This window comes from Actinomadura sp. NPDC048955 (assembly GCF_040649435.1).
Classification (GTDB): Bacteria; Actinomycetota; Actinomycetes; order Streptosporangiales; family Streptosporangiaceae; genus Spirillospora; species Spirillospora luteofluorescens.
Genome location: NZ_JBEZJI010000006.1, coordinates 170,174 through 260,350 on the forward strand (window position 1 = coordinate 170,174; position 90,177 = coordinate 260,350).

Annotated in this window: 85 protein-coding genes and 2 pseudogenes (1 of these 87 running past the window's edge); 43 read left to right on the forward strand and 44 right to left on the reverse strand. The window is 72.7% G+C overall.

Annotated features, from left to right (window positions below; all coding sequences use genetic code 11):
- The 3 genes in view from AB0C84_RS08970 to ilvE are tightly spaced (each overlapping or abutting the next) and all read right to left on the reverse strand, a layout consistent with a single transcriptional unit that may run on beyond the window.
- On the reverse strand, window positions 1-199 hold the 5' portion of the coding sequence (locus AB0C84_RS08970) for a hypothetical protein (RefSeq protein WP_361063042.1). The gene continues 386 nt to the left of window position 1, outside the view; the window shows 199 of its 585 coding nt (coding positions 1-199); its start codon is at window positions 197-199; its stop codon lies off the left edge, out of view.
- Window positions 196-600, reverse strand: coding sequence for a cupin domain-containing protein (locus AB0C84_RS08975; protein ID WP_361063045.1), 405 nt, complete (start codon window positions 598-600; stop codon window positions 196-198). Before AB0C84_RS08975 ends, AB0C84_RS08970 begins: the two co-directional genes overlap by 4 nt.
- Window positions 597-1,532 (reverse strand): branched-chain-amino-acid transaminase, encoded by a 936-nt coding sequence (ilvE, locus tag AB0C84_RS08980; protein ID WP_361063048.1) that lies wholly within the window; start codon window positions 1,530-1,532, stop codon window positions 597-599. The genes AB0C84_RS08975 and ilvE overlap by 4 nt, the downstream gene beginning before the upstream one ends.
- Window positions 1,533-1,818: 286 nt before the next feature.
- Here ilvE and AB0C84_RS08985 point away from each other — a divergent pair, with 286 nt between their 5' ends.
- The 4 genes from AB0C84_RS08985 (at window position 1,819) to AB0C84_RS09000 (ending at window position 4,294) form a co-directional block, all read left to right on the forward strand.
- Window positions 1,819-2,103, forward strand: coding sequence for a sulfotransferase (locus AB0C84_RS08985; protein ID WP_361063248.1), 285 nt, complete (start codon window positions 1,819-1,821; stop codon window positions 2,101-2,103).
- A gap of 354 nt (window positions 2,104-2,457) precedes the next feature.
- On the forward strand, window positions 2,458-3,018 hold the full coding sequence (locus AB0C84_RS08990) for an RNA polymerase sigma factor (RefSeq protein ID WP_361063051.1): 561 nt from the start codon (window positions 2,458-2,460) through the stop codon (window positions 3,016-3,018).
- Between the two features lies 1 nt (window position 3,019).
- Window positions 3,020-4,054, forward strand: a complete 1,035-nt coding sequence (locus AB0C84_RS08995; protein WP_361063054.1) for a hypothetical protein — start codon at window positions 3,020-3,022, stop codon at window positions 4,052-4,054.
- 18 nt (window positions 4,055-4,072) lie between these two features.
- The gene (locus AB0C84_RS09000) at window positions 4,073-4,294 is read left to right on the forward strand and encodes a DUF397 domain-containing protein (RefSeq protein WP_361063057.1); all 222 of its coding nucleotides are present in this window, start codon (window positions 4,073-4,075) and stop codon (window positions 4,292-4,294) included.
- A gap of 2,995 nt (window positions 4,295-7,289) precedes the next feature.
- Here the strand turns inward: AB0C84_RS09000 and AB0C84_RS09005 are convergent.
- Complete coding sequence (locus tag AB0C84_RS09005; RefSeq protein WP_361063060.1) at window positions 7,290-7,904, reverse strand: VWA domain-containing protein; 615 nt, start codon at window positions 7,902-7,904, stop codon at window positions 7,290-7,292.
- Between the two features lie 67 nt (window positions 7,905-7,971).
- Complete coding sequence (locus AB0C84_RS09010) at window positions 7,972-9,090, reverse strand: hypothetical protein (protein ID WP_361063063.1); 1,119 nt, start codon at window positions 9,088-9,090, stop codon at window positions 7,972-7,974.
- Window positions 9,091-9,172: 82 nt separating this feature from the next.
- Here AB0C84_RS09010 and AB0C84_RS09015 point away from each other — a divergent pair, with 82 nt between their 5' ends.
- Together AB0C84_RS09015 and AB0C84_RS09020 are read left to right on the forward strand one after the other, a co-directional pair.
- Window positions 9,173-9,994 (forward strand): aldolase/citrate lyase family protein, encoded by an 822-nt coding sequence (locus AB0C84_RS09015; protein ID WP_361063066.1) that lies wholly within the window; start codon window positions 9,173-9,175, stop codon window positions 9,992-9,994.
- 27 nt (window positions 9,995-10,021) lie between these two features.
- A complete protein-coding gene (locus AB0C84_RS09020; protein WP_361063069.1) occupies window positions 10,022-11,011 on the forward strand; it encodes a LacI family DNA-binding transcriptional regulator in 990 nt (329 codons plus the stop codon).
- Window positions 11,012-11,025: 14 nt separating this feature from the next.
- On the opposite strand, the gene AB0C84_RS09025 is transcribed toward AB0C84_RS09020, so the two are convergent.
- Genes AB0C84_RS09025 through hisD (AB0C84_RS09035) form a run of 3 tightly spaced genes read right to left on the reverse strand, consistent with a single transcriptional unit; the run spans window position 11,026 to window position 13,848 of the window.
- Window positions 11,026-11,736 carry an alpha/beta hydrolase gene (locus tag AB0C84_RS09025; RefSeq protein WP_361063071.1) on the reverse strand — a complete coding sequence of 237 codons (711 nt, stop codon included), beginning with the start codon at window positions 11,734-11,736 and terminating at the stop codon, window positions 11,026-11,028.
- Window positions 11,733-12,527 (reverse strand): SDR family oxidoreductase, encoded by a 795-nt coding sequence (locus AB0C84_RS09030; RefSeq protein ID WP_361063074.1) that lies wholly within the window; start codon window positions 12,525-12,527, stop codon window positions 11,733-11,735. The genes AB0C84_RS09025 and AB0C84_RS09030 overlap by 4 nt, the downstream gene beginning before the upstream one ends.
- The gene (gene hisD / locus AB0C84_RS09035; RefSeq protein ID WP_361063076.1) at window positions 12,520-13,848 is read right to left on the reverse strand and encodes a histidinol dehydrogenase; all 1,329 of its coding nucleotides are present in this window, start codon (window positions 13,846-13,848) and stop codon (window positions 12,520-12,522) included. Before hisD (AB0C84_RS09035) ends, AB0C84_RS09030 begins: the two co-directional genes overlap by 8 nt.
- Before the next feature lie 143 nt (window positions 13,849-13,991).
- On the opposite strand from hisD (AB0C84_RS09035), the gene AB0C84_RS09040 reads away from it, so the two are divergent.
- Complete coding sequence (locus AB0C84_RS09040) at window positions 13,992-14,954, forward strand: LysR family transcriptional regulator (RefSeq protein ID WP_361063079.1); 963 nt, start codon at window positions 13,992-13,994, stop codon at window positions 14,952-14,954.
- Here AB0C84_RS09040 and AB0C84_RS09045 read toward each other — a convergent pair.
- The 6 genes from AB0C84_RS09045 to AB0C84_RS09070 form a co-directional block, all read right to left on the reverse strand.
- Complete coding sequence (locus AB0C84_RS09045) at window positions 14,947-15,813, reverse strand: nitrilase-related carbon-nitrogen hydrolase (RefSeq protein ID WP_361063082.1); 867 nt, start codon at window positions 15,811-15,813, stop codon at window positions 14,947-14,949. The genes AB0C84_RS09040 and AB0C84_RS09045 overlap by 8 nt on opposite strands.
- A 23-nt stretch (window positions 15,814-15,836) precedes the next feature.
- Window positions 15,837-17,015, reverse strand: a complete 1,179-nt coding sequence (locus AB0C84_RS09050) for an ester cyclase (RefSeq protein WP_361063084.1) — start codon at window positions 17,013-17,015, stop codon at window positions 15,837-15,839.
- The gene (locus AB0C84_RS09055) at window positions 17,012-17,989 is read right to left on the reverse strand and encodes an ABC transporter substrate-binding protein (RefSeq protein ID WP_339154832.1); all 978 of its coding nucleotides are present in this window, start codon (window positions 17,987-17,989) and stop codon (window positions 17,012-17,014) included. The genes AB0C84_RS09050 and AB0C84_RS09055 overlap by 4 nt, the downstream gene beginning before the upstream one ends.
- 8 nt (window positions 17,990-17,997) lie before the next feature.
- Window positions 17,998-19,074 (reverse strand): ABC transporter permease, encoded by a 1,077-nt coding sequence (locus AB0C84_RS09060; RefSeq protein ID WP_179846857.1) that lies wholly within the window; start codon window positions 19,072-19,074, stop codon window positions 17,998-18,000.
- Complete coding sequence (locus AB0C84_RS09065) at window positions 19,071-19,844, reverse strand: ATP-binding cassette domain-containing protein (protein WP_258944021.1); 774 nt, start codon at window positions 19,842-19,844, stop codon at window positions 19,071-19,073. The genes AB0C84_RS09060 and AB0C84_RS09065 overlap by 4 nt, the downstream gene beginning before the upstream one ends.
- 266 nt (window positions 19,845-20,110) lie before the next feature.
- Window positions 20,111-21,037 carry a LysR substrate-binding domain-containing protein gene (locus AB0C84_RS09070; RefSeq protein WP_258944022.1) on the reverse strand — a complete coding sequence of 309 codons (927 nt, stop codon included), beginning with the start codon at window positions 21,035-21,037 and terminating at the stop codon, window positions 20,111-20,113.
- 274 nt (window positions 21,038-21,311) lie between these two features.
- Here AB0C84_RS09070 and hisD (AB0C84_RS09075) point away from each other — a divergent pair, with 274 nt between their 5' ends.
- Entirely contained in the window at window positions 21,312-22,619 is a 1,308-nt protein-coding gene (gene hisD, locus AB0C84_RS09075; protein ID WP_361063089.1) for a histidinol dehydrogenase, read from the forward strand.
- Between the two features lie 42 nt (window positions 22,620-22,661).
- Here the strand turns inward: hisD (AB0C84_RS09075) and AB0C84_RS09080 are convergent, their stop codons facing one another.
- Window positions 22,662-25,442 (reverse strand): LuxR C-terminal-related transcriptional regulator, encoded by a 2,781-nt coding sequence (locus AB0C84_RS09080; RefSeq protein WP_361063092.1) that lies wholly within the window; start codon window positions 25,440-25,442, stop codon window positions 22,662-22,664.
- Window positions 25,443-25,612: 170 nt separating this feature from the next.
- Between AB0C84_RS09080 and AB0C84_RS09085 the strand changes: the two genes are divergently transcribed.
- The gene (locus AB0C84_RS09085) at window positions 25,613-25,969 is read left to right on the forward strand and encodes a VOC family protein (protein ID WP_361063095.1); all 357 of its coding nucleotides are present in this window, start codon (window positions 25,613-25,615) and stop codon (window positions 25,967-25,969) included.
- A 51-nt stretch (window positions 25,970-26,020) separates the two neighbouring features.
- The gene (locus tag AB0C84_RS09090; RefSeq protein WP_361063098.1) at window positions 26,021-26,641 is read left to right on the forward strand and encodes a glyoxalase; all 621 of its coding nucleotides are present in this window, start codon (window positions 26,021-26,023) and stop codon (window positions 26,639-26,641) included.
- 6 nt (window positions 26,642-26,647) lie between these two features.
- On the opposite strand, the gene AB0C84_RS09095 is transcribed toward AB0C84_RS09090, so the two are convergent.
- Both AB0C84_RS09095 and AB0C84_RS09100 read right to left on the reverse strand, forming a co-directional pair.
- Complete coding sequence (locus AB0C84_RS09095; protein WP_361063100.1) at window positions 26,648-27,163, reverse strand: NUDIX domain-containing protein; 516 nt, start codon at window positions 27,161-27,163, stop codon at window positions 26,648-26,650.
- Window positions 27,160-27,600 (reverse strand): SRPBCC family protein, encoded by a 441-nt coding sequence (locus AB0C84_RS09100; protein ID WP_179846852.1) that lies wholly within the window; start codon window positions 27,598-27,600, stop codon window positions 27,160-27,162. Before AB0C84_RS09100 ends, AB0C84_RS09095 begins: the two co-directional genes overlap by 4 nt.
- 146 nt (window positions 27,601-27,746) lie before the next feature.
- Here AB0C84_RS09100 and AB0C84_RS09105 point away from each other — a divergent pair, with 146 nt between their 5' ends.
- The gene (locus tag AB0C84_RS09105; RefSeq protein WP_361063103.1) at window positions 27,747-28,487 is read left to right on the forward strand and encodes a DUF4386 domain-containing protein; all 741 of its coding nucleotides are present in this window, start codon (window positions 27,747-27,749) and stop codon (window positions 28,485-28,487) included.
- Between the two features lie 13 nt (window positions 28,488-28,500).
- Here the strand turns inward: AB0C84_RS09105 and AB0C84_RS09110 are convergent, their stop codons facing one another.
- Together AB0C84_RS09110 and AB0C84_RS09115 are read right to left on the reverse strand one after the other, a co-directional pair.
- Complete coding sequence (locus AB0C84_RS09110; RefSeq protein ID WP_361063106.1) at window positions 28,501-28,866, reverse strand: roadblock/LC7 domain-containing protein; 366 nt, start codon at window positions 28,864-28,866, stop codon at window positions 28,501-28,503.
- Between the two features lie 38 nt (window positions 28,867-28,904).
- Window positions 28,905-29,270 (reverse strand): hypothetical protein, encoded by a 366-nt coding sequence (locus tag AB0C84_RS09115; protein WP_258944029.1) that lies wholly within the window; start codon window positions 29,268-29,270, stop codon window positions 28,905-28,907.
- A 145-nt stretch (window positions 29,271-29,415) separates the two neighbouring features.
- On the opposite strand from AB0C84_RS09115, the gene AB0C84_RS09120 reads away from it, so the two are divergent.
- Window positions 29,416-30,333 carry a hypothetical protein gene (locus AB0C84_RS09120; protein ID WP_361063109.1) on the forward strand — a complete coding sequence of 306 codons (918 nt, stop codon included), beginning with the start codon at window positions 29,416-29,418 and terminating at the stop codon, window positions 30,331-30,333.
- Between the two features lie 135 nt (window positions 30,334-30,468).
- Window positions 30,469-31,275 carry an SAM-dependent methyltransferase gene (locus AB0C84_RS09125; RefSeq protein ID WP_361063112.1) on the forward strand — a complete coding sequence of 269 codons (807 nt, stop codon included), beginning with the start codon at window positions 30,469-30,471 and terminating at the stop codon, window positions 31,273-31,275.
- Window positions 31,276-31,361: 86 nt separating this feature from the next.
- Here the strand turns inward: AB0C84_RS09125 and AB0C84_RS09130 are convergent, their stop codons facing one another.
- The gene (locus tag AB0C84_RS09130; RefSeq protein ID WP_361063115.1) at window positions 31,362-31,976 is read right to left on the reverse strand and encodes a class I SAM-dependent methyltransferase; all 615 of its coding nucleotides are present in this window, start codon (window positions 31,974-31,976) and stop codon (window positions 31,362-31,364) included.
- A 252-nt stretch (window positions 31,977-32,228) separates the two neighbouring features.
- On the opposite strand from AB0C84_RS09130, the gene AB0C84_RS09135 reads away from it, so the two are divergent.
- The 5 genes from AB0C84_RS09135 (at window position 32,229) to AB0C84_RS09155 (ending at window position 41,121) form a co-directional block, all read left to right on the forward strand.
- Entirely contained in the window at window positions 32,229-34,247 is a 2,019-nt protein-coding gene (locus AB0C84_RS09135) for an ABC transporter ATP-binding protein (RefSeq protein WP_361063118.1), read from the forward strand.
- 235 nt (window positions 34,248-34,482) lie between these two features.
- Entirely contained in the window at window positions 34,483-35,796 is a 1,314-nt protein-coding gene (locus AB0C84_RS09140; protein WP_361063121.1) for a hypothetical protein, read from the forward strand.
- Window positions 35,797-35,999: 203 nt separating this feature from the next.
- On the forward strand, window positions 36,000-36,170 hold the full coding sequence (locus tag AB0C84_RS09145) for a hypothetical protein (RefSeq protein WP_258944035.1): 171 nt from the start codon (window positions 36,000-36,002) through the stop codon (window positions 36,168-36,170).
- A gap of 98 nt (window positions 36,171-36,268) precedes the next feature.
- Window positions 36,269-40,165: an FxSxx-COOH system tetratricopeptide repeat protein gene (fxsT, locus tag AB0C84_RS09150; protein WP_361063124.1), complete on the forward strand. Its 3,897-nt coding sequence runs from the start codon at window positions 36,269-36,271 to the stop codon at window positions 40,163-40,165.
- Window positions 40,166-40,194: 29 nt separating this feature from the next.
- Entirely contained in the window at window positions 40,195-41,121 is a 927-nt protein-coding gene (locus AB0C84_RS09155; RefSeq protein WP_361063127.1) for a hypothetical protein, read from the forward strand.
- Window positions 41,122-41,127: 6 nt separating this feature from the next.
- Here the strand turns inward: AB0C84_RS09155 and AB0C84_RS09160 are convergent, their stop codons facing one another.
- The 3 genes from AB0C84_RS09160 to AB0C84_RS09170 all read right to left on the reverse strand — a co-directional run bounded on the left by AB0C84_RS09160 (window position 41,128) and on the right by AB0C84_RS09170 (window position 45,058).
- Window positions 41,128-43,533, reverse strand: a complete 2,406-nt coding sequence (locus AB0C84_RS09160; protein WP_361063130.1) for a hypothetical protein — start codon at window positions 43,531-43,533, stop codon at window positions 41,128-41,130.
- A 62-nt stretch (window positions 43,534-43,595) separates the two neighbouring features.
- Complete coding sequence (locus AB0C84_RS09165; RefSeq protein ID WP_361063133.1) at window positions 43,596-44,603, reverse strand: hypothetical protein; 1,008 nt, start codon at window positions 44,601-44,603, stop codon at window positions 43,596-43,598.
- Window positions 44,600-45,058, reverse strand: coding sequence for a hypothetical protein (locus AB0C84_RS09170; RefSeq protein ID WP_361063136.1), 459 nt, complete (start codon window positions 45,056-45,058; stop codon window positions 44,600-44,602). Before AB0C84_RS09170 ends, AB0C84_RS09165 begins: the two co-directional genes overlap by 4 nt.
- 707 nt (window positions 45,059-45,765) lie before the next feature.
- Here AB0C84_RS09170 and AB0C84_RS09175 point away from each other — a divergent pair.
- From AB0C84_RS09175 to AB0C84_RS09220, 10 genes are all read left to right on the forward strand, one after another.
- Window positions 45,766-47,133 (forward strand): HEXXH motif domain-containing protein, encoded by a 1,368-nt coding sequence (locus AB0C84_RS09175; protein ID WP_361063139.1) that lies wholly within the window; start codon window positions 45,766-45,768, stop codon window positions 47,131-47,133.
- Window positions 47,130-48,305 (forward strand): FxsB family cyclophane-forming radical SAM/SPASM peptide maturase, encoded by a 1,176-nt coding sequence (locus AB0C84_RS09180; RefSeq protein WP_361063142.1) that lies wholly within the window; start codon window positions 47,130-47,132, stop codon window positions 48,303-48,305. The genes AB0C84_RS09175 and AB0C84_RS09180 overlap by 4 nt, the downstream gene beginning before the upstream one ends.
- 146 nt (window positions 48,306-48,451) lie before the next feature.
- Window positions 48,452-48,934, forward strand: coding sequence for an Asp23/Gls24 family envelope stress response protein (locus AB0C84_RS09185; protein WP_258944043.1), 483 nt, complete (start codon window positions 48,452-48,454; stop codon window positions 48,932-48,934).
- Window positions 48,931-49,407 carry a hypothetical protein gene (locus AB0C84_RS09190; RefSeq protein ID WP_361063145.1) on the forward strand — a complete coding sequence of 159 codons (477 nt, stop codon included), beginning with the start codon at window positions 48,931-48,933 and terminating at the stop codon, window positions 49,405-49,407. Before AB0C84_RS09185 ends, AB0C84_RS09190 begins: the two co-directional genes overlap by 4 nt.
- A 30-nt stretch (window positions 49,408-49,437) precedes the next feature.
- The gene (locus AB0C84_RS09195) at window positions 49,438-49,641 is read left to right on the forward strand and encodes a hypothetical protein (protein WP_218905659.1); all 204 of its coding nucleotides are present in this window, start codon (window positions 49,438-49,440) and stop codon (window positions 49,639-49,641) included.
- Window positions 49,638-49,991, forward strand: coding sequence for an Asp23/Gls24 family envelope stress response protein (locus AB0C84_RS09200; protein WP_361063149.1), 354 nt, complete (start codon window positions 49,638-49,640; stop codon window positions 49,989-49,991). Before AB0C84_RS09195 ends, AB0C84_RS09200 begins: the two co-directional genes overlap by 4 nt.
- Complete coding sequence (locus AB0C84_RS09205) at window positions 49,988-50,596, forward strand: DUF6286 domain-containing protein (protein WP_361063152.1); 609 nt, start codon at window positions 49,988-49,990, stop codon at window positions 50,594-50,596. The genes AB0C84_RS09200 and AB0C84_RS09205 overlap by 4 nt, the downstream gene beginning before the upstream one ends.
- Window positions 50,596-51,174 (forward strand): alkaline shock response membrane anchor protein AmaP, encoded by a 579-nt coding sequence (locus AB0C84_RS09210; protein WP_179846834.1) that lies wholly within the window; start codon window positions 50,596-50,598, stop codon window positions 51,172-51,174. The genes AB0C84_RS09205 and AB0C84_RS09210 overlap by 1 nt, the downstream gene beginning before the upstream one ends.
- Before the next feature lie 90 nt (window positions 51,175-51,264).
- Entirely contained in the window at window positions 51,265-52,074 is an 810-nt protein-coding gene (locus tag AB0C84_RS09215; RefSeq protein ID WP_361063155.1) for an alpha/beta fold hydrolase, read from the forward strand.
- A 23-nt stretch (window positions 52,075-52,097) separates the two neighbouring features.
- Complete coding sequence (locus tag AB0C84_RS09220; protein ID WP_361063158.1) at window positions 52,098-52,973, forward strand: helix-turn-helix domain-containing protein; 876 nt, start codon at window positions 52,098-52,100, stop codon at window positions 52,971-52,973.
- 10 nt (window positions 52,974-52,983) lie between these two features.
- On the opposite strand, the gene AB0C84_RS09225 is transcribed toward AB0C84_RS09220, so the two are convergent.
- Window positions 52,984-55,869: an AAA family ATPase gene (locus AB0C84_RS09225; RefSeq protein WP_361063160.1), complete on the reverse strand. Its 2,886-nt coding sequence runs from the start codon at window positions 55,867-55,869 to the stop codon at window positions 52,984-52,986.
- 108 nt (window positions 55,870-55,977) lie between these two features.
- On the opposite strand from AB0C84_RS09225, the gene AB0C84_RS09230 reads away from it, so the two are divergent.
- The 3 genes from AB0C84_RS09230 to AB0C84_RS09240 are packed head-to-tail and all read left to right on the forward strand — an operon-like array spanning window position 55,978 to window position 58,147.
- The gene (locus AB0C84_RS09230; protein WP_361063163.1) at window positions 55,978-56,580 is read left to right on the forward strand and encodes a dihydrofolate reductase family protein; all 603 of its coding nucleotides are present in this window, start codon (window positions 55,978-55,980) and stop codon (window positions 56,578-56,580) included.
- A 44-nt stretch (window positions 56,581-56,624) separates the two neighbouring features.
- Window positions 56,625-57,230 carry a dihydrofolate reductase family protein gene (locus tag AB0C84_RS09235; protein ID WP_361063166.1) on the forward strand — a complete coding sequence of 202 codons (606 nt, stop codon included), beginning with the start codon at window positions 56,625-56,627 and terminating at the stop codon, window positions 57,228-57,230.
- On the forward strand, window positions 57,227-58,147 hold the full coding sequence (locus tag AB0C84_RS09240; RefSeq protein ID WP_361063169.1) for an NAD(P)-dependent oxidoreductase: 921 nt from the start codon (window positions 57,227-57,229) through the stop codon (window positions 58,145-58,147). Before AB0C84_RS09235 ends, AB0C84_RS09240 begins: the two co-directional genes overlap by 4 nt.
- Window positions 58,148-58,168: 21 nt before the next feature.
- Here AB0C84_RS09240 and AB0C84_RS09245 read toward each other — a convergent pair whose 3' ends face one another.
- Window positions 58,169-59,296, reverse strand: a complete 1,128-nt coding sequence (locus AB0C84_RS09245; RefSeq protein WP_361063172.1) for a hypothetical protein — start codon at window positions 59,294-59,296, stop codon at window positions 58,169-58,171.
- A gap of 455 nt (window positions 59,297-59,751) precedes the next feature.
- On the opposite strand from AB0C84_RS09245, the gene AB0C84_RS09250 reads away from it, so the two are divergent.
- The 5 genes from AB0C84_RS09250 (at window position 59,752) to AB0C84_RS09270 (ending at window position 63,817) form a co-directional block, all read left to right on the forward strand.
- Window positions 59,752-60,138, forward strand: a complete 387-nt coding sequence (locus AB0C84_RS09250) for a hypothetical protein (protein ID WP_361063175.1) — start codon at window positions 59,752-59,754, stop codon at window positions 60,136-60,138.
- Window positions 60,135-60,800, forward strand: coding sequence for a hypothetical protein (locus tag AB0C84_RS09255; protein WP_361063178.1), 666 nt, complete (start codon window positions 60,135-60,137; stop codon window positions 60,798-60,800). Before AB0C84_RS09250 ends, AB0C84_RS09255 begins: the two co-directional genes overlap by 4 nt.
- A 209-nt stretch (window positions 60,801-61,009) precedes the next feature.
- Complete coding sequence (locus AB0C84_RS09260) at window positions 61,010-61,870, forward strand: peptidoglycan-binding protein (RefSeq protein WP_339154859.1); 861 nt, start codon at window positions 61,010-61,012, stop codon at window positions 61,868-61,870.
- A gap of 77 nt (window positions 61,871-61,947) precedes the next feature.
- Complete coding sequence (locus tag AB0C84_RS09265) at window positions 61,948-62,838, forward strand: peptidase inhibitor family I36 protein (protein ID WP_361063181.1); 891 nt, start codon at window positions 61,948-61,950, stop codon at window positions 62,836-62,838.
- Between the two features lie 34 nt (window positions 62,839-62,872).
- Window positions 62,873-63,817 (forward strand): SpoIID/LytB domain-containing protein, encoded by a 945-nt coding sequence (locus AB0C84_RS09270; RefSeq protein WP_218905658.1) that lies wholly within the window; start codon window positions 62,873-62,875, stop codon window positions 63,815-63,817.
- 52 nt (window positions 63,818-63,869) lie between these two features.
- Here the strand turns inward: AB0C84_RS09270 and AB0C84_RS09275 are convergent, their stop codons facing one another.
- Window positions 63,870-64,880 (reverse strand): NBR1-Ig-like domain-containing protein, encoded by a 1,011-nt coding sequence (locus AB0C84_RS09275; RefSeq protein ID WP_361063251.1) that lies wholly within the window; start codon window positions 64,878-64,880, stop codon window positions 63,870-63,872.
- A 94-nt stretch (window positions 64,881-64,974) separates the two neighbouring features.
- Here AB0C84_RS09275 and AB0C84_RS09280 point away from each other — a divergent pair.
- Window positions 64,975-65,499: pseudogene (locus AB0C84_RS09280) on the forward strand (peptidoglycan recognition family protein); the annotation flags it as partial.
- Between the two features lie 170 nt (window positions 65,500-65,669).
- Window positions 65,670-66,884 (forward strand): ammonium transporter, encoded by a 1,215-nt coding sequence (locus AB0C84_RS09285; RefSeq protein ID WP_361063185.1) that lies wholly within the window; start codon window positions 65,670-65,672, stop codon window positions 66,882-66,884.
- Window positions 66,885-66,897: 13 nt separating this feature from the next.
- Here the strand turns inward: AB0C84_RS09285 and AB0C84_RS09290 are convergent, their stop codons facing one another.
- The 11 genes and pseudogenes from AB0C84_RS09290 to AB0C84_RS09340 form a co-directional block, all read right to left on the reverse strand.
- Window positions 66,898-68,817 carry an FUSC family protein gene (locus AB0C84_RS09290; protein WP_361063188.1) on the reverse strand — a complete coding sequence of 640 codons (1,920 nt, stop codon included), beginning with the start codon at window positions 68,815-68,817 and terminating at the stop codon, window positions 66,898-66,900.
- A 17-nt stretch (window positions 68,818-68,834) separates the two neighbouring features.
- A complete protein-coding gene (gene crcB, locus AB0C84_RS09295) occupies window positions 68,835-69,191 on the reverse strand; it encodes a fluoride efflux transporter CrcB (protein ID WP_179846819.1) in 357 nt (118 codons plus the stop codon).
- Window positions 69,188-69,703, reverse strand: a complete 516-nt coding sequence (locus AB0C84_RS09300; protein ID WP_361063191.1) for a CrcB family protein — start codon at window positions 69,701-69,703, stop codon at window positions 69,188-69,190. Before AB0C84_RS09300 ends, crcB begins: the two co-directional genes overlap by 4 nt.
- Window positions 69,704-69,711: 8 nt before the next feature.
- Complete coding sequence (locus AB0C84_RS09305) at window positions 69,712-70,680, reverse strand: urease accessory protein UreD (RefSeq protein ID WP_361063194.1); 969 nt, start codon at window positions 70,678-70,680, stop codon at window positions 69,712-69,714.
- On the reverse strand, window positions 70,662-71,297 hold the full coding sequence (gene ureG, locus AB0C84_RS09310) for an urease accessory protein UreG (RefSeq protein ID WP_179846817.1): 636 nt from the start codon (window positions 71,295-71,297) through the stop codon (window positions 70,662-70,664). Before ureG ends, AB0C84_RS09305 begins: the two co-directional genes overlap by 19 nt.
- A gap of 23 nt (window positions 71,298-71,320) precedes the next feature.
- Complete coding sequence (locus AB0C84_RS09315) at window positions 71,321-72,031, reverse strand: urease accessory UreF family protein (RefSeq protein WP_361063197.1); 711 nt, start codon at window positions 72,029-72,031, stop codon at window positions 71,321-71,323.
- Entirely contained in the window at window positions 72,028-73,749 is a 1,722-nt protein-coding gene (ureC, locus tag AB0C84_RS09320) for an urease subunit alpha (RefSeq protein ID WP_179846815.1), read from the reverse strand. Before ureC ends, AB0C84_RS09315 begins: the two co-directional genes overlap by 4 nt.
- A gap of 135 nt (window positions 73,750-73,884) precedes the next feature.
- Window positions 73,885-74,187 (reverse strand): annotated as a pseudogene (ureB, locus tag AB0C84_RS09325) (urease subunit beta); the annotation flags it as partial.
- A complete protein-coding gene (locus tag AB0C84_RS09330) occupies window positions 74,177-74,959 on the reverse strand; it encodes a hypothetical protein (protein WP_361063202.1) in 783 nt (260 codons plus the stop codon). The gene AB0C84_RS09330 and the pseudogene ureB, both read right to left, overlap by 11 nt.
- The gene (locus tag AB0C84_RS09335; protein ID WP_258940585.1) at window positions 74,959-75,267 is read right to left on the reverse strand and encodes an urease subunit gamma; all 309 of its coding nucleotides are present in this window, start codon (window positions 75,265-75,267) and stop codon (window positions 74,959-74,961) included. Before AB0C84_RS09335 ends, AB0C84_RS09330 begins: the two co-directional genes overlap by 1 nt.
- Before the next feature lie 34 nt (window positions 75,268-75,301).
- Window positions 75,302-76,294 carry an urea transporter gene (locus AB0C84_RS09340; RefSeq protein WP_361063207.1) on the reverse strand — a complete coding sequence of 331 codons (993 nt, stop codon included), beginning with the start codon at window positions 76,292-76,294 and terminating at the stop codon, window positions 75,302-75,304.
- 222 nt (window positions 76,295-76,516) lie between these two features.
- On the opposite strand from AB0C84_RS09340, the gene AB0C84_RS09345 reads away from it, so the two are divergent.
- Window positions 76,517-77,854, forward strand: a complete 1,338-nt coding sequence (locus AB0C84_RS09345; RefSeq protein WP_361063209.1) for an amidohydrolase family protein — start codon at window positions 76,517-76,519, stop codon at window positions 77,852-77,854.
- A gap of 1 nt (window position 77,855) precedes the next feature.
- On the opposite strand, the gene AB0C84_RS09350 is transcribed toward AB0C84_RS09345, so the two are convergent.
- Genes AB0C84_RS09350 through AB0C84_RS09375 form a run of 6 tightly spaced genes read right to left on the reverse strand, consistent with a single transcriptional unit; the run spans window position 77,856 to window position 83,789 of the window.
- The gene (locus tag AB0C84_RS09350) at window positions 77,856-79,436 is read right to left on the reverse strand and encodes a fused response regulator/phosphatase (RefSeq protein ID WP_361063212.1); all 1,581 of its coding nucleotides are present in this window, start codon (window positions 79,434-79,436) and stop codon (window positions 77,856-77,858) included.
- Window positions 79,433-81,157 carry an ATP-binding protein gene (locus AB0C84_RS09355; RefSeq protein ID WP_361063215.1) on the reverse strand — a complete coding sequence of 575 codons (1,725 nt, stop codon included), beginning with the start codon at window positions 81,155-81,157 and terminating at the stop codon, window positions 79,433-79,435. Before AB0C84_RS09355 ends, AB0C84_RS09350 begins: the two co-directional genes overlap by 4 nt.
- A 4-nt stretch (window positions 81,158-81,161) precedes the next feature.
- Window positions 81,162-82,214, reverse strand: a complete 1,053-nt coding sequence (locus tag AB0C84_RS09360; protein WP_361063218.1) for an anti-sigma regulatory factor — start codon at window positions 82,212-82,214, stop codon at window positions 81,162-81,164.
- On the reverse strand, window positions 82,202-82,612 hold the full coding sequence (locus AB0C84_RS09365) for an ATP-binding protein (RefSeq protein WP_361063221.1): 411 nt from the start codon (window positions 82,610-82,612) through the stop codon (window positions 82,202-82,204). The genes AB0C84_RS09360 and AB0C84_RS09365 overlap by 13 nt, the downstream gene beginning before the upstream one ends.
- A complete protein-coding gene (locus AB0C84_RS09370) occupies window positions 82,609-82,995 on the reverse strand; it encodes an STAS domain-containing protein (RefSeq protein WP_179846807.1) in 387 nt (128 codons plus the stop codon). Before AB0C84_RS09370 ends, AB0C84_RS09365 begins: the two co-directional genes overlap by 4 nt.
- Window positions 82,995-83,789, reverse strand: coding sequence for an STAS domain-containing protein (locus AB0C84_RS09375; RefSeq protein WP_312879477.1), 795 nt, complete (start codon window positions 83,787-83,789; stop codon window positions 82,995-82,997). The genes AB0C84_RS09370 and AB0C84_RS09375 overlap by 1 nt, the downstream gene beginning before the upstream one ends.
- Window positions 83,790-84,180: 391 nt before the next feature.
- On the opposite strand from AB0C84_RS09375, the gene AB0C84_RS09380 reads away from it, so the two are divergent.
- Genes AB0C84_RS09380 through AB0C84_RS09390 form a run of 3 tightly spaced genes read left to right on the forward strand, consistent with a single transcriptional unit; the run spans window position 84,181 to window position 86,906 of the window.
- Complete coding sequence (locus AB0C84_RS09380; protein ID WP_361063225.1) at window positions 84,181-84,822, forward strand: urea carboxylase-associated family protein; 642 nt, start codon at window positions 84,181-84,183, stop codon at window positions 84,820-84,822.
- Between the two features lie 52 nt (window positions 84,823-84,874).
- Entirely contained in the window at window positions 84,875-86,005 is a 1,131-nt protein-coding gene (locus AB0C84_RS09385) for an NADH:flavin oxidoreductase (RefSeq protein ID WP_361063228.1), read from the forward strand.
- Between the two features lie 34 nt (window positions 86,006-86,039).
- A complete protein-coding gene (locus tag AB0C84_RS09390; RefSeq protein ID WP_361063231.1) occupies window positions 86,040-86,906 on the forward strand; it encodes a polysaccharide deacetylase in 867 nt (288 codons plus the stop codon).
- Between the two features lie 27 nt (window positions 86,907-86,933).
- On the opposite strand, the gene AB0C84_RS09395 is transcribed toward AB0C84_RS09390, so the two are convergent.
- The gene (locus AB0C84_RS09395; protein ID WP_361063234.1) at window positions 86,934-88,490 is read right to left on the reverse strand and encodes a helix-turn-helix domain-containing protein; all 1,557 of its coding nucleotides are present in this window, start codon (window positions 88,488-88,490) and stop codon (window positions 86,934-86,936) included.
- 154 nt (window positions 88,491-88,644) lie between these two features.
- Here AB0C84_RS09395 and AB0C84_RS09400 point away from each other — a divergent pair, with 154 nt between their 5' ends.
- The gene (locus AB0C84_RS09400; RefSeq protein WP_361063238.1) at window positions 88,645-90,036 is read left to right on the forward strand and encodes a cytosine permease; all 1,392 of its coding nucleotides are present in this window, start codon (window positions 88,645-88,647) and stop codon (window positions 90,034-90,036) included.
- The last annotated feature ends 141 nt before the right edge of the window (window positions 90,037-90,177 follow it).

The window sequence follows — 90,177 nt, forward strand, 5'->3', positions numbered from 1 at the left end:
TCTCCTGGTCCGCCACAACGCCCGCGAAGTCCCAGCCCGGCCGCCAGCCTGCGGTCGCCGACGTCAGACGGTGCAGTTCGCCCCGGTTGACCGAGACGGCTTGCACGTCCACCAGCACCTCGCCGGCGGCGACGGATGGCTCGGGCACCCGGAGCAGCTCGACCAGCCCCTCGTCGCCCGTCGCGGACAGGGCTCTCATGATCTGGCCGGCCAGCGCGGAGGCGAATCGGGTGCCCAGTCCAGCCCGTCCCAGTCGCTCCGGACGGGAGAGAACGCCTCGACGACCACCGCACCGCCGGCACCGGCATGTACCTCGTGCGGCACGTCGGCGTGGATCGCCCAGACACCGCCGGGGCCGAACTCGCGCGCTTCCGCGCCGATGGTGAACCGCAGGGAGCCTGCCAGGCAGAGACCGACCTGCTCGTTCCGGTGCCGATGCGCCGGCACCACGCCGCCGGGCGGGATCTCCACGACCGCCAGCGTGATCAGCTCGCTCTCGACGACCCTGGCGACGACGTCCTGCCAGATGCGCAGCGGCCGGATCGAGCCCAGCTCGTTCAAGGCGTTCGGCGTCCCGTCCCGCCTGTTCGGCTCGTTCACGCCTCCGCCTCCGTGCCGAATACGGGAGTGGTCCACTCGTGGTGCCGGTCGCCGCCTCGCCGGGCGATCGACGACAGTTCGCGCCGCAAGGCCAGCGTCGTCTCTCCCGGCTTCCCGTCGCCCACCCGGCGTCCGTCCACCTCGATGATCGGGGCGACCATGGCGGCCGTGCCGCACAGCAGCGCCTCGTCGCAGGCGTACAGCTCCGAGCGGTGGACACGACGCTGGACGACGGTGACACCGAAGTCCTCGGAGAGCAGTTCGGTCACCTGGCGGCGGGTGATCCCCTCAAGGATGTCGTCGGTCGCCGCGGGTGTGGCCCACTCGTTCCCGGAACGCACGAGGACGTTCGACGTCGTCGCTTCGGCCACGTAGCCGTCGGTGGTCAGCAGCAAGGCCTCGTCGAACCCGCGCTGGATCGCCTCCGTCTTGGCCAGCGCGGGGCCGACATAGCTCCCGATCACCTTGGCGCGGTTGGGCACGGCGACATCCGTGCCGCGCCGCCAGGTGCTCACCATGCACCGGATGCCCCGCGGGTCGATGTAGTCGCCGGGCATCGGCGTGGCCGGGATGCACAGCCGGCTGCCCGAATCGTGCATCCGGACGGCGAGCTGCTCCCCGGCCAGGAACAGCAAGGGGCGGACGTAGCTGTCGGCGCGCACGTCGTTTCGGCGCAGCAGTTCACAGGTCGCCGCCACCAGGTCCGCGGGCGGATACCCCAGCCGGAGGCCGAGGATTCGCGCGGAACGCTCCAGCCGCTCGAAGTGCGCCAACGCCTCCAGGAGAAAGAGCTCTCCCCGCTCCTGGTTCCACGTGGCCCGGATGCCCTCGAAGGTTCCGGTTCCGTACGAGACGACGTTCGCGAGAACACTCAGTCGCGCCGCATCCGACGAAACGAATTCGCCATCGACGAAGACCACGTCGTAGGGCACGCCGAAAACGGCGCGATCCCGTGGTTCGACTTCTACTCGTACACTCAACGCACTGACCTCACCTTCACCGAGGGCCGCCTGTCAGCAGCACGTTAAGCCGGTCACCACGTTAAGCACAATCGAAGGCTTCTTAATAAAGCCTTCAGCAGCCCTGTAAGCGATGCCGCACCCCCTGTCTCGACCAGACCTTCGCCAGCGATGCACCGCGCAAGCCGCACTCATGCCGACACATCCATGCAAATTTCCTGGCGACAGAACAAGTTCAGATTCTTGAATTCAGCGTGAGATCGGCGGGGAGTTCGGCAAACGCGCGGAGATGGCCGAAAGATTCGAACGGCATGTCGCCGAGGTGAAGGTGCACGTGCCCGAAGACCGGCTGGTGGTGTTCGAGGTCAAGGACGGATGGGCGCCGCTGTGCGCCTTCCTGGGGCATCGGAGAACCTCGGATTCGCGACAGTGGACGCCGGGATGCGCACGCTACGCGGCCCGCCGGTCATGCTCGCGCGGACCGGCGCCAAGGCCCACGGGCGCACCCTGTCGGAGACTCTCCACGCCGACCCGACCGATCTGAAGGCCCGCCTCCAGGCCAGGCCGTCATCGGCGACCGCCGTCGATGCGGCGGAGATCCCATCCTCCCCTCGTCTGCCAGACAGACGGAAGGAAGCCGCAGAGATCGCCCTCATCTGCGCCTTGGCCGCACTCGTGACCTTGTGCGCCCCCGGGAGGCGCCGGCGGGCACAGGAACCTCGGAAGATCTCGGACTGAACGGCTAATCGAGACAAAGAGGCTCCATCTCTCTTCACGCCTATTTCCGGGCAGCCGTCTCTTATCGAAAAAGATCTTGACCCGAACGTCGTCGCACCGGCAGCCCTCGAAGGTCTTATAAGCGGTTGAAGTCGGCACTAACGAGAAACGAGATCCAGCGATGCTGCGCAGAAACCGGCATGGACAGGAGGTCATCGACGAAGATGCCGTTTTTCGGGACGTTCTAAAATACGCAGAAGCAAAGGCCAGGAACTTCGGCCTGACTCCGGATCAGGTCGAGGAGATCACGTCCACCGTCGCCATGTCGTTGTGCATGCGAAGCGACACCCTCATGCAGATCGTCAAGGAAGGCCGCGACACCAAATCCTACGTCCAGACGGTGACCCGCAACGAGTTCATCAACCACATCAAGCGCGAGCAGCGTGACCGGGCCCGCGACGCTCTCGTACGCGGATTCGAGGCGGTGAACGACTCCGGCGGCAGAACCCCGGACAACTCGACGCGCGTCACCGACAAGATAACTCTCCAGCAGGCCATGGGAGGGCTGGACGACGAACTGCTCGTGATCACGTTCATGCACATCTACGAGGACAAGTCCCTGCCGAAGATATCCGAGGAGCTCGGTGTTCCCTATGGGACCGTGAAAAGCCGTTATCTGAGGGCGCTCAAACAGTTGAGAGAAGCGATCCTGGGCGACGAGCTCGACGCGGAGGTAGAATGAGATGGAATTTTCAGAATCGGATCGAGAATTCGAACGGCTGATCAAAGCCATGGCCGCGGAGGAGATGCGGGCCTGCCCGCCCGCCTCCGTGGAGGAGCACGCGGCCCTGAAGCGCTTCCGGCGCCGGATGCGTGCCCACCGTGCAGCCGAACGCCGCGCGCGGGCGACCCGGCTCGCCGCCGCGCTGCGCGCCCTTCCGCCGCGCCTACTCTTCTCGGGGGCCGGTCCGCGGCTCGCGTTCGTCATCGTCGTGGTCGTGCTCCTGACCGGCGTGATCGCCGTTCTGAGCCTGGCCTCACCGTCCGGTGGTCACACCGGGAAGCCCGGCATGGCGGCCCGGGAACCCACGCGGGGGCGGCAGGAACCGTCCACGCCCGCGATGCGGCCCACCGGTGCACGGAAATCGACCGTCGAGACGTCGCTGTCGGGCCAGATGATCGTCGATGGCGCCGGCATGGGGCACCCCGTGATCCCTTCGCCGCGCCCCTCCACGATGTCCGCGGCGGACCCTGCGGCTGGGACATGGATCGTCATGGGAACGGCCATCCCCCACACCCGCGAAATCCTCCTGATGACGAAACCGGGACCGGTGGAAGTCACCGCCACCGTGAGCGGATGGAACACCCTGAAGCCCTGCGAATGGACGGTTTCGGCCGGCCCGTCGCGCAGCAAGAGAAGACCGGCCACGACCGAGCCCACCCGCGTCACCTTCGCCGTGCCAGCGCCGGCGAGCAAGATCACATTGGGCGTCAGGCACGACTCGTCCGGCCCGGACACCGGGGCGGAGGGATGCGTGATGGCGAACATCCTCGTCAAGGCGCGCCCGTCGCAGTCCTCTCCGTCGGACCCGACCAACAAATCGGGTGTACGCGGCAGGTCAGATCGCCCCAGGCGCCGCACCAAGGGGCCGACGGTCACCACAACGCAGGCCCCGACTCCTGCGCCATCGGCCACGCGAACCGTGGATCCGCCGTCCACGCCGCCCGCCACCGAAACGCCGAACCCGGCGCCGGCGTCGCCCAGCGCCTCACCTTGACAGAGAGGACGTCCCCCCGTGCAGAAAGCAGCAGAGCGCCTGCCGTCGGACATCGCATTTCGCAAGAGCAGCCATTCCGGCAACGACAGCAACTGTGTCGAACTGGCCCCGATCCCTGGTGGCGTCATCGTTATTCGCGACAGCAAGGCTCCGGGCCACGGCCTGCTGGCCGTTTCTGCCGGACAGTTCGCTGAACTGCGCCACCGCATCAGGAAGGGAGCCCTCGACCCCCGCCCCTGACCGGAGCCCCTGAGGGCCTCGCCTCCCCGAGGCCCTCAGGCTCCGCCCACCGGTAATCGGACGACGCGGGACCCGGACTCGAGAAAAGGGAAGCCCCGGCGACCCAACCGCGAGCTTCCCTGCCAAGGCTTCAAGGGATTCTATTCAGAACGAAACGGCCTGAATCTGGGCCATCCGACTGTTCCGGGAACCGGGATGAACTTTTCTGTGACCGCTCCGGTGACAGGCGCATTGGAGACCGGTATCGGCCATTTGGCTGGCTCCTAGTGGGTGGGGGTGTTTGCTGGGTGGGTATTTGGTGTGGGTTCGGGAGTGGGGCGGCAGGGGGCGTCTGCGCTGGAAGAGTTGGGATGTGTTTTGGGTGACGGGTTGTTGGTGGTCCTTGATGTGAGTGCCGACGGTTGATGGGAGAGCCGCGGATTCCGCCGCCCATGTGGGCTGTGGCGTCCGGTAATGCCGTCGTCTATCAGGCAGGACGCGACATCAATCTGGGGGCGCCCGCCTATCGGTTGGAGCGTCTGCGGCCGGGGCCGTCTCCGCTCTCTTTCGAGGACGCCCGGCGGCGGCCGGGGCGGTTGCTGGCCGCTCGGCAGCGGGTGGTCGGCTTCAGTGGCCGGGCGGCAGAACTGGGCACGTTGACACGCTGGCGCGATACGTCCGTCAGGGCCGCGGTGCGGTTGGTCAACGGCACCGGTGGCCAGGGCAAGACACGCCTGGCCGAGCGCTTCGCCGAAGTGTCGGCGGACGCCGGATGGACGGTCCTGGTGGCCCGGCAGGGGCACACCGTTCCTCGGGCCGCCAACGCGGAAGCGGACTCCGATCGGTTGCTCGTCCTCATCGACTATGCCGAGCGCTGGATCTTGGACGATCTGCTCCAGATGATGCACGATCTGGCGGGTCCGGATCGCGGCCGTGTCCGGTTCCTGCTGACGGCCAGGCCCGTGGGCATGTGGTGGTACGGGTTGGCGCATCGCCTGGAGAACGACCTCGACCTGTCGACCGAGGCCATGTCGTTGCCCGTGCTCGCCGCGTCAAGGGGGCGGCGCAGGGCGGAGTTCGTCCATGCCCGCGATTGCTTCGCCGCGGCCATGGGAGTGACCGATGCCGAGGCGGTTCCCCCGCCGGCGGCTTTGGCTGATGACGCCTACTCTGTCGCGCTCACCATTCACATGGCGGCGCTTGCTGCGGTCGACGCGCATCTGCATGCCGAAACCGCGCCTGAGGATCCTGGTCAGTTGTCGGAGTATCTGCTCGGACGCGAGTACGACCATTGGCGCGAGTTGCATGCGCGTCCGGGTGATTTACCTGCCGTCGCTCCGGTCACCATGGGCCGGACGGTCTTCGCCGCATCGCTCACCGGCCCGCACGACCACGCGCAGGGCACCGCACTTCTCCAGCGGGCCGGGCTCGCAGCCGATCGGGCAGCCGCGCAGCCGATACTCGACCGCCATGCCCGGTGCTACCCGCCGCAGGACCCGGCCACCGTCCTGGAACCGCTGACGCCCGACCGGCTGGCCGAGGACTTCCTCGCCCTCCGCCTCCCGGGCCTTCGCTCCGGCCAGGCCGCCGATCCTTGGGCGGCCACGGCACTGCGCGATCTGCTCGAGCAGCCACCGGCCCGCACGCGGCAGGCGCTCACCATGCTGATCGAGACGGCGGCTCGCTGGCGGCATGTCGGGCGCGACCACCTGTATCCGCTGCTGACGGAGCATCCGCGGCTGGCACTGGCCGCCGGTGGCGCCGCGCTGGTCACGCTGGCCGAAACGCCCCACCTGGACCCGGCGGTGCTGGAGGCGATCAACCCGCTCCTGCCGGACCATCACGTCGACCTCGACATCGGAGCGGCGGCGTGCGTCGAGCGGCTCACCGCCGAACGCCTGGCCACGACGACGGACCCCGCCGAACAGAGCAGGCTGCACTACTCCGCGGGCGTGCGCCAGGGGATCGCCGGGCTGGCCGGGCAGGCGGCCCCACGGCTCCAGCGCGCCGTGGACGATCTCGCTCGGCTCCCCGACGAGCGGTTGCCCGAGGTGCGGAACCAGCTCGCGGCGGCACTGTTCAACCTGGGGATCGCGTTCCTTCATCAAGGGCAGTACCAGGCCGCGGCCGACCGGCTACAGCGGGCGGCCGCCATCTACGCCCTTCACGACGCGGTCGACCAGCTCGCCATGTGCGCGGACATGCTGCAAGCCGCCATGGCCCATCTGGGTGATCAGCGTCAAGCGCTCGTCCTCGCTACGCAGGCGGAGCAGGTTCTGCGAAAGAACTGCAGCGCGCTTCCGGAGTCACAGGCGGTGTTCGGACGCGCGGTGCTCAATCTCGGCAACCGGTTGGCCTCGTACGAGAGGAAATCCGAAGCCCTTGAGAAATCCACGGAAGCGGTGGGCGTCTTCCGCCGGCTGGTGGAGGACGATAGGGACGCCTATGCGCCGGACTTGGCGCGAGCGCTCGTCAACCACGCTCAAGACCTGGCCGATGCCGGGCGCACCGAACAGGCAGTGGAGGCCTCCGCGGAAGCCGTCCGGCTCCACCAGGCCATGTGCCATCTGAATCCCGTCGGCTACCACACGGACCTTTTCAAGTCGCTGGTCAGTCACTGCGCGCAGCTGGCACGGCTCGGTCGGCACACGGAGATGGCCGACCTCGCCGCCGAGGCGCTGCGGATGACCCGGGAACCGCCTGCCGGGGCGGTTCCGCTCCCCACTTCACTGAACGCGGCCGGACACGCCAAGGTCGCGACCTGGCTCCTGACGGTGGACGAGGCCAAGGCCTCCGAGATCGCTCGGAAGGCCCTTGAGCTGACGGGGACGGTCGAGCCGACGGATTCGTCGGAGCACCGCCGGACTCTCGCTCGCAGCCTCATGCCGATGGGGCTGGAACTGGGCAGGTTCGGACGTCGCAGCGAGGCGATACCGGCTCTGGAGGCCGCAGCGGCGCTGTACCGGCGGCTCGGCCCCGTCGATCCAGAAGGCCAGAGCGTCTTCCAGATCACTGGCTATCTGAAGTCGCTGACCCCCGAGCGTTTCGCCGAACACATGAGCAAGCTCGGCAGCCAGGTACAGCAAAGAATGCTGACCGACCGGCCTCCAGCACCGCCTTCGCGGCGTCCGGTCGAGCGCGTCCAGCCGAAGAGAACCTCACGCCGCAAGCGGCGCAAGGGCGGTTCCTGAGAGGCCCTCGCGGAGCCCGGCTTCTTCAGTTCGAGCCCAGCGGTAGTCCGTGAGCCTTCGCTGATTTTCAGCCAGCTGGGGAACTCGGAGAAGATGCGCTGGTAGAGCTCTGTGTCGGTGATGTTGGCTGTGTCGTCCACCGCGAAGAAGCCGGCGTTGTCGATGAGACGTCCGTCCAGGGTGTCGAGCTTTTCGAGAATGCCGTACCGGCCGTGGCCGAGACCGATGAACTGCCAGAAGACCGGCCGGTTCGACGCCTCGCGCAGGAGGCGGGCGATCTGCGCGTTCTTGGCCACGCCGCCGTCGGAGAAGAACAGGACCAGGGCCGGTTCGCCATGACGAGCCTCGTAGAACGCGAGGATGTCCTCGATCACCTGGGGTTCGTTGTTGCGGCCGCCGAGGCTGACGCGGCTTCCATCGGTGGCGACGGCCTCGTGCATGCGCACGTTGTTCGTACAGGGTTTACAGCAGGCTCCCGAGACCCGTGGAAGCACGTGCGGGGCCTGGTCAGGCGTGGAGGAGGTCGGCTGCGGCGGTGTAGCCGTTCGGGTCGATCACGGTGCCCTGCTGCTCGGCCAGGGCGGTGACGGCGGGATCCCAGTGGACGCGGGTCCGGCCCTCGCCGCCGGTGATGACGACCATCTCGCCCTGCTCGGGGCCGAGGCTCTCGAAGCGCCGCCAGGCTCCCACCGGGACCGACAGGGTGTCGTAGGGGCCGAGCTCCGTGGAGACCGGGTTCTCCCGGTTCAGGGTGATCCGCCAGCGGCCGCCGGTGACGATCAGCACCTGGGACTCGTCCACCGCGTGGGTCGACATGCCGCGTCCGGTGGCCGCGCGCAGGCGCGCGAGGCTGAAGCCGTGGGGGTCGGCGAGGCGCGGATGCTGGTCGCGGTCCTCGGTGATCCCGTAGCCCACGACGGCGGCCAGTTCGGCGCCGCCGGTCTCGAGCGCGGAGTCGAGGAACGGGGCCGTCGACCAGCACAGGTCGGACGGGCGGGCCAGGCGGGCGCGCATCTCCTCGACGCCGATCCTGCGGAGCGTGGCGAGTTGGGCGTCGGTCAACGGGCGCTTCAACTCCACCCCGCGGGGGTACTCGCCGGGTTCGGTCTCGATGAGGCGATTGTCCGAGGTGAGGTGCAGGCCGTGCTCGGCCGCCTTCTCCAGGACGGACGGCGCCCAGATCAGGCCGCCGGAGCGGTCGCGTCCGAGGGCGGTGAACAGGAACGCGTCGTCCGTGCCCACGCTGGTGAAGCCCCTGAACACCCAGGTCGGGATCGAGATGACGTCGCCGGGTCGGACGGTCGCCTCGCCGTCGTCGCCGTGGACGCCCCAGCGGAACCGCCATTCGCCGGCCATGCAGACGAAGACCTCGGCGGTGAAGTGGAGGTGGAGGTTGTTGGTGACGCCGGCCGGCATCGCCGCCGCCCCCAGGTTGAAGCCGTGCGGCGCGGTGACCGGGACGGCCTGCTCGGCGTTCTCGGAGACCCCCGGCCCGATCATCGGATAGTTGATCTTGTTTTCGGAGCCGGGAATCCTCGTGTCGATGAAGGCGGCGGTATCGGCGGTGAGGTCCTTGCGCAGGATCGTCCGGGAGGCGAGTTCGGCGGCGGACACCTCGGGGGGCATGGCCTTGATCCCTTCATGCAAACGTATGCGTTGCGATTCACGATCGCAGCGAGAAAGTACGTTGTCAACAGCGTGCTAACGTATGCACAAGTTTCACGGAGAGGCGGAGCACATGCGCGACAACCGGCTCAAGGAGCTGTTCGGCGCGGGCGAGACCGTGGTCAACGCGTGGGTGTCGGCCGACAGCGCCTATCTCGCCGAGACCCTCTCGCACGCCGGGTTCGACTCGGTGACCGTGGACCTCCAGCACGGCATGTTCGGGCTGGACGGCGCCGTCCGCCTGCTCCAGGCCGTGTCCGCGGGGCCCGCCGTCCCCCTGGCGCGGACCCCGGCGCTCGACGCGGCCGTGATCGGCAAGCTGCTGGACGCCGGCGCGTACGGGATCATCTGCCCGGCCGTGGACGACCCCGTCCAGGCGGCGCGGTTCGTCGCCATGTGCAGGTACCCGCCGACGGGCGTGCGCAGCTACGGGCCGGCCCGTGCGAACCTCGCGCAGGTCCCCGGATACGTCGAACGGGCCGACGCGCAGATCCTGACCTGGGCGATGATCGAGTCGCGGGCCGCCCTGGACGCGGTGGAGGAGATCGCGTCGACGCCGGGGCTGGACGGTGTCTTCGTCGGCCCGAACGACCTCGCCCTCGCGCTGGGCGCCGAGCCCGGCCTGGCCGTCCCGCCGCCCGAGGTCGAGGCGGCCCTCGCCCGGATCGCCGAGGCCGCGCACGCGGCGGGCCGGATCGCGGGGGCCTTCGCGCTCGGCACCGAGGCCGCGCTGCGGCTCACCGGGCAGGGCTACGATTTCGTGACACCGGGCGGCGACATGGCGATCCTGCGGCGGGCCGCCGCGGATGCCGTCGCGGCCGTGCGGGGGACGGCGGTGACCACGGCGCCGTCCGGCGGATACTGACCCGGCGGGTGGCGGAGGGGCGGACGGATGCGAGTGACGAGCCTGGACGTGGCGCGCGCCGCCGGAGTGTCGCAGTCCACCGTGTCGCGGGCGCTGCGCGGCCACCCGGGCATCCCGCCCGAGACCGCGCGGCGCGTCCGGGAGGCGGCGGCGCGGCTGCGCTACGTCCCGAGCGACCGGGCACGCGATCTGGTCACCCGGAGCAGCCGCCGCGTCGCGATGGTGGTCGATCTCGACAACCCGCTGTGGTCGCTCCTGGTCGGGCGGCTGTGCGACGAGCTGGACCGGCGTCGTTACCGGCTCTCCCTGATCGCCGAGCACGGGGATCCGGAGGACATCGAGTCGCATGTGCTCGGCGGCACGGTGGACGGCGTGATCGTCTCCACCGCGTCACGGGACTCGCGGCTCCCGGGCGTCCTGCGCGAGCGCGGGGTGCCGGCGGTGCTGCTGCACCGCTACGCCGAGGACGTTCCGCTCGACGCCTGCGTCGCCGACGACCGGCTCGGCGCCCGGCTCGGCACCCGGATCCTGCTGGAGGCCGGGCACCGCGAGGTCGGCGCGCTGCTCGGACCGCGCACGGCGAGCACGGCGCGCGAGCGGGAGGACGGCTACCGGTCCGCGCTGGCGGACGCCGGGATCGACCCCGACCCGGCCTGGATCCGGCACGGGGGGTTCGACTTCGGGCACGGGCGTTCGGCGGTGGCGGCCATGGTCGCGGAGCGCCGGCTCCCGCGTGCGCTGTTCTGCGCGAACGACACGATCGCCCTGGGTGCGATGAACGGCGCGCACGAGCTCGGGCTGCGGGTGCCGGACGATCTCGCCCTGGTGGGCTTCGACGACCTGGAGCAGGCGGCGTGGCCGCTGGTCGGGCTGACCACGATCCGCGTGCCGTTCGAGGACATGCTGCGCAGTGCCGTGGACCGGCTCCTGGAGAGGATCGCGGGGGACGACGGCGGGCCGCGACGCGTCGTCCACCCCGTCGAGCCCGTCCTGCGCACCTCGCACGCGGGCGGCTGAACGGGCCGCCGCGGTCACCTCGCGAGCCACCGCCGGAGCCGGGCGGCGACCTCGGCGGGACGTTCCAGAGGGGACATGTGCCCGCAGTCCGGGACGACCTCGTGACGCGCCGTCCGGATCGGCTCCGCGAGGGCCCGCTGCAGGGCGGGCGGGCTCACCTCGTCCAGCTCACCGCTCAGCACCAGGACCGGGACGTCGATCGCGGCCAGCGAGGGGTGGAGGTCGATCCGCGACTCCTGCGCGCGGAGCTGCCGCAGCAGGCCGTCCGGCCCCACGGTGCCGGCCATGCGCTCGTTGCGGGAGACCAGGTCGGGGTCGGCGCGGCGGACGGCGGGCAGCGTCGCCCGCGCCGACTCGGCGGCGACCGCCGCGAACTCGCCTCGTCCGACCCGTTCGGCGAGCCGCGCCCATCCGGCGCGCTGGGTGGGCGAGCCGGCGCCGGCGCTGGTGTTGAGCAGCGCGAGCCGGGTGATCCGGGCGGGGGCGCGCCGCACGATCTCCATGGCGACGATGCCGCCGAGCGAATGGCCCGCCAGCGCGAACCGCGCGGGTGCCCCGTCGAGCACCCTTGAGGCGAGACCGGCGATCGAGTCGTCGAGGTCGATGCGCGGGCACAGGACGTCCGTCTCCGGTCCGAGCACCGCGACCACGCCGTCCCAGACCGTGGCGTCGCCGAGCATGCCGGGCAGGAGCACCAGCGGGTCCGGGCCCGGGGCGGCGCTCATCGCGCGACCATGCCGGCCGACAGGTCGATGTCGGCGCAGTGCAGCCCCGACATCATCAGCATCGCCACCACGGCGCGTCCGACCTCGTCCTCTTCGATGAGGCGGCCGAGAGCGGCGCGGGAGGCGAACGCCGTCTCGGCCTCCTGTTCGGTGATGCCGAGGCGGGCGGCCTCCAGCCGGAAGTTGCGCTCCATGCGGGGGCCGCGGACGGGGCCGGGTGACAGCGAGTTGACCCGGATCCCGAGCGGGCCGACCTCCGCGCCGAGGGTGGTGGTGAGGCCGATCACGGCCATCTTCGAGGCGGTGTAGGGGGTGCGCATCGCCAGCGGGCGCTTGCCGCTCACGGACGCGATGTTGATGATGTCGCCGGAGCCGCGCGCGAGGAGGAGGGGGATCAGCGCGCGGCAGACGAGGTAGGTGCCGCGCACGTTGGCGGCGAACACCGCGTCCCACTCGTCCGGCTCGATCTCGGTGAGCGGCCTGACCGGTCCGGCGACGCCCGCGCAGTTGACCACGATGGACACGGCCTCGCCGGCGACCGCCGACGCCAGGGCCGCCACCGAGCCGGCATCGGCGACGTCGGCCTCGACGACGCGGGCGCCGGCGCCCCGGGCGGTCAGCAGCCTGGCCGTCTCCTCCAGGTTCGCCCGCGTGCGCCCCGTGGCGACCACCCGTACCCCGGCGTCCCCGAGGGCGAGGGCGATGGCGCGGCCGAGGCCGTTCCCGGCACCGGTGACCACCGCCGTCCGGCCGCGCACGCCGTCGAGCACATCGCCCGGCAGGTCAGGCATCGGCGCGCACCCCCGTGAAGGCGTGGTCGCTCCACGGCAGTGCTCCGCCCCGGTACTTCGCGGCGCGGACGTCGCCGGAGCGGGCATGCCCCTCGAACAGCTCCACCCGGGCGGCGCGGCCGCACACCTCGCCGAGCATCGCGCTGGACTCCGGGTCGGTCACCTCCTGGTAGGTGACGGTCTTGAGGTACTTGCCGACCCACAGGCCGCCGGTGAACCGGGCGCTGCCCCGGGTGGGCAGCACGTGGTTGGTGCCGATCACCTTGTCCCCGTACGACACGCAGGTGCCCTCACCGAGGAAGAGCGCGCCGTAGTCGTGCATCTTCTCCAGGGCCTGCCGCGGTTCGCGGGTGAGGACCTGGACGTGCTCGGAGGCGAAGGTGTCGGCGACGGCGAAGGCCTCGTCCAGGTCGTCCACGACGAGGACCTGCCCGTGGTCGCGCCAGGCCGGGGCGGCGAAGTCGCGGGTCGGCATGTCGCCGAGAAGCCGTTCCACGTGCGCCATCGCCCTGCGCGCCACCTGCTCGCTGGTGGTGACCAGCACCGCCGGCGAGTCGGGGCCGTGCTCGGCCTGGCTCAGCAGGTCCACGGCCACCACGAACGGGTCCGCGGCGTCGTCGGCGATCACGAGGATCTCGGTGGGCCCGGCGAACAGGTCGATGCCGACCTCGCCGAACAGCTGCCGCTTGGCCTCGGCGACGTAGGCGTTGCCCGGTCCGGCGATCATGTCCACGCGCTCCATCGACTCGGTGCCGATCGCCAGCGCCGCCATCGCCTGGACGCCGCCGAGCAGGTGGATCTCGTCCGCCCCGGCGAGGTGCATCGCGGCGACGGTGGCGGCGGGCACCTCACCGCGGATCGGCGGTGTGCAGGCCGCCACCCGCGAGACCCCGGCGACCTTCGCGGTCACGATCGTCATGTGCGCGGACGCGGTGAGCGGGTAGCGCCCGCCGGGCACGTAGGCGCCGACCGCGCGGACCGGCAGGTTGCGCTGGCCGAGGCGCACCCCGGGCAGGGTCTCCACCTCGAAGTCGGTGATGGAGGCGCGCTGGCGTTCCGCGAAGGCCCGGACCTGCGCCTGGACCCACTCGATGTCCTCGATGACCTGCCTGGGCACCCGGGCGACGATCTCGTCGATCTGGCCCGCGGTCAGCCGGAAGGCGGCGGGGGTCCAGTCGTCGAAGCGGGCGGAGTGGTCGCGGACCGCCGCGTCGCCGCGGGCGCGGACGTCGTCGAGGATGCCGCGGACCGTCTGCGCGACGCGGCCGTTGTCGGCGGCGATCTGCTCGGAGGCGACCGCCTCCTTCAGAAAGGTGATCATTTCGTCCTTCGGGCGGAGGGGATATGAGACGGGAGGGACTCGTCCGCGGGCGCCCGGCGGGGGATGCGTCCCATGGACAGGCTAGGGAGCGCAGAGAAACAGGACTAGACCGACTTATCCCACATTTGCCATAGGGTTCCCCTGTGACCCTGAATCAGCTGCGCGCGTTCCTGCTCACCGTCCGGACGGGATCCTTCACCGCCGCCGCGGCGGAGCTGAAGATGGCGCAGGCGTCGGTGTCGGAGCTCATCCGCCGGATGGAGGAGGAGGCCGGGCTGGCGCTGTTCATCCGGGGCGGCCGCCGGCTCGTCCTGACCTCGGCCGGCGCGGAGCTGCTGCCGTTCGCCGAGCAGGCCGTCTCCTCGGTGGACGAGGGGCGCGCGGCCCTGCGGTCCATCGGCTCCCTGGACGGCGGCGCCGTGACCTTCGGCCTGCTGCGCAACGCCTCCTACTACCTGCTGCCCGACCTCGCCCAGCAGTTCCACGAGGCGTTCCCGAACGTCCGGCTCCGGCTCGTCGGGCAGAACTCCAGCGAGGTCGCCGCGGCCGTCTCCAAGGGAGAGCTGGAGGCCGGCCTGGTCGTGCTGCCGGTGGAGGACGCCGGGCTGCGGGTGACGCCGCTCATCCGGGACGAGGTCTTCTACGCCAGCGCCGACCCCGAACGGCTCGCGGCGACCATGACGATCCACCGCATGGCGGAGGCCGACCTGGTCATGTACGACGCCCGGTACGGGTGGTCCGACCCGACCCGGCGCCAGATCGCCGAACGGGCCCAGCTCGAGGGCCTGCGGATCGAGCCGATCATCGAGGTGGAGCACGTCGAGGCGGCGCTCGCCCTGGTCGCCCGGGGCGTCGGCGACACGATCATCTCCCGGGCCGTCGCCGACAGCCCGTTCTGCCCGCCCGAGGTCGGGACCGTGTCGTTCGCCGAACCCCTGTACGACACCATCGCCTTCATCCAGCGCACGTCGTCGGTGCTGTCGCCGGGCGCGCGGGAACTGGCGCGGCGCGCGCGGAGCACCCTGCTGGCCGGGATCACCGACCCGGCGCAGCGCGTCTACCCGGCGACGGGAGGGACGGCCCGGCGCCGTCCCGGCGTCAGCTGACCTCGGTGCCGCCGGGCGCCGTGCGGCCGGTCCGCACGAGTTCCCCGTACAGCTCGGGCCGCCGGTCGGCGATGACGTCGGCCAGGTCGGTCAGCCGCTTGCCGCGCGCCGCGACGAGGTCGAGGTCGGCCGTCGCATGGCCGTCCTCCGTTCCGGTGCTCGCCCGGATCCAGCCGTCCGGGTCGACGAGGACGGTGCCCCGCGTCCACCGCTCCCCGCGTTCGAGCCCGGAGCGGTCGCAGCAGGCGACGAAGACGCGGCTGGCGCGGGCGGCGGCCATCGCGGCCACCACCTCGGGCGGACGCTCGCCCTCCGGGCGGGGCACCACCGGCCAGTTCGTCGGCACCGCGATCAGGTCGGCTCCCCGCAGCGCCAGGGCACGGGGCATCTCGGGGAACTCCAGGTCGTAGCAGACCAGCACGCCGATCCGGCCGTACGGGGTGTCGAGCACGGGCGGTTCCGCTCGGCCGGCCGTGAACAGCGTCTTCTCGCGGTCCCACAGGTGGACCTTTCGGTAGACGGCGCGCACCCCGGTTCCGTCCAGCACCACCGCGCTGTTGTGGACCCGGCCGTCCGCGGCCTTCTCGCAGAACCCGGCGACGACCACGGCGTCGCCGCGCGCCGCTTCGCCGGACCACTCCGCCAGCCGCGTGTCGTCCGCGCCGATGGACGCCCGCCGGGCCTCCTCCGCGCTCGCGAACAGGTAGCCCGAGGTCGTGAGTTCGGGCAGCACGACGATCCGCGCGCCGTTCGCGACGGCGGCGCGGATCGCCGAGCGGGCGCGCCGGATGTTGCCGGCCGGGTCGCCGAGGACGGGCGCGAACTGCACGCACGTCACCCGGGTCGCCATCGGTGCCATCTCCAGCTCCCCCTGTCGTCCGGTCAGAGCAGCGCGGCCGGCTCGTCACGGAGCAGTTGCGCCATCACATCGAACTCGTTGAACAGCGCCCACTCCTCGACGATCTCACCGTGCCGGACGTAGAGCTGCGACATGCCCCAGATGTGAACCTGGCGGCCCGTCGGGGCGCCGTACAGCGAGTAGCCCTTGTGGGTGCCCGCGCCGCCCCAGCGCACGCTGACCCGGTAGCCCTCGTCCGGGTTGCCCATCCAGTAGACCTCGTCGACGTGGACGCCGAGGTCCGGGAACGTCGCCAGAAGGGCGCGGGCCATCGCCCTCACCTGCGCCCTGCCGTAGCCCTGCCGGTTGGTGGCGCCGTACCAGCGGACGTTCGGCGCGTAGAACCGGTCGACGGTGCTGAGGTCGCGGCGGTTGTAGGTGTTGTGGAAGAGGGCGCGGACCCACTCCTCCACGTCGAACGGTCTGGAGGTGTCGGGTTCGGCGACGGCGACGGGCTTGCGCCCGCCCTGCAGCCGCTCCACCTCGGTCTGCTCGCGTTCGGTGTACGGCCGCAGCGCACCGGCGTTCCCGAACTCGCGGGCGCAGGCCGCCACGTCGAGGCCGAGTTGCTGCAGCTTGGCCGCGGTGTTGTAGAGGACCCACTCCTCGTAGATCTCGTTGTCCCCGATGACGCAGTTGGCGATCACCCAGGTGTTGACGCGGCGATGGGTCGGCGGGCCCCACCGCCAGTGGCCGGTGTGGTCGCCGATGTTCAGGGCGCGGTGGGACGTGACGAAACCCTGCTCGTCGTCGCCCGCCCAGATGACCTCGTCGGCGTAGTGCCGCATGTTCGGGAAGGCGGCGATCGCCTGGATCGTTCCAGCGACCATCTCCTCGATCCCGTGCCGCGGGCCGCTGTCGTCGAAGACGCGGCAGCCCGGCGCGTAGGTGTCGTAGATGTAGCCGATGTCCTGGTCTTCCCAGATGCGGTGGGTGATCCGGACGATGTAGTCGACGATGTCGGTGTAGTGGTCCTCGAACCCGCGCAGCGACTGCTTCCGCCGGCTGTAGTCGCCGTCGGGGAGCGTCGCGCCGCGGCCCTCCGAAAGGGCGATCGAGAAGTCCGCCGGCATGACACGTCCGGTGGACGACACCTGCGGCGCGGACCGCGGGGCCCGCTCGCCCCCGTCGCGCGGCTCTCCCGGCTCGTTGGTCTCCGTCACTTGCCGCACTCTTTCTTGTACACGTACTTCTGGACTTCCGGCGTGGACAGGTTCGCCGGCGTCGCGAAGACGAGGTCGGAGTTCTGGTCGCGCGGCACCGGCTTGCCCGCCACCGCGTCCAGCGCCGACTGCACGCCGATCTGGCCCTCCTGGTAGGGGTGCTGGACGATGGTGCCGTCCATCTGCTTGCCGTTCAGCGCCGTCTCGATGGGGCCGGAGATGTCGAAGCCGATCAGCTTGACCTTCCCCGTCCGGCCCGATTCACGCAGGCCGGTGACGGCGCCCTCCGAGTTGGTGGTCGACATGGCGTAGATGCCGGTGAGCCTCGGGTTCGACGAGCTGGCGCTGGAGGCGATCGAGGACGCCTTGGCGGTCTCGTTCTTGCTGTACTGGGTGCCGAGGTACTTCATCCCCGGGTACTTCTTCAACTGGTCGGTGAACCCCTTGGCGCGCGCCTCGCCGAGCGGGTTGCCGGGGTCGTTGTTCAACCCCATGATCTCGCCCTTGCCGCCGGTGGCCTTGGCCATCTCGTCCGCGGCGAGCGCGCCGCCCTTGATGTTGTTCGAGATGATGTTGGTGGTCATGATCGAGCGGTCGTCCACGTCGCCGTCCACGCCGATGATCTTGATGCCGGCGGCCTTGGCGAGCTTCAGCGGCGGGATCAGCGCCTTGGAATCGGCCACCGAGATCATGATCGCGTCCGGCTTGTCGGCCACCAGCGCGTTGACGATCGCCGACTGCTTCGCGGGGTCGAACTCCGGCGGCCCCTGCACGTCCAGCTTGACGCCGAGCTCCTTCGCCTTCTCCTGCGCCCCGCACGCGACGGTGTTGTAGAAGGGGATGCCGGTCACGGCCGGGACGTAGACGATCCGTTTCTGACCGGCGTCCGAGCCCGACCCGGAGCCGCAGGCGGTGAGGGCCAGGGCGGCCACGCCGGCCGCGGCGGACAGCCGCATCGCGGTGCTGTATCTCATCAGGTCTCCTAGCTGCGATCGCGCCGGGCGCGCTTGAGGTGATCGACGTAGACGGCCGCGATCAGCACGAAGCCGATGACGACCTGCTGCCAGTAGGGCTGGACGTGGGTGACGACGAAGCCGTTCTGCAGGACGGCGGGGATGAAGATGCCGACGACGGTGCCGAGGATGGTGCCGATCCCGCCGAACAGGCTCGTCCCGCCGAGCACGACCCCGGTGATGACCTGGAGCGCGTCGGTGGCGTGGCCGGAGATCGTGGTGGTGGCGAAGCGGGTGAGCGACATCGCGCCCGCGACCCCGGCGAGGCCGCCGCTGACGGCGTACAGCTTGATCAGGTGCCGGTTCACGTTGATGCCGGCGCGGCGGGCCGACTCCTCGTTGGAGCCGACGAGGTAGGTGTGGCGGCCGAACCGGGTGAAGGCGAGGATCAGGCCGCCGACCAGCGCGACGACCGCGGCGACGTAGACCAGCCAGCTGAAGCCGAGCGGCCGGGACGTGGTGATCTTCAGCAGCGCGTCCGGCACGGTGGTGACGTCGTTGCCGCCCGTCATGATCTGGGACGCGCCGAGGGCCGCGCCCATGGTGCCGAGCGTGGTGATCAGCGCGGGGACCTTCAGCAGCGCGATGCACACGCCGTTCAGCACGCCCCAGGCGATGCCGGCGAGAACCGACGCCGCCATGCCCGCGACCACGACGGCCGCGCCGTCGCCGCCGATCGCGGACATCGTCTTCGCCATCACCACGCCGGAGAACACCAGCACCGACCCGATCGACAGGTCGAAGCCGCCCGCCACCATGACGTACGTCATGCCGACGGCCATGACCAGCAGCACCGAGATGTCCAGCGAGATGTTGCGGCCGGTCGCGGTGGTGGGGAACGCCTCCGGACGCAGCACCGAGAACAGCAGGACGAGCAGCGCCAGCACCAGGCCCATGTAGGCCGGCGAGGTGGACAGGAACTTGCGCAGCGGGGACCGGTAGGCGATCTTCAGGGTGCCGCTCGCGTCGTCCGGCCCTCCGGCGGCCGCCGCGTTCGCCTCGTCCGCGACCTTCGCCGAGGTGGCCGATGCGGGGGTCTCGGTCATGCGGCCTTCCCTTCCAGAGCGCCGGTCATCGCGCCGACCAGCTGTTCCACGGTCGCCTCCGCCGCCCGGTACTCGGCGACGCGGCGGCCGAGCCGCAGCACCTGCACGCTGTCGGCGACCTGCAGCACCTCGGGCATGTTGTGGCTGATCAGCACGACCGCGATGCCCTTGTCCGCGACCCGCCGGATCAGCTCCAGGACCTTGCCGGTCTGCCGGACGCCGAGGGCCGCGGTCGGCTCGTCCATGAAGATCACCTTGTCGGCCCACATGACCGACCGGCAGATGGCGACGCTCTGCCGCTGGCCGCCCGACAGCGCGGCGACCGGGGCCTCGATGTCCTTGACGTCGGTGCCCATGTCGACGAACGCCTTCCGGGCCCGGTCCCGCATGGTCTTGCGGTCGAGGACGCCGAGACGTCCGAGGAGCCCGGGCTTGAGCAGCTCCCGCCCGGCGAAGACGTTCTCCGCGGAGCCGAGTTCCGGGGCGAGGGCGAGGTCCTGGTAGACGGTCTCGATGCCCATGTCATGGGCGCTCTCCGGCGAGCCGAAGGAGACCCGCTCGCCGTCCAGCAGGATCTCGCCCGCGTCCGGGCCGAGCGCGCCCGAAAGGATCTTGACCAGGGTGCTCTTGCCGGCTCCGTTGTCCCCGATCAGGGCCGTCACCTCGCCGCGTGCGACGGTGAAGTCGACTCCCCGGAGCACCTCGACGTGCCCGTAGCTCTTGCCGATGCCGCGGGCCTGGAGTAGCGGGTCCGCCATCTGTGATCTCACCGACCTTTCCTTCGGTCCTGGCGCGCGGACCGACGTCCGCCGCCGTCGACGGGGCGGCGGGCGCGCCGGGCCAGCCCGGTCGCCGCCGGCGGGACGCCGAACCGGCGGGAGGGCCGGCGTGTGCGCCGGCCCACATCGAGTGGCTTGGCGCGAAATCTACGAGCCGCCGGATCCGAAGGACAACGCCGAATGATCCTCTGCCTTCCACAGGGTTTTCCTGTGCGCCTTCGAAAAGCCCTGTGGCGTAAGGGCTGCCGCTCCTGCGGTCAGTTCCGCGGGCCGAGGATCCGGGCGTGCGGGTCGTCCTGCGCGAGACGGTGCAGATGGGCGCGGGCGAGCCGGATGAACTCGTCGGTCGCCGCCGACAGGCGCGCGCCGCGCCGCTGGATCACCGCGATCTCGTCGTGCAGCGGTTCCTCCAGGGAGGCGCTGTGGAGGCCGGCCCCGCGCGTGCGCAGCACGGTGCTCGCCACGATGGTGTCGCCGAGCCCCCGCCGGACGAGCTCGAGCGCCCCCTCCACCCGTTCGACCTCGACGTACGGAGCCACCGTCAGGCCGCGAGCCTGCATCCGCGTCGCCAGCTGCCGCCGGGTCGGGTCCACGCCGGCCCATGCCGCGTCGTAGAGGATCAGCCTCCCCCGGGCCAGCCGTTCCAGCGGCACCGGCCCGCGGGTCCGCCGCGGATCGGCGCTGACGTAGCGCACCTCGTCCCTCATGATCGAGGTGACGGCCAGGCTCTCGTCGTCGACCGGCAGGACGACCAGGCCCGCCTCCAGGCGTCCGGCGCGGACGGCGTCGGCGACCTCGGCGCTGTTCTGCCCCGGGAGCCGGAGGCGCACCCGCGGATGCTCCCGCAGGAAGGTCTCGACGAGGGGGCCGACCAGGTAGTAGTCCGCGTTGCGGAACAGGCCGAAGTTCGCGAGCCCGCCTGTGAGGCCACGGACGTCGGCCACCGCCCGCTCGGCCTCCTCGGCCGCCCGCAGGGTCGCGCGGGCCTGGGGAAGCAGCGCCCGGCCGGCGTCGGTGAGCTGCAGCACGCGCCCGCGCTCGAACAGGGCCGTGCCCACATGCCGCTCCAGCCGCCGGATCTGCTCCGAGACCGACGGGGTCGCCAGCCGCAGCCGCTCGGCCGCGGCGGAGAACGAGCCGGCCTCCACCGCGGAGACGAAGTACAGCAACTGGATCAGCGTCATTAAGGAACAGCCTTCCGCTTCCTAAGGAAAGAAAGGCTACCCCTTCACGAAGTCGGTCGGCTAACCTCGCGGCATCCGAGCAGTCGCGTGCGGCGGCCGCGCTCGGCTCGGCGCCACCGTGCTCGCCTCGCGCCCGGCCCACAGGGCCGGCCTGGCCCCTCAGCCCGCCCCGGCTCCGCGTGGCGGACGTGCGCCTCCGTGACCGCCTGGGCCCCTGACGAGGCGGGGCCGCCCGCCGCCTCCTCTCCGAACCTCTCGTTTAAGGAGTTCCACCGTGCGTGTTCCCGCCGGCGACGTGACCCTGATCAAGAAGCCGCTGAAGATCGCCTCCAGCGCCGTCGACCCGCAGGTCCGCGACCGGGTGAGCGAGATGCTGTCGACGATCGAGAGGGACGGCATGGACGCCGTCCGCCGGTACTCCCGCGAACTGGACGACTGGGACCCCGCGTCGTTCAAGGTCACCGCCGACGAGGCGCAGGCGACCGCCGGCCTCGACCCGAAGCTGCGCGAGAGCATCGACTTCGGCATCGAGCAGGTCGCCGGCTTCGCCGCCCGCCAGCTCGCCACCCTCACCGACTTCGAGGCCGAGACGCTGCCCGGGGTGGTCCTCGGGCAGCGGCAGATCCCGCTCGCCCACGTCGGCGCCTACGCGCCCGCCGGGCGGGTGCCGATGCTCGCCAGCCCGTTCATGACCGTGAAGGTGCCCAAGGTCGCCGGAGTGGACCGGGTCGTCGCGTGCACCCCGCCGCGCGCCGGCCGCGGCGTGCACGCGCCGACGCTGTACAGCCTCATCGCGTCCGGAGTGGACGCCGTCTACTGCCTCGGCGGCGTCCAGGCCGTCGCGGCGATGGCGTTCGGGCTGCTCGACGGCGCCGGCCCGGTGGACAAGCTCGTCGGCCCCGGCAACGCCTTCGTCGCCGAGGCCAAGCGGCAGCTGTACGGCCAGGTCGGCATCGACATGATCGCCGGACCGTCCGAGGTGGCGGTGATCGCCGACGACTCGGCCGACCCCGAGCTGGTCGCCGCGGACCTGCTCGGCCAGGCCGAGCACGGCCCGACCTCGCCCGCCGCGCTGATCACCGTCAGCCGCGCCATGGCGGACGCGGTCATCGCCGAGATCGACCGCCAGCTCGACGACCTCGCGAAGGTCGCGGGGGCGGAGGTCCCGGGGGCGGCCTGGCGGGACTACGGCTTCGTGCTGCTCGCCGCCGACCACGAGGACGCCGTCCGGCTGAGCGACCTCCTCGCGGCCGAGCACCTGGAGGTGCACACCGATCGCGACGACTGGTACCTGAAGAACCTTCGCAACTACGGTTCGCTGTTCGTCGGGCGGCGCGCGACCGTCGCGTTCAGCGACAAGGTGATCGGCACGAACCACGTGCTCCCCACCGCGGGCGCCGGGCGCTACACCGGCGGCCTGTCCGTCGCGTCCTTCCTGAAGACGGTGACCTGGCAGCGGATCGACACCGACGAGGGAGTCCGCACGGTGGCGCCGCACGTCGTCACCATCTCGCAGGCCGACCTCATGCCGGCCCACGAAGCCACCGCGGCCAAGCGGCTGGAGCGCCTGGCCCGCGACTGAGGCACCGCGCCGCGCGAGCGGCCGCCGTTCCGTTCCGTCCGGCTACCGGACGGTCATGGGGGCGAGGCCGAGGGCCTTGAGGGCGGTCGCTCCGCGGGCGGCGTGGGAGCCGCCCGCGAGCAGCAGGGTGCGCGCCGACTGGTAGTGGCAGCCCGCGGCGTCGAACGCGTCCGCCGTGGCGAGCAGGCGCTCAGGGTCACCGTCGAGCAGTGCCTCGGCGCGTTCCACCATGGCACCGGCGACCGGGTCGCCGGCGGTGAGCTTCCGCGCGCCGGCCAGGCGGTCGCGGGCGTCGTGGCCTCCCGCGAGGACGGTCGCCTCCGCGCGCAGGGCCACGTACCAGTGGAGCCAGATCCAGGTGACCCACCTCCACACCTCGCCGGGTTCGGGGGCCAGCCGCTCCAGCGCTTCCGCCGCCCGCCCGTCATGGAGCAGCAGCATCGCGTCGAAGACCGCGCCGTAGCCGTGGACGCGGTTCGGTGACGTGCCGAACCGCTCCAGGATCGTGGCCCATTCGTGCCGGGCGTCCCGGTCGCCGCGCAGGCCGTGGATCATCGCGACGGCGGCCACCGCCGGTTCGAGGTCCGGCCAGACGGGGCTGCCGCTGCGCCGCCACGCGTCCAGGAACCTGACGGCGCCGGTGAGCACGCTCCCGGCGTCGCCCGCCAGCGCGCCGGCGACCAGCTGCCAGCTCGTCGCGCGGTGCCCGACCTCGGCCAGCGACGGGTGGTCGGCGAGCCGCCCCGCCCAGCGCCGGGCGTCGGGCAGGTCCCCGACGCCGATGCCGGTCTGGGCGGCCTCGCCGAGGGCCTGGACGAGCTCGTGGGTGACGGCGGGCGAGGTCCGCGCGGACGACAGGAGCGTGACGCGGCGGCGGGCCGTGGCGGCGGTGGCGAACGCGTCGCCGACCCAGCTCTGGACGGCGGCGAGCGCGTCGAGCGCGGCGGACTCGGCGGACGGGACGCCGGTGCGGTGCGCGAGTTCGACCGCGTTCCCGGCGCGCGCGAGCGTCTCCGCCACGGCCTCGTCGTGCGGGTCCTGGTCGGCGCCGAACGCGTCGGCGACCGACGCCGCCTCGGCCAGCGCGACGGCCGCGCGCGCGGCGGGGTCGTCGCCGGCCTGATCGCGCGCCTCGCGGATCAGTGCGCGCGTCTCGTCCGGGGACGGCGTCCGGACGAACGTGCCCGCGAACCGGTACACGGCGGTCGCGGCGGTCGCCAGGTCGGCGGCGGCGCGGGCGGCGTCGCCGGCCCGGCGGGCGGCGTCCGCGGCGGCCCGGTGGAGGCGGTACATGTCGTCGCCGTGCATGCGGCACCCGGCGACGGCGGCGGCGTGCCGGAGCATCGCCGCGGCGCCTGCCGGGTCGCCGGCGAGCGCGGCGGCCTGCTCGTACCGCTGCTGGGACTCGCCGACCAGGTTGCGGGTGAAGGCGAGTTCCGCCAGGCGCCGCGCGAGGTCGTGCGCGTCCGCGCGCTGTTCCGGCCGGTCGGCCGCCCAGGCGAGGGCGGAGCGGAGGTCGTCGGCGGCACCGTCGAAGCGGGGCCGCCAGTCGGCCCCCGTGGCGGCGGCGAGGTCGGCGGCTCTGGCCAGGCACCAGCGAAGGTGCCGGGTGCGGGTGGCCGCCAGTTCGCCGGACTCGGCAAGCCGCTCGACCCCGTACTGGCGGATCGTCTCCAGCGCCCGGTACTCGGTCGCTCCCCCGGACGCCCGCACGACCAGCAGGCTCTGTTCCGCCAGGCGTGCCAGCCCGTCGGCGGCGACGCCCTCCTCGGCCCCGGCCACTTCCGCCGCCGCCGTCGCGGTGAACGGCGCGACGAACACCGACACCCGGCGCAGGAGCTCCCGGTCGGCCGGTTCCAGCAGCGCGTGGCTCCAGTCCACCGCCGCCCGCACCGAACGGTGCCGGTCGTCGGCGCGGGAGCCGCCCGCGAGCGTCCGCAGCGGATGGGACAGGGCCGCGGTGAGACCGTCCAGCCCGAGCGTCGGGTACCGGGCCGCGGCCAGCTCGATCGCCAGGGCCATGCCGTCCAGCCGCTCGCAGATCGAGCGGATGTGCTCGTGCAGGGGTGGGTCCAGCGGCCAGCCGATCGCCGTCGCCCGTTCCTTGAACAGCGCGACCGCGTCCGACTCGCCGTCGTCGGACAGCGACAGCGGCGGAACGGCGTACACCCGCTCGAACGGCACCATCAGCCGGGCGCGGCTCGTCGTCAGCGCCGTCACCCGGGGACACGCCGCGAGCAGCCGCTCCAGGAACAGCGCCACGCCGTCCCGCACCTGCTCGCAGTTGTCCAGGACGAGCAGGGCGTGCCGGTCGGCCAGCGCCGCGGCCACCGACTCGGCCATGCCGCGGCCGGGCTGCTCGCCGAGACCGAGGGCGCCGGCGACCGCGTCCGCGACCATCCCCGGGTCGGTGACCGGTACCAGATCGACGAACCAGGCCCCGTCCGCGAACGCGCCGGCCGCGTCCGCCGCCACCGCCAGCGCGAGCCGGGTCTTGCCCACGCCTCCCGGCCCGACCGCGGTCACCTGCCGGTGCTTCTCGATCAGCTGGTTCAGCTCGGCGCGCTCGCCCGCCCGCCCGACGAACGAGGTCAGCGGGGCCGGCAGGACGGGCACCGGCTGCGAGGCGTCGGCCGCGCGGCGGCCCGCCGCGGCCCGCGCGGCGAGCGCCCGCCGGTCCGGGACGTCCAGCTTCCGCAGCAGGGCGGAGACGTGGCTCTCGGCGGTGCGGACGGAGATGAAGAGCCGTGCCGCGATCTCGGCGTTGCTGAGATGGTCCCCGACCAGCTCCAGCACCTCGGCTTCCCGGGGCGAGATATCCACTGTCGCTACCACTGCACCATTCTGCCGCAAGCCCTCCGTGCTAACTCCGCGCCCGCTGTTCGTACGGCGATGCGTAGCCGGCTCCGTAGTCGCCACGGATGTGCGGGGGGCGGCCCTGGACGGAGGCTATGAGCAGTTGAACGACACGACCCGCGACTCCAGGAGCGACCATGAGCGACTCTCCCGTCCGAGGGATCAGGACGGTGCTGCATCCCGTGAGCGACCTGGCGAAGGCCAGGGCGGTGTACGCCGCCCTGCTCGGCGAGGCTCCGCAGACCGACTCGTCCCACTACGTCGGGTTCGAGGTCGGAGGCCAGCACATCGGGCTGGTCCCGGACGGCGGACCGCAGGGCATGACCTCGCCGGTGGCCTACTGGCACGTGCCGGACATCGAGGCGAAGCTCGCCGACCTGACCGCCGCCGGCGCGACCGTCAGGCAGGCCGCGCACGACGTCGGCGCCGGGCGGCTGGTCGCCACCGTCACCGACCCGGACGGCAACGTCCTCGGGCTGATCCAGGACCGCTGAACGCGACCGCCGCCACCAGAAGACGAACCCACCGAGCCAGAAAGAAGCACCATGAACTCCTTCGAATCCGTCACCCTGGAAGTCTCCGACGCCACGGCCGCGGAGGCCTTCTACGCGGCCTTCGGCATCGCCGACCGCGTGAACGTCCGGGCCTCGGACGAGCCGTCCGCCGGCTTCCGCGGCTTCGCGCTGTCCCTCGTCGCGTCCCAGCCCGGCAACGTCGACGCCCTCATCGGCGCCGCCCTCGACGCCGGCGCCACGACGCTGAAGCCCGCCGCGAAGTCCTTCTGGGGCTACGGCGGCGTCGTCCAGGCCCCGGACGGGACGATCTGCAAGGTCGCGTCCTCGAAGAAGAAGGACTCCGCGCCCGCCGCCCGGGAGTTCGACCAGATCGCGCTGCTGCTCGGCGTCGCGGACGTCAAGGCGAGCAAGCGGCTCTACGCCGCCCGCGGCCTGGCGGTCGGCAAGAGCTTCGGCGGCAAGTACGCCGAGTTCGACACCCCGTCATCGTCCGTCACGCTGGCGCTCTACCCGCGTCACGCCCTCGCCAAGGACCTCGGCGTCGACCAGGAGAGCACCGGCTCGCACGGGCTCGTGCTCGTCGGCGGCGAGCCGTTCACCGACCCGGACGGCTTCACCTGGGAGGCCGCGCCCGCCCGGAACCCGGCCTGAAGCCGCTCAGTGGTGCCAGGGGAGGCGGACCGGCTCGGTCACCGTGCGGCCCGCGAGGAGGTCGGTGAGGAGTTCCGCGAGCATGAGCGGGTAGACCGGCTCTTGCGCGCTCGCCAGTTCCCCGAGCGACCACCAGCGGTGGGCGCTGACGTGCTCGCGCTCGACGGGGGTGAACCCCGCGGTGTCGATATCGCGGGCGGGCGTGCGGAGCAGGAAGAAGTCGTCCCGGAACAGGCCACGGGCCCAGCCGAGGTCCGCGTGGCCGGAGGCCGTGGCGACCTGGGGGCCGAGGTCGTCGGGGGAGACGATCAGGCCGGTCTCCTCGCGCAGCTCGCGGGCCGCTGCCACGCGCAGGCTCTCGCCCTGCTCGACGCCTCCGCCCGGAGTGATCCAGCAGTGGCCCGCCTCGGGCTCGCCCGCGACCTTCGGCCAGCGGAACAGCAGGACGCGGTCGGTGTCGTCCACCAGGAAGACGCGGGCGCTGCGCCGCCGGTAGACCTCGTCGGCCGGCGTGGTGGTCACGAGCCCAGGACGGCGTCCAGCTTGGCGAGCTGGGCGTCGTAGATGCGCCGGAGGCCCTTGGGCGCGAAGGTCCGCTCGAAGAAGCCCCCGATGCCGCCCGCTCCGTCCCAGGTGGTGGTGACGTCGACGCGCGCGCCCTCGGGAGCCGGGGTGACCGTCCACGTGGTGACCATCGAGGAGTTGGCGTCCTTCTCGACCAGGCGGTCACTGGTGGGGGTGGTCACGGTGAAGAGGCAGTCGCGCACCCGCTTGCTGGTGGCCGCCAGCTTCCAGTGCACGACCGTGCCGTCGCCCTGGCCGCCTTCCCGCACTTCGTACTCGCTGAAATGCTCCGTCAGCATGCGGGATCGCACTCCCGTGTAATCGCCGAGCGCTCCGAGCACCTGGTCCGGGCTTGCTTTCAGCGTTCTCTCCGCGGTCACCACGACTTGTCCCATGCCGTCATCCTTTCACCGCGCCGGGCCGGCGTCGCCCAACCGGGTGCCCTCGGGGCGGCGGCGCCGTCGCCCTATGGCCGAGGCCCGGCGTGAACCGGCCACCGGAGGGTGGGGACAACGCCCGTCCGGCGTGGTTCTCTGACCGTGTGGAAACGACCGAGTCCCGGACGCCGGAAGCCGCTCAGCGGAGGGCCAGGATCGCCGGTGTCTGGTTCATCCTCACCTTCGTCTTATCGATCCCGGCGGTGCTGCTCTACGACCCGGTCCTCAACGACGCGAACTACATCGTGGGGGCGGGCGCGGACACGCAGGTGCGCTTCGGAGCCCTTCTCGAGATCCTGACCGCCGTCGCGAACATCGCCACCGCGGTCGTGCTGTTCCCTCTCTTGAAGAGGCAGAGCGAGAGCATCGCCCTCGGCTACGTCGGCACGCGAATCCTCGAATCGACCGTCATCGTGATGGGGGTCGTCAGCGTGCTCGCCGTCGTGGCGCTGCGGCAGGACCTGGCGGGCGGGGACGGGGCCGACGCCGTTCTGGTCGGCCGGTCACTCGTGGCGTTGAAGGACCAGACGTTCCTGCTCGGCCCCGCCTTCTGCGCGGGCTTCGGCAACGGACTGCTGCTGGGCTACCTGATGTACAGGTCGGGCCTGGTGCCACGTCCCATGGCGCTCATCGGGGTCGTCGGCGGGCCTCTCGCCTGCGCGACTGCGACCGCCGTCCTGTTCGGCGTCTACGAGCAGCAGTCCCCGGTGAACTTCTTGTTCACGGCACCGGAAATCGTCTGGGAAGCGTCCCTGGGCATTTGGCTCGTCACCAAAGGCGTCCGCCCAGCCTCCCTCGCCACAGAAACGGCTCCCAAGGTCTCGCAGGAGCCCGACACGGCGTGACGGATCTGCCGGGTCAGTTCTGTTCGAGGATGGTGCCGAGGCGGTCCACGGTGGCCCGGGTCCGCAGATGCAGGTCGGCGATGTCCAGTCCCTCGTCGCCCAGCACGACCAGCAGGCCCGTGCGCCGGACGGCGTAGACGACGATATGGCCGCTCTGGCAGCGGGTCACCACCTCGCGCAGCTCGCCCATGCCGACCTCGTTCCCCGCGCTCCGGCCGAGGCCCAGCGACGCCGCGGCCAGCGCCGCCAGGACGTCGGGCCGGACCTCGTCGGTGTCGGAGGCCACCAGCATCCCGTCCACCGACGCCACGGCCGCGTCAGTGACGCCCACGACCTGGCCGCGCAGTGTGCGCAGTTCCTCCAGCACGGCTTCGCGCATACCCGTTCCCCCTAGTTCGCCCCGAGACGGAGACGCGGTCAGACGCTGAGTTCGGCTTCGATGCGCCGCAGGTGGTGCCGGGCGAGCGCCAGGTTGGCGCGTTCCCGGTTGAGGACGAGGTAGAGGAACAGCTTGCCGTGGCCGCTTCCGAGGATGCGGATCAGGTGGTACTGCCGCTGCAGGGTGACGAGGACGTCCTCGATGGAGTCCTCGATGCCGAGCGATTCCAGCGTGCGCACCTTGGCGCGCACGAGCTCGGTGTTGCCGGCGGCCGCGACGTCCATGTCGAGTTCGGGGCCACCTCCCAGCGACCCAAGGGACATGCCGCTGTCATAGTCGACGAGGGCCACGCCGACCGCGCCCTCGACGGCCATGGCTTCCTTGAGCGCCGTTTCGATGTTCATACCACTCCCGACGAATTGCATATTTGGGACGCTAATATATCCCGCGAACGGGCGCCCCCAACCAGCAGACCCGGATTCCGCCGATCCGGCATCGCGACCACTGGAAGGGGCGCCCGGTGCCTCCAAAGAAGGCGAGAAGGGACAAATGGCATCAGAAGCGCAGCCTTTGGGAGAACGCGGGCGTGACCACGCGGGCGTGCTGACCTCGGCACTGACCCGGCGCGGCCGGCAGCGGTTCACCGGAACGCTGCGCATGGACGGGTCCCCGGGAGGCACGGTGAGCATGCGCGACGGCCTGGTGGTGGCCGCCTCCACCCCCGCCGCGCCCGGACCCGAGCCGTTGCTGCTGCGGTCGGGGCGCATCAGCGAAGCCGACTGGAGCGCCGCCTTCACCGCCGGAGCCCCCGAGGGCCGGCTGGAGCGCGAACTGGTCGCGCGCGGGCTCCTGGGCGACGCCGGCGTGCAGGTCATCACCCGCGCCGCGGTCGCCGACGCGCTGTTCGCCATGGCGCTGTGCGGGGTCCGCACCTGCACCGCCGACCCGGACGACCCCGCCCCGCTGCTCGCGTCCGACCCCGGCCTGGACGCCGAACGCGCCATCCGCGAGATCCGCCGCCGGCTCGATCTCGCCCACTCCTGGGCCGCGCTCGGCCTGTCCGTACGGTCCAGGCCGCGCACCATGCGGCCCGCGGGGGCCGTACCCGTCAACGCCCAGCGCCAGGAGCTGCTCGCCAGGGTCAACGGCCGCCGGACACCCCGCGACATCGCCTTCGCGCTCGGACGCGGCCTGTTCCCGGTCATGAGCGACCTCGCCACCCTCATCGCCGACGGTCTGGCCACCGTCGAGCCGCTCCTCGCCGAAGGATCCGAGGCCGTCCCCGACCCGGAACCCAGGAGCGGGCCCACCGACCACCCGCCAGAACTTCCGGAGGAGGGCATCCACTCGCGCGCGACGCCTCCTCCGCACCAGGTCATCCCTTACCAGGAAGCGACCGGGCTGCCTCGACGCAGACATCGGAGCACCGACCATGAACCACGGTTCCAGCGGAAGCCGCCGGATTGACGCCGGCCTTTCGGCCACCCGGCCTCGCCTGTCCGAAAGGCTGTCAACCCGAAAGCCGCGGCCGGACTTGGCCACCGCGTCTTTCCCGGGCTAGTCTTGCTCCGTTAATAATTTGATCTTGGGTGGAGGTCGTACGTGGCCGAGGATGGGCTGTCCCCGGAAATCGATCTCACCCGGCCGAGCGTGGCCCGCATGTACGACTACTACCTGCACGGGAAAGACAACTTCCAGGTCGACCGGGACGCCGCGGACAGGGTCGCGCGGGCCATGCCGGAGATCGGCGAGCTCGCCCTGGAGAACCGCTCGTTCCTGCGCCGCTCCGTGCGGTACATGGCGCGCCGGGGGATCCGGCAGTTCCTCGACATCGGCTCCGGCCTGCCGACCGTCGGCAACACCCACGAGATCGCCCACGAGATCGTCCCGGACGCCCGCGTCGTGTACGTCGACAGCGATCCGGTGGTCCTGGTGCACGGGCGGGCGCTGCTCGCGACCAACGAGCACACCACCGTCGCCCAGGCCGACATGCGCCGCCCCGCCGAGGTCCTCGGCCACGCCCGCGGGACCGGGCTGATCGACTTCGCCGCCCCGGTCGGCGTGCTGATGATCGCCATGACCCACTTCCTCACCCTGGACGAGCGGGAGGACGTCATGGCGCCCCTGCGCGCGGCCCTGGCGCCGGGCAGCCATCTCGCCGCTACCCATGTGACGACGGAAGGGCACGCCCCGGCGGCCGTCGACCAGATCGAGGGGGCCTACGCGGCCACCCCCACCCCCATCTATTTCCGCGGCAGAACAGACATCGAACTGTTCTTCGACGGTTTCGAGCTGGTCGACCCCGGCCTGGTCACCATCGATTCGTGGAATCCAGACGACGACGAGACGGACAAGCCGGCCGCCGAAGTCGGAAAATGGCTTTATGGCGGTATCGGCCGCATCGGCTGACGCGGGGCCTCAGTCGCTGAGCCCGGTGGATTCAGCTCGGGGATCTCGCCGCCGACGCGGTCGTAGAGCCCGGCCGCGTCGGGAGATCATTGGCGGCGGGCGAGCAGGAAGGCGTCGATGGCGCTGCGCGGGCCCTCGTCGGTGACGACCTCGCGCGTTCTGGGCTCCGCCCGCAAGACCTGGAGACCGGTCCCCGCGATGTCGGACGCCGCGTCCTGCGCGGTGTACAGGACGGCGGGGTCCTGGGGCCCGCCGACGCCGTGCGCGAGGTTGTCGCTGTCGTGCCCCACGACGAGCAGCAGCCCGCCGGGCGCCACCGCCTCGGCGGCGGCGCGCAGGGCGTGGCGGCGCACCTGCTCGCCGACCTGCAGGTAGGCGACGATCACGAGGTCGGCGGCCTGGCGTGCCGGGGTGTACTCCCGCAGGTCGGCCTCGACCAGCCGGACCCGGCCCGCGTGCTCACCGAGCCGCCGCGCGGCGAGCGACCGGGCGCGTTCGAGCCCGACCGCGGAGAAGTCGACCGCGGTGACCTCCCAGCCGCGCTCGGCGAGCCACAGCGCGTTGCGTCCCTCACCGGCGGCCAGGTCGAGTGCGGTGCCCGCGGGCAGGTCCGCCGCGACCTCTTCGACCCACCGGTTGGGCCCGGCCGACCACACCAGTTCGTGACCGGCATACCTGCGGTCCCATCCCGCGCTGTCCACGGCTTCCGCCTCCTCCTGCCGTCCTCGAAGACTTCGGTGTCCGCCGCCCGCCTCCCCGCGGGGGCCTTACCCGGCGGGTGGAGAACTGTGCCGCAGGGGCGCGGGGCCAGAGACCGCCGCAACCCTTCCTCGTGCGCTAGTGCGGCGCAGAGGGTGATATCCGTCCCCCCTTTGTCTGGAGGCCGGTTCCGTGTTGTCCAGTGTCCCCCGCTCTGGTGATCGTGAGACGTCGTCGTACCCGGGGGTGGGCCGGTGAGGCTGCCGCTGCGGCGCAGGCGCGCCTCTCCCCCGGTCGAAGCGGCCCTGGGGCCGGCGTTGAGCGAGCACCGGTGGTACCGCAAGGCCGCGGAGCTGTCGGGCACCGGGACGCTCACCATGGCGCGGCGGCTGCCGACGCTGATCGGGCAGGTGATGCGGCTCGCGTGGCGGGCGAGCAGGCGGGACCTGACCGCGACGATCGCGTTCAACGTGGCCGCCGGGGTGTTCACCGCGTTCGGCCTGCTGGCCACCACCGGGGTGCTGACCGCGCTGTTCTCGGCGGGCCCGACCCCGGACCGGGTGCGGGCCGCGGCGCCGGAGCTGGTGCTGGTGGGGGCGGCGATCACGGTCCGGGCGGCGTTCTCGGCGGGGGCGCAGTGGGCGCAGGCCCGGCTGCGTCCGCAGGTCGAGCAGATCGTCGAGCGGCAGCTGTACGAGCTGACGACCGCGATCGAGCTGGCGGCGTTCGACGACGCCGAGTTCCAGGACGACCTGCACCGGGCCCGGCTGCGGGGCATGGACTCGGCCCCGTCGATGGTCGACAACGCGGTGGACCTGTTCACCGCCGCCGTCGGCGTCGCGGCGGCGGCGGGCGCGCTCGGCGTGCTGCACCCGGTGCTGCTGCCGCTGCTGCTGCTGACCGCGCTGCCCGAGGGATGGGCGGCCGTCCGCGCGGCCCGGCTGGGGTACCTGACCCAGCTGGATCTGGTGGAGGTGCGGCGGCGGAGCTGGATCATGTCCGATCTGATGACCGAGCGGCGCCACGCCGCCGAGGTCCGCTCCTTCACCGTCCGGGACTTCCTGCTGCGCCAGTACGCCGCGCTGGCCGCCCACACCCGTCGCGTGCTCCTCGACCTGGCACGGCGGCAGACGATGTCCCAGATCTGGGGCGACGTCCTCAAGGGGATCGCGACGGCGCTGATGTACACGGCGCTGGGGATGCTGCTGTGGCGGGGCGTGATGCCCCTCGCGGTGGCCGGGACGGCCGTCCTGGCGATCCGCGCCGGGCAGACCTCCTTGGTCAACCTCGTCTACGCCTTGAACCGCTGCTACGAGGACGGCCTGTACTTCAGCGACTACATGGCCTACTGCCAGACCGCTGAAAGGCGCGTGCGAGGAGCCCGCGCGGGCGTCCGCGAACCCGGCGACGTGGAGAGGCAGCTCGAAACGCTGCGCGCGTTCGGGGAGATCCTTGCCGAGGAGGTGACCTTCACCTATCCCGACAGCGACGCGCCTTCGCTGCGCGGCGTGTCGGTGCGGCTCGGCCGCGGGGAGATCGTCGCCCTGGTCGGGGAGAACGGCTCGGGGAAGACGACCCTCGCCAAGATCCTCGCCGGCCTGTACGCCCCGCAGAGCGGCGTCGTCCGCTGGGACGACACCCGCGTGGGCGACCTGGATCCCGAGGCGCTGCGGCGGGCCATCGCGGTCGTCGCCCAGGACCACACCCACTGGCCGATGACCGCCGCCGACAACATCACCATGGGCGACGACCTGGCCGCCGCGGGCGTCCGGGCGGGCGTCGACGAGGCCGCGGCCGCGGCCGGCGCCGACCAGGTGATCGCCACCCTGCCCCTCGGCCTCGACACCCTGCTGGACAAGCGCTTCGCCGACGGGTGCGAACTGTCGGGCGGGCAGTGGCAGCGGCTGGCGGCCGCGCGCGGCTTCTACCGGGACGCGCCCCTGCTGATCTGCGACGAGCCCACCGCCGCGCTCGACGCCCGCGCCGAGCACCACCTGTTCGAGCAGATCCGCCGGCACGCCGCACGGCACGGGCGCACCGTCCTGCTGATCACCCACCGGCTCGCGAGCGTCCGGCACGCGGACCGCGTCTACGTCCTCGACGCCGGCCGCGTCACCGAGCAGGGCACCCACCACGACCTGATGGCACGGGACGGCCTGTATGCCGAACTCTACGATCTGCAGGCATCGGCCTACCGCCAGGGCGATGACGAGGGCGGCGCCCTCGCCGCCAGATCAGCCGTCAGGAACCTGAAACCGCGACCTCCCTCCTGAGAAGTCCATTTCCCGCATCGCTCGCACGGGACGCGTTTCGGGCGGCTGAAACAGGCATATCTGACTTCAGCGGAGGTTGCCGGATTCGGTCAGGTGGTAAGTCGGGGGATATCGCGCCGGGGTTTCCGGGGGAGGCGATCATTTTTTATGATGTCCTCGGGTGAGGGGGTCCGTCGATCCGGACGCCGGCGCGCCCCTCGAAGGCGCCGCCGGCCCGTTGAACGGAGTACGCCTTTTGGGTGCGCGCACAACGTGGAGACGGCTGTCGCGGATCGTTCCCCTCATCGTCGCCGGGGCGCTCCTCGCCACGATGGCCGGGCTCGGCGCGGGCGCCCTCGTCCATCCGGGTGATCTCGCGGGCTCGGCCTGGTACTCCCTGCTCGCCGGGTTCCTGCTGGCGATCGGCCTGTACGGGAGCACGCACGAGATCGACCTCGGGGCGCTCAGGCAGGACGCCCGGGGCGTGCTGGTGGCCGTCACGCTCGGCGTGGTCATCAAGGCGGCGCTGATCGCCGGGGTGATGCTGCTGGTGTTCCACGACGCCCGCTACCTCGTCCTCGGCATCGCCGTCGCGCAGATCGATCCCCTGTCGGTGGCCGCGATGCGGGCGAACAGCCGGATGACGCCGCGGGCGAAGGCGCTCCTGTTCGCCTGGGCGTCGTTCGACGACCCCGTGACGGTACTCCTCTCCCTCTACTTCTCGATCCTCGCGTTCCGGCTTTCGGGGCGGGAGGGGTCGCCGCAGGCAGGGCCGTCGGGGGACGGGCTCGGCGCCTACCTGTCCGATCTGGGGTTGAACCTCACGCTGGTGGCCGCGGTCTACCTGGTCCTCGGCACGGTGCGGAACCTGCGGACGCCCGCGGGGTACGCCCCGGCCCCGGGGGTCACCTTGACGCGGGCCGCGGCGATGCCCGCGGAGCGCGGCGCGCAGGCGGGCGGGCGGTTCGCCGATCTGCTGTCCCTGGCGGTGCTGGTGGGCGTCCTCCTGGTCGCGGCCCAGTGGATGCTGATGCTCGCCGTGGCCCTGATCGGCCTGTTCTTCAGGATCGGGACGTACGCGAAGGTGATCGACCGCGCCGTGGCGATCGCCTTCCTGGTCGCCTCCTTCGCCCTCGGCCTGCTGCTGGTGAACGGCGTCGACCTGCTTCCCGCGCTGGTGCTGGGCTTCGCGGCGTTCGGCGCGCAGGCCCTCATCTCGCTGCTCGTCGTCCCGGTGCTGAAACACGGGCTGAGCCGCCGCGACCGCGTCCACCTGGCCCTCGGCCAGCAGAACGGGATCACCGCGATCATCCTGGCGCTGGCGCTGGAGCCCGACTTCCGGGGCACCGTCGGAGTGGTCGCGCCGGCGATCCTGGTCGTGAACGTCCTGCACTACGCCTCCAACGGGGTGCTCAACCGGCTCTCCGACGATCCGCCGCCTCCTCCGGCGGTCGAGCGCGGGGCGAGCGCGCCGTCGCTCGGCGCGCTGTCCGGCACCGCGCCGGATCCCGGTCCGTCCACGCAGGCCGACGCGTGCGCCTTCGCTCCCGGCGCCGACCCGGAAACGTGATCCCGCCCGATGAGCGCGACGCGGGCACGTCCCGCGAATCGCTCCCGGCCGAACACGGAAAACGCGCCATGGGACATAGTCGTCATTGCGGGATGGGGCTAGCCTCGTCCATGCCCATGCGGGATGGCGGAAGTGGCCCCGATCCGTACGGCCGAATTCGGTCAGCCCCAAAGAACTGCCGTACCAGCCGAATAGAGTGATCGATGGACGATGCGAGTGAGGAACTCCCCACCACCATCATCGATGTGACCGAGTTCGATCTCGATCAAATGGACGCGCTGCCGAGCGAGGCCCTCCGCAGAGCGGTCAACCGCATCTATTACGAGAGCCTCCAGGAATCGGCCTTGTATCTCACGTTCAATGCGCGAATATGAAAGGGTTGTGCGAACGGTCGCGAATGTTTCAGTTGTGAGCGGCGTCCGCGGCGCGGGCGACGGCCCGCCGCCGGGCGCGAGGTCCCGAAGGAGCCGCGTTGGTCCCCCACGTTCCGCCGCGCAGCGGCCCGCCTGACGTCATCGCCTTCACCTCGCCGGAGCGCGGCGCGGGCTGCACCACCGCCCTCGCGAACCTCGCCTGGATGCTCGCGCTCGCCGGCCGCGCCGTGCTCCTGGTCGACGGCGACCTGGCGTCGCCCGCCCTGGAGGAGCACGCGAGGACGTTCGCCGGCAACGGCTCCGCCGAGGCGGGGCTCCTCGACCTCGCCCGCGAGTCCGGCTCCGGCGGGCGAGGCTCCGCGGGCGAGCTCGACCTGCTGCCCGTCCTGCGGCACCGGGAACCGCCCGGCCCGCCGATCACCGGACGGGTGGACCTCCTCCCGGCGCACGGCTCCGGCGGCGCCCGCGGCCACTGGACCGAGCTGGAGACCCACGACCTCCTCGGCTTCGCCGCCGCCCTCCGCGACGGGCTGCGCCGCACCTCCTACGACCACGTGCTCGTCGACGCCGCCGGCCTCCCCGCGGAGGCCCTGGCGAGGCTCGCCGACACCGTCGTCATCGGGGTCAGGGCCGACTCCGGCGGCATCGCGGCCGGGGAGGCGCTCGCCCGGGAGGTGAAGGCCACGGCGATCCCCCGCCTGCTCCCGCTGCTCATGCAGGTGGAGGACGCGTCGTCCCTCAGCGTGCGCAGCGAGGCGGGCGTGGCGTTCGCGTGGCTGTTCCCCGGCACGACGCCGCCCGCGGCGCGCACCGCCTACTGGCGGCGGATGGCGGTTCCCAAGGCCGCGGATGCCGCCGTCGCCGACAGGCTCGCCGTGTTCGCCGGTGACCGGGCGGGCTCCGCGCTGCTCACCGCCTACCGGGACGTGCTCCGCACGATCCTCGACGACGAGGGGTTCGATCCGCCGCGGGCGACGGCCGAGGCGGTGGAGGCGTACCGGATCCGCGTCGGCGCGGACGACGTCCTCCGGACGCGCCACTACCGCGTGGTCTACGAGCCCGCCCAGCGCGCCTGGGCCGACTGGCTCGGCGTCCAGTTCCGCTCGACGCACCTGCGTCCCGCCGGGCACGACCCGGTCCGCGACGACGACGTCGTCATCGTCATCGGCCCCGAGGCGGCCGGGGCGGCCGCGCCCGCGACGCCGGTGTCCGGCGGTCACTGGTACCTCCGGCTGTCCCCCGAGGACCCGGCCCCGGGCGTCCCGCCGTCCGCGCGGATCGACCTGTTCGCGCTGGGCGAGCCGGCCGCCCGCGACGAGCTGTTCCAGCGGCTGATGCCCTCGCGGATGCCGCCCGTCCCCAGGGAGGCCCCGGGCGATCCCCGGTTCCCGGCCCGGGCGCCCGCGTACCGCCGCCTGCCCCCGTCCGCGGGCGCCTTCGTCGAGCGCGGCGGGGAGATCGAGCGGATGCGCGACGCGCTGCTCGGCTCCGACCGCGACGGCATCTACATGATCAACGGTGCGGCGGGCACCGGGAAGAGCAGGCTCGCCCTGGAGTACGCCCTCCGGTTCTCCGGCGACTACGACGCGATCTGGTGGATCACCGCGGCGTCGCCCGGCAGCGTCCGGGCCGGCCTCACCGCCATGCACGAGGCGGTCGAGGCGCGCGGCGGCCGCCGTCCCGCCTCCGCCGCGGGCGACCCGGTCGCGCAGTTCGTCCGGGAGGAGGTCAACCGCGCCGGCACCTGGCTGCTGATCTACGACAACGTCGAGCGGGCCGACGACCTGGCCGGCCTCGTGCCCGAGACCACCCGCGGGAACCACGTCGTCATCACGGGCGGGGACGTCGAGACCCTCAGGACCGGAACGCTGGTCCGCCGGGTCGAGAAGACCACCCGGGCGGGGCCGTTCACCCGGGACCAGAGCCGGGAGCTGTTCCGCAGGAGGGTGCCCGCGCTCACCGACGAGCACATCGACCGGCTCGCGCGGCGCATGCGCGACCTCCCCCTGAACGTAGCGCTGGCCGCGGCGTGGGTGGAACGCCACGCCGACTGGAGGCAGCGCGGCGCCGCCCGTCCCGTGACGCCCGGCCCCGGGACGACGACGACCGTGGGGGCTTACCGCGAGATGGAGGCCGTCGAGGACGCGGTCGAGACGTTCACCAGCCTGTTCGACGAGGGCGCCGCGGCCGCGTGGGGCGCTCCCGGGGCCCCGCGGGACGACGCCGCCCACCGCGACGAGGCGGACCTGCTCACCGCCCGGATCGTCCTCGGGCTGACCCTCGACGCCCTGCGCCAGATCGACTCCGGCGGGGCCGCCGTTCACCTGATGCGGATGGCGGCCTTCCTGTCCCCCGACGGCGTGGGGCGCAGGCTGCTGTTCTCCCCCGCGATGCTCGCCGCGCTGGAGGCGCACTGGCCCGACCTCGCCGAGGACTCCGTGCGGCTGGAGGCGCTGCTCGTCCGGCTGACCCGGTACGGCCTGGCCGAGGTGGACCACGAGCTCGGCGGGGAACTGCGCGTCCACCGGATGGTCCAGAAGATCGTCCGGGACTCGCTGCACGGCGGCGAGCGGGACCGGGTGACCGCCGAGGTGCACCGGGTGCTCGCCGCGTACGCGCCCGCCGACGCCGAGGTCGACAGGCCCTACCACGCCGCGACGTTCGCCGAGCTCCGGCGGCACCTGTTCGTCAGCGAGGCGCTCGCGAGCGGGGACCGGCCCGTCCGCCGCTGGCTGGCCTGCCACGTGCGCCACCTGTACCTGGCCGGGGACGTCAACGACCGCGAGCTCGGCCTCGACGTCGCCGAGCGGCTGTCGGCCGACTGGCGCGAGCGCGTGGGCGCCGACGATCCGCTGCTGCTGCGCGTCGAGGTGCAGCGCGCCAACCTTCTGCGGACGCTCGGCCGTTTCGAGGAGGCGGCGGCCGTCTCCGAGGACGCGCTCAACCGGCAGATGCGCCTCGGATACGCCGACACCCGGACGCTGATGAGCGCGCGGGGGTACGGCGCCGACCTGCGCCAGGCCGGCGACTTCGCCTCGGCGCTCGTCCGCGACCGCGCGACGCTGCTCGGGCTGCGCCGCGAGCTGGGCGACGACCACGAGCTGACCCGGGCAGCCGCCATGAACCTCACGCTGTCGCTGGCCCTGGACGGCCAGGACGCCTCCGTCCAGGAGGCGCTGGCGATCGAGCGGCGCGAGCGGCGGCGGCAGCGGCGGGTGGACCCCGGCGACCGGGAGACGTTCGCGATCTCCGCCTACAAGATCGGCGCGCTCCTGCGCCGCCTCGGCCGCTACGACGACTCGGCCCGGGAACTGACGCACTCGGTCGTCATCCTCCACGAGCTCTACCGTGACGACCCCGCCCACCTGCACCTGCTGTGCGCCCAGCGGCAGCAGCGCATCACCCGCCGGCACCGGCCCGGCGACCCCGGGGCGCGCGCCGACGACAGGGACGAGCTGCGCAGGCTGCTGAAGATCCACCTGGACTTCCATCCCGGCGAGAACTACGAGACGCTCGCCTGCCGGCTGGCCGTCGCCGCGGCCGAGCACGCCTGCGGCGCGTACGAGGCCGCGCGCGACGAGGCGGGCCGGGCCGTGGTGGGCTACCTCGGCCTGTACGACGAGCGTCACCCGTTCGTCCAGCTCGCCCGCTGCAACCTGTCGGTCTACACCCTCGCCCTCGGCGACGCCGACCTCGCCGGGGAGCAGAGCGCCACCGCCCTGGAGCTGCTGCGCGAGAGGCTGGACGACGACCATCCGTACGTGGTGGGGGCGCTGGTCGACCAGGCCAACGCCCTGATGGCCCTCGGCCGCTTCGACGAGGCCCTCGACTGCGACGAGCAGGCCGAGGAGCGTCTCGCGTCCTGCTATCCCGACGACGGGCATCCGTGGGCCCTCGCCGTGCGCGGGAACCTCGCCCACACCCGGGCGCGGCTGCGGAACGAGGCGCCGGGCACCGAGCGCCGCGCGTTCCAGTGGGACGCGCCGCAGATCTGAGACCGTCCACACCCCGGAGAGGAGACCGAGTGAGCGAGACCCCGAGGACCATCACGCGGCGTGCGGGGCACGTCGACGCGAGCGCCGGAACGCTGCTGCTGGAGCACACGGTGAAGGAGGTCTTCGAGGGGGCCGCCGGGCTGGCGCACACCGCGAACTTCATCGACGGCATGTTCCGGTTCGCGGTGGAGGACGCGGACCTGGCACCGGAGGACAGGAGGCTCCACGAGCAGATCGGCGGCCGGCTCGGCCCGACCTTCGCCAAGATCGACTCGTGGACGGCGCCGCTGGACAGCGGACGGCTCATCCGCCTGGTCGTGTCCTGCGACACCGGAGGCGTCTACTACATCTCGCTCCGTCCGGGGGAGACCCAGTTCGGCGTCGCGCGGGAGGGCGCGCCGGTCGAGACCGGCGACCGGCAGATGGCGCAGATCTCCGACCGGGTGCGCGAGCTCTACTCGCTGGGCCCCGAGAACCTCGGCGGCTACGGCACCTACGTCCCGGCGCTCCCGGACGTCCCCGAACCGGCGCCCGTCCTGTTCGAGGCCCCGGGCGCCGACGCCCGCCTGGTGGAGCTCGCCCGGCGGCGGGTCTCCCCGCTCGACCTGCACTACGTCTCGGGCCACCGCGGCGGCGAGCACCTTTTCAGCACCGACGTCCTCACCGACGACAGCCTCGGCACGTACTTCCGCAAGGTGTCGGTCGCCGAGCACAGGAAGCGCTACGAGGAGATCTTCCTCTACTCGCGGGAGCTCGTCCGTTCCCTGACGTACCGGCTCAGGCCCGCTCTGCGAGGGCGCCTGACCCGGCTCGTCATGGACGTCGAGCAGGGGGCGCTGTACTACCGGTGCCTGCCGGACGACCTGGCGCTCTTCGGGGTCACCCTGCGCCAGAACAACGTGTGGGACGCCGACAGGCGCCTGGAGACGATCATCGAGAAGTACACCGGCGGCTGACGCCCGTCAGGCGGGAGAGGGGCCCGGCACGGCGCCGGGCGGCGGGCCGGAACCGCCGGCCGCGTCGTCGGCGGCGCCGAGGACGTTGCGCTTGACGCTGCCGCTCAGCCCGCCCAGGCTGTCCACGATCGCGACCTGGGCGACCGAGCCGCTCAGGCCGGGGACCGCGTCGTCGGACAGGCTGCCGAGCTGGCTCAGCGCCGACAGCGGCACGGCGTCGTAGCTGGCGTCGAACGCCTCGCACAGCCGGTCCAGGCGCGCCCGGTCGTCGGCGGTGGGGCCGGGCCGGGACCGCACGCCGGCCAGCCAGCCGGCGACCGACTCCTCGAACGAGGCCACGAGCCGCCGCAGCACCACGCTCACCCCGATCGCCTCGAAGATCTCGTAGCGGCGCAGCCGGTAGCCGAGCATGGCGCCGGCGGTGGCGGCGTCGTCCCGGGACAGGTCGAAGGAGCGCCCGATGTAGGCGTCGACGTCGTCGATCGCGGCGAGGGATTCGCGCGCGCGGGCGAAGACCCGGACCACGGCGTCAGGCAGCCCCCGTCCGGGCGGCTCGGGCTCGGCGGCGGCTCCGGCGGGCCCCGCGGGCTGGTGCGTCAGGTCCCTCCTGATCGCCTGGAGCTGCCGGTCGGCCTGCTGGCGGATCTGCTCCACCTGGCTCTGCAGGTTGAGGAGGTGGTCGTGCGACGCGGTCACCTGCCGCCTGATCCGCTCCATCGAGTCGTGGATCACCGCGATGTCGTCGCCGGAGGCGGCGGGGCCCGCGCGGGGACCGATGATCTCCCGGTTCAGCTCGTCGAGGCGGGCGGTGAGGACGTCGTTGAACCGGTCGGCGAGGTACACGATCGGCGGGGCGCCGCACGCCTGGGTCAGGGAGGGGCGGATCTCCTCACTGAGGAACCCCGTCACCACGACGACGCGGCGCTTCGGGCTGTTGCTGCGGATGGCCCGGACGCGGCCGATCAGCGACTCGGCCTCGTCGGCCTGCACCAGCGGCGCGCTTACCACGATCGCGCAGCCCGCTCGGTCCTGCCCGGGGGGCATCGGGATCCAGAAGTCGGGCCGCTCGCGCTCCGGCAGCAGGGGATAGCTCGTCTCGGCCGGCCAGCCGCGGCCGTTGAGGATCTCCGAGACGTTCGAGAGGAGGTCGTCCAGCGACACGACGTAGCCGAGGTTCTCCTGCCGCGCCGCCGTGTGGACGGCGGGCGCGTCCACCCGCGCGGGCGGCACGGTGACCTGGAAGCTGCGATAGCAGAGCCTGACGACCTGCCGGGGGCTGCCGCCGGTGAGGCGGTGGATCGCGTCGCAGGCCGACTGCTCGAACGGTTCGAGCACGCCGCCCTGGCGGAGCCGGACGTACTCGGCGATCTGCCCGCCGTCGAGGGGGGACGGCGAGATGCGGGTGCGTATCCGGGACTTGACGTCCTTGGGGAGCTGGTCGAGGTACTCGGGCAGACCGCCGAGGACGAGGAGCCCGCCGCTCTCCACGAACGTGCGCAGCAGCTTGTGGAACGATTTCAGGGTGTCCGCCGTGTTCGCCATGTCGGGCAAAAGCGGGTCGGGACGGCCGAGGAGCTTCTCGATGTCGTCGATGACGAGCGCGAAGTGCAGCCCCTGGCGTCCGTAGAGGCTGGTGAGCGCGCCCATGCAGTCCAGCATCTGGGCGTTGGTCGACAGGGCCCCGGTGATGCCCTGCTCCTGGAGGCGGGCGTCGGGCGGCGCGCCGCTCGCGAGCCAGTCCATCACCGCGAGGGCGAGCTGCACGTCGGCCAGCAGGGCGAAGGCGGTGCCGAACTGCTTGTTCCCGGTGACCTGCCAGAGCCGCTCCTGGAGCTGCCTCGGCACCCTGGCGGCCAGCCCGGCCTGCCGCGCGACGGTCCGGGGGTCGAGCCCGGGGTCGCGGCTCTCCAGCGCCGCCGCCTGTTCGGCCAGGTGGGGGAAGTCGATCCGGAGCCGCTCGGCGACCACGTCGGCGTAGTAGCCGAGGGCGACGTCCTTGAGCTCGTCGGGGTGGAACCTGGTGATGAAGGAGGCCCGGTACAGCGTGCCGAAGTCGGAGGCCTGCGCCGACAGGTAGATGATCTTGCGCGGGATCGCGGCGCCGGGCGGCGGGTGGCGTAACCGGTGGATCAGGGTGTTGAGCAGGTGCGTCTTGCCGGTGCCCGCCTCGCCGGAGACGGCGATGACCTCGCCGTTCGCGCCGGTGGAGGACGCCCGCACCGCCTCGTCGTCGGTCAGTTCCCGCGGGTCGACGGCCGCGGCCTCGCCGCCGCGCCGGCCGGGGCCCTGCTGGGAGCGGACGTCGCGCCAGAGGATCAGGCTCCGCGCGAGGTAGTCGTCGACCACGCGCCGCACGGTGAGGATCGCCGGGGTGTCGAGGCTGGCCACCTCTCCCGGCAGTTCGCCCAGCATCGCGGACGCCCCGGGAGGGAAGGGATTGCGCCGTGCCGCCGGTGACGGCTCATGATCAGCAGTCATGAGGAGCCCGTTTCTTCGCTCGGCGGGGCCAGGATGAACTGGGACGCCAGATCACTGTAACTCACATCGCGGGGGCTGTCAGCCCTGATGATCTGTTCGAAGATCTCCACCAAGCCGTCGACCAGCAGCCTTATCGTCATGCGCCCGTCATAGGCGGTCATAATCGCCTTGATATGGTCTTCCCGAATATTCAGTGATTCGCGACAGTCCGTTTTCTGGTAGAGGCGCCGCCGGACGAATTCCCAGCCGTCCTCGACGGACAGCGGGCGGGGACGCAGCGGGACGACGGAGAGGTTGCCGTCGAACGGCGGGTGCTCCTGGTCGGCGTCCTCGTCCTCGAGCTCCGCGAAGAACAGCATGCAGGGCTGGACGACGTCGGCGTAGAACCGCACGTCCTGCAGGCTCGTGGACCGCGGGAGGAGGACCATGACCAGCGGCTCGTCGCCGTCGGAGCCCAGGCCGATCTCGGACAGCACGGCGGCCGCCTCGGCCTTCGCCCGCTCCGCGGTGAGGCCCTCCTGCTCCTTGAGCCGGCCCACCTCCACGATCACGCTCTGGAGGCGGTCCAGCCGGCTCCGGTTCTCCGAGAAGTGCCGGCTCTGCATCAGTTCCCAGCAGATCTTGAACACCAGTCCCAGCATCCGCCGCTGCGGCGTCCTGACCGATCCGGTCAGCGATCTCTCGTCGATGACCCGCAGCTCGACCGGTCCGGCGAGTTCCTTCAGGAAATGGGCGCACCTGCAGATGAGGGACGTCTTGCCCGTGCCCTGCATCCCGTGGACGAAGACGAGATGACCCCTGTCGCGGATCATTTCGATGTCGTCCAGTTCGCGTTTGAACGCCGAGAAGCACGTGGTGAACGAGCGGGTCTCCACGTAGTAGCCCGCGTGCTTGCCGACGCGGTGGGGCTCCAGGGCGAGGGGCGGCCTGTCGGCGTACCGGACCAGACGCAGCGGATTGCCGTCCGAGAGGCGCCCGTTTCCCTGCCGCGCGCCGCCCGTCACGAGGGCACCTTCTGCCAGAGCACGAACCAGCGGAGGACCGGCGGCCGCCACGGGTGCTCCAGAGCGCGCGCGGTGCCGCCTACCTGGGCGTCGATCCGGTGGACGAGGGCGACCACCGTCGCGTGCCTGGTCTCTCTGTCCTCGTCGCTCAGGCCGTCCCACCCCGCGACGAAGGCGGTCTCCAGCTCGTCCGGGGCGAGCGCGGCGAGCACCGGCGACAGGGTGCGCCAGCAGGGGTGGCGGGCCTTGATCTCCTCCAGGCGGAGCGCCAGCGCCCGCGCGGAGTCGCGCAGGGCCTGGGGGGACGGCAGCCCGGCCTTCCCGCGGCGCTCGGCATAATCGCTCGCCGCGGCGAGGAATTCCCGGCCCAGCCTCCGGAGTTCGAGCCCCTCCCTGCGGCCGCGGTCCACGGCCGCCCGCCATTCGGTGGTGAAGAGGGTGAGCAGGGCACCCACCAGGAGCGGACCGATAACCTTTCCGGCCGACACCCAGGCCGGTGTCCCCTTCTTCTCCTTCTCCCGCGCAACGGTCTGGGCCGCGATCAGGGCGTCACAGGCGCGGTCGAATTCCGTTTTGTGACGTACGGCCCAAGCCTGTAGTTCGGCGGCACTGGGAGTGCGAGCGGCCGGAGTCGGCCACGGCGACGCCCCGGGCGAAACCGGCGGGGCGGGCGAGGCGGTGGGGACCGGAGTCCTCGGCGGTGTGCCGGTGGGCGCCGGTGCGGGCGCGGCTCCCGGGACGGGGAGCCCGAGCGCCATGAGGGCGGTGGCCATCTGGCCGGGGCGGGACAGGCAGTACACGGTGGCGGCCTCCCGCCGGTCCCCTGTTCCGGGCGACGCCGCGGATAAGGGCGGTGGAACGTCCGATAACGAGGGAGAGATTTCCGCGGCCGCGCCGAAGGGGCGGCTCGCGCACCCGATGAGCAGCAGACCGGCCGTGCAGAAGAACAGCCTGCGAACACTCATTGATCGTCCTCCGCGGCCAGAATAGCGCGCCGGCGCCGTCCGCCGGGGACAATGCCACGGACTCGCCACCGGACGGCAAGGGGCCCGACGCGCGGCGGGCGCGCGCGGGACGGCCCGGCGACGTTTAACGATCACGGGATGCGGACTAAAATGCTGGTGATGGGGTGTTCGGCGAAAGGCCGGCCTTTATGACGTTGATGAATCATTCCTTTTCCGGTGCCGATTTCGACTCGCTCGCCTCGGGAATGGCGTCGTCCGGTGCGATCGAATCGCTGGGAGCGATCCAGCACAGCCGGAACCTGCTGCTGCTGCGCTCCGTGGTGGACGCCGCCCGCCGGACCGGTCACCCGGAGGCGGAGGCGGCCCGGCACGGCTTCGAGCAGCTGATGGAGCTGAAGCGGCGCGTCCCGGGCGCCGCCGCGGCGGTCATCACGCACCCCTCGACCGGCGGGTGGGGCCTGCACACGCTGCGCGTCCTCCAGGGCGGGGCCCCCGGCGAACCGGCCGGCGCGCGTCCCGCGCAGCTCGCGGGGATGGCGGCGGCCGCGGCGGTGCGCGGGCGCTGCGCGGGGACGTTCACCGTTCCGGTCTCCCGCGGAGTGGTGACCCTGCCCTCGGTGGGCGTTCTCACGGCGCCCGAGGACGCCGGGACGGTGCGGATCGTCCATGACGGCCGCGAGGTCGTCGCCACGGCCGGGCGGACGAGCTCGCCGATCCCCGCTGACGGGGCCCCGGACGCGCCGGGCTGGCGGGGGCTGCGCACCCTGCGCGCGCCGGCCGCCGGACGGGCCGAGATCGAGCTCCTTCTCGACGATGTGGACCCGTTCCGCTTCCCCGACGCGTCGTCCGACGGGGCCGGGCGACTCTCCGAGGCCGCCGTCGCCGAGCTGGAGCGGACGCTCGGCGAGACCTGGGAGCTGCTGACGCGCCATCACGGCTCCAGCGCGCGCGAGTTGTCCGGCACGGTGTCCACGCTCACGCCACTGCGCTCCCCCATCGGCACGTTCCGCAGCGCCACCTCACGGGAGCACTACGGCTGCGTCGCGCTGTCCCTGCCGGTCGACCCGACGCAGCTCGCGGTCACGCTCGTCCACGAGGCCCAGCACGGCAAGCTGGCGGCGGTCATGGACGCGGTGAAGCTGCTGCCCGGGGACGACGACCGCCGGTACTACGCCCCCTGGCGCCCCGACCCGCGGCCGTTCTCCGGGCTGCTGCACGGCACCTACGCCTTCCTCGGCGTCGTGCGGTTCTGGCGGCGGCAGCGCTGGCTGGAGCGGGGCGAGCACGCCATGGCGGCGCATCTGGAGTACGCGCACTGGCGCGAGGCGGTGCGGCTCGGGCTCGTCCAGCTCTGCTCCCACGACCGCCTGCCCGCGCTCACCGTGCGGTTCGTCCAGGGCATGCGGCACGTGCTGGACCAGTGGCGGGCCGAGCCGGTCCCCGGGCCGGCCGCCGCGCTGGCGGCGCGGCGGTTCGACGCGCACCGCGAGCGCTGGATCGCCGCCAACGGGCCGTTGCCCGGCTGCCTGCGGACGGTGCGCGACCTGCCGGATCCGGTCGCGTGAGCCCGCCCGCGGCACGGGAGGCGCTGCCCTTCCGGGAGTTCATCCTCAAGATCCACAGCCGCTGCAACCTGGCCTGCGACTACTGCTACGTGTACGAGATGGGCGACCGGAGCTGGCGTGACCGCCCGGTCACGATGCCGTCCGAGGTGGTCGACGCCGCCGCCCGGCGCATCGGTGACCACGTCCGCGCGCACGCGATTCCCGACGTCGACATCGTGCTGCACGGGGGCGAGCCGCTGCTGGCGGCACCGTCCCTCATCGAGCGGGTCGTCCGGTCGGTGAGCGCCGAAGGCGTGTCGGCGTCGTTCTTCGTGCAGACGAACGGCACCCGGCTGACCGAAGACCGTCTCGCCCAGCTCGACCGGCTCGGCGTCCGGATCGGTGTGAGCATGGACGGCGACGCCGCCGCCCAGGACAGGCACCGCCGCCTGCCGGACGGCCGAGGCAGCCACGCCTCGGTGGCGGCCGCGCTGGACGCCCTGGCCGCCGGCCCGTACCGGCACCTGTTCTCCGGCATCCTCTGCACGATCGACCTCCGCAACGACCCGGTCGCGACCTACGAGGCGCTGCTGCGCCACCGCCCGCCCCGCGTCGACTTCCTGCTCCCGCACGGGAACTGGTCGGCGCCTCCCCCGGGGCGCGCCGAGGGGTCGCCCGCCACGCCGTACGCCGACTGGCTCATCGCGATCTTCGACCGCTGGTACGGCGCGGCGGAGCCCCCGGCGGACGTCCGGACGTTCAGCGACCTGCTCACCCTGCTGCTCGGCGGGACCGTCGGCAACGAGGCGCTCGGGCTCGGCCCCGTGCGGTACGCCGTCATCGAGACCGACGGCGCGATCGAGCATTCCGACCTGCTCAAGCCCTTGACCGCGGCGCCCGCCGGCACCGGCCTGAACGTCCTGCGCGACTCCCTGGACGCGGCGCGCGCACTGCCGGCCGCCGTCGAGCGGCAGCGCGGCGCGGCGGCCCTGTGCGAGCGGTGCCGGGCCTGCCGGTTCGTCGCGGTGTGCGGAGCGGGCCTCCAGGCCCACCGCTACCGGCACGGGACGGGCCTGGACAATCCCACGGTCTACTGTCCGGACATGATCCGTCTCATCGGGTACGTGCGCGACCGCGTGGCCGCGGACCTGGCGACCGCGACCCGCCCCTCCGAGGGCGGCCCCGCGGCTTGAGGGCGCGTCCGTCACCCTCGATCCCGGCCTCGCCCGTTCACCGAACTTAGTTCGGCATTGACCCACTCTTTGGCCATATAGCCGTTTTGGGTAACGCTCCGGGAGCATCATCCGCAGGTCAGCCGACGCAGGGCATGGGGGGCATCGTGAGTCAGGACGACAGGCGAGGAGCCGAGCAGGCCGCGGTCGGGACGAGGCGCAAGCGGGGCGCCGACGGGGGGTCCAGCGAACTGATCACGTCCAGCGGCAGCACCAGGATCGCCGACGACGTGGTGGCGAAGATCGCCACGATGGCCGCCCGGCAGGTCGGCGGCGTGTACGAGATGGGCGCGGGCATGTCCCGGACGATCGGATCGGTCCGGGAGCGGATCCCGGGCGTGACGGCCGACAGCACCCAGGGCGTGGCCGTGCAGGTCGGTGAGCGTCAGGCGGCCGTCGACATCGATCTCGTCGTGGAGTACGGGCTGTCCATCCCGGACCTGGCCGCCGCCGTGCGCACCAACGTCGCCAACGAGATCGAGCACATGTGCGGCCTGGAGGTCGTCGAGGTGAACATCACCGTGGACGACGTCCACGTGGCCGGCGAGGAGCCTCCGGAGCCGCAGCGCGAGGAGTCCCGAGTCCGATGATCTCCTGGACGGACGTGGCGGGCGCGTCCCGCCCCGCCCCGCCCGGCCGGCCGTTCGCGGCCGGCGGCACGGGTTGGGGCGAGCCCGGATTCGCCGCCGAGGCGTCGCGGCCGGACGTCCCGCCGGGCGGGAGGACGTCCGCGGGGACCGGCGGGGCCGGCGCCCGGCCGGACGCGGCGCCCGGCCGCCGGGAGCCGCTCGCCGACCTGGCGGAGCGGATCGGCGCGGCGGCCATGGCGTGCCCGGACGTCCAGGGGCTCACGGCCGGTCCGCGGGGCTGGATCGCGACCTACCGCGCCGGGCCCCCCTACGCGGGGGTCGCGGTGCACGACGCGGTGGTCGAGGTGGGGGTGGTCGTCCGGTACGGGCGGCCCTTCGCCGAGATCGCCGAGGACGTACGGCGTCTGGTGCGCCCGCTCGCCGGCCGGCGGACGGTGGACGTGGTGATCGGGGACGTGGCCGATGGCGGCTGAGAGCCCCGCCGAGCCGAGAGGATGATCGAGATGGATGTGCGAGTGCCGTGGCCCGTGATCGGCCTGGTCGTCGGGCTGGCACTGGGGTTCGCCGGGGCGTTCGGCGGCGCCGGCGCGTTCTTCCTCGTCCTGTTCCTCGGCGCGCTCGGCTTCGTGGTCGGCCGGGTCATCGAGGGCAGCCTCGACCTCGGGCAGATCTTCTCGACGGGCCGCACGGGGCGGCGGCCGCGATGACCGCGGACGAGCGGGGCAGGACGACGATCCGCGAACGGTCCGTCGCGCGCATCGTCGCGGAGGCCGCGCAGGACGTCGAGGCGTCCGGCGGGCTGGGCCGGACCATCGCCGGCGTGCCGATCCCCGGGCGGGGGCCCGCCCGCACGGAGGTGCGGGTGCACGGCGACATCGTCACGGCCAAGGTGGCGCTGTCGGTGGCCTACCCGATGCCGGTCCGCGCGGTCGCCCGCGAGGTGCGCCAGAGGGTGCGCGAGCGGGTGGCGGAGTTGACCGGTCTCACCGTCGGGCAGGTGGACATCGAGGTGGCCGAACTCGGGCGGCCCTCCGCGGGCGAGAGGACCGTGCTGTGACCGCCCACGCCGGGGCGCGGCCCGCCACGGAGCCGAGCACGCGGGCGGCCGGTGCGCGCAAGGCCGACCGGGCGACCAGGCACACGTTCCGCTCGCAGCGGGTGCTTCCGGCCCTCGCCGCCGCGCTGCTGATGACGGCGGCCGGCGTGCTGACGGCGATCGAGGTCATCTCGGCGGCCCTGGGCCACCCGGCGCGCATCTTCCCCTACGGGTGGGTGCGGGACGCGAACTGGGACGGTGTGCAGGCGCGCGCGGTCTTCGCCGCCCTGGCGCTGATCGGCGTGTGGTTCGTGCTGGCCGCCGTGCTGCCGGGCAGGTCGCGGATCGTCCCGCTGCACGGGCGGGATCCGAGCCTGATGATGGGCGTGAGCAGGCGTGGGCTCAAGCGTTCCGTCGCCGCCGCGGCCGAAGGCGCGCCGGGGGTGTCGGGCGTCAGCAGGGTCCGGCTGGGGCGCCGGCGGGTGCGGGTGGTCGCGAAGACGCCCGTGCGCGAGCCCACGGGCCTGGACGCGGAGATCACCAGGGCGGTGCGGGAGCGGCTCGACCGGCTCGACCCCCTCCCCGCCCGCTCCGTCGTGGTGCGCATGAAGCACCGGGAGGCCTGATGGACCGCCGCAACGCGCACGTCAACCGCACGGGCCTGGTGATCCTCGGCCTCGTCCTCGCCGCCGCCGGGGGGCTCGGCCTCGCGCGCGGCCTGGGCGCCTTCGGGAAGGCCCGGGCCTCCGGCCCCGTGCTCACCGCGGAGGCGCGCCGCTTCGCCGACGGCCACGGCTGGTTCTGGCCCGCCGTCGCCGCGGTGGCCGTCGTCCTGGCGCTGCTGGGGCTGTCCTGGATGCTCGCCCAACTCCGTTCGAGCCGGGTGCGGGGTCTCTCGCTGGAGCCGGACATCAGGGCCGGCGCGACGCGGGTGGAGGCCAAGGCCGTCACGGACGCGCTGGAGGCCGAGATCGGCGAGTACCCGGGAGTGCGCAGGGCGCGGGCGCTGCTGGTCCGCTCGTCCCAGGGGGCGGGGCTGCGGCTGAGCATCCTCTACGGGCAGGAGGCGGATCCCGCCGAGCTGCGGCGCCGCATCCAGGACGAGGCCCTCCCGCGGCTCCACGCCGCGCTCGAACGCGAGTCGATTCCCACGGTGGTGCGGCTCAGGCTGACACCCCGCGAGCAGCCCGCGACGGTCGTCTGACGGAAGCCGCTTTCCTCCGGGCGGCTCGGTGATGACCGCCGGGAACATTTGTCCAAGACCGGTGGGCGACCGCCCGTGCATGGTCTCCGTATGACACAGTTCGACGTCGAGCAGTCGCACGGGATGCACGTGGTGCACGACGGGCCGCGGGAGGCGCCGCCTCTGCTGCTCATCCACGGATCGGGGGCCTCGGGCGGCACCTGGAATCCGATGATCCCGGCGCTCGCCGCCCACCGCCGCGTCGTCCGGGTCGACCTGCCCGGCTGCGGACAGTCCCCGCCCGCGCCGTCCTACGACGTGCCCGACCAGGCGGACCGCGTGGCCGCGCTGCTGGACGATCTCGGGATCCGCGACGCGGACGTGGCCGGGCACTCCAGCGGCGGCTACGTCGCCACCGCGCTCGCCGAGCGGCGCCCCGGCCTCGTGGGCTCGCTCACGCTGATCAGCACCGGTCCGGATCTCGACGCGCTGCTCCGGCAGCCGCCGCTCATCCGGGCCCTGCTGTCCCCGCCGCTCGGGCCGCTGCTGTGGGCGAGGCGCTCGGACGCGCTGATCCGCCGCGGCATCGCCGCGACGGCCGCGGGCCCGGTGGACGTCCCGGACGACCTGGTCACCGGCGTGCGGGCCATCACCTACCGGGCTATGAGGACGGTACTGCGCCGCAACACCGCCTACCTCGCCGAGCGGAGCGTGCCCGAGCGGCTCGCCGCCCTCCGGGTCCCGCTGCTGGTGATCTTCGGTGCGGCCGACCCCCGCTGGGACCCCTCGTCGGCGCACCGGTACGGGGCGGTGCCGGACGCGCGGATCGAGATGCTGCCCGGCGTGGGCCACCTGCCCGTGCTCGAAGCGCCCGGGGCGACCGCCGAACTGCTGCTGGACTTCACGGCGGCGGCCCGCTGACGCCACCGGCCTAGAATGAACACGTGCCGCCGACCGGGACGCCACCCGACTGGACGGCGGTGGACATCGCCGTCCCCGCCCCGTCCGTCCGGCTGCCGGGGGTCGCCATGGCCGGGTTCCGGCAGCGTCTCCCCGCGCCCATGGACATCGCGATGGTCGCGCACCCTTCCGTCACCCTGCTCATCGACCTGAGCGACGGGGAAGGCATCGTCTACGGCACCCCGGGCCTGCGCCGGCGCGGCAGCTTCGTCGCCGGGCTCCTTCCGGGCGAACTCCGTACGGGCGGGCAGGTGGGCGAGTGCCTCCAGATCCGGCTGGGGCCGGTCGCGGCGGCCGCGGTGCTCGGCCCGTCGGCCGAGCTCACCGGGACGGTCGCGTCCCTGGAGGACGTCTGGGGCCGCGACGCCGCCCGGGTGGAGGACAGGCTGCGCGCCGCGGCCTCATGGGACGAGCGGTTCACGATCGCGGCGGACGTCCTCGGCCGGCGGCCGGGGGCCCGGACGCCGGTCGACCCGGAGGTCGCCCGCACCTGGCGGCGGACGCTCGCCGGCCGGGGGCGGGTCCGGGTCGACGGCCTGGCCGGCGAGGTCGGCTGGAGCCGCAAGCGCCTCTGGTCACGCTTCCGCGCCCAGCTCGGCATCACGCCCAAACGCGCCGCCCGGCTCGTGCGCTTCGACCGCGCCGCCTACCTTCTCGCGGCGGGCCACGCGGCGGCCGGAGTCGCCGCCGAGTGCGGCTACGCCGACCAGTCCCACCTGCACCGCGAGGTCAGGACGTTCGCCGGGCTCACCCCCGCGGGCGTGGCCGCCGCGCCGTGGCTCGCGATCGACGACGTCGCCTGGCCGGCTTCCTGGCCGACCCGGATCCCCGCGCGGAACGGCGAACGCCTCCTTCGCTGAACGCGCCGCGTCAGGGCGGGCCGTCCAGAAGGCCGGACTCGCGGGCCTTGGCGGCGGCCTGGGTGCGGGACGCGGCGCCGAGCTTGGTGAGGATCCTGGTGACGTGGGTGGCGACGGTGTTGGCGGAGATGAAGAGTGCCGCGGCGATCTGCTGGTTCGTCCGTCCGCCCGCGAGGAGGCGCAGGACGTCGAGTTCGCGCGGGGTCAGGCCGAAGGCGTGATCGGGCGTGCCGCCCTCGGCGTCGGTGAGGCGGCCGCGGGCCGCGAGGTCGTCGATGCGCGCCCGCAGCGGCGCGGCCCCCAGGTCGGCGGCGATGGCGCGCGCCTCGCGCAGCCGGGACCGGGCGCCGGGACGGTTGTTCGACGCGAGCGCGACGGCCGCGGCCTCCGCCAGCACCGCGGCGGTCTCGTGGCGGTTGCCGAGGTCGCGCCAGGCCGCGGCCGCCGCGTCATGGGCGGGCAGTTCACCGCTCCCCGTCAGCGCGCGGAAGGTGAGGCGGAGGGCGTCGATCACCGGTGTGGTGGTGCGCACCGAGCCGAGCATGCGGGCGAGGTCCGCGAGCCGCTCCGCGGTCTCGGCCTGGACCCGCCGGTTCCGGGGCGCGGCCGCGCGCCGGGCCCGTTGCACGCGTGCGCCGAGCACCGCGAGCCGTGCCGTCTCCTGCGGCGGCCAGGCGTCCGGCGCCTTCGCCAGGTGCTCGCCCACGATGTGGTCCGCCGCGTCGAGGTCGCCCTCGTCGAGCGCGCGGGCGAGGCGCAGCAGGGCCAGCCAGGCCTTCGCCTCCGCCGCGCCGACGGTGTGCACGGCGAACTCGGTGATCTGGCGCAGGAGCGTCCCGCCGAGCTCGGTCTGACCGCGCCGGTGCGCGATGTCGGCGGCGATCAGGCGCAGGTACGCGACGTACAGCGGTGGCGGCGCCAGGGCGAGGGCCTCGTCGACGACGTGCAGGGCCTCGTCCCAGCGCCCCAGGAACAGCAGGGGGACGCCGCGGGCGTTGGCGAGCATGCTGCCGCGGGACCGGGCCTGGCCGAGCCGTCCGGCGGCCGACTGGCCGGTGCGGGCGAGTTCGACGGCCTCCTCGTACCGCCCGGCGTCGCACAGGAAGGTCGACTCCCACTGGAAGGTGGTCAGGAACGTGTGCGCGTCACCGGCCGCGTCGGCGGCGCGGCGGGCCTCGGTGAAGGCGCCCGCCGCCTGGTCCAGGTCACCGTGCGTGCCGTGGAGCGCGCCCAGCACCAGCAGGGCGGGCGCGCGCAGGGCGTCGTCGCCGAGGCGGTCGGCGATGTCCAGGGCCTGCGTGGCGTGCCCCCGGCAGTCGTCGAGGTCGAGCGCCATGAACTCCACGAACGCCAGGGCCGACAGCAGCCGGGCGCGCAGCTCCCGCGACGCCCCGGGCGGCGCCAGCGCGACCGCCCGGCGCAGGTCGTCGCGTCCCCCGCCGTCGATGCGGCTCTGCAGCCGGCCGCGCAGGCCGAGCAGCCTGGCCGCCCGCTCCGGTTCCACCGCCGGGTCCACCTCGTCCAGCGCCGCGGTGCCGTACGCGACGCCGGCGCCCGACCTGCCCGCGTTGAACGCCGCCGAGGCCGCGCGTTCCAGCACGACCGTCCGGCCGGCGCCGATGGCCTCGGCCGGCTCCGGCACCTTCGGCCAGTGCTCCAGGACGAGCCCCAGCAGGTGGAGCTGCTCGTCGTAGGCGTTCTGGCGGCCGGCGCGCTCGGCGGCGCGCCACGCGGCGGGCAGCGCCCGCTCGAACTCGCCCGCCGCCGTCCAGTGCTGGGCCAGGGCCGTGGCGCTCACGTTGGGGTCGGCGGGGGCGCGGTCGGCGAGAGCGGCGGCGTACCGGGCGTGCATGCGCCGCCGCCGGGGCGGCGGCAACGCGTCGTACACCGCCTCGCGGATGAGGTCGTGGCGGATCGCGTACCCGTTCTCCCGCGCCACCACCAGCTCCCGTTCGGTCAGGTCGCCGAGGGCGTCCCCGAGCTCGCGGGCGGGCCCTCCGGCGACCGCGCGGACGAGGTCGTCGTCCAGCTCGGCGCCCGCCACCGCCATGGCCTCCAGCGCCTCGCGGGCCGGGTCCGGCAGGTCGGTGACGCGGGCGAGCAGGAGCGTGCGCAGGTCGCCCGGCGGCGTCTCGCCCGCGGTGCTCAGCGCCTCGACGAACAGCGGGTTGCCGCCGCTGCGCCGGTGGACGCGGACGCTGCGCGCCGGGTCGGGCGGCCGCCCGTCCACGGCCGCCAGGAGCGCGGTGACGTGCCGGGGCTCCAGCGGGCCGAGGACGACGTGCGCCACCGCGCCGCCGCGGGCCAGCTCGGCCAGCGTCCGCCGGTTCGGATGCCGGGCGGCCAGTTCGCCGGTGCGGACGGTGCCGACCAGCAGCACCGCGGCGCCCGCCAGGTTGCGGGCCAGGTAGGCGAACATCTCGCGGCTCGACGCGTCCGCCCAGTGGAGGTCCTCGACCAGCACGACGACGGGCCGTGCCTCCGCCGCCCGGGCCAGCAGCGTCAGCATCTCCTCCAGCAGCCTGGCCGGCCCGTACCGCGCGGGCGCCGGGCCGAGGTCGGGCAGCAGGTCGCCGAGCGCGGCCCCGCCCGGCGGGAGCAGCGCCGCCACCCGGTCGCGGCCGAGGCGGCGCACCAGATCGCGCAGCACGGCGACGAACGGTACGTACGGGGCGCCCTCGGAGCCGAGTTCCAGGCATCCCCCGGACAGCACCAGCGGATCGCCGGGCAGCTCCCCCGTCGCCGTGGCCACCAGCCGCGACTTGCCGATGCCCGCCTCCCCGCCGACCAGGACGGTCGAGGGGCCGCCCGCCCGCGCCCTCTCGTAGGCCGCACGCAGCACGGCGATCTCGTCGTCCCGTCCGACCAGCACGGGGCTGACGACAGAACCGGTCATCGCCCCCTCCAAGCCCGGACCGGATGTCACCAACTCTGACGACGACAGCCTGCCATCGGTGCCGTCACTGTGAAGGGGTATTACCCACGACCGAAAAGGAACCGTCCGATGACGGGACAGAACGCCCATCGCACCGTCACCGCCAACATCACGCTGTCCCTGGACGGCCGGGTGAACGGCCCCGGCGGCGAGTACGACATGAGCTGGATCGTCCCCCACGCCACGACGTCCGCGTCCCGCGACCACATGGTGGCGGTCACCGGCACCGCCACCACCGCCCTGCTCGGCCGCAAGAACTTCGAGGGCTTCGCCGGGTTCTGGCCCGCCGTCGCCGACGACGAGAGCGCCGACCCGCGGGACCGGGAGTTCTCCCGCTGGCTCAACGCGGTCGAGAAGGTCGTCTTCTCCGGCACGCTCACGGAGGCCGCCTGGGACAACGCGCGCCTCGCCGGCACCGACCCCGTCACGGCGGTCAAGCGACTGCGCGAGCAGGAGGGCGGCGACATCATCGTGCTGGCCAGCTCCAGCGTGATCCGCGGCCTCCTCCAGGCGGGAGAGGTGGACCGGCTGAGCATCACGCTGTGCCCCGAGCTCGTCGGCGGCGGTGCCCGGCTGTTCCCCGACGGCCCGTCCGCGTCGTGGGCGCTCACCTCCAGCCAGGTCACCGAGAGTGGCGCGATCTGCCTGCTCTACGACCGGGCCGACCGCTGAACCGCATCCAACGCACGCACTCCAACATCAACGAAGGTGAAGACATGAGCAGGGTTTTCAGCGCCCACGCCGTCTCGGTGGACGGCTACATAAGCGGCCGCACCCCCGAAGGAGAGAGGGAACTCGACCGCGGTCTCGGTGACGCGCCGATGCTCTTCGACTGGTACTTCGACGGGGACACGCCGAGCGGCGAGTTCGACGGGTTCAAGCTGAGCGAGGAGAGCAGGCGCGTCTTCGACACTGCCGCGGCCCGCGTGGGAGCGGTGGTGGCGGGGCGCGTCACCTGGGAGCACTCCGGGCGCTGGGGAGGCGACGGCCCCCACCCGACGGCGCCGCTCTTCGTCCTCAGCCACGGGCCCGTTCCCGGAATCGGCGAGAAGCAGACCCTCGTCACCGGCGGGATCGAGGAAGCGATCGCCGCGGCGCGCGAGGCCGCAGGGGACAAGGACGTCGCTCTCATGGGCGGCGGGGTGCTGACCTCCGCGCTGGAGGCGGGCCTGGTCGACGAAGTGATCCTCCACCAGGTGCCCGTCCTGCTCGGCGGCGGACACGCCTTCTTCCGCGAGCTTCCCGGGCACGTGAGCCTCCGGCTGCTGGAGGCCGTCGCGGCTCCCGGCGTGACCCACCTCCGCTACGAGGTGGCCCGATGATCCTCGTCACCGGAGGGCTGGGCATGATCGGCGCCCACACCGCCCGCGCGCTCACCGACCTCGGGCACGAGGTCGTCGTCACCTCGCACCGCCGGAGCGAGGTCCCGTCCTTCCTCGCCGGACGGGTCACGGTGGAACACCTCGACGTCACCGACCGGGACGCCTTCCTCGGCCTCGCCGACCGCCACGACATCAGCGACATCGTCCATCTGGCAGGCAGCATCCCCGGCGACGACCCGGTCCGCTACTTCCGCACCGACACGACCGGCCTGCTCAACGCGCTGGACGCCGCCCGCGCCTGGGGCGTCCGCAGGTTCGCCGTCGCGAGCAGCCTCGGCGCGTACATCGGCCGTCCCGAGATCCCCTGGCGGGAGGAGCTCGCGCTCCCCACCGCGGACCTGCCGCACCTGATCATCGCCTTCAAGAAGGCCGTGGAGCCGCTCACCACGCACGCGCTCCAGGGCAGCGGCGTCCAGCCGGTCGTGCTCCGGATCGGGACCATCTGGGGGCCGCTCGTCGACCCGGAGTCGCCGTTCTTCCACGTCCCGCCGTACATCAGCGCGGTGCTCCGCGGCGAGCGGCCGGCGCCGCCGCACGCCGACGACGGGGGCGACTGCTGCTACGCGCCGGACGCCGGACGCGCGATCGCCCTGCTGATGGAGGCACCGACCCTGCGGCACGACACCTACAACGTCTCCAGCGGCCGTCCGTTCGCCAACCGCGAGTTCGCGGCCGCGCTCGAGGCGGTCACGCCCGGTCTGCGGCTCGACCTGCTGCCCGGACGGCGGAACGGGCCCGGCGAGGACCCCTACCTCGACATCGCCCGGCTCACCGCGGACACCGGCTTCACGCCGGAGTTCGACGTCGCCAAGGCGGTCGCCGACTACGTCGCCTGGCGCGCCGCCAACCCTCGCTGACGGCGGGGTCCGCCCTCCGTGTCAGGTCGTCTGCTCCGGAGGGCGGCGCCGGGCGTCCGGGGCGTTGAGGTGCGTGAAGTGCGCGTGGGCGTCGTGGTGACGGCGGGTGGCTTCGGCGAAGGTGTACTGCGCGGCGGCCGCTTCCCCCCGGGCCTCGTAGATCAGCCCCATGCGGACGGTCGCGCCCGGGTGCCCGGCGCGGGCGGCGGCACGGTAGTAGGTCTCGGCCCCGGTCGGGGTCCCGGGGTCGTCCCGGCTGCGGTCCTGCCGGTAGCCGGGGAGGGTGAACTCGTAGGCGAGTTCCGCGGCCATGGGCCTGCGCTGGCCCGGCTCGGCGTTGACCAGGACCTTTGCGGCCTCGTCGCCCGCCGCCGCGGCCGACGTCAGCCACGCGTGGGCCTCGGCGGGCCGGTCGTGGCACAGCAGCAGGATCCCCAGCCGGCAGGCCGCGTCGGAGTCACCGCGTTCGGCCGTGTCCAGCAGGTCGATGCCGTGCCGGCCGAACAGGTGGTGGTAGCGGCGATGCGCCCTGGACGGCAGGCCGGGGAGCCAGTGCCCCTCGTCGTCCTGGTCGGGCGGCGCCGCGGGGTCGGGCTCCGGGTCGGCCGGTTCCCCCGGCGGGGACGGCGCGCCGTCCGTGCCCGCGCCGGCTCCGGCCCGCCCGCCGCCTTCCGCGCGGGTCCGCTCACCGCGCCGGTCGCCGCCGCGGGCGGAGGCGACCGAGACGGCGACCCGGGCTTCGGCCGGCCGGGCGGGATCGGCGCGGAAGGCGTCCGCCGGCCGCGCCGGCTCCGCCTCCCGGACGGCGCCCGGCCCCGCCTGCGGGCCGGCCAGCTCGTCGCGCATGAGCTGGTAGCGGGCGTGCCAGTCCTGGAGGGTCGCCGGGCCGGGGAAGTCGGGCTCGATACCGGTCTTCTCGACGTAGTGCAGGCAGGTGAGCACGAAGGTGGCCACCCACCCCCAGTCCTGCGGGCCCTGCCGCTGCCGGGACAGCACGTTGCTGATCGCGGTGAGCGAGAGCGGCCGCAGCACGGGGATGCGCTTCTTGTGACCGGCCAGGACCCCGGGCGCCAGCTTGGCCAGCTCCCGGTAGTGGGGCGAGCCGCACGCGTGGGTGAACTGGATCAGGTCGCGCACGAACTCGTCCAACGGGGGGCTCGCTTGCGGGGAGTTGGTCGGCATCCGTCGGCCCTAACGTGAAGATCATCCTTGGCGATAGATCGTTAATCGCTGGAATGCTCTCACTACTGGAACCTTTGCACGTCAAACAATGGCATGTCATGCCGTTCCGGACTGTTCCGTTCTGTCCCGAGCCGTGCCTTGACGTGGCTTTTTGGGTCGGTCAGTGAGATCCGGAGCAGCCGGGAACGGCACGGAACGCCCCTCCGGCGGAGGTTTGTGTCACGTGACACAGGCCCGTGCGGCACCGAATTACTTTCACGAAAAAATGGCATGAATGTGACATCTGTCCGGTTCGTTCTGCCGCGCCGTGCGGCCGGCCGTTCCGTTTGTTTCTGATGTCCGGCTCGGCGTGGCCGGAGCCGCCGCGGACTGGCCTACTGGTGCTCCGCAAGATGAGACCGAGCACAGAAGGCGTCCGCGTTATGTCAACGACCAAAGACCCCGCGCCCCGCACCGGCGGCTCCTGCCCCCGCCCCTGCCGGGCGCGTCCGGCGCACTCCCGCTCCCGCGCGGCGGCGCAGGGACACGGCCAGAGCCCGCAGCACGGGGCGCGTCCCCGGATGGACACGGCCAGGCCCCTCGTCCCGCGCATCCCCCGCGACGACGAGGAGAGCACGATCCTGATGCTGGCGGCGATCTGGGCGCTGGAGACGGGGCGCGCGCTCCCGGCCGCGCCTCCCTGCCGGATGTCGCGGGACGAGCTGATCGAGTTCTGGGCCGATCCCGCCCTGGAGCAGGCCTACACCCCCTCCGGCTCCGGCGGGCCCGCGGCCGGAGGGGGCCGAGTGCGTCCGGAGGCCCGGCGGTGAACTCGATCCCCGCTCGCCGGCCCCGCCCGCCGGTGCGGCCGTCCCCGTCGGTCACCGAGATCCTCACCCGGCCGCCGGACCTCGCGCCGGCGATGCACACCACCCTGGCCGCGATCGACATCGCGGCGTTCGGCGACCGGCGCTGCGACGACGAGATCCAGCTGCGGCTGCGCCGCCAGATGTACGCGCTGGTGGCCGAGGCCTGCGCCATGGGGTCGCTGCCCTGGTGGGACTGCCACCGCGAGGACCGCGGCGACGGCGCCCTGTTCGTCGCGCCGCAGCAGGTTCCGGCCGAGCTGTTCCTCGACCCGCTCGCCCACCACCTGACCGCGGTGCTGCGCCGCTACAACCGGCTCGCCGGCGACACCGTCCGCCTCCGGCTCCGGCTGGCGGTCCACAGCGGCCTGGTGCACCACGACGACCACGGCGTGGCCGGTCACGCCGTGGTGCACCTGTTCCGGCTGCTGGAGTCCGGCGCCTTCAAGCGCGCCCTCGACGGCGCCGCGACCGATTTCGGGCTGATCGTCTCCGACCGCCTCTACGGCGACATCACCGGCAGGAACGGCAGCCTCATCGACGCCGGCGCCTACCGCGAGCTCCGCGTCACCAGCAAGGAGACCCGCACCCGGGCCTGGACGTGGTTCCCCACCCCGCGCACCTGACGCGCGGCGTCCGGCCGTCGGCCGCCTGCCCGGCGGCCGGACGATCCGCTCGAACGGCAGGCGTCCGATCTGTCAGATCGCGTGGCTGTCTGTACGAATTCGCTCGGCGAACAGGCTGACAACACGATCTTCTTGTGAACGCGTGAGCGGTCGAGCGACCGTGGTCTCCGTCGCGGGCTTCGCGCCCAGCTCCCCTACCAGGAGACCCGATGAAGCTGCCTTCGTACGCCGCCGCGGTCGTGACGGCGACCCTGCTCACCTCGCTCACCGGACCGGCCGAGACGCCCGCGGCCCATGCGGCCGGCGGCCAGGCCCCCGGCCTCCAGGCGCTGCCGAGCGTGAACATGGAGGCCACCGTCAAGGCGGCCCAGATCGACCCGCGGCGGGCGGACGACACGCTGACGCCGGGCGCGAAGGCCGGCGTGCTCCTCGTCGAGCAGGCGCTGCGGGACAGGAACCTGCTCGACGCCACATGGGTGGACGGCTACTTCGGCACCACCACGATCGCCGCCTACGCGAAGTACCAGAAGTCGCTCGGCTACACCGGTCTCGCCGCCAGCGGGCTGCCGGGCAAGACGTCGCTCGCCAAGCTCGGAAGCGGGCGCTTCACGGTCGACCACGTCATCGAACCGGGGGCCCGCGTGTCCACCGGCGGGGTCGTCGTCAACACCCGGACGCAGAAGATGCTGGCCGAGGCGGAGCGGCTGCTCGGCCGCGACCTCGCGCTGGACCAGGGCTCCTACAACCCCGGCGGCGACCCCACCTCCGCGGGCACCCACGACGGCGGGGGCGTCGTGGACGTCTCGGTGGAGGGGATGGACTCCGCCACCCGCACCGCGGTCGCCCGGGCGCTGCGCCTGGTCGGCTTCGCGGCATGGGTCCGCAGCCCCGCCCAGGGCGACTGGCCGTGGCACATCCACGCCGCCGCCATCAGCGACACCGACCTCTCCAGCCAGGCCCAGCACCAGACCGGTGACTACTACCTGGGCCTGAACGGCCTCTCCGGCCGCGGCGCCGACGACGGCCCGAAGGTCACCATCCGCACCTGGGAGGAGTACCAGCGCAGCTGACCCGTCCCGTCCGTACACCAGGCAACGACGACAGACAGGCAACGAGAACAGGAACGAGAACAGAAGGAGAGAACGGCATGAACAAGCTCACCAAGGTCCTCACCTCCACGGCGACCGGCGCCGTCGCGCTCGGCGGAGTGGCGTCCGTCTACATCTCGCCCGCCTCGGCGGCTGCCCGGGACGGCAAGTGCGACAGCGGCGAGTTCTGCTACTACTACAACAGCGACAACCAGGGCTCGATCTCCGACTTCACCGGCTCCATCGCCGACTACGGCACCACCCAGCCCTCCTGCTACGACTTCAAGGGCGACGGCAACGGCAAGGGCCTGTGCGTCAAGAACAACGCCGCCTCCGTCTGGAACAACAGCGGCAAGACCGTACGCGTCTACTACAACAGCAACTACGGCGGCAGCTACCAGGACTTCAAGGCCGGCGCCAAGGGCAACCTCAACGCCACCCTCAAGAACCAGAACGCCTCCCACGAGTTCTCGCCGTCGGCGCGCACGAACATGTCCTACGGGCTGTACGCGGCGAGCGGCGGGAGCATCACCTGCGGCTTCGACGGCTACACCACCACGCCCGGCCGGCACGAGGGCATCGACATCGCCCGCGGCATCGGCTCCGACGTCCACGCCCTGGTCGCCGGTAAGATCATCTACATCGCGCGCGGGGCCACCGGCGGTTCGGGGCTGTCCACGATCTCCGTCTACAACGCCGCGGCGAACAAGACGGTGATCTACCTGCACACCGCTCCGCGGTCCTCGCTGGCGGTGGGGCAGTCGATCAGCCGCGGCCAGGTCATCGCCGACGAGTCGTGGCACGGGGTGTCGTCCAGCTCGTCCGCCCACACCCACGTCGAGATGCGTCTCGGCCAGCAGACGCACGCGGCCAAGAGCGTCAACGACCCGACCCTGGACAACCCGAACCCGACCACGTTCTGGAACTCCCAGGGCTACAACGTCCGATAGAGCGCAGCGGCCTCCACCAGAGGGGATGACGACTGTGTCGAAACGAAGCGCGCGAGTGATCTCGCGGCTCACCGCGGCGACCGCCGCGACGGCTCTCGGCGGGGCCGCACTGGTCCCGGCCTCCCCCGCCTCGGCGGCGTCCCGCGACGGCAAATGCGACAGCGGCGAGTTCTGCTACTACTACAACAGCGACAACCAGGGCTCGATCTCCGACTTCACCGGCTCCATCGCCGACTACGGCACCACCCAGCCCTCCTGCTACGACTTCAAGGGCGACGGCAACGGCAAGGGCCTGTGCGTCAAGAACAACGCCGCCTCCGTCTGGAACAACAGCGGCAAGACCGTACGCGTCTACTACAACAGCAACTACGGCGGCAGCTACCAGGACTTCAAGGCCGGCGCCAAGGGCAACCTCAACGCCACCCTCAAGAACCAGAACGCCTCCCACCAGTTCCTGAGCTCGACGCCGCCGACCGGATGCAAGACCGACGGCACCGACAGCACGCTCCCCTCCACGATCCTCGTGTACCGGGTGTCGCTCGGCCGGGTGGACCGGGTGGCGTTCAAGACCTACGTCAAGGACGTCCTGCCCAACGAGTGGGTGTCGAGCTGGCCCGCGGAGTCCCTCAAGGCCGGCGCGATGGCCGTCAAGAGCTACGGCTGGTACTGGGCGCTGCACTCGACCCGCACGACGTCGGGCGGCCAGTGCTTCGACGTCTACGACACCACGTCGAGCCAGGTCTACAAGCCCGGCTCCGCCAAGGCGTCGACGAGCTCCGCGGTGGACGCGACGTGGGGCACCCGCATGACCCGCGGCGGAAAGATCCTCGAGGCCCACTACTGCTCCACGACGACGGCGTGCGGCGGCTGGGTCACCGGGGACTGGATGTCGCAGTACGGCTCCCGCGACAAGGCCGAGGCGGGCTGGAGCTACTCCAGGATCCTCAACGCCTACTACAGCGGGATCACCCTCTCCTGATCCCTCGGCAGTCCGGCCCGACCCCCCGCGGTGGCCCCTCCACGGCGGGGGGTCACGGCGGCCCCACGACGATGACCTGGAAGTTGACCGGGCGGTTCCCGGGGAACGCGACCTTCCCCGTACCGTCCACCATCTTGAACCGCACGTAGCATAAGCCGGGCTTCCTGGGCGTGGTGATGTCGGTGCGGATGTCGACCTCGTGGCCCGGTTCCGTGTCGGCGATCGGCACGTCGGAGATGGTCTGGCAGTCGTCGGCCTTCTGCGGGAGGTCGAGGCGGCGCAGCGAGTAGCCGTCCCATGGGACCGTTCCGATGTTCTTGAGCCGCCATACCTTGGTGATGTTCCGGCCGGTGCCGACGCGGGTGCAGTCGGGCAGCGTGATGTCCGCGACGAACTTGGCGGCGTCGCCCTTGTGCCTCGGCGAGGACGGTGCCGGGTTGGTCGCCTCGACGGGGCAGTCCGCCGGAGTGAGCGCGTTCTTCGAGCGGTTGCCGTACTCCTCCATGCCGTCCTTGCCGGAGTCGCCGTTCACCACGATGAGGACCACCGCCCACGTGCCGATGACCGCCGCCCCCAGCGCGACCGCGCCCGGGCTGCCCAGCCGGAACCGCGCCCGGCGCTTCGGAGCGGGAAACAGCGCCTGGACGTCCCCCGCGAGCCTCCCGGGTGGTGGCGCGACGGGCAGGGGCACCGAGGTCTCGCCATCCGCCGCGCCCTCCTGCGGCTCGATGGCGATGTGCACGGCCTGGGCTTCCACGGCGCTCGCGGCGGAGGCTTCGAGCGCGGCCGCCGGGGGCCTCCCGGCGCTCGCCGACCTGACCGCCAGGTTCGCCCGCTCCCAGCGTTCGCGGTACGCCGCCGGGTCCGCGCCGCACGCCTTGACGAACTCGACGGTGGTGCCCCAACTCGGGAGCCGGTTGCCCTTCGTGGCCTCGTGCAGCGTCGTGTGCGAGATCGCTCCCGACCTTCCGGACATCTCCCGGAAAGGCGGGTTGCCCACTGATTCCCGCAGTTCCCGCAGAACCGCCGCGAAGTCCTCGATCGCCTCCGCCTGTGCACGCATGTGGTCCACCGGGTGAAGCTAACAGCGCCCGCGTCCTCCCAACAAGCACATGTTTTTATCGGTTATCTTCCGGTCAGGTGTCGCCTTTCACCTCTCCCTGGAGCACGCCCTCGCGCTGTCCCGGGCGATCCAGGACTTCCACATGGACACCAACGGCTGGGACGACATCGGACAGCAGCTCACCATCAGCCGCGGCGGCCACCTCATGGAGGGCCGCAACCGCGCCCTCGATGCCATCGGCACCGGGACCCACGTCGTCGGAGCCCACACCCTCGGCCAGAACGACCACACGATCGGCATCGAGAACGAGGGCACCTACATGACGGAGGAGCCCACCGGCGCGCTGTGGGAGAAGCTCGTCGCGACCTGTGCGTGGCTTTGCGACGTCTACGGTCTGGAACCGCACGCGGCGATCGTCGGGCACCGCGACCACAACGCCACCGCCTGCCCCGGCGACGCGCTGTACGCCCTGCTGCCGCGCCTGCGGAACCAGGTCGCCGAGAGTCTGGGCGAGCGGCGTCCGGCGGAGGCGCCGGCGGCCCGGTCCGGCGGGCTGCCCGGGCCGCGCTTCACCTTCGACCACGGTCCGGCGGTCGGCCCCGGCGACCCCACCCGCTGAACCGGGCTTACAGAAACGTCACAGAATCGAAAGGAAGGAAAAGTCCGGCCAGGTAGACCCGGGGTAAAGGCCGATGGGCGTAATTTTGTCCAGGACACTCCCCCCGAGTGTTTCACGTGCTCACCGCGTGCCCATACCTCAATGGCGTCCCCTGAAGCCAGGAGTTGGGCATGAGTATCGGGTTGAATACCGGCGATTCGGCATGGGTGCTTGTCAGCTTCGCCATGGTGCTGCTCATGACGCCGGGGCTGGCCCTCTTCTACGGCGGAATGGTCCGGGCGAAGAACCTCGTCAGCGTCCTGTACATGAGCTTCGTCTCGATCGCCGTGGTGACCGTGATCTGGTTCGTCTACGGGTACGGCCTGGCGTTCGGCGACGACGTCGGAGGGGCCGGCCTCATCGGCTGGGGCAGGTGGCAGTTCCTCAGGACCACCCCGTCCGTCCTGAGGGGCGTCATCCCGGAGTACGTGTTCTCGATGTTCCAGCTCGTCTTCGCGATCATCACGCTCGCGCTGATCAGCGGTTCGGTCGCCAACCGCGTCAGGCTCGGGCCCTGGATGGTCTTCGGGGTGGTCTGGGTGACCCTCGTCTACCTCCCGATCGCCCACTGGGTGTTCTCCAAGGGAGGCTGGATCAACCGGTGGGGCGCGCTGGACTTCGCCGGAGGGCTGGTCGTCGAGCTCAACTCCGGCATCGCGGGCCTGGCGCTGGCGCTGGTGCTCGGACCGGGCCTGCGTTTCCGCAGGGAGGGGCCTCCCGAACCGAAGAACATCCCGCTGGTGATGGCCGGCATGGGGCTGCTGTGGTTCGGCTGGTTCGGGTTCAACGGCGGATCGGCGCTGACCGACGGCGCCCTCGCGGCGAACGCGGTGGTCAACACGATGATGTGCGGCTGCGTCGCGATGCTGGTCTGGATGCTGCTCGAACGGGTGCGGTTCGGCCGGTTCTCGCGGCTCGGCGGCACGACCGGCGCGCTCGCCGGCCTGGTGGCCATCACTCCGGCCTGCGGGTACGTCAACCTGTTCGGCGCGACGGTCCTCGGCATCGTCGTCGCCGTCGTCTGCACCTACGCCGTCGAGGTCAAGACGTCCGTCGGGTACGACGACACCCTGGACGTCGTGGGGATCCACGGGGCCGGCGGCATCGTCGGCGTGGTGCTGCTCGGCCTCTTCGCCACCGGCAAGTACGGCAGCCCCACCGCCGGGCTCGTCTACGGCGGCTCGGTCTCCCTGCTGGGCAAGCAGATCGTCGCCATCCTCGCCGTCGGCTGCTACAGCTTCGTGCTCACCTTCGCCATCGGCAAGGTCGTGGACGTCCTGCTGGCCTTCCGCCCGAGCGCCCGCGAGGAGGCCGCGGGCCTCGACACGGAGCTGCGCATCGGGTGAACGCGCCCGTCCGTCACAACGGAAGGGTCCTGCGCAGGCGGCGGGTCTGGGCCGCCGCCTCACCGAGGACGTCCTCGCCCGACAGGTCGGGCAGGTCCGGTGCCCGCGGCGGCCGTCCGTCGCGGACCGCCGCGGCCATCTCCCGCAGGTCCGCCGCCATCGCCCCGACCGCCTGCTCCGGCGGCGGCTCGGCGCCTCTGCGGACCTTGACCGAGGCGGCGGTGACGGTGTCCACGAGCGCGTCGAGCGCGCCCAGGACCGGCCACCAGGCGGCGCCCGTGCGGCTCGCCGGCGGCGGTTCGGCCTGGACCTGCCGCAGGTCGACCCGGACGGCGTCGAGGCTGCGGTGCAGTGCGCGCCGGTCGCGGGCCCGGACGTCCCGGGACCCGGTGAATGCCTCGTCGAGGTAGTCGGCGAGCGCCCGGAACCCGGCGGCGAACCGCTCGCCGATGCGGATCCGTCGGCTCCCCGGCCAGAGGGCGTAGCCGAACACCAGCACGATCAGGCAGCCGAGGAGGGTGTCGGACAGCCGGGCCAGCACCAGCTCGCCGGAAGGCTGCGGCGAGGTCAGGTCGAACAGGAAGAGCATCAGGGGGGTGACCGCGACGGTCCGCATCGCATAGGACCTGGCCTTGAGCACCGGGATCAGCCCGCCGAAGAACGCCGCGAGCGGGACCGCGGCCCAGCCGCGGGGGACGGCCACCAGCACCAGCAGGGTGGGGACGGCCGCGACGAACGTGCCGACGGCCCGCAGCAGGGACCGGACGAAGACCGAGCCGAAGTCGGGCTTGAGGACCACCGCGACCGTCAGCGGAAGCCAGATGGAATGCACCGTGGGGATCCAGAGGTCGTGCAGGACGCCCGGGAACTCGACGAACGCCGAGGCGATCGCCATGCACAGGGCCAGCCGCAGCCCGTACCGCCAGGCCGCGGCGGAGGTGAGGGCCAGCTGGACGGCCCGGTACGCCCGGGTCGGCAGGGGTTTCGGGAGTCCGAGCCAGTCGGGGTCCTCCGGGTGCGGCTCCGGCAGCCGCCGCCGGGCGAACTCGACGGGCCGCGCGAACTCCGGGTCGCCCCGGAACGGCGGGATCTCCGCGTCCCGGTTGCCGCTCCGGACGGCGTCCGCGATCCGCCGCACCTCCTCGGACAGCCCTGGCGGCGCGGGCCGCGCGGACCGGATGAGCAGGGTGAGCGCCTCCATCAAGGGGGAGGCCGCGTTGAGCATGGCGACCAGCCACCGCGCCTCCTCACCCCAGCGCTCCTTCCCCCGGACGCGGTGGCACATCAGCGCGTCCTGGGCGCCGTCCACCGCCATGCTGAGCGCGAGCCGGGCCTCGCCCGGGTGGGGGGCGCCGTCGATCAGGTCGGCGGCCCTGGCGTAGACGTCGGCGACGGCCCGGTGCTCGGGGCCCGGACGCCGGCTCCACACCCGCCAGCTCAGCACCGCCAGGACGAGGTAGAAGGCCCCGCCCGCGAGCTGGCAGAGCGGGGGGAGCCACCACGCCCCGAGCCGCGGCAGTCCAGTGCCGATCACGTTCATGAACAGCAGGGCCAGCGAGGCCGCCGACACGACGTTGCCGATCGAGCTGACCAGCCCGGAGAGCAGGGCGACCGCGGTCGTCATCGTCACCGTCCCCCAGCCGTGCCCGTGGGCGAGCTGGCCGACCACCAGGCCCGCCGCGCCCGCCAGCTGCTGGACGACGAGGCCGAGCGCCCTCGACCGGTACGGGCCGGTGCTGGGCCGCATCGTCGCCAGCACCATGCCGGCCGCGGCGAGAAGCCCGGCGCGGGGCTCGTCCAGGGACAGCGCCACCGCGATCACCACGCCGAACGCGACCGCCGCGCGGATCGCGTCGACCCAGGGCACGGGCGCCTTGGACAGTGTGAGCGCCCGGCTCAGCCAGTTCCCCGCGTCGGCTCGTGTAGCGCCCATCGGTATGGACGGCCGCGTCAGACCGCTTGGAACGCGGCGTACAGGAGGCTGAAGACGCCGATGCCCAGCCCCAGGGAGACGAGCACGTTCGCCGCGCCTCTGGCGTACTTCCCGTCCTGGAAGAGGTGGACGGTGTCCAGCTCGAAGGTGCTGAACGTGGTCAGCGCGCCGCAGAAGCCCGTGCCGACCAGACCGTCGGGTACCGCGCTCGTCGTCACGCCGTGCAGGGCGCCCAGGACTCCGGTGCCGAGGAGGTTGACCGTGAGCGTCCCCCAGGGGAACGCCTTGCCGAACCGATGCTTGACCATCGTGTCGAGGACGAAGCGGAGCATGGCGCCGCACGCCCCTCCGGCGAGCACCAGCAGGGCGATCATGTCGGCGCGCCGCTCTCCGGCCGGAGCGGGCGGTACGGCAGGAGCCGTCCGCCCCAGAGGCCGGCGGCGACCGCGATCCAGCCGCCCGCCACGCTGGCCACCGCGTAGACGACGCTCTGGTCCCAGGCCCCGGCGCGGCCGAGGGCGTGGACTCCGTCGATGAGGTGGGAGAACGTGGTGAACCCGCCCAGGTACCCGGTCACCAGCAGCGGCCGGGCGACGGGGTGCGGCCTGCCCTTGAGCAGGTACGACGTCAGGATTCCGATGAACAGGCAGCCCAGCATGTTCACCAGGAGGGTCCCCCAGGGGAAGCCGTGCCGCGCGCCGGGCATCGCCTTGATGAGCAGGTCACGCGCCAGGGCCCCGACGGCCCCTCCGATCGCGACGTCGAGCAGCGCGCGCGGCTTGATCCCCGGGTGGCGGGGCGGCCCCTTCCTGTGCCGGTCCAGGACGGTGGCCTCGGCCACCTCGCGGCGGAGCAGGCGCCCGGCCGGCCTTCCCTGATCCCCCATGGCCGGTGTCACCACCTGCGCCGCGCGGGGGCGGGCACGCCCAGCAGCAGCCGGCGGACGGCGTCCCATACCTGCATGAAGGCGGCTTCGACCTCCGGCGACCGCTCCCCAAGGACGCGCGCCCAGGCGCCCCGGCCACCCGGCAGGACGCTGGCTCCGGCCCGCAGCCCCGTGGGGGCGAGCGCCTCGTGCATCGCGTCGGCCACGGCCTGCGCGGGCTTCTGGCCGGTGACGACGTACAGCGACGCCAGCACTCCGAAGTCGTCCATCACCGCGGGGCCCGTCACCGCCCGTTCCTCCGGCACCAGGTGGAGCGGATCGGCGAACAGCAGCCGTCCCGCGGTGTCGTGCACCTCGACGTCGCTGCAGTACGCCGTGTAGGCGTGCCGTTCCCCGCGGGCGAGGCGTCCGGCCAGCAGCGTCTCGCCCACGAGGACGGTGGAGTCGGGATGGGCGTTGACGGCGACGTGCTGGTAGAAGCGGGTTCCGCCGAAGGGGATCGTCGTGTCCGGCAGGTACTCCAGGTAGCCTCCGGGGCCCGCGGAGAGACCGACGAGTTGCGTGGCGTAGTCCTGCTCCATCCGGTAGAGCCGGGTGGCGCCCTGGGTGGCCACGTGCACGGACGCGCCCGCGCCGCAGGAGACGTCGACGCGGTAGCGGTCCCCCTGGAGGACTCCGCCTCCGGACGACATGAGCATGACGTACGGCAGGTCCGGCACCCCGGGATCGGGGTGCAGGGGCCGGGTGATGTGCAGCGGCGCCTTCTGGTAGTGGCCGGTCAGCTCCGTCCGGCCGCCGATCAGCTCGAACCGCAGGTCGAGGAGGCCGACCTTGCCGGGGCTGCCGGCCGGGAGCATGTCCACGGCGCCGGCGTGCCGCCGCACCGGCTCGGGCACCCATCGGGGAAGGTACCGCTCGGGCGAGAGGCGGTCGGTCTCCCCTGAGCCGCCCACCGTCCCTACACCGGCGAGGTACACGCCGCTCCCGCCCGCGCCTCGATGAAGTCGACGACGTCCGCGACGCCGGTCCCGGCGAGGCAGTCGGTCAGCGCGACCGGGCCCTCGCCGCGCACCGCCCGCGCGTCCCGCTCCATCACCGAGAGGTCGGTGCGGACGTACGGCGCGATGTCGATCTTGTTGATGACCAGCAGGTCGGAGTCGGTGGTGCCGGGGCCGCGCTTGCGCGGCATCTTCTCGCCCTCGGCGGTGTCCAGGACGAAGATGAACACGTCGGCCAGCGCCGGGCTGAACGTGAGCGTGAGGTTGTCGCCGCCGCTCTCGAACAGCAGCAGGTCGACCTCGGGGAAGCGGTCGAGCAGCTCGGCCGCCGCCGCCAGGTTCATGGTCGGGTCGTCGCGGACGGCGGTGTGCGGGCACGCGCCCGTCTCGACCCCCACGATCCGCTCGGGGTCGAGCGTCCCGGCCAGGGTGCGGCGGACGTGCTCGGCGTCCTCCTGCGTGTAGATGTCGTTGGTGATCACACCGACCTGGCGGCCCAGCGTCCGCAGCCGCGGGACCAGCGCCTCGATCAGCGCCGTCTTGCCGCTCCCGACCGGGCCGCCGATACCCACCTTGAAGACCTTCTCCAGCTCCATCCCGGCTCCTTCGTGTCAACGGATCAGGTGACGAACAGACGGGCCTCCGCCCGCTCGTGCGCGGCCGAGACGACGTCGGCGACGGGCACCGAGCCGTGCAGCTCCCGCGGGTCGCGGACGGCGAGCGCCGCCCGCGCGACCCGTGCGAGGTCCGGGCGGACCTCGCCCAGCAGCCTCTGGGCGCGGCGGAAGTCGGTGCGGGCCAGCCGCACCGCCGCCGCCGTCCAGCTCGCGGCGAACGCGTACAGGTCGGCGGCGACCGCGTGCGCCGCCGGGACGCCGAGCCCCGCGTGGAGCGCGCCCACCACCACCGCGTGGTTGCCCGGTGCGGCCCCGTCCGCCACCAGCTCCGCCAGCCGGGCGGCCTCGGGCACCGGGAAGGCGAAGGCCGCCGTGTCCAGGACCTGCCGGCCGGTCCGGGTCGAGGCGTTCCGCTGCTCGCGGTTGAGCTTGATCGCGTGCAGCCGCCGGTCGACGCGGACCAGCCCGTCCCAGTCCCCCGCGCGCGCCGCGCGGTGCGCCAGTGCCAGGGCGGCCGCGTCCGCGGGGCCCACCGCGTTGTACAGCAGGTCGGTCAGCAGCTCGCGCAGGTTCTCCGGCCCCGTGATCCGGAGCTGGACGTACCCCTCCAGCCCGTGCGACAGCGTGTACATCCCGCTCGGGAAGCCGGAGTCGGTGAGCTGGAGCTGGGCCAGCAGCGGGTCCAGGTCCGCGGTGCCCGGACGTGCGCTCATGCCAGGAAGAACAGCCGGTTCAGCGGCAGCTTCGTGGCCGGTTCGATGTGCGCGGGCTCCCCGTCCACGGTCACCCGGTAGGTCTCCGGATCGACCTTGATCTCGGCGAGCGTCGAGTTGCGCAGCATGTGGCGCTTGTCGACGGTCCGGCACTGGCGCACCGGGCGGATCAGCCGCTCCAGCCCGAGCCGCTCGGGCACGCCCGCCTCGATCGCGGCGCCGGACATGAAGGTCGCGCAGGTGCTCGACAGCGCTCGGCCGAAGGCCCCGTAGGTGGGCCGGTAGTAGACCGGTTGCGGTGTCGGCAGCGAGGCGTTCGGGTCGCCCATCTGCACCCAGCTCACCATGCCGCCCTTGATCACCATGTAGGGCTTGGCACCGAAGGAGTGGACCGGCCACAGCACGATGTCGGCGAGCTTGCCGTCCTCCAGCGACCCGATCGTGTCCGCCATCCCGGAGACGCGGGCCGGGTTGATGGTCAGCTTGGCCAGGTAGCGCAGCACCCGGAAGTTGTCATTGCGGGACGAGTCCTCGGGCAGCGCGCCCCTCTTGTCCTTGTTGTGGTGGGCCACCTGGAAGGCGCGGGTGAACGACTCCCCCACCCGGCCCATCGCCTGCGAGTCCGAGCCGATGATGCTGATGACGCCGAGGTCGTGCAGCACCGTCTCGGCCGAGATGGTCTCGGCGCGGACCCGGCTGTCGGCGAACGCCACGTCCTCGGGGACGTCGTAGCTGAGGTGGTGGCAGACCATCGTCATGTCCAGCAGCTCGTCCACCGAGTTGGCGGTGTAGGGCAGCGTCGGGTTCGTGGAGGCCGGGAGCACGTTGGGCTCGCCGGTCACCCGCAGGATGTCGGGGGCGTGCCCGCCGCCCGCGCCCTCGGAGTGGTAGGTGTGGATCGCGCGGCCGTTGATCGCGTTGATGGTGTCCTCGACGAAGCCGGCCTCGTTCAGGGTGTCGGTGTGGATGTTGATCTGGATGTCCATCTCGTCGGCGACCGACAGCGCGCAGTCGATGACGGCCGGGGTGGAGCCCCAGTCCTCGTGCACCTTCAGCCCGGCGGCACCGGCGGCGATCTGCTCCTCCAGCGGGCCCGGCAGGCTGCTGTTGCCCTTGCCGTAGACGGCGATGTTGATCGGGATGTCCTCGTAGGCCTGGAGGATGCGGGAGATGTTCCACGGCCCGGGGGTGGTGGTGCAGCCGCGGCTGCCGTCCGCCGGGCCGGTGCCGCCGCCGACCAGGGTGGTGATCCCGTTGCTCAGCGCGTTCTGGGCCTGCTGGGGGGCGATGAAGTGGACGTGGGTGTCGATCGCCCCGGGCGTGGCGATGAAGTTCTCGCCGGAGACCACCTCGGTCGTCGCGCTGATGATGAGGCGCCGGTCGACCCCGTTCTGGGTGTGCGGGTTGCCCGACTTGCCGATCCCGGCGATCCGCCCGTCCTTGATGCCGATGTCGCCCTTGACGACGCCGAGCACCGGGTCGAGGATCAGCGCGTTGGTGATGACGACGTCCAGGGCGACCGACCGTCCCGAGGCCGGGTCGGCCGACATGCCGTCGCGGGCGGTCTTGCCGCCGCCGTACTGGGCCTCGTCCCCGTAGTGCCCCTCGGTGTGGTCCTTCTCCACCTCGACGACGAGGTTGGTGTCCCCGAGGCGCACCCGGTCGCCCACGGTCGGGCCGTACATGGACGCGTACTGCTGACGGCTCATCGTGGCCATGGCGGCTCAGCCCTTCTTTCCGGAGCGTGCTGACTTGCTCTTCCTGGACGACTTCTTCGGCGGCTCGACCGGCTCGTCGAGGTAGCCGCGCTTGTGCATCCGCCGCAGCGCCGTGCGGTGCGCCTCCTCGGACCGGACGCTGCCGTTGAGCAGGCCCCCGAACCCCACCAGCCGCAGCCCGCCGCCGTACTCGACCAGGGTCACCTCCTTGGTGTCTCCGGGCTCGAAACGGACCGCGGTTCCCGACGGGATGTCCAGCCGTTTCCCGAACGCCTTGTCACGCTCGAACTTCAGCGCCCGGTTGGTCTCGAAGAAATGGAAGTGCGAGCCGACCTGGACCGCGCGGTCACCCGTGTTCTGCACCAGGATGGTCTCCCTGGGCTGACCGACATTCAGTTCGATATCGCCCTCGCCGTACATGTAAACGTCATCCGACATGGGATTCCTCCCCTTTCATGTCCGCCATCACCCGACGTGGAATTTCCTGGAGATGAGCATGATCGTGCCCGTGTCCGTGCCCGTGTCCGTGGGCGGCGGGTGCCAGCCCGTCGTCGCCGTCCCGGCTCCACCGGCGTTCCGCCTCGGCCACCCGTTCGCGGATCAGCGCCGCGAGCGACGCCGGCCCCAGAAGCGGCCCCGCGGTCCTGGCGTCGGCCCGCAGGGGCGCCGGAACGAAGGAGGCGGGCACCAGGACGACCTCGTCCGCCCCCAGCCGCCGGCAGCGCTCGACGCCCTCGTCCACGTCCGGCTCGCCGCCCGTCAGCGCGACCTCCACCCAGCGGACCGGCGTGTACTGCCACACCAGCCGCGCCACCCGGAACAGTTCGGCGTCCGGCTCGGGCCCGGCGGCGGGCGCCACCAGCAGGACCGCCCGCTCCCCCGGCCCGTCGCGCAGCGCCCGGTTCACCGCGCCCCTGATCCAGCCGGCCAGGTGCCCGGTCGTGCCCAGCGGCCCGGCCAGCAGCAGGTCTCCCGGCGCCCGGTCCCGGGCCGTCCAGCGCAGGGTCTGCGCGGTGACGTCCGGCAGGTCCGGGTCGCGCCCGAGCGTCATCGGCACCGCCACGAGCCGGTCCCGCGTCCGCAGCGCGGACTGCAGGTCACTCCCCGGGGCGTGGACGTGCGGGCCCCCGGGGCCGAGCAGGTCCGGAAGGCACCGGCCCTGCCGGCTCTCATGCCCGCCGACCAGGACGACCCGCCGGCCTCCGGACACTACTTGCCGCCGACCGGGTCGTGGCAGGAGACCAGCTTCGTGCCGTCGTCGAAGGCGGCCTCGACCTGGATCAGCTTCAGCATCGCGCGCACACCGGGCAGCACGTCGTCGGGCCCGACGATCCGCTTGCCGAGCTCCATGCACTCGGCGACGGTCCTGCCGTCCCGGGCCGCCTCCACGATCGCCGAGCAGATCAGCGCCACCGTCTCGGCGTAGTTCAGCTTCAGGCCCCTGTCCCGGCGCTGCTGCGCCATCTGGGCGGCGGTGAAGAGGACCAGCTTGTCCATCTCCCGCGGGGTGAGGTTCATCGGTGTCCTTTCCGCGCCCGGCCGCCACCGGCGGTCACCCAGCGCGCTCGATCTTGTTGAACATCGGGACGGCGGCGAGGAACACCCAGGTCACCAGCACGAAGGGCCAGGTGAGGGTGTGGCCTCCGACCACCTCGAACAGGGTGCCGACGCCGGCCGTCAGGCCCGCCGCCGCCACCGTGCCGATCACGGCGTAGACGGCGCTCACCGAGGTGACCGCGACGAAGGTTCCGAACAGCGCGAGCCCGGTCAGCACGGAGTTGTAGCCGTACAGGCCGGCCCCGAGGTCCGCGGCCTGCGCCCCCAGCGCCCAGCCGGTGAGCAGGCCGATCAGGCTGGAGACCAGGGCCACCAGCCCGGTGACCCAGCCGGCGATCACCAGCCCGGCCAGGAAGATCAGTCCGACGTACCACTTGTTCTGGAAGAACACCTGGCCGACCCCGTTGAAGGTGCCCTTCCAGAAGTAGGTCCAGGTCATCGCCGTGCCAGGAGCGGACTCCGACGGCGGGGCCGAGCCCGCGTGCTCCGCCCACACCCGGCCGAAGGACGGCCCGCCGATCACCATGACGGAGGTGATCACGCAGAAGGGCGCGGTGAACGTGGGCAGGTCGTACGGGGCGAGGACCATCCTCAGCGCCGAGGTCAGCACGCTGCCGGCGATCGCGCCGCCGACGACGAGCGCGGCCGTCATCCACCGAGCGTCCAGATAGAGCACCAGGCTGACGCCGATCAGCGTGCCGCAGAAGCCCTCCAGCCCCGGCGAGATACGGTCCCGCCAGGAGACGCCGAACAGGTAGGCGGTGAGCGTGGCGGCCACCGTCCCCAGCAGCCCGAAGACGCCGAACTGCCACCCGCCCACGAACAGCGCCACGAGGAAGACCAGTCCGGTCCAGTAGTTCGGCTGGAATTCGACCTGCGCTATCCCTCTCGGGATGGTGAGCAGATGGTCGATCCCCCGCCGCCGTTCCGGATTTTCCGCCGGTTCCGGCGAATCCGGCGTATTCGGCGGCGCGGTTGCCGAGGACAAAGGCCAACTCCCTTGGAACGCCGCCATGTGATCGCGGGATGGAAATCTCGTACGCCCGGCCTGATTCCCGCCGCCCCGATCAACTAGCCCAAGAGACGTCACGCTTTGGGTCAACGACCGGCGCGCCGCGACGCCGGCCGCCGGGCTTCACGGGCACGGCAAGGCTTCGCAATCCCTTGGCGATCGCCCTCTCGCCGGACGCCGGGCGGGCAGGACCCCCGCGTGGAGGACCAGGGGAGCGACACCGGGACGATCGTGATCCGCGATGTGCGGATCTTCGACGGGATGAGCGACCGGATCCGCGCCGGGCACGTGGTGGTCGAGGGCACGAAGATCAAGACCGTGGGCAACGGGGACCCGCCCGCGGGCGGCGCGGGCGGCGGGGGCGGCACGGTCGTCGACGGGCGCGGAGGCACGCTCATCCCCGGGCTCAGCGACGCCCACGTCCACCTCGTCCTGGCCGGGGCCACGCAGGCCGAGCTGATGCTCGGCGGCGCCGGCGCCGGTCACCTCAGGGCCGCGGCCGAGGCCCGGGCGATGCTGATGCGCGGGTTCACGACCGTGCGCGACATGGCCGGCGACACCGGCGACCTCAAGCGGATGATCGACGCGGGCGCGCTGCCCGGCCCGCGCATCTACCCGAGCCACGCGGGCCTGTCCCAGACCGGAGGGCACGGCGACTTCGGCATGGTGTACGACGTGCCGACCGCGCTGGGCGGGGCGGCCACGCGTGCGGAGCAGCTGGGGCTCATGCGGATCGCCGACGGCCCCTCGCAGGTCCTCGCGGGCGTGCGCGAGCAGCTGCGGAAGGGCGCCTCGCAGATCAAGATGATGGCGGGCGGCGGGGTGGCGTCCGCCTACGACCACCTGGACGTCCTGCAGTACACCACCGGCGAGCTGCGCGCCGGGGTGCGGGCGGCGGCCGACTGGGGCACCTACGTCGCCGTGCACGTCTACACCGGTGCCGGGATCCGCCGGGCGGTCGAGGCGGGGGTCAAGGTGATCGAGCACGGGCATCTGGCGGCGGAGGACGACCTCGCCTACATGGCCGGCGAGGGCGTCTGGCTCAGCACCCAGCCCTTCGCCGAGAGCGACCACTCCTACCCGGACCCGGCGTCGGCCGAGAAGAACCGGCGGGTGTGCGCGGGGACGGAGCGCGTCTTCGCCTGGGCTCTGAAGCACGGCGTGCGCGTCGCGTTCGGCACCGACCTGATGCTGGACCCGGCCCGCAGCGCCCGGCAGAGCGCGATGCTCGCCCGGACGGCCGGGCCGGCGGGCGGGGCCCTGGCGGCGCTGAGGATCGCCACGTCCGGCAACGCCGAGCTGTTCCGCGAGGCCGGGCCGCGCGACCCCTACCAGAACCCGACGCCCGCCGACGTCGCCGCGCACGGGCGGGTCCCGCACCTCGCCCGCCTGGGAGTGATCGCCGAAGGGGCGTGGGCCGACCTGCTCCTCGTCGACGGCGATCCCACCCGCGACCTGGGCCTGCTGGCCGATCCCGGCGCCCGCCTGAAGGTCATCGTCAAGGACGGCCGGATCTGGAAGAACACCCTCCCCTGACTCAGGGGTCGCGGCGCATGACGATGAGGGCGACGTCGTCCTCGCGGGGGCCGAACTCGGCGATGACGCGGTCGCTGAAGGCCTCCAGGTCCTCTCCCACGTCCGCGGCGAGGGTCCTGAGGCGTTCGAGGTTGTCGCTCAGGGGGACGGTGCGGTCCTCGATCAGGCCGTCGGTGATGAGGACGACGGCGCCGCCCGGCGGGACGCTCGTCTCCTCCAGGCCGAGCCGCTCGGCGGGGAAGCCGAGGAGCAGGCCGCCCCTGCCGCCGTACTCGGCCCTTCCCCCGGCGACGTGCAGGGGCGGGAGGTGGCCCGCGTTGGCGACCTGGAGCCGTCCCGTGCGCGGGTCCAGGGACATCAGGCACATCGTGGCGGTCTGGTCGTCGTGGTAGCGCTGCATCACGTTGTTGAGCAGCCTGAGGATGCCGGCGATGTCATGGCCCTCCGCGGCGAAGGCGCGCATCGCGTGCCGCAGTTCCGCCATGACGGTGGCCGCGTGCAGGGAGTGCCCCTGCACGTCGCCGATGGCCACCAGGACGTCCTCGCCGCGGTCGATGACCTCGTAGAAGTCGCCGCCCACCTCGGCCTGGTCGCTGGCCGGCTCGTAACGGACGCTGAACGCCCAGCCCGGCATGGCGGGGTGGACGGCGGGCAGCAGGCTGCGCTGGAGCGTCAGGGAGATCAGGTGCTCCTCGGTGTAGGAGCGCAGCGCCTCCATCGCCAGCGCCACCGCCTGCCCCAGCTGGCGCAGGAGGTGGGTGGCGTCCTCGTCGGACGCGCCGACGGCCTCGATCGCCACGCCGATCGCGGGACGGCCGCGCTTGGCCCGCGACGTGACCAGCAGCACGTCGCCCCTGGGTTCGCTGTCGGGCAGCAGCTCCCGCCATCGCGCCTCCGGCACGGCGGCGATGCGGGTGCCGGTGTCGTCGCCGAGGCCGGTCGTCGCGGCGAGCCGCGCTGGCACCTCGGGAGGGCACGGCCGGTTCCACGGCTCGCCGCCCAGGTGGACGGTCCTTCTCACCTGGCCGTCCGGGGGGAGGATGTACACCGCCGAGGGCACCGAGAAGATGTCGAGGGCGCCGCGCGCCGCCACCGCCGCGAGCCCGTCGAAGGTCGTGGCGGCGTTGATGGCCAGCGAGGTGCGGGTGAAGGCCGCCATCCGCTCGGCGATCCGCTCGGCCCGGCGCCGGGCCTGGTAGTAGCGCAGGACCGCCTCGGCGGTGGCGATGAACTCGCCCGGGTCGATGGGGTCGGTCATGTAGGCGTCGGCGCCGCGCCGCAGCCCGCTGGTGCGGTCGGTGGCCTCGACGGCCGCGGCGGAGATGTGGACGACGGGCAGCGACGCCGTGGCGGGGGCGGCCTTGATCTGCTCGCAGACCTCCATGCCGTTCGCGTCGGGCAGCTGGACGTCCAGGACGACCAGGTCGACCTGGTGCTCGGCGAGCCGTTCCCAGCACTGGGCGGCGGTGGCGGCCTCCACGACGGTGTGCCCGGCGCGGCGCAGCCAGCTGCCGATGATGTAGCGCTTGGTCTCGTTGTCGTCGACGACCAGGGTGGTCGCGGTCGGTATCGCGTCGGTCACGGCGTCCGCGCCGTCCGCCGGGTCCGCGCCCGCGCCACCGCGTCGGCGAGCATGACCGGTGCGAGCTGGGCCTGGTCGAGGACGGCGTCCACGCGCTCCGGCCGCGTCTCGTCCGAGACGGCCGCGTCCGACGGGGCGATCAGCACGACGGCGGTCCCCAGGGGCGGTCCGTCCGGCCCGCCGACCGCGTCGGCGGGGGAGACGCCGGAACCGAGCAGGATCAGCTCGGGCGGGTCGGCGGCGGCCGCCAGGTCGCGGACGGTCCGCGGGTCGCCGGCCTCGCTGACGCGTTCGGCGACGTCGCCGAGCACGTCGCGCAGGACCCTGCGCCCGGCGTCGTGCGCGTCGGCGACGAGCACGTGCGTGAGGCCGAGTTCGGCCAGGCTCCGGTACGCGGGCAGGCGCAGCGTCACCGTCGTGCCCGCGCCGACCTCGCTCTCCAGCGACAGGTCGCCGCCGAGGGCGTGGGCGAGGCGGCGGGAGTAGGTCAGCCCGATCCCGGTTCCTCCCGGCCTGCCGCCCGGCACCTGGTAGAACTCCTCGAACACGCGCTCCTGCTCGCCGGGCGGGATGCCCACCCCGGTGTCGGCGACGACGAACTCCAGGTAGTCCGGGGTGCGCCGGGTCGTCAGGCGCACCTCGCCCTCGTCGGTGAACTTGAGCCCGTTGGCCACCAGGTTGCGCAGGATGCGGGTCAGCATCACCTCGTCGGTGACGAGGATGAGGGCGCCCGCCTCGGCGGCGTCGAACCGGAGCCGCACCCCGGACTGCTCGGCCATGGGCGTCATCAGGTCCGCCAGCTGCCGCAGCATCGAGGACACCTCGACGAAGGTGCGGCGCGGCGCGAGCCGGCCCTGCTCGGCCTTGGCCATGTCCAGCAGCTCGTTCACCAGGGAGAGCAGGGTCTCACTGGCGCCGGCGACCAGCGAGACCTGGTGCCGCTGCTCCTCGGTGAGGGGTTCGGCGGCGGGGTCGAGCAGCAGCCGGGTGAGCCCGATGACACCGTGGACGGGCGTGCGCAGCTCGTGGCTGATGTTGGCCCAGAAGCGGTTCTTGGCCTCGCCCGCCTCGCGGAGCTGGTCGGACTTCTCCTCCAGTTCGGCGTACAGCGCCACCACCCCCCGGTTGGTCTCCTCCAGCTCGGAGGACAGCTCGTTGTAGAGGGCCATCACGCCCTGGTTGGTCTCCTCCAGCTCGGTGTTGAGCCTGCGGAGCTCCTCGCGCTGCCGCCGGACGTCCTCCAGCGCCTCGACCAGCTCGGCGTTCTGTGTCCGCAGCTCCTCCAGGGCGGTGGCGGGTTGCAGCCGTCCCAGCCGGGCGCGCAGATCGGCGAGGGTCGCGCCGGCCACGTCGGCGACGTCCGCGGGCAGGGCCTTGGCGAGCCGGACGGTCCGCCGCGCCTCCGTGCCCGTCTCCTCCAGCAGGTCCATCAGGCGCGCGGCCGCGGCGTCGCCCTCCTTCGGCCGGCGGGCGTCCCGCGCGGGCGCGTACTCCATCTCGACCAGCAGCCGCGGCGCCGGCCGCCGGTCGAGGAGGAAGGCCACCGCGACCGTGCCCGCGTGGGCCGCCAGCTCCCGGCCGATCTCGCTGAGCGCGGTGGCGACCCGCACCTGGTCCTGGAGGTCCAGGCGGACCGCCGCGGCGACGTGCCGCCCGGCCTGGCGGAGGGCGAAGACCCCCTCGTCGTCGGCCACGCGCAGGCGCAGCAGTTCCTCCGCCACCGGCTCACCTCCGCCCGGCGGTCGTCACGGCGAGGACGCAGCGGTCGTCGTGCCGCACCCCGGCGGAGCGCAGCAGGTCCGCGGCGATCAGCAGCGGATCGCGGGAGGCCCCGGGACGGCCGGCGGCGTCCCACTTGTCGGTCAGCCCGTCGGAGTGCAGCACCACCACGGCGTCCCGGGGCAGGTCGTAGGCGTGCTCGCGCATGGTCCTGGTCTTCGCGCCGGCGATGCCCGGAACCGAGATCATGCCGTGCCGGCGGTCGGGGCCGACGATCCATCCGGCGACGTTGCCCAGGCCCGCGAACCGCACCGCGCCCGCCGCCGGGTCCACGGCCGCCACGGCGACCGCGCCGCCACGGGTCGCCCCGAGCCGCTGGTGCACCAGCCGCAGCAGGTCGATGGGGCGGGCCGGCAGCACGGCCTCGCGCATCGCCGCGACGGCCTCCTGGGCGGCCCGAGCCGCCATCGGGCCGTGCCCGAGGCCGTCGCAGACCATCGCGTACACCGTTCCGCCGTCCAGCCGCGCGGCGTAGGCGTCGCCGCACTCCTCCTCGCCGTCGATCGGCCGGGTCAGGCCGGCGAACGGCGGCCCCGGCGCCGCGGCGGCCCGGCCCCCGAGCCGCGAGAACCCGGCGAACAGGACGGTGCCGGCGCCCGGAAGCGAATGCATCCCGGTGCGGTCGGCGAGCCGCTCGATCGAGCCGAGCCCGAGGCCGAGCGTCCCGGACGTGGAATGGCCGTCCAGGCGGGACGCGGGGACGTCGGTGATGCCGGGCCCCCGGTCCACGCACACGAGCTCCAGCGCGGCCTCCTCCCCCGTCCGGACTATCCGGACGAGGATCTCTCCCTGGACCGCGTGCTTGGCCAGGTTGGTGGCCGCCTCGGTCACCGCGAGCTGGATCTGCCCGAGGCGCTCCCCCGCGAAGCCGAGCCGCTCGGCCAGGCGGACCGCCTGGCGCCGCGCGCCGGCCGCGGCGCTGGGCTCCTCGGCCCGAAGCCAGATCGCGTCACCGGCCGATGGGCTGGTCATCCATCCGGTGCCGGTCAGCGGATCCACTTGGTCACCGTCACCGTGGTGCCCCTCCCGACCTCGGTATCCAGCTCGAACTCGTCGGCCAGGCGCCGCGCGCCCGGCAGCCCCAGGCCGAGGCCGCCGCCGCTCGTCCACCCTTCGGTCAGCGCCTGGGCCACGTCGGGAATTCCGCCGCCCGTGTCGGTGAACACCAGCCGCACGCCGGCGCGGCCCCGCGCGTTGACGACGGGCTCCACGCGCGCGCTGCCGCCTCCGCCGTGCACGAAGGTGTTGCGGGCCAGCTCGCTGGCCGCCGTGACGATCTTGGTCTGGTCGACCAGTGACATCCCCGCCGCGGCCGCCGCGGCCCGCACGAGCTGCCGCACGCGGACCACGTCGTCGTTGGAGGCGATGGGGACGGAGTCACCCGCCGGAGTCGTCACGGGCTGTCCACGGCGCCGGGCCCGATGGCCGGCAGCGGCGCGCCGAGCAGCCGCATGCCCTTCTCCAGGTCCAGGGCGGTGCGGACCCCGCCGAGCGACAGGCCCAGCTCGACCAGGGTGATCGCCACCGCGGGCCGCATCCCCACCACGACCGTCTCGGCGTCCATCAGCCGCGACATCGAGGCGATGGTGGCGAACATCCGGCCGATGAAGGAGTCCACGATGTCCACCGCGGTGATGTCGATGATCACGCCGCGGGCGCCCGTCCTGACGATCCGGTCGGCCAGGTCCTCCTGGAGCGCCAGGACGGTCTGGTCCTGCAGATCGACCTGGATCGACACCAGCAGCACCTGGCCGATCTTCAGAATCGGGACGCGCTCCATCAGGCCCCCGCCCCGCCGACGAGGCGGGTACCGCTGCGCTCCATGGCCCACTCCAGGGCGTCGGCCAGCGAGGCCTTCGTCGGAATGTCGCCGAACTCGATCCCGAGCGCCACGATCGTCTGGGCGATCTGCGGGCGGATGCCGGAGATCACGCAGTCGGTGCCCATCAGCCTGGCCGCCATCACCGTCTTCAGCAGGTGCTGGGCCACCTCGGTGTCCACGGCCGGGACCCCGGTGATGTCGATCACCGCGAACTGCGAGCCCGTCTCGACCAGGCGCTCCAGCAGGGTCTCCATCACCACCTGCGTGCGCGCGGAGTCGAGCGTGCCCACCAGCGGGACCCCGAGGATCCCCTCCCACAGCTTCACCACCGGCGTGGACAGTTCGAGCAGCTGCTCGGTCTGGTCGGCGATGACCTGCTCGCGCGCGGCGGCGTAGGTCTCGAAGGTCAGCAGCCCCAGATCGTCGACACCGGAGGAGAACGCCACGAACTCGGCGTACGCCGCCACGTCGCCGATGGCGCCGACCTGCTCCAGCACCGCCTGCTTGAGCGCGAACACGCTCACCGCGGTCTCACTGGGACTGAAGCCCTGCCGGGCGCGGGTGCGGGAGATCTCGGTCAGCGCGGCCCGGAGTTCCCCGGCCGCCTCCCTCTCGCCGCCGGTCGACCTCTCGATCAGCCCGTACAGCTCGGAGAGCTCGGCTCTGAGCTCACTCTCCGTGATGCGGCCGCGCACCCCCGCGACGACCAGGTCGACCCACCGGTCAAGAATGACATCCCGTCGGGAGCGCAACAGCTCCGGAAGATGCGCATCGCCTGTTCCCTTGCTCAAAAGCCGTGCTCCCTCTCTGCCCCGGGCGCCGTCATCACGCACGAACGCTGCGGGAAGAGTACCGCCCATAGCAGAGAGAATCGGACGAAGCGCCATGATTATTCACTGCCGTTCCGGTTCCGGTCCCGCCTCGGACCCCGCGCGGCGGGCAGGGCGGGGGCGGCGCGGAGGGCCAAGAAGCGACTGACCGGTAACCGCGTCCGCCGGTCACCGGCCGTGACCGAGAGCACGCGCTCGCCGGGGCGGGCCGCCCGCTCAGCGCGAAAGCGGCACACCCGACAAAAAGCCGGACGATGACCTGCTCAGAACACTGGACCATGGATGAAAGTTCATTGTGGCCACTTATACCTGGATGAAGCTCCATGGCCTGGACCGTCCGTCCGGTGGTGTGCTGGCCGGCATGGTGACGATGGAACGGACGTTGGTGCCCGCCGGCGAAGGCCGGGCGGTGCGGGTGGCAGCCGGGCGGCGGGTGCGGGTCGTGGACGTGGAGGGCGGCCAGGTCGGCGACCTGTTCGCGTTCGCCGCGGACGATCCGCGCGAGCACCTGAGCGCCGCGCACACCCGCAGCGTGACGAGCCGGCTGTTCCCGCGGGTGGGCGAGGCGTTCGTCACCGATCGGCGCAGGCCGATCCTGACCCTGGAGGGCGACACCTCGCCGGGCTCGCACGACATGCTGATCGCCGCGTGCGACCCCGCCCGGTACGAGGGGCTCGGGGTCCCGGGGCACGCCTCGTGCGCGGGGAACCTGGAATCGGCGCTGGCGGAGATGGGGCTGTCGATCGCCGCCGTCCCGCAGCCGGTCAACGTGTTCATGCGGATCCCGGTGGAGGAGTCCGGGCGGCTGCGGTGGCTGGCCGCCGAGAGCCGGGCCGGCGACGCGGTCACCTTCGAGGCGGCGATGGACTGCGTGGTCGTCGTGTCGGCGTGCCCGCAGGACCTGGCCGGGATCAACGGCGACGGCCCGACCCCGATGGCGATCGACGTCCTGTGAGGCGGACCGGCCTCGACCCGGTCCGGGAACGACAACGAGAAGGAGAGAGAAGATGACCGTCACAGTCGCGCACCCCGCACTGGAGCCGGGACACGTCGGCGGGCTGCGCACGTCCAACCGCCTGGTGGTGGCGCCCATGACGCGGGTCTCGGCCATGCCGGACGGCACGCCGACGCAAGAGATGGCCGAGTACTACGCGCGGTTCGCGCGCGGCGGGTTCGGCCTGGTCGTCACCGAGGGGACCTACACCGACGCCGTCTACAGCCAGGGCTACCTCAACCAGCCGGGCCTGGTGTCGGAGCGTCACGTGTCCGCCTGGAAGGAGGTCACCGCCGGCGTGCACGAGGCCGGAGGCGCCATCGTGGCCCAGCTGATGCACGCGGGCGCCCTGTCGCAGGGGAACCCCTACCGCGACGAGACCGCGGGGCCGTCGGCGGTGGTGCCGCAGGGTGTCAAGATGCCCGAGTACGGCGGGCACGGCCCATGGGCGGCGCCCCGGGAGATGAGCCTGGACGACATCGGGCAGGCCGTGGACGGTTTCGTCGCCTCGGCGGCGAACGCCAGGCGCGCCGGGTTCGACGGTGTGGAGATCCACGCCGCCAACGGCTACCTGCTGGACCAGTTCCTCACCGACTACACCAACCTGCGCGAGGACTCCTACGGCGGGCCGGTCGCGGCCCGGGTGCGCCTGACGGCGGAGGTCGTCGCGGCGGTCCGCGCGGAGGTGGGGCCGGACTGGCGCGTCGGGGTCCGGGTGTCGCAGACCAAGGTGAACGACTTCCGGTACCGCTGGCCCGGCGGCGCCCACGACGCCGAGGTGATCTTCGCGGCGCTGACCGAGGCGGGCGCGAGCTACCTGCACGTCGCGAGCGAGGGGCGTAACTGGCTCGACTCCGCGCGGCTGGACCGGGGGCTCACCGTCACCGGCCTGGCCCGCCGGGTGAGCGGCCTGCCGGTGATCGCCAACGGCGGGATGCACGACGCGGACCTGTCGGCGCAGGTCCTGGCGGACGGCCACGCCGACCTGGTCTCGGTGGCCCGGGCGGCGCTGGTGAACCCCGACCTGCCGCGCCGCCTCGCCGGGGGCACGGCGCCCGAGCCGTTCGACCATGCGATGCTGTCGCCGATGGTCACCCTGGACAACGCCCGGCGCTGGGGGCTGGCGGCCGGTGCGGACGCCTGATCCGGCGGCCGGGGGCGAGGAGGGGGACGGGGACATGGCCGGAAGCTGGCACGGCGGGGCCGCCGCGGTGGTGGCCCTGGGCTTCGACGTGGACGCCGAGACGCCCGTCCTCGCCCAGGGCGGCCGGTACGCCGCGCACGCGAGCACGATGTCCCACCAGGCTTACGGGCCGGACGTGGGGCTGCCCCGGATCCTGGCGCTGCTGGACGAGATGGAGGTCCCGGCGACGTTCTTCGTGCCCGGCTGGGTGGCCGAGCGGCGCCCGGGGCTGGCCGCCTCGATCGTCGAGCGCGGGCACGAGGTGGCGCACCACTCCTACGCCCACCGTCCGCCCACGTCGATGTCGCCGGAGGAGGAGCGCGCGGACTTCGAGCGCGCCCTGGAGGTGTTCGCCGGGCAGGGCATCGAGATCGCCGGGCACCGGGCGGCGCTGTGGGAGGCGTCCTGGACCACGGCGGAGCTGGTGGCCGAGCACGGGCTGCGCTACGACTCGTCCCTGATGGGCGACGACCGGCCCTACCGGGTCCGGGCCGCGGCGGGCGAGATCGTCGAGCTGCCGGTGCACTGGTCGCTGGACGACTGGGAGCAGTACGCCTTCCTGCCCGAGCCGCACGTCGGCTCGGTCATCGAGTCGCCGCACAAGGTGCTGGAGCTGTGGCGCGCGGAGCTGGACGGCATGCGGCACTACGGGTGCCTGTTCAACCTCTGCGTGCACCCGTTCCTGTCCGGGCGTCCGGGCCGGGCGCTGGCGCTGCGCCGGTTCATCGAGTACGCGCTGGAGTGCGGTGACGTGGCGTTCGCCCGCTGCCGGGACGTGGCGGAGGCGGCGTTCGCCGACCCGGACGTCCGGCCGCGCCCCCACCGCCCGCCGCGGGTGGACCCGGACGTCCACCCGCACTGACCGCCCGCGCCGCCGCGGCCGGGGAGGTCAGAGCATGTCGGCGGCGCGCAGGGCCAGGAAGAGGTCGACGCGGTCGGCGGTGCGGGAGGTGTCGCGGCCGGTCAGCTCACCGATCTTGGCGAGCCGGTTCCGCAGCGTGTTCACGTGCACCCGGAGGGCGGCGGCGGTGGCCTGCCAGTGCCCGTCGTGGTCCAGGAACGCGCGCAGCGTGGCCTCCAGCTCGCCGTCCCGCCTGGCGTCGTGCTCGCGCACCGGCGCGAGCACGCCGTCGGCCAGGGTCCGCAGGGCGGCGGCGTTCTGCGTCCCGAGCAGGAGCCGGTGCGGGCCGAGCTCGGCGAAGGTCCGGACGGCGGGCCCGGCGCCGCCCCGCCGCAGGGTGCGGCAGACCTCCCGCGACCTGATGAGCGGTTCGCGCAGCCCCGCCGGGCCCCGGGCGGTCCCGCCGAGGCCCACGACGGCGCGGTGTCCGGGGAACCGCTCCCCCACGGCGGAGGCGAGCCGCTCGGCGAGGGGCGCCGCCTCCCGCTCGCCGTGCCGCCACGACAGGACGGCCACCACGTCCTGCGATCCGGCCGCCACCACGACCGGGACGCCGGCGGCGACGAAGAACTCGCCGACCACCTCGGCGAGCCCGGGCAGGGTCGCCTCCGGGCCCGCGAACGCCGTCGTCCACACCGCGAGCGGCCCCTCGGGGTCGACGCCGAACGCGCGCAGCCGTCCGGGGACCTCGGCGTCGCGGCTGCCGCCCGACAGCACCATCTCCAGCAGCTCGCTGGCGAACCGCAGCTCGATCGCCTGCACGGCCTGCTGCTTGGCGACCTCCAGGCTGAGGAAGCGCGCCGCCTGGTCCAGCGCGTCCTGCTCGACGCGCGTCAGCTCGCTCACCGGGCGCAGGCAGATCAGCGCCGCGTCCACGTCGCCGACCGCGCCGACCAGGTACAGCGCGGCGCGTCCGGCGGCGCCGAGGTCGAGTTCCAGGGGCGGCGGACGGCGGGTCAGCCCCGTGGCGACCGTGTGGAGCTGGGCGGCGTCCAGCTCCGTCCCGGCCGAGGCCAGCAGCCGGCCCATCCGGTCGACGACCGCGAGCGGCAGTTCGTGGTCGCGGCGCAGCACCCGCAGGACCCCGGACGCGCCCGCGCCCCGCGAGATCGCCGTGGCCAGCGCGTCCCCCCGGCGCACCATGCCGACCAGCGCGCCCTGACGCTCCTCGGTGTAGCGGGTGGCGACCGCCTCGGAGATCGCGGTGAACGGCACCGCCGCCGCGATCTCCAGCAGGGGCACGCCCGCGTCGCGGCAGGCGGCGACCAGCTCCTCCGGCGTGGTGGGGCGCTCCGGGCGCAGGCCGAACACGATGCCCGCCGCCTGGGCCCGCTGGACGTTGGCGACGAACCCGGAGGCCGCGATCCGGTCGTCCCACAGGCCGTTGGTCAGCACCAGCTCGCGCCGCCGCACGTAACCGGACGGGTCGGGCAGCTCGGTGTTGTGGACCCAGGCGACCGGCTCCTCCAGGGCCCCCGGCGGGCCCGGAACCAGGACCCGGAGGCCCAGCGACTCGTCTTCCAGCAGGGACGCCAGCGTGAACATGCTGTGAATCTATCCAGCCAAGCGGACCGATGGTAGAGGTTCCTCTATTCCTGGACGGGCGCCACGGTGCTTTGGTGTGCTGTACGTCACGGACGGAGGAACCATGTCCAGCAACGAATCCGCACACCAGAGCCTTACAGCCCAACCGGTTCGCTTGGAAGAACCGGTTCGATTCGACGAACACGGCATCGAGCCCATCCCGGCCTCCGCCCGCGACTCCACGCCGTGGCAGCAGTTCTGGATCTGGTGCGGGGCCAACATCGCGCCGATCAACTGGGTGCTCGGGGCGCTGGGCGTCACGCTCGGCCTGAGCCTGGTGGAGACCCTGGTGGTCGTCACCCTCGGCAACGTGGTGGGCTGCGCGGTCTTCGGGCTGTTCAACGTCATCGGCCACCGCACCGGCGTCAACCAGATGGTGCTCGGCCGCGGGCCGTTCGGCCGGCGCGGCGCCCTCGTCCCCGGCCTGGTGCAGGGGCTGCTGACCATGGGCTGGGTGGGCGTCAACACCTGGGTGGTCCTGGACCTGGTGATCGAGATCCTCGCCCAGGCGGGGGTGCACGGCGGCGCCGGGCTGCGCTACCTGGTTGCCGCGCTCATCATGGCCGCCCAGCTCGTCCTGGCCCTCTACGGCTTCTACGCGATCCGGACCTTCGAGAAGTACACCGTCCCGGCCACCGTGCTGGTCATGGTGGTCATGACCGGGCTGGCCCTGGGGCAGGCCGACCTCCACTGGACGACCGCCACCGCCACCACCGCGGGAGACAAGTTCACCGCCGTGACCCAGCTGCTCACCGCCATCGGCATCGGCTGGGGCATCAGCTGGCTGCCCTACTCCGCCGACTACAGCCGCTTCGTGCGCCCGCAGGCATCGGACCGGTCGGTGTTCTGGTCCACCGCTCTCGGGATGTACGTCCCCACGGTGTGGCTGGCCGCGCTCGGCGCCTGCCTGGCCAGCGCGGGCGACGGCGGCGACCCGTCCAGCCTCGTGACCGGCGCGTTCGGCGTCATGGCCGTGCCGGTCCTGCTGCTGATCATGCACGGGCCGGTGGCGACCAACATCCTGAACCTGTACTCGTGCTCGCTCGCCGCGCTGTCGGTCGGCATCCGGATCGCCCGGTGGAAGGTGACGCTGGTGGCCGGGACGGTGGCGTCCCTTGTGCTGGTGGTGTTCCTGCGGGCCGACAGCTTCGCCCAGGCGTTCGACCACTGGATGGCGTCCATCCTGGTGTGGATCAGCCCCTGGGCGGCGATCGTCCTGGTGGACTTCTTCGTCCTGCGGCGCGGCCGGATCGACGTGGCCGCCCTCTACAAGGACGGCGGCGCGAACGTCCGGGCCCTGGCGGCCCTGGGGCTCGGGCTGCTGGCGGCATGGGCGTGGCAGTTCGGGACCGTGCCCGCCCTCCAGGGCCCCGTCGCGCGGGCGCTGGGGCACACCGACTTCTCGTGGCTCTCGGGCGGCCTGGTCGCGGGAGGCCTGTACTACGTCCTGGCGCGCCGAGCCCACCGGAAGGCCCCCCGGGCGGCCCCGGTCGAGAAGGTCAACTGACGGGAGCGTCCGTCCCTCCACGGCGAGCCGCCGGCGCGATGGCGCCGGCGGCGCCCGCCGAGACCGTGCGCTGCATCCTCGACAGCCTCGCCCTGGCGCACCGCGCCACGCTCCGCCAGGCGGCGCGCCTGTCGGGGCGGG

Excerpts from the sequence above, each read along its gene's own strand:
- AB0C84_RS08990 (WP_361063051.1), top strand. The coding sequence starts at position 2,458 with ATGCTGCGCAGAAACCGGCATGGACAGGAGGTCATCGACGAAGATGCC.
- AB0C84_RS08995 (WP_361063054.1), top strand. The coding sequence starts at position 3,020 with ATGGAATTTTCAGAATCGGATCGAGAATTCGAACGGCTGATCAAAGCC.
- AB0C84_RS09005 (WP_361063060.1), bottom strand. The coding sequence starts at position 7,904 with ATGCACGAGGCCGTCGCCACCGATGGAAGCCGCGTCAGCCTCGGCGGC.
- AB0C84_RS09010 (WP_361063063.1), bottom strand. The coding sequence starts at position 9,090 with ATGCCCCCCGAGGTGTCCGCCGCCGAACTCGCCTCCCGGACGATCCTG.
- AB0C84_RS09015 (WP_361063066.1), top strand. The coding sequence starts at position 9,173 with ATGCACAAGTTTCACGGAGAGGCGGAGCACATGCGCGACAACCGGCTC.
- AB0C84_RS09020 (WP_361063069.1), top strand. The coding sequence starts at position 10,022 with ATGCGAGTGACGAGCCTGGACGTGGCGCGCGCCGCCGGAGTGTCGCAG.
- AB0C84_RS09025 (WP_361063071.1), bottom strand. The coding sequence starts at position 11,736 with ATGAGCGCCGCCCCGGGCCCGGACCCGCTGGTGCTCCTGCCCGGCATG.
- AB0C84_RS09030 (WP_361063074.1), bottom strand. The coding sequence starts at position 12,527 with ATGCCTGACCTGCCGGGCGATGTGCTCGACGGCGTGCGCGGCCGGACG.
- hisD (WP_361063076.1), bottom strand. The coding sequence starts at position 13,848 with ATGATCACCTTTCTGAAGGAGGCGGTCGCCTCCGAGCAGATCGCCGCC.
- AB0C84_RS09045 (WP_361063082.1), bottom strand. The coding sequence starts at position 15,813 with ATGGCACCGATGGCGACCCGGGTGACGTGCGTGCAGTTCGCGCCCGTC.
- AB0C84_RS09055 (WP_339154832.1), bottom strand. The coding sequence starts at position 17,989 with ATGAGATACAGCACCGCGATGCGGCTGTCCGCCGCGGCCGGCGTGGCC.
- AB0C84_RS09060 (WP_179846857.1), bottom strand. The coding sequence starts at position 19,074 with ATGACCGAGACCCCCGCATCGGCCACCTCGGCGAAGGTCGCGGACGAG.
- AB0C84_RS09070 (WP_258944022.1), bottom strand. The coding sequence starts at position 21,037 with ATGACGCTGATCCAGTTGCTGTACTTCGTCTCCGCGGTGGAGGCCGGC.
- AB0C84_RS09085 (WP_361063095.1), top strand. The coding sequence starts at position 25,613 with ATGAGCGACTCTCCCGTCCGAGGGATCAGGACGGTGCTGCATCCCGTG.
- AB0C84_RS09090 (WP_361063098.1), top strand. The coding sequence starts at position 26,021 with ATGAACTCCTTCGAATCCGTCACCCTGGAAGTCTCCGACGCCACGGCC.
- AB0C84_RS09100 (WP_179846852.1), bottom strand. The coding sequence starts at position 27,600 with ATGGGACAAGTCGTGGTGACCGCGGAGAGAACGCTGAAAGCAAGCCCG.
- AB0C84_RS09110 (WP_361063106.1), bottom strand. The coding sequence starts at position 28,866 with ATGCGCGAAGCCGTGCTGGAGGAACTGCGCACACTGCGCGGCCAGGTC.
- AB0C84_RS09115 (WP_258944029.1), bottom strand. The coding sequence starts at position 29,270 with ATGAACATCGAAACGGCGCTCAAGGAAGCCATGGCCGTCGAGGGCGCG.
- AB0C84_RS09120 (WP_361063109.1), top strand. The coding sequence starts at position 29,416 with ATGGCATCAGAAGCGCAGCCTTTGGGAGAACGCGGGCGTGACCACGCG.
- AB0C84_RS09145 (WP_258944035.1), top strand. The coding sequence starts at position 36,000 with ATGGACGATGCGAGTGAGGAACTCCCCACCACCATCATCGATGTGACC.
- AB0C84_RS09160 (WP_361063130.1), bottom strand. The coding sequence starts at position 43,533 with ATGCTGGGCGAACTGCCGGGAGAGGTGGCCAGCCTCGACACCCCGGCG.
- AB0C84_RS09175 (WP_361063139.1), top strand. The coding sequence starts at position 45,766 with ATGAATCATTCCTTTTCCGGTGCCGATTTCGACTCGCTCGCCTCGGGA.
- AB0C84_RS09190 (WP_361063145.1), top strand. The coding sequence starts at position 48,931 with ATGATCTCCTGGACGGACGTGGCGGGCGCGTCCCGCCCCGCCCCGCCC.
- AB0C84_RS09195 (WP_218905659.1), top strand. The coding sequence starts at position 49,438 with ATGGATGTGCGAGTGCCGTGGCCCGTGATCGGCCTGGTCGTCGGGCTG.
- AB0C84_RS09200 (WP_361063149.1), top strand. The coding sequence starts at position 49,638 with ATGACCGCGGACGAGCGGGGCAGGACGACGATCCGCGAACGGTCCGTC.
- AB0C84_RS09210 (WP_179846834.1), top strand. The coding sequence starts at position 50,596 with ATGGACCGCCGCAACGCGCACGTCAACCGCACGGGCCTGGTGATCCTC.
- AB0C84_RS09215 (WP_361063155.1), top strand. The coding sequence starts at position 51,265 with ATGACACAGTTCGACGTCGAGCAGTCGCACGGGATGCACGTGGTGCAC.
- AB0C84_RS09225 (WP_361063160.1), bottom strand. The coding sequence starts at position 55,869 with ATGACCGGTTCTGTCGTCAGCCCCGTGCTGGTCGGACGGGACGACGAG.
- AB0C84_RS09230 (WP_361063163.1), top strand. The coding sequence starts at position 55,978 with ATGACGGGACAGAACGCCCATCGCACCGTCACCGCCAACATCACGCTG.
- AB0C84_RS09235 (WP_361063166.1), top strand. The coding sequence starts at position 56,625 with ATGAGCAGGGTTTTCAGCGCCCACGCCGTCTCGGTGGACGGCTACATA.
- AB0C84_RS09240 (WP_361063169.1), top strand. The coding sequence starts at position 57,227 with ATGATCCTCGTCACCGGAGGGCTGGGCATGATCGGCGCCCACACCGCC.
- AB0C84_RS09250 (WP_361063175.1), top strand. The coding sequence starts at position 59,752 with ATGTCAACGACCAAAGACCCCGCGCCCCGCACCGGCGGCTCCTGCCCC.
- AB0C84_RS09260 (WP_339154859.1), top strand. The coding sequence starts at position 61,010 with ATGAAGCTGCCTTCGTACGCCGCCGCGGTCGTGACGGCGACCCTGCTC.
- AB0C84_RS09265 (WP_361063181.1), top strand. The coding sequence starts at position 61,948 with ATGAACAAGCTCACCAAGGTCCTCACCTCCACGGCGACCGGCGCCGTC.
- AB0C84_RS09275 (WP_361063251.1), bottom strand. The coding sequence starts at position 64,880 with ATGCGTGCACAGGCGGAGGCGATCGAGGACTTCGCGGCGGTTCTGCGG.
- AB0C84_RS09285 (WP_361063185.1), top strand. The coding sequence starts at position 65,670 with ATGAGTATCGGGTTGAATACCGGCGATTCGGCATGGGTGCTTGTCAGC.
- AB0C84_RS09290 (WP_361063188.1), bottom strand. The coding sequence starts at position 68,817 with ATGGGCGCTACACGAGCCGACGCGGGGAACTGGCTGAGCCGGGCGCTC.
- crcB (WP_179846819.1), bottom strand. The coding sequence starts at position 69,191 with ATGATCGCCCTGCTGGTGCTCGCCGGAGGGGCGTGCGGCGCCATGCTC.
- AB0C84_RS09300 (WP_361063191.1), bottom strand. The coding sequence starts at position 69,703 with ATGGGGGATCAGGGAAGGCCGGCCGGGCGCCTGCTCCGCCGCGAGGTG.
- ureG (WP_179846817.1), bottom strand. The coding sequence starts at position 71,297 with ATGGAGCTGGAGAAGGTCTTCAAGGTGGGTATCGGCGGCCCGGTCGGG.
- AB0C84_RS09315 (WP_361063197.1), bottom strand. The coding sequence starts at position 72,031 with ATGAGCGCACGTCCGGGCACCGCGGACCTGGACCCGCTGCTGGCCCAG.
- ureC (WP_179846815.1), bottom strand. The coding sequence starts at position 73,749 with ATGGCCACGATGAGCCGTCAGCAGTACGCGTCCATGTACGGCCCGACC.
- AB0C84_RS09335 (WP_258940585.1), bottom strand. The coding sequence starts at position 75,267 with ATGAACCTCACCCCGCGGGAGATGGACAAGCTGGTCCTCTTCACCGCC.
- AB0C84_RS09370 (WP_179846807.1), bottom strand. The coding sequence starts at position 82,995 with ATGGAGCGCGTCCCGATTCTGAAGATCGGCCAGGTGCTGCTGGTGTCG.
- AB0C84_RS09380 (WP_361063225.1), top strand. The coding sequence starts at position 84,181 with ATGAAGCTCCATGGCCTGGACCGTCCGTCCGGTGGTGTGCTGGCCGGC.
- AB0C84_RS09385 (WP_361063228.1), top strand. The coding sequence starts at position 84,875 with ATGACCGTCACAGTCGCGCACCCCGCACTGGAGCCGGGACACGTCGGC.
- AB0C84_RS09390 (WP_361063231.1), top strand. The coding sequence starts at position 86,040 with ATGGCCGGAAGCTGGCACGGCGGGGCCGCCGCGGTGGTGGCCCTGGGC.
- AB0C84_RS09395 (WP_361063234.1), bottom strand. The coding sequence starts at position 88,490 with ATGTTCACGCTGGCGTCCCTGCTGGAAGACGAGTCGCTGGGCCTCCGG.